Source organism: Methylomonas sp. MK1, assembly GCF_000365425.1.
Classification (GTDB): Bacteria; Pseudomonadota; Gammaproteobacteria; order Methylococcales; family Methylomonadaceae; genus Methylomonas.
Genome location: NZ_AQOV01000001.1, coordinates 1,843,191 through 1,958,533, shown reverse-complemented (window position 1 = coordinate 1,958,533; position 115,343 = coordinate 1,843,191). Strand labels below are relative to the sequence as shown.

General features: G+C 51.9%; 101 protein-coding genes and 3 tRNA genes (2 of these 104 cut by a window edge). 44 read left to right on the top strand and 60 right to left on the bottom strand.

The window, feature by feature from the left end; all coding sequences use genetic code 11:
- Positions 1 to 66: the start of a SulP family inorganic anion transporter gene (locus G006_RS0109230; protein WP_020482899.1), read on the bottom strand. Its footprint begins 1,581 nt before the window's first position; 66 of the gene's 1,647 nt are visible here — the first part of the coding sequence; its start codon is at positions 64 to 66; the stop codon falls past the left edge of the window.
- Between the two features lie 326 nt (positions 67 to 392).
- Here G006_RS0109230 and G006_RS0109225 point away from each other — a divergent pair, with 326 nt between their 5' ends.
- Positions 393 to 2,966 (top strand): YbcC family protein, encoded by a 2,574-nt coding sequence (locus tag G006_RS0109225; RefSeq protein ID WP_020482898.1) that lies wholly within the window; start codon positions 393 to 395, stop codon positions 2,964 to 2,966.
- A complete protein-coding gene (locus G006_RS0109220; RefSeq protein ID WP_020482897.1) occupies positions 2,963 to 4,843 on the top strand; it encodes a proton-conducting transporter transmembrane domain-containing protein in 1,881 nt (626 codons plus the stop codon). The genes G006_RS0109225 and G006_RS0109220 overlap by 4 nt, the downstream gene beginning before the upstream one ends.
- Positions 4,844 to 5,019: 176 nt before the next feature.
- Here G006_RS0109220 and G006_RS0109215 read toward each other — a convergent pair whose 3' ends face one another.
- The 4 genes from G006_RS0109215 to G006_RS0109200 form a co-directional block, all read right to left on the bottom strand.
- Positions 5,020 to 6,747, bottom strand: coding sequence for a bifunctional protein-serine/threonine kinase/phosphatase (locus G006_RS0109215; RefSeq protein ID WP_020482896.1), 1,728 nt, complete (start codon positions 6,745 to 6,747; stop codon positions 5,020 to 5,022).
- Between the two features lie 30 nt (positions 6,748 to 6,777).
- Complete coding sequence (locus tag G006_RS25315; RefSeq protein ID WP_020482895.1) at positions 6,778 to 7,077, bottom strand: hypothetical protein; 300 nt, start codon at positions 7,075 to 7,077, stop codon at positions 6,778 to 6,780.
- Between the two features lie 77 nt (positions 7,078 to 7,154).
- The gene (locus G006_RS0109205) at positions 7,155 to 8,630 is read right to left on the bottom strand and encodes a NarK family nitrate/nitrite MFS transporter (RefSeq protein WP_020482894.1); all 1,476 of its coding nucleotides are present in this window, start codon (positions 8,628 to 8,630) and stop codon (positions 7,155 to 7,157) included.
- Positions 8,631 to 9,214: 584 nt separating this feature from the next.
- Complete coding sequence (locus G006_RS0109200) at positions 9,215 to 9,556, bottom strand: zinc ribbon domain-containing protein YjdM (RefSeq protein ID WP_020482893.1); 342 nt, start codon at positions 9,554 to 9,556, stop codon at positions 9,215 to 9,217.
- Between the two features lie 900 nt (positions 9,557 to 10,456).
- On the opposite strand from G006_RS0109200, the gene G006_RS0109195 reads away from it, so the two are divergent.
- From G006_RS0109195 to G006_RS0109175, 5 genes are all read left to right on the top strand, one after another.
- Positions 10,457 to 10,648, top strand: a complete 192-nt coding sequence (locus G006_RS0109195) for a hypothetical protein (RefSeq protein ID WP_020482892.1) — start codon at positions 10,457 to 10,459, stop codon at positions 10,646 to 10,648.
- Positions 10,649 to 10,809: 161 nt separating this feature from the next.
- Positions 10,810 to 11,001, top strand: a complete 192-nt coding sequence (gene csrA / locus G006_RS0109190) for a carbon storage regulator CsrA (protein WP_020482891.1) — start codon at positions 10,810 to 10,812, stop codon at positions 10,999 to 11,001.
- A gap of 10 nt (positions 11,002 to 11,011) precedes the next feature.
- Positions 11,012 to 11,102 (top strand) — tRNA-Ser (locus G006_RS0109185).
- A 57-nt stretch (positions 11,103 to 11,159) separates the two neighbouring features.
- A tRNA-Arg gene (locus G006_RS0109180) sits at positions 11,160 to 11,236 on the top strand.
- Between the two features lie 23 nt (positions 11,237 to 11,259).
- Positions 11,260 to 11,335, top strand: a tRNA-Asn gene (locus tag G006_RS0109175).
- A 162-nt stretch (positions 11,336 to 11,497) separates the two neighbouring features.
- Here the strand turns inward: G006_RS0109175 and G006_RS25310 are convergent.
- The 5 genes from G006_RS25310 to G006_RS0109150 are packed head-to-tail and all read right to left on the bottom strand — an operon-like array spanning position 11,498 to position 13,726.
- On the bottom strand, positions 11,498 to 11,722 hold the full coding sequence (locus G006_RS25310; RefSeq protein WP_020482890.1) for a helix-turn-helix transcriptional regulator: 225 nt from the start codon (positions 11,720 to 11,722) through the stop codon (positions 11,498 to 11,500).
- 12 nt (positions 11,723 to 11,734) lie between these two features.
- Positions 11,735 to 12,202: a FlhC family transcriptional regulator gene (locus tag G006_RS0109165; RefSeq protein ID WP_020482889.1), complete on the bottom strand. Its 468-nt coding sequence runs from the start codon at positions 12,200 to 12,202 to the stop codon at positions 11,735 to 11,737.
- A 12-nt stretch (positions 12,203 to 12,214) separates the two neighbouring features.
- Positions 12,215 to 12,808 (bottom strand): STAS-like domain-containing protein, encoded by a 594-nt coding sequence (locus tag G006_RS0109160; RefSeq protein ID WP_020482888.1) that lies wholly within the window; start codon positions 12,806 to 12,808, stop codon positions 12,215 to 12,217.
- Between the two features lie 50 nt (positions 12,809 to 12,858).
- Positions 12,859 to 13,452 carry a FlhC family transcriptional regulator gene (locus G006_RS27690; RefSeq protein ID WP_081607909.1) on the bottom strand — a complete coding sequence of 198 codons (594 nt, stop codon included), beginning with the start codon at positions 13,450 to 13,452 and terminating at the stop codon, positions 12,859 to 12,861.
- Positions 13,433 to 13,726, bottom strand: coding sequence for a flagellar transcriptional regulator FlhD (locus G006_RS0109150; protein WP_020482886.1), 294 nt, complete (start codon positions 13,724 to 13,726; stop codon positions 13,433 to 13,435). Before G006_RS0109150 ends, G006_RS27690 begins: the two co-directional genes overlap by 20 nt.
- A 426-nt stretch (positions 13,727 to 14,152) precedes the next feature.
- On the opposite strand from G006_RS0109150, the gene G006_RS0109145 reads away from it, so the two are divergent.
- The gene (locus G006_RS0109145; RefSeq protein ID WP_020482885.1) at positions 14,153 to 15,139 is read left to right on the top strand and encodes a hypothetical protein; all 987 of its coding nucleotides are present in this window, start codon (positions 14,153 to 14,155) and stop codon (positions 15,137 to 15,139) included.
- 368 nt (positions 15,140 to 15,507) lie between these two features.
- On the opposite strand, the gene G006_RS25305 is transcribed toward G006_RS0109145, so the two are convergent.
- Both G006_RS25305 and G006_RS0109135 read right to left on the bottom strand, forming a co-directional pair.
- Positions 15,508 to 15,750 (bottom strand): hypothetical protein, encoded by a 243-nt coding sequence (locus tag G006_RS25305; protein WP_020482884.1) that lies wholly within the window; start codon positions 15,748 to 15,750, stop codon positions 15,508 to 15,510.
- Positions 15,751 to 15,813: 63 nt separating this feature from the next.
- The gene (locus tag G006_RS0109135; protein WP_020482883.1) at positions 15,814 to 16,293 is read right to left on the bottom strand and encodes an Lcl domain-containing protein; all 480 of its coding nucleotides are present in this window, start codon (positions 16,291 to 16,293) and stop codon (positions 15,814 to 15,816) included.
- 516 nt (positions 16,294 to 16,809) lie between these two features.
- Between G006_RS0109135 and G006_RS0109130 the strand changes: the two genes are divergently transcribed.
- From G006_RS0109130 to G006_RS0109110, 5 genes are read left to right on the top strand one after another with little or no spacing between them, the layout of a single operon-like run.
- Positions 16,810 to 17,475, top strand: a complete 666-nt coding sequence (locus tag G006_RS0109130; RefSeq protein WP_020482882.1) for a response regulator transcription factor — start codon at positions 16,810 to 16,812, stop codon at positions 17,473 to 17,475.
- The gene (locus G006_RS0109125) at positions 17,472 to 18,797 is read left to right on the top strand and encodes an ATP-binding protein (RefSeq protein ID WP_020482881.1); all 1,326 of its coding nucleotides are present in this window, start codon (positions 17,472 to 17,474) and stop codon (positions 18,795 to 18,797) included. The genes G006_RS0109130 and G006_RS0109125 overlap by 4 nt, the downstream gene beginning before the upstream one ends.
- A complete protein-coding gene (locus G006_RS0109120; protein ID WP_020482880.1) occupies positions 18,794 to 20,116 on the top strand; it encodes a TolC family protein in 1,323 nt (440 codons plus the stop codon). The genes G006_RS0109125 and G006_RS0109120 overlap by 4 nt, the downstream gene beginning before the upstream one ends.
- A gap of 34 nt (positions 20,117 to 20,150) precedes the next feature.
- Positions 20,151 to 21,197: an efflux RND transporter periplasmic adaptor subunit gene (locus tag G006_RS0109115; RefSeq protein ID WP_081607908.1), complete on the top strand. Its 1,047-nt coding sequence runs from the start codon at positions 20,151 to 20,153 to the stop codon at positions 21,195 to 21,197.
- The gene (locus G006_RS0109110) at positions 21,194 to 24,286 is read left to right on the top strand and encodes an efflux RND transporter permease subunit (RefSeq protein WP_152428834.1); all 3,093 of its coding nucleotides are present in this window, start codon (positions 21,194 to 21,196) and stop codon (positions 24,284 to 24,286) included. The genes G006_RS0109115 and G006_RS0109110 overlap by 4 nt, the downstream gene beginning before the upstream one ends.
- A 363-nt stretch (positions 24,287 to 24,649) precedes the next feature.
- Here the strand turns inward: G006_RS0109110 and G006_RS0109105 are convergent, their stop codons facing one another.
- From G006_RS0109105 to G006_RS0109085, 5 genes are all read right to left on the bottom strand, one after another.
- Entirely contained in the window at positions 24,650 to 25,933 is a 1,284-nt protein-coding gene (locus G006_RS0109105) for a hypothetical protein (RefSeq protein WP_020482877.1), read from the bottom strand.
- Between the two features lie 197 nt (positions 25,934 to 26,130).
- Entirely contained in the window at positions 26,131 to 27,819 is a 1,689-nt protein-coding gene (gene ltrA, locus G006_RS0109100) for a group II intron reverse transcriptase/maturase (protein ID WP_020481823.1), read from the bottom strand.
- Positions 27,820 to 28,416: 597 nt separating this feature from the next.
- Entirely contained in the window at positions 28,417 to 28,722 is a 306-nt protein-coding gene (locus G006_RS0109095) for an ATP-binding protein (protein ID WP_020482876.1), read from the bottom strand.
- A gap of 422 nt (positions 28,723 to 29,144) precedes the next feature.
- Positions 29,145 to 29,645 (bottom strand): hypothetical protein, encoded by a 501-nt coding sequence (locus tag G006_RS0109090; RefSeq protein WP_033194147.1) that lies wholly within the window; start codon positions 29,643 to 29,645, stop codon positions 29,145 to 29,147.
- A gap of 149 nt (positions 29,646 to 29,794) precedes the next feature.
- Positions 29,795 to 30,463, bottom strand: coding sequence for a hypothetical protein (locus G006_RS0109085; protein ID WP_235048846.1), 669 nt, complete (start codon positions 30,461 to 30,463; stop codon positions 29,795 to 29,797).
- Between the two features lie 164 nt (positions 30,464 to 30,627).
- Between G006_RS0109085 and G006_RS27685 the strand changes: the two genes are divergently transcribed.
- On the top strand, positions 30,628 to 31,035 hold the full coding sequence (locus tag G006_RS27685; RefSeq protein WP_081607907.1) for a hypothetical protein: 408 nt from the start codon (positions 30,628 to 30,630) through the stop codon (positions 31,033 to 31,035).
- Here G006_RS27685 and G006_RS0109080 read toward each other — a convergent pair.
- The 11 genes from G006_RS0109080 to G006_RS28285 form a co-directional block, all read right to left on the bottom strand.
- Positions 30,983 to 31,519: a hypothetical protein gene (locus G006_RS0109080; protein WP_020482873.1), complete on the bottom strand. Its 537-nt coding sequence runs from the start codon at positions 31,517 to 31,519 to the stop codon at positions 30,983 to 30,985. The two genes, G006_RS27685 and G006_RS0109080, sit on opposite strands and share 53 nt — an antisense overlap.
- Positions 31,520 to 31,864: 345 nt before the next feature.
- The gene (locus G006_RS0109075) at positions 31,865 to 33,685 is read right to left on the bottom strand and encodes a VWA domain-containing protein (RefSeq protein WP_020482872.1); all 1,821 of its coding nucleotides are present in this window, start codon (positions 33,683 to 33,685) and stop codon (positions 31,865 to 31,867) included.
- Between the two features lie 88 nt (positions 33,686 to 33,773).
- On the bottom strand, positions 33,774 to 34,979 hold the full coding sequence (locus G006_RS0109070; RefSeq protein ID WP_020482871.1) for a DUF3150 domain-containing protein: 1,206 nt from the start codon (positions 34,977 to 34,979) through the stop codon (positions 33,774 to 33,776).
- An 82-nt stretch (positions 34,980 to 35,061) separates the two neighbouring features.
- Positions 35,062 to 35,832, bottom strand: a complete 771-nt coding sequence (locus tag G006_RS0109065) for a hypothetical protein (protein WP_020482870.1) — start codon at positions 35,830 to 35,832, stop codon at positions 35,062 to 35,064.
- A gap of 2 nt (positions 35,833 to 35,834) precedes the next feature.
- Positions 35,835 to 36,776 (bottom strand): AAA family ATPase, encoded by a 942-nt coding sequence (locus G006_RS0109060; RefSeq protein WP_020482869.1) that lies wholly within the window; start codon positions 36,774 to 36,776, stop codon positions 35,835 to 35,837.
- A 108-nt stretch (positions 36,777 to 36,884) separates the two neighbouring features.
- Positions 36,885 to 37,097: a hypothetical protein gene (locus tag G006_RS0109055; protein ID WP_020482868.1), complete on the bottom strand. Its 213-nt coding sequence runs from the start codon at positions 37,095 to 37,097 to the stop codon at positions 36,885 to 36,887.
- Positions 37,098 to 37,415: 318 nt separating this feature from the next.
- Complete coding sequence (locus G006_RS0109045; protein ID WP_020482866.1) at positions 37,416 to 38,417, bottom strand: YqaJ viral recombinase family nuclease; 1,002 nt, start codon at positions 38,415 to 38,417, stop codon at positions 37,416 to 37,418.
- Positions 38,414 to 38,749 (bottom strand): hypothetical protein, encoded by a 336-nt coding sequence (locus tag G006_RS0109040; RefSeq protein ID WP_020482865.1) that lies wholly within the window; start codon positions 38,747 to 38,749, stop codon positions 38,414 to 38,416. The genes G006_RS0109045 and G006_RS0109040 overlap by 4 nt, the downstream gene beginning before the upstream one ends.
- Positions 38,750 to 38,844: 95 nt before the next feature.
- Positions 38,845 to 39,885: a phage recombination protein Bet gene (gene bet, locus G006_RS0109035; protein ID WP_020482864.1), complete on the bottom strand. Its 1,041-nt coding sequence runs from the start codon at positions 39,883 to 39,885 to the stop codon at positions 38,845 to 38,847.
- 143 nt (positions 39,886 to 40,028) lie between these two features.
- On the bottom strand, positions 40,029 to 40,592 hold the full coding sequence (ssb, locus tag G006_RS0109030; protein ID WP_327036677.1) for a single-stranded DNA-binding protein: 564 nt from the start codon (positions 40,590 to 40,592) through the stop codon (positions 40,029 to 40,031).
- A 1-nt stretch (position 40,593) separates the two neighbouring features.
- Positions 40,594 to 40,842, bottom strand: a complete 249-nt coding sequence (locus G006_RS28285; protein ID WP_152428833.1) for a hypothetical protein — start codon at positions 40,840 to 40,842, stop codon at positions 40,594 to 40,596.
- Between the two features lie 29 nt (positions 40,843 to 40,871).
- On the opposite strand from G006_RS28285, the gene G006_RS0109020 reads away from it, so the two are divergent.
- From G006_RS0109020 to G006_RS0108965, 12 genes are all read left to right on the top strand, one after another.
- A complete protein-coding gene (locus G006_RS0109020; RefSeq protein ID WP_020482862.1) occupies positions 40,872 to 41,540 on the top strand; it encodes a hypothetical protein in 669 nt (222 codons plus the stop codon).
- Complete coding sequence (locus G006_RS29520) at positions 41,537 to 41,737, top strand: DUF7706 family protein (protein WP_020482861.1); 201 nt, start codon at positions 41,537 to 41,539, stop codon at positions 41,735 to 41,737. Before G006_RS0109020 ends, G006_RS29520 begins: the two co-directional genes overlap by 4 nt.
- 148 nt (positions 41,738 to 41,885) lie before the next feature.
- A complete protein-coding gene (locus G006_RS0109010) occupies positions 41,886 to 42,485 on the top strand; it encodes a hypothetical protein (protein WP_020482860.1) in 600 nt (199 codons plus the stop codon).
- A complete protein-coding gene (locus G006_RS0109005; protein ID WP_020482859.1) occupies positions 42,482 to 43,591 on the top strand; it encodes a helix-turn-helix domain-containing protein in 1,110 nt (369 codons plus the stop codon). Before G006_RS0109010 ends, G006_RS0109005 begins: the two co-directional genes overlap by 4 nt.
- A 226-nt stretch (positions 43,592 to 43,817) precedes the next feature.
- A complete protein-coding gene (locus tag G006_RS0109000; RefSeq protein ID WP_020482858.1) occupies positions 43,818 to 45,272 on the top strand; it encodes an ATP-binding protein in 1,455 nt (484 codons plus the stop codon).
- A gap of 25 nt (positions 45,273 to 45,297) precedes the next feature.
- Complete coding sequence (locus G006_RS0108995; protein ID WP_020482857.1) at positions 45,298 to 47,661, top strand: type I restriction-modification system subunit M; 2,364 nt, start codon at positions 45,298 to 45,300, stop codon at positions 47,659 to 47,661.
- Positions 47,661 to 48,989, top strand: coding sequence for a restriction endonuclease subunit S (locus G006_RS0108990; protein ID WP_020482856.1), 1,329 nt, complete (start codon positions 47,661 to 47,663; stop codon positions 48,987 to 48,989). The genes G006_RS0108995 and G006_RS0108990 overlap by 1 nt, the downstream gene beginning before the upstream one ends.
- Complete coding sequence (locus G006_RS0108985; RefSeq protein WP_020482855.1) at positions 48,976 to 50,046, top strand: PDDEXK nuclease domain-containing protein; 1,071 nt, start codon at positions 48,976 to 48,978, stop codon at positions 50,044 to 50,046. Before G006_RS0108990 ends, G006_RS0108985 begins: the two co-directional genes overlap by 14 nt.
- On the top strand, positions 50,043 to 53,099 hold the full coding sequence (locus G006_RS0108980; protein ID WP_020482854.1) for a type I restriction endonuclease subunit R: 3,057 nt from the start codon (positions 50,043 to 50,045) through the stop codon (positions 53,097 to 53,099). Before G006_RS0108985 ends, G006_RS0108980 begins: the two co-directional genes overlap by 4 nt.
- Before the next feature lie 159 nt (positions 53,100 to 53,258).
- Positions 53,259 to 54,290, top strand: coding sequence for a nucleoid-associated protein (locus G006_RS0108975; RefSeq protein ID WP_020482853.1), 1,032 nt, complete (start codon positions 53,259 to 53,261; stop codon positions 54,288 to 54,290).
- Complete coding sequence (locus G006_RS0108970; RefSeq protein WP_020482852.1) at positions 54,277 to 55,428, top strand: hypothetical protein; 1,152 nt, start codon at positions 54,277 to 54,279, stop codon at positions 55,426 to 55,428. Before G006_RS0108975 ends, G006_RS0108970 begins: the two co-directional genes overlap by 14 nt.
- A 61-nt stretch (positions 55,429 to 55,489) precedes the next feature.
- Entirely contained in the window at positions 55,490 to 55,762 is a 273-nt protein-coding gene (locus tag G006_RS0108965; RefSeq protein WP_020482851.1) for an HU family DNA-binding protein, read from the top strand.
- Between the two features lie 12 nt (positions 55,763 to 55,774).
- Here G006_RS0108965 and traN read toward each other — a convergent pair whose 3' ends face one another.
- The 23 genes from traN to G006_RS25290 all read right to left on the bottom strand — a co-directional run bounded on the left by traN (position 55,775) and on the right by G006_RS25290 (position 81,297).
- Complete coding sequence (traN, locus tag G006_RS0108960; RefSeq protein WP_026146935.1) at positions 55,775 to 58,558, bottom strand: conjugal transfer mating pair stabilization protein TraN; 2,784 nt, start codon at positions 58,556 to 58,558, stop codon at positions 55,775 to 55,777.
- A gap of 206 nt (positions 58,559 to 58,764) precedes the next feature.
- Complete coding sequence (locus tag G006_RS0108955) at positions 58,765 to 59,277, bottom strand: hypothetical protein (RefSeq protein WP_020482849.1); 513 nt, start codon at positions 59,275 to 59,277, stop codon at positions 58,765 to 58,767.
- The gene (locus G006_RS0108950) at positions 59,267 to 61,348 is read right to left on the bottom strand and encodes a hypothetical protein (RefSeq protein ID WP_020482848.1); all 2,082 of its coding nucleotides are present in this window, start codon (positions 61,346 to 61,348) and stop codon (positions 59,267 to 59,269) included. The genes G006_RS0108955 and G006_RS0108950 overlap by 11 nt, the downstream gene beginning before the upstream one ends.
- A 5-nt stretch (positions 61,349 to 61,353) precedes the next feature.
- Complete coding sequence (locus G006_RS0108945) at positions 61,354 to 63,201, bottom strand: hypothetical protein (protein WP_152428832.1); 1,848 nt, start codon at positions 63,199 to 63,201, stop codon at positions 61,354 to 61,356.
- Positions 63,194 to 64,507 carry a tyrosine-type recombinase/integrase gene (locus G006_RS27035; protein ID WP_152428831.1) on the bottom strand — a complete coding sequence of 438 codons (1,314 nt, stop codon included), beginning with the start codon at positions 64,505 to 64,507 and terminating at the stop codon, positions 63,194 to 63,196. The genes G006_RS0108945 and G006_RS27035 overlap by 8 nt, the downstream gene beginning before the upstream one ends.
- A gap of 199 nt (positions 64,508 to 64,706) precedes the next feature.
- Positions 64,707 to 65,735, bottom strand: a complete 1,029-nt coding sequence (locus G006_RS0108935; RefSeq protein WP_020482845.1) for a TraU family protein — start codon at positions 65,733 to 65,735, stop codon at positions 64,707 to 64,709.
- Positions 65,732 to 66,871, bottom strand: coding sequence for a TrbC family F-type conjugative pilus assembly protein (locus G006_RS0108930; RefSeq protein WP_020482844.1), 1,140 nt, complete (start codon positions 66,869 to 66,871; stop codon positions 65,732 to 65,734). The genes G006_RS0108935 and G006_RS0108930 overlap by 4 nt, the downstream gene beginning before the upstream one ends.
- 55 nt (positions 66,872 to 66,926) lie before the next feature.
- The gene (gene lepB / locus G006_RS0108925; RefSeq protein WP_020482843.1) at positions 66,927 to 67,490 is read right to left on the bottom strand and encodes a signal peptidase I; all 564 of its coding nucleotides are present in this window, start codon (positions 67,488 to 67,490) and stop codon (positions 66,927 to 66,929) included.
- A gap of 4 nt (positions 67,491 to 67,494) precedes the next feature.
- Entirely contained in the window at positions 67,495 to 67,812 is a 318-nt protein-coding gene (locus G006_RS0108920) for a hypothetical protein (RefSeq protein ID WP_020482842.1), read from the bottom strand.
- On the bottom strand, positions 67,802 to 70,216 hold the full coding sequence (traC, locus tag G006_RS0108915; protein WP_020482841.1) for a type IV secretion system protein TraC: 2,415 nt from the start codon (positions 70,214 to 70,216) through the stop codon (positions 67,802 to 67,804). Before traC ends, G006_RS0108920 begins: the two co-directional genes overlap by 11 nt.
- Positions 70,213 to 70,470: an RRXRR domain-containing protein gene (locus G006_RS0108910; protein ID WP_020482840.1), complete on the bottom strand. Its 258-nt coding sequence runs from the start codon at positions 70,468 to 70,470 to the stop codon at positions 70,213 to 70,215. The genes traC and G006_RS0108910 overlap by 4 nt, the downstream gene beginning before the upstream one ends.
- An 11-nt stretch (positions 70,471 to 70,481) precedes the next feature.
- Positions 70,482 to 70,781, bottom strand: coding sequence for a TraA family conjugative transfer protein (gene traA / locus G006_RS0108905; RefSeq protein WP_020482839.1), 300 nt, complete (start codon positions 70,779 to 70,781; stop codon positions 70,482 to 70,484).
- Positions 70,782 to 70,912: 131 nt separating this feature from the next.
- Entirely contained in the window at positions 70,913 to 71,419 is a 507-nt protein-coding gene (locus G006_RS0108900) for a TraV family lipoprotein (protein WP_152428928.1), read from the bottom strand.
- A gap of 5 nt (positions 71,420 to 71,424) precedes the next feature.
- The gene (locus G006_RS0108895) at positions 71,425 to 72,249 is read right to left on the bottom strand and encodes a DsbC family protein (RefSeq protein ID WP_020482837.1); all 825 of its coding nucleotides are present in this window, start codon (positions 72,247 to 72,249) and stop codon (positions 71,425 to 71,427) included.
- Positions 72,250 to 72,276: 27 nt separating this feature from the next.
- Positions 72,277 to 73,650: a TraB/VirB10 family protein gene (locus tag G006_RS0108890; protein WP_020482836.1), complete on the bottom strand. Its 1,374-nt coding sequence runs from the start codon at positions 73,648 to 73,650 to the stop codon at positions 72,277 to 72,279.
- Positions 73,650 to 74,621, bottom strand: coding sequence for a TraK domain-containing protein (locus G006_RS0108885; RefSeq protein WP_020482835.1), 972 nt, complete (start codon positions 74,619 to 74,621; stop codon positions 73,650 to 73,652). Before G006_RS0108885 ends, G006_RS0108890 begins: the two co-directional genes overlap by 1 nt.
- On the bottom strand, positions 74,618 to 75,229 hold the full coding sequence (locus tag G006_RS0108880; protein ID WP_020482834.1) for a TraE/TraK family type IV conjugative transfer system protein: 612 nt from the start codon (positions 75,227 to 75,229) through the stop codon (positions 74,618 to 74,620). The genes G006_RS0108885 and G006_RS0108880 overlap by 4 nt, the downstream gene beginning before the upstream one ends.
- Positions 75,226 to 75,507, bottom strand: coding sequence for a type IV conjugative transfer system protein TraL (traL, locus tag G006_RS0108875; protein WP_020482833.1), 282 nt, complete (start codon positions 75,505 to 75,507; stop codon positions 75,226 to 75,228). The genes G006_RS0108880 and traL overlap by 4 nt, the downstream gene beginning before the upstream one ends.
- Before the next feature lie 403 nt (positions 75,508 to 75,910).
- On the bottom strand, positions 75,911 to 76,453 hold the full coding sequence (locus G006_RS0108860; RefSeq protein WP_020482830.1) for a hypothetical protein: 543 nt from the start codon (positions 76,451 to 76,453) through the stop codon (positions 75,911 to 75,913).
- 30 nt (positions 76,454 to 76,483) lie between these two features.
- Complete coding sequence (locus tag G006_RS0108855) at positions 76,484 to 77,089, bottom strand: DUF502 domain-containing protein (protein WP_020482829.1); 606 nt, start codon at positions 77,087 to 77,089, stop codon at positions 76,484 to 76,486.
- Positions 77,090 to 77,134: 45 nt separating this feature from the next.
- The gene (gene nhaD, locus G006_RS0108850) at positions 77,135 to 78,577 is read right to left on the bottom strand and encodes a sodium:proton antiporter NhaD (protein ID WP_020482828.1); all 1,443 of its coding nucleotides are present in this window, start codon (positions 78,575 to 78,577) and stop codon (positions 77,135 to 77,137) included.
- Positions 78,578 to 78,674: 97 nt separating this feature from the next.
- On the bottom strand, positions 78,675 to 79,883 hold the full coding sequence (locus tag G006_RS0108845) for a cation:proton antiporter (RefSeq protein ID WP_020482827.1): 1,209 nt from the start codon (positions 79,881 to 79,883) through the stop codon (positions 78,675 to 78,677).
- A gap of 25 nt (positions 79,884 to 79,908) precedes the next feature.
- A complete protein-coding gene (locus tag G006_RS25290) occupies positions 79,909 to 81,297 on the bottom strand; it encodes an OpgC family protein (protein ID WP_020482826.1) in 1,389 nt (462 codons plus the stop codon).
- A 413-nt stretch (positions 81,298 to 81,710) separates the two neighbouring features.
- Between G006_RS25290 and G006_RS0108830 the strand changes: the two genes are divergently transcribed.
- The 3 genes from G006_RS0108830 (at position 81,711) to G006_RS0108820 (ending at position 85,511) form a co-directional block, all read left to right on the top strand.
- Positions 81,711 to 84,389, top strand: a complete 2,679-nt coding sequence (locus G006_RS0108830; protein WP_020482824.1) for a cation-transporting P-type ATPase — start codon at positions 81,711 to 81,713, stop codon at positions 84,387 to 84,389.
- Positions 84,390 to 84,513: 124 nt separating this feature from the next.
- Positions 84,514 to 84,861: a hypothetical protein gene (locus G006_RS0108825; RefSeq protein ID WP_020482823.1), complete on the top strand. Its 348-nt coding sequence runs from the start codon at positions 84,514 to 84,516 to the stop codon at positions 84,859 to 84,861.
- Positions 84,862 to 84,917: 56 nt separating this feature from the next.
- A complete protein-coding gene (locus G006_RS0108820; RefSeq protein WP_020482822.1) occupies positions 84,918 to 85,511 on the top strand; it encodes a DedA family protein in 594 nt (197 codons plus the stop codon).
- Between the two features lie 114 nt (positions 85,512 to 85,625).
- Here the strand turns inward: G006_RS0108820 and G006_RS25285 are convergent, their stop codons facing one another.
- Positions 85,626 to 86,927 (bottom strand): glycoside hydrolase family 5 protein, encoded by a 1,302-nt coding sequence (locus tag G006_RS25285; RefSeq protein WP_160167670.1) that lies wholly within the window; start codon positions 86,925 to 86,927, stop codon positions 85,626 to 85,628.
- 455 nt (positions 86,928 to 87,382) lie between these two features.
- Between G006_RS25285 and G006_RS0108810 the strand changes: the two genes are divergently transcribed.
- The 3 genes from G006_RS0108810 to G006_RS0108800 all read left to right on the top strand — a co-directional run bounded on the left by G006_RS0108810 (position 87,383) and on the right by G006_RS0108800 (position 90,246).
- Entirely contained in the window at positions 87,383 to 88,057 is a 675-nt protein-coding gene (locus G006_RS0108810; RefSeq protein WP_020482820.1) for a response regulator, read from the top strand.
- Complete coding sequence (locus G006_RS0108805) at positions 88,050 to 89,438, top strand: sensor histidine kinase (protein ID WP_020482819.1); 1,389 nt, start codon at positions 88,050 to 88,052, stop codon at positions 89,436 to 89,438. The genes G006_RS0108810 and G006_RS0108805 overlap by 8 nt, the downstream gene beginning before the upstream one ends.
- A 283-nt stretch (positions 89,439 to 89,721) precedes the next feature.
- Entirely contained in the window at positions 89,722 to 90,246 is a 525-nt protein-coding gene (locus G006_RS0108800) for a DUF2380 domain-containing protein (RefSeq protein WP_020482818.1), read from the top strand.
- A 170-nt stretch (positions 90,247 to 90,416) separates the two neighbouring features.
- Here the strand turns inward: G006_RS0108800 and G006_RS0108795 are convergent, their stop codons facing one another.
- The 3 genes from G006_RS0108795 to G006_RS0108785 all read right to left on the bottom strand — a co-directional run bounded on the left by G006_RS0108795 (position 90,417) and on the right by G006_RS0108785 (position 93,285).
- Complete coding sequence (locus G006_RS0108795; protein WP_020482817.1) at positions 90,417 to 91,283, bottom strand: universal stress protein; 867 nt, start codon at positions 91,281 to 91,283, stop codon at positions 90,417 to 90,419.
- Positions 91,283 to 92,776 (bottom strand): SulP family inorganic anion transporter, encoded by a 1,494-nt coding sequence (locus G006_RS0108790; RefSeq protein ID WP_020482816.1) that lies wholly within the window; start codon positions 92,774 to 92,776, stop codon positions 91,283 to 91,285. Before G006_RS0108790 ends, G006_RS0108795 begins: the two co-directional genes overlap by 1 nt.
- 77 nt (positions 92,777 to 92,853) lie before the next feature.
- Positions 92,854 to 93,285 (bottom strand): MarR family winged helix-turn-helix transcriptional regulator, encoded by a 432-nt coding sequence (locus G006_RS0108785; protein WP_020482815.1) that lies wholly within the window; start codon positions 93,283 to 93,285, stop codon positions 92,854 to 92,856.
- A gap of 229 nt (positions 93,286 to 93,514) precedes the next feature.
- Between G006_RS0108785 and G006_RS0108780 the strand changes: the two genes are divergently transcribed.
- The 5 genes from G006_RS0108780 (at position 93,515) to G006_RS0108755 (ending at position 101,473) form a co-directional block, all read left to right on the top strand.
- Positions 93,515 to 94,630 (top strand): efflux RND transporter periplasmic adaptor subunit, encoded by a 1,116-nt coding sequence (locus G006_RS0108780; protein ID WP_020482814.1) that lies wholly within the window; start codon positions 93,515 to 93,517, stop codon positions 94,628 to 94,630.
- A 10-nt stretch (positions 94,631 to 94,640) separates the two neighbouring features.
- A complete protein-coding gene (locus G006_RS0108775) occupies positions 94,641 to 97,748 on the top strand; it encodes an efflux RND transporter permease subunit (RefSeq protein WP_020482813.1) in 3,108 nt (1,035 codons plus the stop codon).
- Between the two features lie 101 nt (positions 97,749 to 97,849).
- Positions 97,850 to 99,052 carry a TolC family protein gene (locus tag G006_RS0108770; RefSeq protein WP_235048845.1) on the top strand — a complete coding sequence of 401 codons (1,203 nt, stop codon included), beginning with the start codon at positions 97,850 to 97,852 and terminating at the stop codon, positions 99,050 to 99,052.
- A 150-nt stretch (positions 99,053 to 99,202) separates the two neighbouring features.
- The gene (gene flgK, locus G006_RS0108760; protein WP_020482810.1) at positions 99,203 to 100,867 is read left to right on the top strand and encodes a flagellar hook-associated protein FlgK; all 1,665 of its coding nucleotides are present in this window, start codon (positions 99,203 to 99,205) and stop codon (positions 100,865 to 100,867) included.
- Positions 100,868 to 100,966: 99 nt separating this feature from the next.
- A complete protein-coding gene (locus G006_RS0108755; protein ID WP_020482809.1) occupies positions 100,967 to 101,473 on the top strand; it encodes a hypothetical protein in 507 nt (168 codons plus the stop codon).
- Between the two features lie 136 nt (positions 101,474 to 101,609).
- Here the strand turns inward: G006_RS0108755 and G006_RS0108750 are convergent, their stop codons facing one another.
- The 4 genes from G006_RS0108750 to mobH form a co-directional block, all read right to left on the bottom strand.
- Positions 101,610 to 102,602 carry an IS5 family transposase gene (locus G006_RS0108750; protein ID WP_020482808.1) on the bottom strand — a complete coding sequence of 331 codons (993 nt, stop codon included), beginning with the start codon at positions 102,600 to 102,602 and terminating at the stop codon, positions 101,610 to 101,612.
- 367 nt (positions 102,603 to 102,969) lie between these two features.
- On the bottom strand, positions 102,970 to 103,602 hold the full coding sequence (locus G006_RS0108745; protein ID WP_020482807.1) for a DUF4400 domain-containing protein: 633 nt from the start codon (positions 103,600 to 103,602) through the stop codon (positions 102,970 to 102,972).
- The gene (traD, locus tag G006_RS0108740) at positions 103,599 to 105,431 is read right to left on the bottom strand and encodes a conjugative transfer system coupling protein TraD (protein WP_020482806.1); all 1,833 of its coding nucleotides are present in this window, start codon (positions 105,429 to 105,431) and stop codon (positions 103,599 to 103,601) included. Before traD ends, G006_RS0108745 begins: the two co-directional genes overlap by 4 nt.
- A complete protein-coding gene (gene mobH / locus G006_RS27030; RefSeq protein WP_020482805.1) occupies positions 105,428 to 107,830 on the bottom strand; it encodes a MobH family relaxase in 2,403 nt (800 codons plus the stop codon). The genes traD and mobH overlap by 4 nt, the downstream gene beginning before the upstream one ends.
- A gap of 131 nt (positions 107,831 to 107,961) precedes the next feature.
- Between mobH and G006_RS0108730 the strand changes: the two genes are divergently transcribed.
- Positions 107,962 to 108,426, top strand: a complete 465-nt coding sequence (locus G006_RS0108730) for a hypothetical protein (protein WP_020482804.1) — start codon at positions 107,962 to 107,964, stop codon at positions 108,424 to 108,426.
- 10 nt (positions 108,427 to 108,436) lie between these two features.
- Entirely contained in the window at positions 108,437 to 109,306 is an 870-nt protein-coding gene (gene trfA / locus G006_RS0108725) for a plasmid replication initiator TrfA (RefSeq protein WP_020482803.1), read from the top strand.
- A 750-nt stretch (positions 109,307 to 110,056) separates the two neighbouring features.
- Here the strand turns inward: trfA and G006_RS0108720 are convergent.
- Positions 110,057 to 110,956: a LysR family transcriptional regulator gene (locus G006_RS0108720; RefSeq protein ID WP_026146932.1), complete on the bottom strand. Its 900-nt coding sequence runs from the start codon at positions 110,954 to 110,956 to the stop codon at positions 110,057 to 110,059.
- Between the two features lie 136 nt (positions 110,957 to 111,092).
- Here G006_RS0108720 and G006_RS0108715 point away from each other — a divergent pair, with 136 nt between their 5' ends.
- The 5 genes from G006_RS0108715 to G006_RS0108695 all read left to right on the top strand — a co-directional run.
- Complete coding sequence (locus G006_RS0108715; protein ID WP_020482800.1) at positions 111,093 to 111,638, top strand: carboxymuconolactone decarboxylase family protein; 546 nt, start codon at positions 111,093 to 111,095, stop codon at positions 111,636 to 111,638.
- Positions 111,639 to 111,783: 145 nt separating this feature from the next.
- Positions 111,784 to 113,070, top strand: a complete 1,287-nt coding sequence (locus G006_RS0108710; protein ID WP_020482799.1) for a pyridoxamine 5'-phosphate oxidase family protein — start codon at positions 111,784 to 111,786, stop codon at positions 113,068 to 113,070.
- 15 nt (positions 113,071 to 113,085) lie between these two features.
- Positions 113,086 to 113,691 carry a glutathione S-transferase family protein gene (locus G006_RS0108705; RefSeq protein WP_020482798.1) on the top strand — a complete coding sequence of 202 codons (606 nt, stop codon included), beginning with the start codon at positions 113,086 to 113,088 and terminating at the stop codon, positions 113,689 to 113,691.
- A 29-nt stretch (positions 113,692 to 113,720) separates the two neighbouring features.
- A complete protein-coding gene (locus tag G006_RS0108700) occupies positions 113,721 to 114,194 on the top strand; it encodes a nuclear transport factor 2 family protein (RefSeq protein ID WP_020482797.1) in 474 nt (157 codons plus the stop codon).
- Between the two features lie 323 nt (positions 114,195 to 114,517).
- Positions 114,518 to 115,343: the 5' portion of an inorganic phosphate transporter gene (locus tag G006_RS0108695; protein ID WP_020482796.1), read on the top strand. Its footprint extends 299 nt past the window's final position; 826 of the gene's 1,125 nt are visible here — the first part of the coding sequence; its start codon is at positions 114,518 to 114,520; its stop codon lies off the right edge, out of view.

Genomic DNA, 115,343 nt, shown 5'->3' with positions numbered 1-115,343 from the left:
ACGCCAGTTTTCAATCAAACCGGGTAGTCCGGTCTTTGGCAGGATGACTGGAGTTGATGTGGTCATGGTTTTTCTCAAGAAGCCAAGGAAAACCAAAGCACAGCGAGAAACATGCCAGTTTTGCACGAACTGTGTCAGGGCTGATATATCAAGGGTTGTGACAGTGGCTAGCCTTAAAATTGTTGTAGATTTGGTTCGCTGGCCTGGTTGATTCGTCCGCTTCAACCAGTTGGGTGGTTTATTTGCACCGATGGTGCTTGACTTGGGATTTAAATAATAAGCTGGAAACGGCGGTATGTCAGGTTTTAGGGATTTGGCACGCACTATGCAGAGTGAAGCATAAGAGGCTGTGTGCCTCAACTTCTGTTTGACTAGCGAGGTTTAAGTTACAGATGTCTGCTTCTGCCCATCAAAATGTTCACAACGCTGCTTTCGATTTGGATGCGGCTATCGAGCACATCGCTCATTGGCTGCCCAGCCAAGGACCAATCAAGGATTTTATTCATCACAATACTTTGCATGCCGTGCAGGACTATCCGTTTCACGAAGGGGTGGCGGTGGCGGCTCAGGTGTATGGCGCGAAAAGCTATTTGCCCTTGGCCGATTACCTGAAACGCTATGACGAAGGCCGGATCAGCGATCAAGCACTGGAATGGGCGATTGCTCAGACCAATTGCAGTGTCTATCAAGAGCAGTCGTTGCGGTCATCTTTGTTTGAGCCGGATGATCATAGCCATTATCCGCCGCAGTCCTTGGCTAACCACGGCATTCGCAGCGCCTGGTTAAATCGCCTGGAAATCGACTTGAACGGTATGGTGCATCCGGTGATGTTCAGATTGTTAAGTAATTTTCTGGATCAGGGCATAAGCCGTTGGGCAATGCCGAAACCGGACGAGCGTTTTTGGGATTGCGTCTTACGCTTGGTGCAAAACAGCCTGTTGCCTTTGTATCCGTTTCATCAGCCTGTAGTGCGGCAGATGCTGGATGCCGGTCCGGATCGGGTGATTTTGAATTGCCTGGGCAAAATCGTCGGCGATGAAACCTTGTACGGGCAATATCTATTGGAAGTATTGCTGGCACATCCCGGTTGGTCTGGGATGGTGCGGATAATCGAAACCCAGCCCAATGTGTTGCTGGCGCCTCGGGCAATCTCGCTGAAAGAATTACTAGCGGTTGAACTGGCTTGCGAGTTGGCGTTTATCGATAAAAAGCATGGGCACCGTTTTTTACAGATCGCGCAACTGCCTAATTTACATGAAATTCCCTTATTGGAGCGTGATGCAACCAAGCCGCAAGTGCCTTTGAAAATGCGGGTCTGGCATGAGGCAATGGAGTGGTCGCTGCATTCCGAATTGCTATTGGCCTTGCGCGAGCAGGCGCCGGTGGTTCGAACGCCTGAGCAAGCGCCCAAAGTCCAGGCGCTATTTTGCATAGACGATAGGGAGTGTTCGCTGCGCCGCTACCTGGAAGAAATGGATCCAGGGATTGAAACCTTCGGCGCGCCGGGATTTTTTGGTATCGATTTTCTCTACCAAGGTTTGGACGATGTGTATCCGGTGGCGCAATGTCCGGTGGTGATTAAACCCAAACATTTGATTCTGGAATCGACCGATACGCCGCAGCCCGACAAATCCGATAAGGGCGAATCGCTGTCAACCCTGCATTTTGGCGCGCATTCCATGGTGCGCGGGTGGTTGTACACGCAAACGCTGGGTTTGGCATATGCGTTGCGCTTGGGATGGAGCGTATTGCGCCCCGGCGGCCAGTTGCCGGGCATCCAAAGCTTAAGTGAAGTGGCAGCCCATAGCCATTTACACTTATTGCGGGAGAGCGACGAGCCCAATGAAGACGGCTACTTGCTGGGTTTTTCGTTAACGGAAATGGCCGACAGAGTAGGTGGATTGCTGCGCAATATCGGCTTGACCAAACAGTTTGCACCCTTGATTGTCGTGGTCGCGCATGGCTCCAGCAGCGTCAATAACCCGCATTTCGCCGCTTACGATTGCGGTGCGTGCTCCGGTAAGCCCGGCGCGCCGAATGCGCGAGCCTTCGCCTGGATGGCCAATCACCCGCAAGTTCGCGACATCTTGCGTGAGCGGGGGATAGACATTCCTGCCGGTACGCATTTTATTCCCGCTTTGCACAATACCAGTCGCGATGAGATCACTTACTTCGATCAGCAGCAACTGGATAAAGCCGCGCGTCACGAGTTTCACAGTTTCCAACACAGCATGCAGCATGCCTTGCAGCGCAACGCGCGCGAACGCTGTCGCTGGTTTGAGTTGGGGCCAAAATCTCATAGCAACGCCGAAGCGCATAGTCATGTGGTGGCGCGGGCCTCGTCTATTTTCGAGCCGCGTCCGGAATTGAATCATTCGAATAATCTGTATTGTGTGGTGGGGCGGCGCGACTTGACCCGCCATCTCTTCATGGATAGAAGGGCGTTCTTGCAATCCTACGACCCCCACAGCGATAGCGACGGCTCGATATTGGTCAAGGTGCTGTCGGCGGTGATTCCGGTCTGTGGTGGTATCAATCTGGAGTATCTGTTTTCACGCATCGACAATTCGGTCTATGGTGCCGGCACCAAACTGCCGCATAACGTGATCGGTTTGTTGGGCGTCGCCAACGGCGTGGAAGGCGATTTACGCACCGGCTTGCCGTCGCAAATGATAGAGGTGCATGAGCCGGCGCGCTTGTTAATGGTGGTCGAACAAACGACCGCGATTGCCGATCAGGCCATTGCTATGTTGGGTGGCTGGCGGGAATGGCTGGATAACGAGTGGATACGCCTGGTGGCTTGCGATCCCGTGAGCCGCGCCATGTATTTGTACAGTAGCGATGGCTGGAAGGTGGCCGAACCAGCGACTGGCAGACCGTTGCCGATTGCCAGTCGCTCGGAAAAAATTATTGTCGGACAAAATCGGACGATTCCGGTCCACCAATTGGAAAGGAGGCAGGCATGAGTACTTTATTATTGGCGTGTGTGTTATTGCCATTGATTGGATTTTTGCTGATTTTTTTCAGCCCGGACAACGAACATAGAATTGCCGCGATCAGCCTGTGGATGACTCGGATCAAGGGCGTAGCGGTGCTAGGTTTACTGGCTGCATGGGCCGCCCATGGCTTCGCTAACTTTGAATATCAATGGCTGGTGTTGTATCAACACGACGATTACCAGTTCCCCTTGCTGTTTTTTCTGGATAGGGTCGGTGCGGCGTATTTATTTGTGGTGTGGGCGGTGTTTTCGGCCATTGTTAAATACTGTCGGGTCTATCTACACCGGGAAGCGGGGTACAAACGCTTCTTTCAGGCCATTTTTGGGTTTGCTTTCGGCTTGAATCTGATCGTACTGTCCGGCAGTATCGACATGCTGTTTGCCGGCTGGGAAATCGTCGGCATATCCTCATTCCTGCTGATCGCCTTTTATCGGCATCGGCCGCAACCGGTACGTAACGCCTTGCGTGCCTACACGATTTACCGTTTTTGCGATGTCGGTTTGTTGGTCGGTACCTGGATGAGCCATTTGCTGTTTCACGAAAGTCAGCATTTTAGCCAGTTGTTGACCATGTTCGATCCCAACAATATTCCGCCGGCAGGGTATGCGTCCTTGTCGATTTTATCCTGGCTGATTATTTTGGCGGCCTCCGGCAAATCGGCACAGTTTCCGTTCAGTTTTTGGTTGCCGCGTGCGATGGAAGGGCCAACACCGTCAAGTGCGATTTTCTATGGAGCCTTGTCGATTCATTTAGGGGTGTTTCTGTTATTGCGGACTATGCCGATCTGGAGTTATCACTATCTACCGCGTTTGATCGTCCTGAGTATCGGCGTGTTGACAGTGTTTGTCGCCACCTTGGCCGAGAAAACCCAATCCAATATCAAAGGTCAAGTGGCTTACGCCTCCATCGCACAAGTAGGGATTATGTTCGTCGAACTGGCATTAGGCCTGGAAGACTTGGTGTTGCTGCACTTTATGGGCAACGCGTTTTTGCGCTGCTATCAATTACTGGTGTCGCCATCCATTGTCGCGCATTTACTGCGGGTTGAAGGGAATGTCGATAGCGATTTTTATATCAAAAACAATGATCAACTGACTTTTTTGCCGGCGTCGATTCGCGATTCGTTGCCTGACGTTTTGCAAAACACCTTGTATGTATTTGCCCTGCAGGAAGGGCATTTGGAACTGTTGGTGAAGAAGATTTTATGGGAGCCGCTCAAAAACCTGGGTCGGCAACTGAACGCGGTGAGCCTGTGGATCAAAATTTTGGCGGGCCTTGCCTTGCTGGCGATCATCGCTATCGCCGCATCCGGCGTCAGCAGCGTCGCCAGAATTTACCTGTCTATGCCGATTTCGCTGGCGATGGCCGTGGTATCGTTGAGCGCGTTTAGCAACAAACGCAGCCCGTTCCAGGTTTGGCATAGCGTGGCCTTGAGCAGCATTTTGGCCGGCGTGGCGGTGTGGTTGATGGTGCCTTCGGCTTGGGCCGATGTGGTTTTGTTCTTCAGCGGCATTATTCCATCCTGGATCTTGGGCATCTGGGCGCTGAGCGTGTTGCTGAGGCACTATCATTTTGCCGATGAGCCTTTCGTATTCCGGGCCTTCGCAGAAACTCGCCCCGGTTGGTCGCTGATGCTGTTTTTGAGCTTCCTGGGCTTGGTTGGCTTTCCGATTACTCCGGCATTCTTGGGCGAGGATTTGCTGTTGTCACATGCCAGTAGCCAACACCCCTGGTTTGCCGCGCCGATTACCGTATCCTTTGTGATCAATGGCATTGCCATCGCCAGAGTCTATTTACGGCTTTGCATGGGGCGGCCCGTCGAGCTGAGAGAGGCGGTTTTTTAAAACAAACCGGCACTAATAAGCCGTACAAGACTTTTTTGCCAAAGTAAAAGTGGTGGTCAAGCGGTAGAGGCCAAATATCGAAAGTGGCTCTATGAACATCGCTAAAATGGGTTATGCAATCGGTTGGCCGGTGTGAACCCCCGGTTACAAATTCAGCGATGGCGGTGTTTATGAGCTTATTGCCTGCTCAGTAAGAACAGTAAAACGACGCTGATCAGAAAGAACAGCGCTGTCGTACTTTTCCAGAACAACAGCGGATTGCGCTCTATAAGTGGGATTTTATCTTCCGCTTTCAGAAATTGCGGGTTGGGAGTGGATAGGTCGTGCAGGAATTCGGACAATTCGTCATACCGAAACCGTGGCGAAATCGTCGTGGCCTTTTTCAAGGCGCCGTCTATCCAGATCGGCACCATCTCGTTGCGGCGGATGCTGGGAATGTAAACCAGGCGCTCGAGATTGTTGCGGTTGGGTTTTTCCGGCATGTTGGCGAATGGCAAATTGCCGTTGAGCATTTCGTAACAGATGACGCCTAAGGAGAACAAATCCGACTTCACCGTGCCGGATTGACCTAAGTGATACTCCGGCGCGGTGTAGTTCAGCGTGCCTAAAATATTCTCGGCTTGATTCCGGTCGAGAGGGGTGATTTCGGCGATGCCGGCGATCTTGACCGAACCGAAGTCTATGATCTTAACGCTGCCTTGCTCGGTAATCATGATGTTTTCCGGTTTCAAATCCTGATGCAGCATTTCCATACGATGAAAAGCGCGCAGCCCTTTGGCGATTTGTTCGATTAGGGTGCGAACCCGCTTGATCTCCGGCTTGGGGTTCTGACTGATCCATTGTCTTAAGGTTTGCCCTTCGATAAATTCGGTTACGTAGTAAAGACAGCTTTTGGCGCGGTCGGATTCGAGTACTGTTAAGACGTTGGGATGGTTGATCCGTTTACCAGCCCATTCTTCGTGCAAAAAATGCTCAATATAATGGGTGTCGTCGTTATACAGCACCGACGGCGTCTTCAAAATGACCCACCGGTTATGCAGCGTATCGAAGGCTTGGTAAATTTGGGTGCGCTTGCTGGCATGCAATTCCGCTTCGATCCGGTAGCCATCCAGCAGCATGCCGGGTGCCAGTGGCGGTGGAAAAGGCAAGTGCCCATGATGTCGCAATATTTCGTCTTCGCGTAGTTGCGGCAAGTCGTCGATTCGAACCAGTTGGCAGGTCACATTGTCGTCGCTCCCGTTAGCCAGGGCGGTTTTGACCAAGACTTCGGCAAGGGTTTGCAGATCGGAATCCTGCGAGAGCAGCGTTTTTAGGTGGTGCTCGCTAATAAAATCGTGGAGCCCGTCCGAAGTCATCAAGAATAAGTCGTTTTTTTCGACGGTCAGCGATTTGTAATCCACTTCCAAATGCGGTTCGATACCCATCGCGCGATTCAGATAGCTTTTGTCGTTGGACACCCAAAGTCTGTGGTCGCGCGTCAGTTGCTCCAGCCCATGTTGCCGCCATAAATAAATCCGAGAATCACCGACGTGCAGAATATGGGCGGTGTTGGATTTAAGCACCAGTACACTGAGCGTGCTCACCATGCCTTTTACCGAGGCATAGCGTATTTGTCCCTGGCTGTGCAGCCAAGAGTTGGTAGCCGACAGGATTTTTTGTCCGGCTTTGGCTACTGACCAGGAATCCGGCGTGCTGTAGTAATCCTCCAGAAACGCGGTGATACAGCAATGGCTGGCTTCCTTGCCGGCTTCACTGCCGCTCATGCCGTCCGCAATACCCGCCACGATGCCTTTTAGGGTCAGTTGCGGTTCAGCAGGGACGACAGCGCCCCAGCAATCTTCGTTTTCGGGTTTCACTCCTTTGTCGCTGTGCGAACCGAGCTTGATCGATAAGGTTTTGGCCATAGGCTGCGGATAACTGAAGTTGTGTGTGGCTTAGCAGGCGCGGTAACGGCGCAATTCCGCCAGGCGCTGCTCCAGTTTAGTCATCAGTAAGGCCTGATGATGGCGCAGTAACACCGAGTCGCTGGGGCGCGGGGACAGGGTGGCTTCGATTTCGTGGTGGACCAGGGAAATGACATGCCGTCTCAGAACGGCATCTTCCGGCAAAAAAGGGTTGCTTTGGGACTGGGCGAGCTGTTCAGTCGCGTGGTGTTCTCTGGCGGATGTTTGGCAAGCGCAACGCCAGCAAACGATTAAAGTCAGGGTTAAGGCGGCCAATAATGCTTCGATCATGGGTATTTCTCCAAATAACTAAATGTTAAAAATTGCTGTAACAATCTTCGGCAGATGACGAAGGGATGCTTTGCTGGTTAGACTAATTCGATCATGGCCACGCTGCCGTCTTCCATGATTTCTGCCATGTGGCCGGCGGGTTCTTCGATAAATTGCACTGCCAGTGCGACCACGACGGCGGTGCCAGCGATGGTGAGAAAAAAGGCTTCCGGTGTGACGAAAGACAATACCGTCAGAAAGGTGACTCCGCCCACATTGCCGTAAGCGCCGACCATGCCGGCGATTTGCCCGGTCATGCGGCGTTTGATCAACGGCACCATTGCGTAGACCGCGCCGCATCCCGCCTGGACGAAAAATGAACACAAAAAGGTCACGGTAAACGCCAGGGCAATCGGCCATTCCGAATTGATTTGCGACATGGCGGCATAGCCCAGTGCGCAACCGATCACGCAAACGCTCAACGACAATTTGCGACCATACTTATCGCTCAGCCAGCCACCGCCAGGCCGGGCGATCAGGTTCATGAACGCGAAGCTGGATGCCAGTAGGCCCGCTTGCACTGGGGTGATGCCAGTCTGTTTGAAGGTTTCGTGGAAAAACAGCGGCAGCATGGAGACGACTGCGAGTTCGGAGCCGAAGGTCACCAGGTATGCCAGGTCCAGAATGGCAACCTGTTTAAATTTGTATTGGTGTATCGCTTCAATGGGTTGGGTGAGGTGTTCCTGATTAACGTGCACGATTTTGTACAAGTTGTAGAGAAACAATAGCCAAATCCCGATGTAAAGACCGATTGTGGCGTCACCGGATAACAGCTTCATGCCCGTTGGCGATAGTTTCCAGGTCAGCAAACTGAGCGCTGCATACAAGGGAATGGTCATTAAAATATAGAAGAACAGATCCCAGATGCTGGTTACTTCCATAGCGCCGGCTTTCTTGGGTTTGAAATACGTCGAACCTTTGGGTGTATCGCTGACGCTGAAAAAATAAATCACCGAATAGAGCAAAGCCATGATGCCGGTGCAGGCAATCGCATAACGCCAACCGTTTTCGCCGCCGAATGCCAAGGCCAATGACGGTAAGGCGATGGCGGCAGCGGCTGAGCCGAAATTGCCCCAGCCGCCGTAGATGCCTTCGGCAACACCGAGTTGTCTGGCCGGGAACCATTCGCCGACCATACGGATTCCGATGACAAAGCCGGCGCCGACGAAACCCATCAAAAATCTCGCCAGGGCTAATTGCTGAAAGTCGTCGGCAGCGGCAAACATGAAGCAGGGAATGCTGCTGATTGCCAACAAGCTTGAGTAGGTGCGTTTGGGGCCAAATTTATCCACCAAAATACCAATCGCAATCCGTGACGGGATCGTCAACGCCACGTTCAGTATCAAGATGGTTTTAATTTCCGCTTGACTGAGTTTAAGGTTCTCGGCAATCGCCAACATTAGCGGCGCATGGTTGAACCACACCACAAAGCTAATGAAAAACGCCAGCCAGCTCATGTGCAAAATCTGCATTTTGCCGGTGAAGCTAAAAAGATTGAGTTTGCTCGAGGACATAACTTACCTTTGAAAAGTAGGGAACAAAATGAATTCCGCTGGCCGGGTCTGGCGTTGGAAATTCGTATCAATCAGCTTGCATGCACAAGCTATTGCTCCCCTTGAAATGGGCTTATTTACTCATGAAGCGCGGGTGTCCTGAAACGAGCGAAGGCAGGCACAACAGACGAGTAAATCGCTTAGCTGAACGTGAGTCAGCCTATTTCCAACGTCGTTGTTGAAGGGAGCAGAAGGTGCAGCGTTGCACGAGCTACATGATAGCACCGATTATGCCGAAGTATTCAATCCTGCTGTTTGGCGGGCATGCAGAATGAGCCGGCGAAGCGGTTTCGGAACCCCCAAATGTTTATGGGTTTGGCTCTGAATATCAAATTGCCGAAGCGGGTTCAGGCCGCTTCGCCGGGTGTCTGTGAATCGCGGGTGGCTGGCGTTCAATCATCTTAGCTACCCGGCCCTTTTTACCACTGGTATTCCGTTCGGGCTGAGCTCGTCGAAGCTCAGGCTGGTGCTCCCTTCGATAAACTCAACGGTATTTAAGAGCCGGGTTATTAGAACCACATGCACCTTGCGATTAGTGGGTGGGATCAGACTTTTTTTACAAATTCCGATTTCAATTTCATCGCGCCGATGCCGTCGATTTTGCAGTCGATATCGTGGTCGCCGTCCACTAGGCGGATGTTTTTAACTCGGGTGCCGACTTTGACAACCAGTGAAGAGCCTTTCACTTTCAGGTCTTTAATCACGGTGACGGTATCGCCGTCTTGCAGCAGGTTGCCGTTGGCGTCCTTGACGACTTTCGCCTCATCGTCGCTGTCGCCGGCGGCATCGGTCGACCACTCGTGGGCGCAGTCCGGGCAAATATTCATGGTGCCGTCGTGATAGGTGTATTCAGAGCCGCATTTTGGGCAGTTAGGTAAATCGTTCATGGTTGTTCCGTTGTTTTGATAAGCTGCGAGACAGCAGGTTTAATGTAAAAAAATCCAGATTAGCCGCATCCCCTAAATCACAAACTCCATCATGCCGGCCGGGATAAGAGCATCGACAGGCATCGATCACTATTTTCGAGCTATTCCGATAGTCGGGAGATCGGTAATCCAAAGATCACCGTTTTACAGTTAGGTTTGGCTGTCAACCTTTCCGGCACCTAGCTGAAAGGTGATTAATAAAGCAAGCGGCTATAACGAATTCGCTGCTCGGTCTAGCGGCTGCCATTTTCTGGAATGACGAATCCGGGGGATTTAAGCTGAAGCGACGAGTATCTGGACGTTCAGTTCGGTATTGGAACCCGCTTGCTTTTTGTAGTCGAATATGTGCTTTGCTTAACACCGGGATTCGACGACAAATCATAACCCGGCTTTATGAATTATTGGTATCTCGCGCGGATTTAGTGTTTGGGAGCCATATGCAGTCTACGTTGCTTTCTTGCCGGAACAATAACTCATCAAAACGCGAGCGGCCGACCGGCCAGGAGATGACGGCGCGAGAATGATAACGGTAAAAACTCATCTGTTTGACCGATTGCCGAAAGCCTTGACATGCCGGTGTTTTAAGGTTGCGACAAATCGTCGCACTTTTTCTGGACAAAGCGATTTAAGTACACTAGAATGCGCCCACCTTGACTTAGGTCAATACGAGCCGAAAAGCTTCGTATCTATTGGGGGAGGGAATGCGACCGTGTAACGGTACAACAATAATAAAAGCGCAAGCTATTAACCTGTTATCACAGATATCAGGCGTCCAAAAAACATAAAAATAACACCGGACGAAGCCCACTTAATAGTGGGCTTTTTTATGCGCAAATTACCATAAACCTGTTTGTTATTCAGATGGCCGAAAAATCAGATTCGCTTCCACAAGATATTATGGAGGCAGAGCGTTTCATTGATGAACTAATGAACGACACCAAGCACCCGGTTCACAATCATGCTCATCCGTTGCACAAAGAATCGGTTAAAGCATTAGATGAGCTGATGCAGAGTCTGGATACAATGCGCCATGAGTGGTTGTCTAAGGGATAGTTCAGAAAAACACAAGAATTTGTCTATTCAGATGTGTTAGCTGTACGTGAGGTTTTCTTTAAGGCTAGTAAATATATCTTTATTTTTTCTCAAAAACGGATATAATCGTCGGTTCGAGTATGTTGCAGTAACAAAGCGCATTAATAGTGTAGGGAGATAGTATGCTTATCTTGACTCGTAGAGTAGGAGAGACCTTGATGATTGGTGACGATGTGACTGTTACAGTTCTCGGGGTAAAAGGAAATCAAGTTAGAATTGGCGTAAATGCACCAAAAGATATATCTGTTCATAGGGAAGAAATCTACGAGAGAATTAAGAAAGAGCAGTCCGAAGCAGGGAGTACGGAGGGCTGAATAAGTTATAGGAGAGATGGCCGAGAGGCCGAAGGCGCTCCCCTGCTAAGGGAGTATGTGCCAAAAGCGCATCGAGGGTTCGAATCCCTCTCTCTCCGCCACTAAACAAAAACCTTGACACAGGTTTCTAAAAAAAAGATAATAAGCGGCTCAGATAAGCGCCCGTAGCTCAGCTGGATAGAGTACTCGGCTACGAACCGAGCGGTCGGGAGTTCGAATCTCTCCGGGCGCGCCATATCGAGAACAGCAAAATATTAATCCCCTGTAGCTCAGTCGGTAGAGCGGGTGACTGTTAATCACTAGGTCGGCGGTTCGAGCCCGTCCGGGGGAGCCAAATAAATCAAGGGCTTAGGCAGAAATGTCTAAGCCCTTTTTTATTGCGTGGTCACTTTTATGGTCACTTTGTTTTTCACTCAAATCCGAAAAAAATTTCGTGTTTGATCGAAAAATATACGGCACCAAACGACAAATAAGGTTTGAATGCAGTTGTAAAGCATCAAAGTGTTCCGACATCTTCTTTTTTTACCCTCCTTTCATAAAATTCTTTAATTTGGCTTGCAAGCCACATTTGTGGATTTCGAATTACCGGTGGAGGAACCTCACCTGCCTTCCTCATTCGCCAAAATTGGGTCCGAGTCACGCCCAATTTTTCAACCATGTCGTTAATTTTCAGGAATTCCTTTTCTTTTGCCGTCGAATTTTGCTCGGATTCAATATTCACTGGATAACCTGATTACAAATAGTTGTTACATACGCCACATCGTTCAACCAGGTCTTCTCTTGCATTCAACAGTACCCAAGCACGACAATGTGGACATATTGAGACCTGCACTTTTTTATCCTTGATGTCCTCAGAAACAACCCACGCCGCTGAAAAATCAAGGTTTCCGAATGGGTAGGAATGTTTATAGGCATCAAAGGCGGTTATCACTGCTTGAATTTGATCATCGGCCAACTTACTCGCGGCCACCCGATAGCAAACCGCAAACAGCGTAACGTCTTTATATTTGCGTCTACTTCCAGTCAACCCGCGTGTTGAAAACTTGATTGAACCTGGGGTAGGAGAACGACCATGCAATTGTCGATAGGTTTGCCTTAATGGCTTGATGGGAATGCCGGTCACTTGATGCACGATTTTCACCCTGGCATGGCGTTTCAGCAATTCAATGGCTAACGTTTGCTGTTGATATTTTTTCAGCATAGACCCCCCCTCTCAGCATATAGAACCGGTTAAACCGAGCATGGCCTCCACTATCGGCGGTTGTTCCTTATTTATGTTCATCAGGAACTGACTGGAAAACCGAGGAGTGAAGCAAAGCCAATTGGAGCGAGCGATGAACTGAATGTCCTCCAAGGACAAATGACCGAGTGCTGTTCGCATGGTGTCATCCGTTATCCCCAGCACTAACTCTGTCAATACTGGATTTTCCCGCGCGATTTCTCTGGCCTTGATCAACCAAGTTTGATTCATCGTGTAAATCTCTTCATCGCACCCTTGGTGATTGATCGCTGAAAGTTTATCGAAATAGTCGTCCAAGTTTTTGAATGCAGATTGCATTTGGATTTTATTTGTGTCACTCAAGTTAATGACTATAAGTTTCGATTTCAAATAATCGGCGCCAAACTCAGTAATCAAAGGAAAAAATAATTCCTGAAAGAATCCCTGGGTAATTGTCTTGACGTCCTTAAAATCAATGGTCAATATCTGCTGATTGGCAAAGCACTCGCGTGCGAGCCGAGCCAGATTTTTGCCATGAACGGGCTGATGTATTTGGGATTCAGTGGCTGTAATGACAGCAATATGCATGCGACTTCTCCTTAGTAGCGTATGGATGGTCTCCAGGCTGAGTGATGTAATCAAATCGGTTTTTTGGACTTTGCAGAAACCCAGCGTCGTCGTCCCGAACGATCAGTCCAAACAGTGCAGATTGGGCACTGGCTAAAGGTTGCATTAGGGTGAATCATGCTGAGAAAGCGTGCTCTGCAACATGCGCAAACAGTGAATATCAAATCGCCGGCCAAGAGCATGTTGATTAAAGACCATGCTCTGTTTATGTCTAACGAGAACTGTTTTGCTCCAAGAGATATTCCTTTAGGCTCGATGAATATGTTTGATGCGATGTTTTTATAAATGCTATAGGCGTCAACCAATACCTGTGCTGAAGATTGCTGAATTGATAATCGCCGCCGAATATCATCGAGAATGCCTAAAAATAACGACGCGTGAATATTACGGCAGGTGGACTGAATAACCCATTGGTAATCATGAGGAAGCATGCCTTGTTTGGGTGGGCATCCTTTTACTGATTTATACAAGTCGATACTCTGCTGCCGAGACAATTGACAAAGTTGACTCACAATAGGAGGGCGAGCGCCAAGCTGGATCAATTGCTCAGCTAAAACCAAGTGGTTGGCAAAATTCGATGCCTTTTTAAATCGCACTGTTTTCATCGGTCCACTCCACAATGAAGGGTTGAAGTAAATCCACGTAGGTGCCCATGGAGACGCCACTTGGAACGAAGACCGGCAACAGTTGAATAACCGCTCGGCTACTTTCAGCTTGATCCCGAAGATGTTCCAGTGTCATGTCCGCCAGTTTTTCTATACGGTTTTTATCCAAGCCAAATCGCCATGCTGTTTCTGCCGGGTTGCTACGGGCGCATTCCCGGGCTAGCATCAGATATTCGAAATTTAACCGGGCAAGATCTTCATCCAGTGTTGACATAGACGCCTCTTAGTTGATTAATGGCTGTTGTCGGTATGCTAGGAGGTCAAAGCAGAAATGTCCCGTTCGCAAGGTGACCTGTTTTGGGTCACAAACCTCTGGAAGCCTTGATGGCTCTTCATTGCAGCAGTTAATGATTAATAGTCGTAACGTTCTTTTTTCCGAACTGGACCGCCAGATCAATGCGGAAACGTAAAACGAGTACATGAATCCATTGAATGATTCCGAAACTCTTATACTCTCGTTCCGGCTTCCAGCGATGCTTGCTGTTGCGGAAGGTGCTTTTTCTGGTACACCAATTAAATTCAAATAGTTAAAAATCATTTCGGTATTACCCAAACCTTGAATTGTTATGGAGGACATTGTTATGAATCGACAAAGCGCAAACCAGCCTGCAACTACCGGTTACCTGGTTTGGGGTGGTTTATGCGTGAGGTAATCCAATGTCTGATAGATTGGCTGGACAGCGAAACAAGCGATGAAAAAGGCCACCGCATATTGCGCGCGTTATCCCATGAATCGTTAAAGAAAGCGGATTTCGATGAGTCGAAGCGACGGTTCACACCCGAAGAAATTGTCGCAGCGGTTGGAGACTCGATAGGAAGTGCTGATCCGAAAAAGTGGATCGATTGGTCGGGATCACTAAAAAAATATTGCGAAACGCGGGAGGGGCAAATTGTTGAATATGCTCGTAAGCGCGGGCTACAGCATTACCCGAAACCGGAACGAAAAAGTACCAAGGGTGGTCCGGGTAGGCTCACAACGTTTTATATAAAAGCAGAGCGGGTACCAGAAGTCATGGATGACGATAGCGCTATCGATGAGGTTCGGTTAGATAGCAGTATTGCAGCCGAGTTGAAAGCCTACTATCAAATTACTGAATTGGGTGAGGTTCAAACGAGTTGGATTGCCAGATGGTTGTTTCGGCACGGACAAATCGCATTGAGTCGATGGCATGTATGGGTTGTATTGGGGTGGTTGGTTACAATTGGCGGACTCGCAGTGTTAATTGCCTATGCCGGATGGCTATCGTTATCGGTACCCAGGTCCGTGACAACGCGCGATTTGACACTACTGATAAGTATTTTTGTGATTCCTTACGGAGCATGGGGCGCTATCATCAAGCCTTGGGTTTTATTGTTCGATGATCGAATTGTTTTAGCGCATGAATTGTTCATAAAAATCCATGAGCAATCAGCTCAGTTCGAACTGCTACGAGACGGCGATTTAAGAGTGATTCGGTTGGTTCGGTATTCGGCGGCATGTCCCATTTGTGGTGCCACTATTTATCTAGAAAAAGGCGAGCCGGATTACAGACGAAGATTGGTGGGACGTTGCTACGAAAGCCCGAGAGAGCATGTGTTTAGTTTCGATCGAATCACGCGTTGCGGGCGGTTACTGGTAGATAGATAACCAACCTTTCCAAAGTTCATCTCAGCCATTTTGCATATTCCGATACAAATTCAGCCAGATTTTGAGCGGCTTTGATCGGCCAAAATCGGCGATCGAGGACGCTAGCGAAATCTTCCTTTCCTAAGTTCAGCGAATGGCAGCTTTTTGGCAAGTAACCTTACATCTTCTTTGGCCCGCCCGGCCACTATGCGACATTTAACAATTTCAGAGTTTGGCAGCAGTAAAACCGAAAGCTGTCTATCAAAGTTTGAGATACCCCCTCCTTGAGCGCAAAGGTTTGTCTCAACCGCGGTTTGTGGACGATCAAACTGACCGAAAGGATAGGTGTTAATGTTACATCAAAGTTCTTGGCCTAAAGGGAGTTAGCTTTAAGGGTTACGGTTTTGAATTTCAGCCAATATTTTATCGACTTCTTTTCTGGGCAGATAATCCAAATCCCAGTGACTTGTGTAGTTTTCCTTTAAACGTCTTTTGCCTTTGTGAAGTTGCTCGGGTTCTTTATTTACAGCAAAGGCAGCTGTGCTGATTGGTTTTTCAGCAAGGTCGATCGGATTATCAGCATATCGATCAGTCTTTAGAAAACTAATCATTTTTGCAACCAGTGTATTCATAAAAGCTATTCCTTGATCTGATTTTTACCGGTAGACGCTGTTTTTCCTGGTTGGATAAACAAATTAAAAAGACCGGACAGCACGCACGCTAAGCTTACTGTATTTATTGTAGCGATCCTGGTCGCCATTGCCGAAGCCCTGGATCCAGGCGCTGTTGATGTCTTGCTCCGTAGCGCTCCAATAATCGTCTTTAGCAAAACCGCCCACCACGTTTCTGTGTTCATATAAGACTTTTAACTCAGTCTTTGTCGGCAAATGCCAGCCGGAGCCATAAGCGCCTGCAACTGTAACAGCGTCACTCCAACTTAGTGAATTGATCTCATCGGCTGCTTTCGCTTCCAGGCCATGCTCACCCGTATCATCGACATAATAGACTTTGCCCCCTTGGGGGCCACTGTCGCCAAGCCCATATATTGCAGCAGTCTTAGCTCTCTCGCTATATGGAACGGCCGGACTAACAGTGCTTTCCGCTTGAACAGCATGCCCCAATAATAAACCCCCAGCCAATAAAACCACTTTTGCTATTTCTTTGAGATCAATCATGGCAATGCTCCTTATTTCTGTTTGGCTGTTAGTGGTTTACTGTCGCTGATGCGGCGCTTTACGCAAGTTATTAAGTTCACAGCCTAGATTAGCGAGGGTGTTTATTAGTTCCTGGTATTGGCTGTCATAGTGAAATGCCAGATGACTTGCATGCCCCAGACTAGAAAGTGGGCAATTGGGGAGGGATGTTGAACATGGTTTGCCTGAGTTTAGAGTCAACGAAATGTATCGAAGTGTCTAGCGATCCTGTCACAGCAAATTAAATCTTAACTATCAGCTGTGGTACTAGTAAACTCGGTGAAGAATGGCAGCTTTCAGAAATCGGAATTCAATGCCAGCTTTCCGGCGATGAATCTGAAGAGTGGACCGTCAACACCCGCCCCCAAGCCGTCCTTGATCAACTCCAATAACGAACGACCGCTATAGATACCTTCCCGAACATTCGAAGCGCCTTAACTATTACTTAAATCTTCATCATTTACACTGTTGGCCAGATGAAGAAACTATAAGGTCAACATGCGATTGTTATTAGCGGAAGACGATCCGATGATCGGCCAGTCGATCCGGGATGGATTGCAGCTGGATGGCTTCGTGGTCGATTGGGTACAAGACGGGGAACAAGCCAAACAAGCCTTATCTCATGTGGCGAGCGAGTACGCTTTATTGCTGCTTGACTTAGGGCTTCCACGCCTATCGGGCCAGGAGCTGCTGGTCGAACTTCGTAAATCCGGCAACGCCATCCCGGTGTTAATCCTAACAGCACGCGATGGGCTAAGTGATCGAGTCGCCGGTCTTAATAACGGTGCGGACGATTATCTAGTCAAACCTTTTGCCTTGGAAGAACTCGTTGCCCGTATTCATGCGCTGGTACGCAGAAGTGCCGGACGCGGCGCTTCAGACATTGAATACGGCGCCTTGCGTATTAACCCGCCGAGTCACGAGGCCTGGTTACGCGAAACCTTAATCGACTTATCTGCCCGTGAGTTTGCATTGCTGCATGCTTTGATGGAACAGCCGGGCGCTGTGCTGTCCCGTTCGCAATTGGAAGAGCGCCTGTACGGTTGGGGCCAGGAAGTGGCGAGTAACGCGATCGATGTCCACTTGCATAATCTGCGCCGTAAACTCGGTGCTGACATTATTTTTAATGTCCGTGGCGTCGGTTTTAAAGTGGTGAAGCCATGAATACTTCTATTCGCAGCCGGCTAACCTATTGGTTAATACCCGTCTTGCTGGTTGCCGGTATCACGTTTGCCGTGCCGACGTGGCTGAACGTTCACGAAGAAATTGACGAACTATTCGACAAGGTGTTGCGTGAAGCCGCTTATTCCTTGTCCCATTCAAACAGCTTGCAAGATGTTAAACCTAACACAAACAGCTCTGGGTTAAATAGCGATGGCATTGATTTAGTCAGTCAGATCCGTGGCCCGGATGGTCGAATGCTGTTTCGATCTCATCCGTTTTCGCCATTACCGCAAGGCGGAAAACTGGGGTCCGACACGCTTAACTGGCAGAACCAGGACTGGCGAGTATTTAATTTAAAAACCGATAGTGGATTTGTCCAGGTCGCTCAAACGACGCAAGAACGCCGTGAAACCGCCAACGAAGTTGCCTTGCATATACTGGCACCATTGCTGATTTTACTGCCGGGGCTGGCGTTATTGGTTGGCTGGGCGATTGGTCGGGGTTTAGCGCCATTGGCTCAAGTGGCTGAAGCAGTGGCGTGTCGCAATCCTCATTCATTAGATCCGATCCCGAATAAGGGCTTACCGGAAGAAGTTAGCATCTTAATCAGCGCAATAAACACGCTGCTGAGTCAATTGGATCAGGCACTGACGGCACAGCGCCAGTTTACTGCCGATGCGGCGCACGAACTGCGCAGTCCGCTCACTGCACTGTCCTTACAAGCACAACTGGCCGAGCGTGCCACTGAACCCGTTCAGCGTGATCTAGCTATGCAAACTTTACGACAAGGTATAGCCCGTGCCAGTCATCTGGTTCAGCAATTGCTGATCTTGGCTCGCCTCGATCCGGAGGCTGGCGATTATCCGCTCACGCCGCTATTTTTGGATGATTTGGCGCGGAACGTGGTAGCCGATTTTGCCCCACAAGCCGCCCATAGCCACATCGATCTCGGCCTGTCGCACGCGGATCATGTCAGGGTTGCCGGCACCGAAGAGGCGCTGCGCATTCTACTCGGCAATCTGCTCGATAACGCCATCCGCTATTCACCAGCAGATGCACGGATTGACGTCAGTGTCACCGGCGAAGCCACTGCGATTCGTCTGGAAGTCAACGACACCGGGCCAGGCATTGCCTTGGATGAGCGGGCTCGCGTGTTCGACCGATTCTACCGCGTATTGAATAGCGCCGAATCAGGCAGTGGTCTTGGCTTATCCATTGTGCGGCGAATAGCCGAGCAGCATCAGGCTGATATTAGGCTGGCCGATGGGGATGGCGGCATTGGCCTCAAGGTGATTGTGACGTTCCCGGAGGCGAGCGCATGACGCCTTTTGCTTCCAGTCGTTTTCCAATAACGCTTCTCGCTTTGTCGTTGACTGCCTGTACCCCGCAAGGCAAGGGTTTGAGTGACGTCGCTAACGATCTGGAACAACGTACAGGTCAGCATTTTGCCGAAACCGGTGCCGACGAAACCGCATGGCCCGCCAATATCTCTTTAAATGACGGCTTATCCGATGACGAGTTGGTCAGTTTGGCGCTATGGAACAATCCGGCCTTTCGCGCGACCTTGGCGGATTTAGGCCTGTATCGCGCCGATCTCGTGCAAGCTGGGATGCTGCCCAATCCCACCCTCTCGATGCTGATGCCGTTTGGTGCCAAACCTTTAGAAATGACATTGATTTATCCGCTGGAAATTTTCTGGCTACGCCCGCAACGGATCGAAACGGCAAAGCTGGATGTTGAACAGACCGCACATCGTTTGGTTCAGACAGGCTTGGACTTGATCCGCGATGTGCGGGTCGCCCATGCTGAATTGACCTTGGCCAAGGAGCGCCTGAAATTGGCTCACTCCTCCGTTACACTGAATCAGAACATAGCCGAGCTGACTCATGCGCGATTGCGAGCCGGCGACGCCAGTGAACTCGAAGTCACCAATGCCCAAGTCGATGCCCTTCAAGCACAGGAACAACAAGGTCGATTCCGGCACGATTGCGAGATAGCAAAAGAGCGGTTACGTAATTTGGCTGGGTTGAGTCTGGAACAGTGGCCTGAAAACATTAGTGCGGAAAAGTTACCCGATAGTAATAAGTTCGATGCTGAAAAACTGCTGACCGAAGCTCTAAATGCTCGTCCCGACCTGCGTGCCGCAGAAATCAACGTCGAATCAGCAGGCGAACGTATCGGCTTGGCGAAGGCTGAGGTATTTAAACTCACCGCCAGCCTCAACGCCAAGCAAGTGAACGGGCCCTTATTGGCAGGACCAGGCTTAGACGTGACATTGCCTATCGTTAATCAAAATCAAGGTGGTATCGCGCAAGCGCAGGCCCGTTTTGACAAAGCTGCAAGGCAATATGTCGCCACCCGACAACGGATTGCCTTGGATGTCCGAGAAGCCCATGCCCGATTGCAACAGGCCAGCGAAAGCCTGAAACAGTGGCAACAGACTATCCTGCCGCCCCTTCAAACTGCCATACAGGATGCTGAAAACGCCTATGCGGCCGGTAATGTCACCTACCTCTTCGTGCTCGAAACCCAACGCCGTTGGCTGGACGCGCAATTGAAAACCGCGCAAGCGGCCGCCGACTTACGCCGCGCCCGCGCAGAACTGGAACGCAGCGTCGGCCAGCGTCTGAAGCCTGCTTAATTCACTAATTATTAGACTCCACGGTTGGGCCTCTATGAAACCCGCGTATCCAAACCACACGCCATCGACGTATCGGCTTTTGCTATCAGCCTTACTACTATTAGCCAGCAACCTATCGGCCGCCGAATCCACATCGCCGCCGCCTGCCAAAATCGAGCATCCCGTTAAGGAAAGTGATCTGACCAAAGTTGTCTTGACAGCGGAAGCAGTCAACCGGCTCGGCATCGTCACCACAAAGGTTGTAAAACGACCGCTAACGCGAACGCGCTTGTTCGGCGGCGAGATCACACTGCCGGCGCTGAATGGTTCGGCAAACAGTAACAGCCAATCGGTTTATACGATCCTGCCATCGCTGGCTCCGGCAGAGTTAGTACGTTTGGCCCAATCGCAAATTGATGCCGACGGTCAGGTGGAGCAGGCCAAGGTGCAAGTGCAAGCCGCGCAGATAGCCTTGAATCGCACCGAACAGATGCGCCGCGACAAGGTGGGCACCGAACGCTCGGTCGATGATGCGCGAATACAGCTAGGCTTGGCCGAGGCCAATCTAAAAACCGCGTACGAACGCCGCGATTTGCTGGGTCCAGCGCTGTTAGACGTCAACAACCGCAGCACGTTTTGGGTGCGGGTGCCGGTCTATGTCGATGATGTATCGGGATTGAACACCGCCGCCCAAGCCCGTGTTAGCGGGCTGAAAGATTCGCCTGAAAATGTCTCTCGTCCTGCCGTGCCGGTCGCGGCGCCGCCTTCCGCCAATCCGGCTGCCGCCACGGTCGATCTGTTCTATGCGGTGAAAAATTCGGATACCTCATTACGCCCCGGTCAGCGGGTCGGTGTTTCAATCCCGTTGCGTAGCGATGACGAAAATCTCGTCGTACCGTGGTCGGCGATTGTGCATGACGTAAATGGCGATAGCTGGATATATCAAGCGCTGGAAGCCAACGTCTATCAGCGCCGCCGGGTACAGATACTGCGGGTGTTTGACGATCAAGCCGCCGTAACGGGCGACATCGTGGCGGGTATCGAAGTGGTTACTACCGGCGTGGCCGAATTGTTCGGCACCGAATTTGGTGTCGGCAAATGATGCGCTGGCTGATAACCGTCGCGCTACGTCAACGCCTATTAGTGCTGGCCTTGGCTGTGGTACTGGTGATATTGGGTGTGCAAGCCACCCGGCAAATGCCGTTGGACGTGTTCCCGGAATTCGCGCCGCCGTTGGTTGAAATCCAGACTGAAGCACCCGGATTGTCCACAGAGGAAGTGGAGAGCCTGATCACCGTGCCCTTGGAAAACGCGGTAAACGGCACGGCCTGGCTAAAAACCCTACGTTCCAAGTCGGTGTTGGGTCTGTCGTCAGTGGTCTGTATTTTTCAGGAAGGCACTGATTTGATGCGGGCCAGGCAGTTGGTACAGGAACGCGTCGCCACCATCACACCACGCCTGCCGGCCGTGGCTCGCGCACCGGTGATGTTATCGCCATTATCGTCCACCAGTCGGGCGCTGAAGATTGGCGTTTCATCGAAAAAACTATCACAGATGGAATTGTCCGAATTGGCATTGTGGACCATTCGCCCAAGGTTGATGGCGGTGCCGGGTGTGGCCAACGTAGCCATTTGGGGGCAACGTGATCGGCAGTTACAGGTGCGGGTCGATCCTGATCGCCTGGCCGCCAACGGCGTGACGCTGGATGCGGTGGTGCGTGCGGCGGGCGATGCGGCCACCGTATCGGCTGGGGGTTTTGTCGATCTACCCAATCAACGCCTGCCGGTGACACATGTGTCTTCGCTGCAAACACCGGACGATATGGCCCGCACCGTGGTGCAGTTCACTGGCGGTGCGCCATTGCGCTTGGGCGATGTGGCTGAAATCGTTGAAAGTCACCCGCCGCCTATTGGCGATGCGGTGATCAACGATGGGCCGGGCTTGCTGCTGATCGTCGAAAAACAACCCTGGGGCAATACCTTGGATGTGACTCGCAAGGTCGAAGCGACCTTGGCGGCTGTGCAACCCGGTCTGCACGAGGTCGACATCGATCCGACTATCTTTCGTCCGGCAACCTTCATCGAACGCTCGTTAAATAATTTAAGTGATGCACTGATATTGGGTTGCGTGCTAGTCGCTGTAATTCTGATCGCCTTTTTGTTTGAGTGGCGAACCGCCGTGATCAGCCTGTCGGCGATTCCGCTATCGCTGCTGGCAGCAGCAGCGGTGCTTTATCTGCGCGGCGGCACGCTTAACACCATGGTACTGGCCGGCCTGGTGATTGCAGTCGGTGAAGTGGTGGATGACGCCATTATCGACGTCGAAAACATCATGCGCAGGTTGCGGTTGAACCGAGAGGCAGTGCATCCGCTATCAACTTTTCGGGTGGTCTTAAAAGCCTCGCTGGAAGTGCGTAGCGCAGTAGTTTTTGCCAGTTTAATCGTCGCACTGGTGTTCGTGCCGGTGTTTTTCCTGGACGGCTTGGCCGGCACCTTTTTTAGGCCACTGGCGTTTTCCTATTTATTGGCGATTTTGGCTTCGCTGCTGGTGGCGCTGACCGTGACGCCGGCTTTGTGCCTGATGCTGCTGCCGAATGCCAAGCCACGCCAAAGCGAAGCGCCGCTAACGCAGGTTTTAAAGCGGCATTATCGTCAACTCTTGCCGGCTATCGTCAGCCGTCCGCAATGGGCAACAGGTTTCCTGATGATGGCTTTTATATCGACAGCCATCGCATTACCGCGACTCGGTGAGTCGTTTCTGCCCAACTTCAAGGAAACCGATTTTTTGATGCACTGGGTCGAAAAGCCCGGTACCTCGCTGGAAGCCATGCGTCGCATTACGATACAGGTCAGCAAGGAACTAAGGACGATTCCCGGTGTACGCAATTTCGGTTCGCACATTGGCCGAGCTGAAGTCGCCGACGAAGTGGTAGGGCCGAACTTTACCGAGTTATGGATTAGTTTGGATACAGCGGTCGATTACGACAGTACAGTGGCGAAAATCCAGTCCGTCGTCGAAGGTTATCCGGGTCTGTACCGCGATGTGTTGACCTATCTGCGCGAACGGATCAAGGAAGTGCTGACCGGCGCCAGTGCGACCGTGGTGGTGCGCTTGTACGGACCTGACTTGGATGTACTACGAGATAAGGCAGCCGAAGTCAGTAAAACCATCACTGATGTGCCCGGCATCGCCAACCTGAAGGTGGAACCGCAAATATTGGTACCGCAGATACAGATACGGCTTAAGCCTGACGTGGCGGCCAACTTTGGTTTGACAGCCGGTCAAGTGCGCCGGGCCGCAGCCACGCTAATCAAAGGCAGTAAGGTCGGCGAAATTTACCGTGACCAAAAAGTCATCGACGTGACGGTTTGGGGTGCTGAGCGGGTCCGTCATGATCTCGCTGCACTCAGACAACTCACTATCGATACGCCATCCGGGGCACGCGTGCCGTTGGGCGATGTGGCGGACATCTACATTGCACCTACGTCGAACGAAATCAAACGAGAAAACGCCTCGCGCCGAATCGACGTTACCTGCAATGTCAGTGGCAACGATTTAGGTAGCGTGGCACGGGAAATTGAAAACCGCGTGAAAAACCTGACGTTTGCGCAAGGCTATCACCCGGAGTTTCTGGGCGAATACGCAGCACGACAAGCGTCTAGCGAACGGCTGGCGTGGTTGAGTTTGGCTTCATTGCTGGGCATCCTGGTGTTACTGCATGTTGATTTTCGCTCGTTGCGCTTAGTGCTTTTAGTGGCATTAACCTTGCCGTTTGCGTTGATCGGCGGCGTTGTGGGAGCGTTTTTAAGTGGCGGGGTACTTTCGCTCGGCTCGCTGGTCGGTTTCATCACCGTGCTGGGTATTGCTGCCCGAAACGGCATCATGCTGTTAAGCCACTATCGACATTTGGAACAGCAAGAAGGCCAGGTATTTGGGGCAGGATTGGCGATGCGTGGTGCCGAAGAACGTCTGGCACCAATTCTAATGACCGCTGCCTGTGCCGGACTGGCGCTGTTACCGCTGATCCTGAAAGGCAATGTACCCGGCCACGAAATCGAATACCCGATGGCGGTGGTGATACTTGGTGGTTTGATTACCTCGACGTTGTTGAATCTGTTTTTGATGCCTTCCCTGTATTGCAGGTATGGCAACCCTACAGTGAAAAAGTTGAAGGACGTTACTGAATATTGAGTGTCAAAAAACGGGTGACGTGCGGACCGTCACAGAAGAGAGTTTAAAGAGTCGTGAGTGACTTTTATTGGCCGGTTGGGTGAGGTCGCCAACGGCGGCTTTGTAGACCTCCCGTCGCAGAATCTGGATTTGGCTGACTGGCCGCTATGGAGAAACGCGACCGGCTCTTTTGGGTCGATAACGACAATTCGCCATTTCCAAAAGCCGTCATTCATCACTAGCGTAATCTTATCGGAATGGGGGCTGGTTTGACGTGGAATATGCACATTTTGGCGGATATGGGACTATGGCTTATTTTCATATTTGGTAAAAAAATGAGCGCAATTATCCGGTTGGATAATGCGCTCACGCATCAAGTTTTAGCTATTCATGCTGGTTTGAAGGATCTGCATTTGACCCGATTCCGGGATATGCGATCACCGATGCCGGTTTACCTTGCTGATCCAACTCCACCACGAAGGCTTTGCCGTACAGCGCAGGACAGCCGCAAAAATCCGGCAACAAGCGTTGCATGGCATTGGCAGGATCACTGGCGGTATTGGCCACCACAAAAGCAACGAAGGCATCCGAATCGCTTTCAAAGGTCGATTCCTGAAAATCATCGTATTCGCTTCTGAAGCTGGCCATTTGTTGCAACACCTGAGCCGAGCTATCGCCTTTGGGCACAATGATGTCATCGGCGTTTTCCTGGCCTTGATAGCAAGCATCAGCCGTGATTTCAACAACATCCTGTCCTAGTCGGATTTGGTAAGCATCGCAAAAACGCACGCTAACCCAGCACCAATCACCTTGGAATTGAGCCTGGTGCGTTTCATTGACCGTTTCAATTATCAGGTCTTCATCATTGAGATGCCGAACCAGACTATGAAGCCAATGCCCGCTATCCAACCTGCCTTGGTAAAGCAAATAATCCCGGCTCCAGGCGAACAAATAGCGCCCTGCGCCGTCCTGTTTGATGTCATCGTCAATCGAGACAATGCCGCGAGCCAAAATTTCTATACGGGTCATGGCTTTATCCGGTTGCTGCTCAAAGTTATCAAAAACTTCGGTATCGCAGACTGGATAAGCAATGATTTCGCGTAAAGCCTCGGGCGGTACTACAGGCACATCGTTGAGTAACTTCAGCAGTTCCCAATGCCGCAGCATTTCATAAAAACCAACAAATTCTTCATCAGACAGAGTGGTTTTCATCTGGATAAAGCGCTGTTCGATGGTTTGTGCCAGAACCGCTTTAATCCGCTTGATGACATCCGCTTCGTCTACCAGTTTGTCACGATCCGGCAAGCGGGCGTGAAAACGAGAAGAGTCCAGATGAATAATATGGCGATGCGATGTGTAGCTGTGCGAGGAATATATGGGCAAACCTTGCAGATAGACATCGAACTCATATTGCGCCCCATTGGGTTGATCCATGCCATGCAGATAAATCGCGCCAATCTCGGTGTCAACAAAGGTTAATCCACCATCCAGTGCGCAGGAACATTCAAGCAATTGATCGTTGAACAGCACTGGAATGGGGAAACCGCGCGCCAAGCGTTTCAGCGTGGTGGCAATTTGACCCATTTCCATATCCACATCCTGCAAGGTAATGCTAGTGATGCCGTTCCAGTCGTGGATTGGCGTGATCGTCACCGGTTTAAATGCCAAAATGTGGTCGGTTTCGACGTCGATTGATCCGCTTTTGCTGATGACGCTGATGCGCCGACTGGCAAACAGTGCCGATAGAAAGTCGGGTAAGGAAACAGCATTGCTGCTGCTTCCTCCCCTAAGAACCGGACATGACAGTTTCCCTTCATCCGGCTCAAGCCTCTACAAAGCTTCCTTACGGAAACCGGTGACACAGCTTACTTATCGGTGTTAGGTTTGGTTTTATACAGACAGTTGGGATGAATTAGGGTCAGATTGGATAGATTGTCCTTGCCGCCTTTGGATTTTGAGAGGATATGATGGATTCGCCATCCCGTTTCCTTCGTAATCCGCTGGCTACAAATGGAACATTTTCCCGCCTGTTCCAGCCACAATATCAGCAGCTGCCTTTTTCCTTTCGGGCTACCTTTCATCTTTAGACCAAGTCGGCCTTCAAAATAGGGTTCCCATTTCGGATCATAGGGATTGGCGTCCTTCTTGATTTTGTCGTGTCGCCGAATAGCGGTATCAGTGGCCTTAACCAGTGTCATTCGCTTCGGTTTTCCGTCTGATGCCAAGAAGGCTGCATTAAACCCCCAGCCGCGACTGCCGTTTGGACTGAAATATTTTCGCCTAATCCATACGCCACTCTTTTTCGGATGTCTGCGCACTGCCCATCGCCATAACAATTTCCAAATCTCATTGTCTACCTTGGAAAAGATAACCTTTGCGACCGCAGCTTTGTGATAATTCGCCCAACCTCTGATTTTTGGATTCAGGAGTCTTATCAGATTTATCTGCTTTGCTTGATTATTAGCCTTTACCGTTGCTCGGATTTCATCCAGAAAAGCCTTCACATTTTTCTTTGCTGGCTTGATGAGCAATTTCCCTTTGTACTTGCGTACATTCCATCCGAGAAAATCAAAGCCTTCGTCGATATGCGTGATTTTGGTTTTTTCCGCCGAGAGCAGTAGGCCGCGCTCATGCAGGAAGTTTTCAACCATGGGCTTGATTTCACTTTCCAGTAATTCTTTCGATCTACTGGTAATGATAAAATCATCCGCATACCGAACCAAGTTGACCTGATGCCTTGCTGCCATGCCATGACTAAACCGCCAAGTTCTATTCGATAAGGCGAATCTGTTCATTAACAAGGTTTCTAGCCCATCCAGAGTCATGTTGGACAACGTCGGCGAAATAATACCGCCTTGCGGGGTACCCGCTTCCGTTGGGAAGAGCTTATTTTGGTAGACGTATCCGGCCTTCAACCACTTTTGGAGTATCGATTTATCCATGGGGATATTTTCAAGCATCCATTGGTGACTGATATTGTCAAAACAGCCTTTGATGTCACCCTCTAAAATCCATTGCGGAGCATACGCACGACTCAATACCGTGAAGCATTGCTCTCTTGCATCCGCCGTGGATCGTTCAGGCCTAAATCCATAAGAATTCGGATCAGCCGTGGTTTCCGAGACGGGATCCAGGGCAAGCCGATATAGCGCTTGCATAGCCCGGTCCTTCATCGTCGGGATACCCAGCGGCCTTTTTTTCCCGTTACTCTTTGGAATATAGACCCGTCTCAGCGGAAACGGTTGGTAACCGCGTCTTCTGAGAGATGACACCGCCCGAGATTTGGCCTTCGGAGTTGACCAGATTTCCCCATCCACACCCGAAGTTTTCTTGCCTTTGTTTTCAGTCACCCGCTTGACGGCAATGGCCTTGCCGCTAAACGAGTGGGTCAGCAGCCATTGCAAGGCCTTCACCTTGCCCCAGCGACCTTCCTGTATTGCCTTCACGATACGCGATTGCAGCCTCCTGACTTGTTGATGGCACTGGCCCCAATTGATATTGTGCCAGTCAATTTCAAAGCCGGAGGCTGCACACGCTGATGTAACGACGTTCATTTGCTTTTCCTCCTTTTAGTAAGGTTCTAAAACCTCTCTCGTGACGAGAGACCAAGCGGAAGTCTGCACCGTTGCCGGTCGGGATGATGTTGCCTTGCAGCTCAATCCCTATCTACCCCATTACAGGGCAGCATTCGCTTTTTCCGCCATCCTATGCCCGCCCTCCATCAGCCTTCCTTGCGGTCGGCTTGCCATCGCTGGCGAAGAGTCGGGTTTACCGTGTTCCGCATAAGTAACAACAGTGGGTTAGGTTCTGTCTTTTCTCCGATGGCTTGATGTCCCTGTGATCTGAATCGGAAACAGATCAACCAGCCACATACCATTTTGGTTTAAAGCCTATCAGCACATTTGGCTTATGTTCGTCACGGAGTTTATCAACAGTTCACATATGTTAACCGTACCACCAAGCCTAGCCCCCTTCCGCGTTGTGCTCGCAGATACACTTCCCCCTCGCGGGATTGGTTTACCTCATATCGAGGATGGGTTTCATTGTCCCGCCAGCTTCACACCGCTCTGTTACCAGAACCGCATGTGGCGGTAGGCTACTGCCAAGGGAATGGCAGGTTTCATTGCCGCCGAAGCGGCCGAAACAGTTACTTATGCGACTTCACGTCGCACGCCGAGCCCGAACGGATGCTCATTGACTATGACGTCCGCATCCCAACCGGATTCGGCGACTGTCAGTAATGTTGCCATCGATTCAATGCCGCAGCCATCATCCAAAACTTGAAGGGTTTTGGTTTCAGGGCAAAAGTTAATCACCACCATGGCCGCATTAGCTCGGCGGGCATTTTGGATGAGCTCGCCCAGGACAGTGGTTTTGTTGGTGAAGCTGAAGCGTAGACTTTTAACCAAATTGGCTTGGTTGACTTTCATCGCGACTTCGTTAGTTTCTGTGTTCATGCGTTATCTCCGGGTATAAAAAAGCCCCGAGGACATGAAACAGACTAACCCCTTGCGGAGAATCGTTCATCTCCCCGAGGCGGGTAATTCTGGTTAGGCCAGTGGTTAAATCATGTTGTTTTAGGCTTGAGCAATTGGTTTGTCGGCTAGCCTTGCTAAAAATGCGTTAACGGTCTCTAACACCCTCAATTGGCAGTGCGCTTCTAGCAATAATGCCGGATCGCTTGCGATAAAAGGGTCAGTCGTTTCCAGACAATTGCCTTCTGCCAAATTGACCACGACATCAAGTGCCTGGATCAATTCAACTGAGCTGACTACGCCCCAAGATTGGTTCAGAATCGGATTGCATATCAAACTTCAAGAAAATGTTGCAGGCTGGATCTGGAACCTTGGCAGGATAAACAGCTTCCAGCCAAGTGGGATTAAATGAACGAAAACCGATTACCTTGAATAAAGCTCTCAAAGTGTCTGGCTTCGGTTTTGGATTTAAAACGGGCATGCACTGCACCGTCGATCCAGATTTCCCAGGGCAAGCGTTTAAGCTCACCTTTCACTAGTTCCACCTCGCCAACTCGAAAGTCGTCATGTTGGTAAAGTACCTGGCGGGGACTGTCTACACGAACGATGCAATGGTCCAGCAATGCCGGGCCGCCAACATCGCCGGGTTCGATCAATAGCGGCACTTTGATGGTGCCGGTCGACCTACCAATCCAGCCGATGACGTCATGCTCATCGAGCCAGGATTGACCGGTAGTTGTATCGCCGTAATACAATCGGATTTTGCGTCGGCTGTACCGCAACTGTTCCAGCAACTCGACCACCGATTCTGGTGTATCGGCGTGATAACAGGTGCCGGATGGCAAACGCTGATATTGGATGCAATGACCCGTGCCGAACGTGTGTTCAAAGATGTGTGAGTTCATGATGCTGTCCTCAATAAAATACGGAAACATCACGCATCCCCAGCGGGAATTGGATATTCCCGTGTGGGTGGAAAAAATGAGCGCCGAATCGAATGACCTGGCTAACTCAGACTTTTACAAATTGCGCGCTTAAACACCGCGCTCAGTTTTTAGGATTGGATTTCCAACGCTGTTTTTCCCAAGGCTTTTAATGCCAGAGGGATTAACTGATCTAAATCCACCCAATCGATACTGCCGCCATTGGCTTCGCCTTGTTGATAGGCTTCAACCAATCCCCGACAAACCCGCATGGCCGCTTGTTCCTGCTTCAATTGCCGTACCGAATAATCCGGTTCCGGCAGTTGTTCAACGGCCACGCATTCCCATATCAGGCTTTCATCGCCCGACTCAAGGTATTCATCCGACAATAACGGCATAGCAGCGGTGTCATCCCAAATGGTGGCATCGTCGAATGCCTGCTCAGCAAGCTGTTGTGCCGCTTCGGGATTGTCCGCAGTGATACCTACCGACACGCGATGCACATAGTCGATTTCGTAGGAGACTACGAAGAGCCGATTCACACCCTCTGCCTCCGCCGTGATATTGGCTGAGGCAGGTTCTTCAACTGGCAATTCGGTTTCCGCCGATTCACCCTCGATCAATGCGCTTTCATAAGGCTCGATCTCCTTGTTGCAGTCCGGGCAGCGATCGTTACAGCCGCAATCCCATATATCCTCCCATTCGGTTTTGCAGTAAGGGCAGCGGTACTGATTCTGATAACGAACGGTGCTGACGGCAGTCTGCATTGCGGTAACGCTTGGTTGTTCGATTAATGTCATGGTCATGTCCTCCAAAAAATGCAGGAACGACCACCCGGCAGGATGAGATTCCTGCAGGTAAAGAACGCTGATTAAAGCCAAAAATTGGCCCATACAGCGGGGTTGAATTCGCGAAAAAATCGGTATATGGTGGCTATAACTCATTAAAAAGCAGAGAAATAGCCATGTTTGACGATATTTTGCGCATTTTTGATTTCCTCAGTCCTAAGCAGACCAAGGAGCAGTACCCAAGTCGAAAGCCGATGGCGATTCCGTTGGATTCCAACGATCAACCCACCCCAATCTGCAAAAAATTATTTGCTGATTTGGACGCCGCCGAAGCGGAAGTCTTGAACGATATTCACGATCCAGAAATCGCTTGGACACTATTAAGTCGTATTCGCCAACTCAGGCGAGAGAGCCAACACGATCTTTCGGCATTGTTGCCATCAGACTTATTGCCGACTCAATTTGACCAACGAATCAACAGAAACCCCGTCCGTATCGTCAAAACACAAACGGGTGCTCAGTGGTCGGTTTTCAATGGCGGGCAAGCTCATCAGCCTGAATCACTAGGCCATTGCCGGACTTGAGAGCAGTCCGTAATTGACGCACAGGATGGGATGATTTTGATAAATCATCATCCATCACCGTAGAAGCTTTTTTCGAGCGTTTTGTCGGTTTACCGGCTTTCGGCTCACCTAAAGCTGCCATTGGTCTGACTTTTTCCAATTCCAGTTGCAACTTGGCGATTTGAATATCGGCTTTGATCAGTTCCATGGTTTTGGTTTTTACCTGCAACTCCACGTCCAATCGATCAACTTGCCGATTGGAGCCTGCGTTGCGACTATGAATTTCCTGGCGCACCGAATCCGACATAGCCAACCAATCCACCTCATGACGGATGCTGGACATGATCACCGGTAACCGGTTTCGCGCTAATCGTTGCGCACGATAGCGGTGAAACGTTTGAGACACATGTTTCAATGCGCTCAGCAGTTGCAACGCAGTTGCCCAAATCACCCGCAAGGCGAGGATGAACATAGCCAGTAGGATGACGCCGAAAATAAAGTTCATTGAAGTTCTCCTTTAAAAATTTAAGAAAACACTTCGAATGAACAGCACCCGGCCGGGCGATGGTCGCCCGAAGCGGGTTTAGAATTTGCAGAGAGTAATATCTCTGCGCTTTACATCGGGCTTAACGCACCCGACACGATCACGGTTTAACGTGCTCACCGCCTAAAGACGGAACGCCGACCGAAGTCGGATTCAGCATTCTGGAAAGAACGCATGAAATGTCTGTTTGTCGAATGGGCTCCATGAATTGAGTGCATTCGACAAACTGCGGTTGCAATCAGCTACCCATAGCCACAATCGCCAGGTTAATACCTAAAGATTGGGCTACGGATAACCGACTGGGATTTATGCCGCCAACAACACCGCTTTCGAGAGTTCAAACAATTGCGCTCTGAGCTCTGAAAGATCGTTAATGGTGATGGCAACCGGGAACAGATGACTAACATCCAATCCCAAACCGACACCGACCGTTTCAATACCGCTATCCCGGCAGCGCTGTAACAGTTCCAGCGTGCTCAAAGTATCATTGGGTTGACCATCGGTCATGACCATCAACACTTTGCGCGGCTCCCGGCATCGCAGCAGTGATGCCGCACCAAACCAAATCGCTTCGGTCATCGGCGTACTGCCCGCAGCGGCCAGCGAAAAAGCACCGGTGCGAGCAATCACGCGTTGGCCATGTTCCAGCAAGCGAAATACCGAGTCATCTTGATGGCCAGGAAACGCAGTCACGCCAGGATTGACGCCTGGAATACCTTCAAAGGCCATCGCCAATGCCAAAGATGCTTCCAACGCAATCGGCATTCGCGATCCGATGGGTAGGCTCTGACTATCGGTGACCTGATACCCCATGCTTTCGGATTTATCGAGTAACAGATGAATTGCCGTATTGGGTGCTGCTTTGGTCTGTTTGCGCTGAAACACCTTGGTTTCACCTAACGGCAATCGGTGTAAACGCTTGCCATCCATCCGCCGTCCACGACACGCGTGTTGCGAGTGGCTGAGGGTTTGTGACTGCACCAAGCCTTGCAACGCGGCGCGGATTTTCCCCGATTCGCTTTGCACCTTACGGAGCAAAAACGCACCGGCTCGATCATTCATCGGTGGCTCGTGGCCACTGGGCATCAGTAATTCCGAAACGTTTTCCGCCGCCAACGACAACGCCGATTTCAGCGATTCGAAGAAATCCTGCTCGATGTCACTGTCACCAGCGGACAACAAGGTTTGCAAGACGCCCATCGGATCGTCAATATCCGCGTTTTCTTTATCTTTACCGTGCGGGCTGGATGTGGAACTGCCGGATGGTGTTGCCGGTTCATCGTCAGGATTTTCCGAATTCGAATCATCGTTACCCGCCGACTCTGAAGACGGATTGTCGTCTGTGTCGTTGGGTGATCGTTCATGGGTTCCCATTTCTTCCTGGCAATCCGAACCGCTCGAATCAACCGAATCGGTTGATTCAGCATCCTGATCCGTATCATCCGGCTCAGGCGTGTTTTCCTCATTTGCCGATGGCTGTGCTTCATTACGCTGTCGTTGTTGCTCAAATTCCTGCTCAATCATGGTCAGGATGCGATCGGTCAATTGCAGGCAATCTGATTCCGTTTGCAAACCCAGAGGCACTTCAGACAACAAGCCTTTCAACCGCGTTACGGCACCTTTCGGAAACGTTGCTTTCAATGCCTCTTCGGTTTGCTCGACCAATGGCAATAACGCCGATTGACCCAGCACCCTGGCTCGTAGACTCTTCAACACAAAGCTGTACAGAATATTGGCCGGATGATCATCGATATTGCTGGCCAGAAAGTCGCCTTTGGCAATCATCTTTTCAATCACTTTGCGGATAGTCAGCCTGGTACCTGGAAAGTCTTTGGCCAGTTCGTGCTCGATACGGACATCCTCGATTGCATTGCATAAGCGCCGGCGTAATATCGAACTGCCATAGCGCAGCGAAAAATCCGAATAACGAATATGCGCCGCTTCATGTGCCAACAGCCCCCAGGCGACATCTTGGTAATCCGGATCATCACCCTCATAGGCCGGCAGCCAAATGGTTTGCCCATCGGTTTCGGCTTTATCACCGCCGACACTGACTTTGACGCCAAAGCGATTGCCGATGGCGGCCGCGACGATGGGAAATGCGTTGTGTAAGGTTATATTTTTCATGGTGTGCTCCTAAATTAAGGGCAAACCATGACCCCAGTGGGACATGAATTTGCCCCAGTGGGTGAAAAGTTAATTAAAGTCAGATCATTCAGAACCAGTAATCCTGGTCGGAATCGTCCGCCTCCTCATCGTCTCCCGCAGTCACCGTTTCCGGTTCTGCTGGATGTTCAGACGGGTTGGATTCATCGTTTTGGTTACCGATTTCCAGTTCGGCCTGGCTTTTATCCAGCAAGACCTCAAGCGCCCAGTCATCGGCCGCCAATTCCGCTTCGAGTTCGTCGTCGAAGATGCCGTCAAACAGATCGGTAAAATCGGGACTGTCTGAAACGCTTTCAGCGATGAGTGGTGTTGGTTCGGCTGCGACTGTTGTTGCTGTTGGTACCGTTGGAGGCTCTAACTCCGCGTGTTCGACGATTTCATCAACGTCCGTCTCTTCAACAACGGGTGTTTGATTTACCAACAAGCCTTCACCGTGCCGCCGGGTTTTATCCGGATCGGACAACAGCATCGCTGTCGCCAGAATCTCCTGCAAAATGCCGCCTTCAATGGCGCCTTTGTTGGGTATTCTGGCCAGAAGATCGTCAATGGTGCTGACGACCGGCGCGACTCGATGATCCAGAAAGCCTAGCCCATCGAGCTTGTCCCGCATGCGGCGAATCGGCCGTAACGCATTACGCGTGACTTGCTCCTTGCCCAGCAATGATTGCTCGATGAGTTGATTGGCTTCCACGGAAATTTCGTAGAACATCTGCTCGCTGAGTGATCCGATTTTGCTTTCCAGACGCGCGACATCCGCCGGCGGCAAGCTCTCGGGTAATCCGACACTGACCACCAGAAAATCAAACGACAACCGCGTCGAGACAAACTCCACCGAATCTACCGCTTGCTCGATGATGCCGGCAAACTCCGGATGGCGAAACACCCAGTCCGTCACTGCCGCATCGTAACCGGCAATAAACTCGGTTTTTGCCGCGGCAAAATCCACCGCAATACGCTCAAGTTCATTAGTAATACTGGCGGCCGATTCAATCGGTACGGCAAAGCCCCCCAGAAAGCGGGTGCCAACGCGCAAACAAATGCGTTCGGCTTCCTTCTTCAGGCGGTTGAATACGGTCAGCTTATCGGGATCGAGCAAACGTTTAGACCCTAAGCTGGCTAAGTCCTCCGGCGGCAATTTGCTACCATCGGCCAGCACCAGGTCTTCTTTTTTCAGTTTCTTGCGGGCGCCGTAGATATTGGCGTCCACTTTTACCAAGACCACGCGGTCTAAGATCACTTGCGTTTCATGCGACATGGGAACCTCCTAAAAGGAGAGGCACACCTATCCCCGCTGGGGCCGATGTGCCCCTTAGGGTTAAATGAAAAGTACAAACCGGTTAAAACCAGCAGTCGTCCGTGTCGGACATAGCCGCTGCCAGATTTAATCGGGGTTTGAGCAAACCTAAGACTTCTGCGGTGTCCCGGATGCTGTCCAGATCGGTGCCAAACAATGCCAGCACGTCCTGTTCAGCTTTCAGATCGACCGAAAGGTCTCGGGCGGTTTCGGTGGCAATATCAATCTCTATGCCTTTGAAGCCTTTTGCTTTCAGCGCCAGTAAAAACAGCCAGGGCAAAACGCCGTGGGCTGATTTAATCTGGCCGCTCAGTTCAAAGGTTTCGGCATTGAGGGTGGCATCAATGAATTGTTGCCAGCCATCCCAGTCCTGTTCAGGCTCAGATTGCTGATCCGATACGGATTGAATAACGCCGATCAGTCGCCTAACCTCGATACCCAATTCCACACGGATAGACTGCTTTGCATGGCAATCAATGGTCCAATACAGTGCCTCGACTGGCGGTGTTGGCACAGATTCGGGAGTTGCGTCAGGTTCAGGCGGCCTTTGTGATGTATTTACCGAACTCTTACTCGGAAACACCACATTGCCGTCACCATCAATATCGACCTCTGCGACAAACACATAGCCCTTAGCCTGTTTTTGCCGTTCAATGTCGAATTGCCTAACACCACTACGGTTGCTGACGCCTGGTAAACAGGATGCCGTTTTGCCCCAACGCGTCGTTATTGATCCATCCGAATTACTCCTGATTGCCCAGTCCTTGGAACTGCCGTCACTGTTACGATGACGATAGAGATTCCAGGCGGCCATGACTAGACCTGCCAGTCATCGCCAAACACATCCTTGGCGATGCGATGAATCGCTTCGCGTTCGGCGGGTTCGGCACGAAAGGTCAAGGCCCTATCCAGCGAATAGGCCAAGGCATTGGGCGCACTTTTGAAAGTGGCCACCAATGACGCCCAACGCACTAAACCGCGCGTCGATAACGTGACTGATAACATGCCGCTGCCATCCGCACCGCCGATAAACACCTTACGAATCTGGTTGGCCACTTTGATCATGCTTTCGCGTACCGTTTCCGGCATGCTCGGCACCACATCGGCCAACAGTTTCATTTCGTCTTCCGGCTCCGGGTAACCGACTTCCATCAGCCGAAATCGATCCAGAAACGCCAAGTTCTGACGTAACACGCCTTGGTACAAGCCCGATTGATCGCCGCTACCTGCACTATTGCCGGTGGCCACCAAACGAAATTTGGGGTGCGGTGTGATCACATCGCCGGTCTGCGGAATCGTCAACGGCTTGCCTTCGACGATTTCATTCAGACCGATCAGTTCTGCCGGGTCAATGGCATCGATTTCGTTGATCAATAGCACATGACCCAGGCGAACCGCCAGGGTTAATGGACCATCGATCCACTTCATCGCACCGCCGTCGACCAGCATGTACTGACCCAACAGATCGTTGAGTTCCAGCCGACCATGGCCGGTGACCGAATGCACGCCCCAATTAAGACGCGCCGCGACTTGCTCCAACAACGAGGTTTTACCGGAACCGGTCGGCCCGGTCAGGTATAAGCCGTCGCCATTGTGGGCACCTAAAAACGCCAATACATCTCGCAAGTGATCCTTGCGAAACACATAGGTTTTTTGCGCCGGTACATAAGCATTTTTGCCTGGGACAAAGCCTTCCACTTTCATGGACGCCGGGGCTGCAATGCCGAAGGTATCGGCAATCGAATATTGTTGATACATGATGCGCTCCTCGAGGACTAGCCTCAAATGACAAGGGGCACACCGCCCCGAGGGGTAATGAGCCCCAACGGGTGATTTAAACCCTGGCAAACCAGGGCGGATAAAAAGTTAACGCAACTGCATCACGCAGTACATCGCCCATTCGGCGCGGGCCAACAGCTCCCGATCCATCAAACGGACAATACGCTGAATGTCGCTTCTCAAACCGGGGTCCGAGATTTGACGATGCATTTCCAGCAACAAACGCTTTTTGGCCTGAATGTCGTTGCTGTGGGCAACGTTCAACCAGCCATGCAATGTTTTCCAAAAGTCGTGATTCATAATGACCTCCTTCAATCAAAAAAAGGGGTCACCGAATCCCGCAAAGGTGATGAACCCCAACGGGACAAACAAAAACACCAGGCTTGACGCACCTGGCACACGAGGCAAACGCTCATGCCGCTTAATAACGGAACGCCGGTCGAAACCGGATTCGGGATTCCACGAAGGGAATGCCTGAACGATGCGGGTTTTGGGTTGGACTTTTTTGAAAATCCAGCCTAAAACCGACACGCCGGCACCGAATGTATGTTCCTGTCCATCAAGCGACACCCTGCAACCGCCAGGGTTACAGGATGTCGTGAAACGAAGCGCCCAAACTCAAAACCAAAAGTCCACGCCCGCCAGGTCTTTCAAGGCTTGGGCATCGAACGGCACTTCGGCATGTTTGCCGTCATCGTCCCGGCAAGTTACGCGGACCCGCGTGGCCGACGGTTTTCGATAAACTTCCAGCACCGCAGCCTGAACATCCGGTTGCAAGGCGTGGAGTGCCGCCTTGTAATCGATGGCACCCTGGCTTTGAAACCGGCTGATACGCAACCCCGAGTGTTCGGCAGCCACGTATTCGCCCATTAGCAACACCAAAGTGTTTTCAATGGCCGCCTGACTATCCTCCAAGGTTGCTAGCTCAGCTTTCAAATCCGCGATTTTCACGGCACGATTGCGATAACTCGCCGCCAGTTGTTGCCATTGCTGTTCCGCATCACACTTGGGTAAATACAAATCGCGTTCGGGATCCTTACTCGGCTCCTTTTTCGTTTTGACCGCCGACCAGAAGTCCATCGCGGTATTGACCAGTTCAGTGAGAAAGGTCTCATCGCGCTGAATTTCGAACTCGATGTCCTGGCCTTGGTGGTAGAAGAATAGAAAACCGCGTTGCGCTTCGGAAACCAGCAGTTGTTGCTGGACTTGGCACCAATACAGTTGATAGGCCTCGGAAGCTTCCCGATTCAACACTACATCCAGAAACGTGGTTTCATGCGGACATTTTATTTCCACGGGCTCATTCGATTCGGACAAGCCGTCGAACGAAGCCCGCATCAACGGAAACTGCTCCGACTCGCCGCACAGCGGCAACAACATCAGATCGTGTTTATCCTCGAAGCGTTGCAAAGCCTCGGGCTCTTGCTGGATGCCGGCCCGGATCAACGGGTTGTTGTCCAGGCTGGCTTCCAGCACCAAGCCGATCTTCTCCGCCCAGAGCCGCCAATGGCTTTTGTATGGCGAGCGGTTCATGACGATGGCCGCTTCGCTGGCACTGACGCCTTGTGAACGCCATTGCCGCCAGGCGGCTGAACGTTGCGAAACGTCGATGACCTTCATCGCGAAGATCCGGTCAACTGCACTTGGCAACCGAAGCGCACCGACTCGATACCGAGCTTGTGCAACTGGGTCTGGCAACGCCGGGCCCAATGGCCATCGCCGAACAGCAACAGCAGTTCGTCTTGCGCCGGCAGACACACACCGCCAAAACTCTCGGCCAGCGTTGTCAGTTCCGGTTGGCTCAAGGGCTGCGGGTTCGGTTCGTTGGCCTGGGGTCGCCACAGGCGTTCCAGAAAACCACGGCCGTGACGGCGTAACACCGTGGGTGAATCGTAACGTTGCCAGTCGGTATGACAGGGCACGCGGTTTAATGATTGATCGTTTGTGTTCATGACCTCTCCTGATAAATGAAGAGCGCCATGTCCTACCCCATGGGCGAATCATGACGCCCTCGTGGGTGGTTAAAGAATTTAGGATTGCAGCGTTTCTACGCCGCGTGCCCCAGGGTTTGACGGGCCTGATTCATCGCCATGTCTTTCGCGGACAAGGGTGGCATGCCAGTGTTTTCGGTTTGTTCCAGGGCTTGTGTTGCCTTGGGTTCAACTTGCGATACCTTGTCCAACTCGGCCAACGCAAAGGTCAGGTCGATGCCTTTGAACTTCTGGTGGGCATAGTCGTAGGCTGCTTTCCAGGCACCTGCCGCCTTGGTACGACGTACCAATTCCGCTACGGCCTTTTGCACCTTGGGATGGATTTGCGACAAGTTGATCACCTGAGGCGTGTGCTCGGGTGATTCGGCAAACCGATCCCCTGCATCGCCTTCCCACACAGTCGCTTCGCCATCAATGACGGTAGCGTCGGTGAGGTCGTCGAGCGTTTTGCCATCCATTTCCTCGGCGGCATAGCCGCATTCCTCCGGAAAGGCTGCCCTGAGCGACGCTGCTTTACCGCATTTGGATAATTGCCCCTTGGGGCGTTTGATCCACATGGCGGTCGGCACTTGCGAGTTTTTACCGCCGGCCGTGCTATAAGCCTCCAGCCAGTAGACTTCCTCGGTAAAGGCGCATCGTTTGCCGCCGACGATCCGATACACAGTAACCGCCACCCATTCGGGAAAAGTCACGGTGACACTAGATTCCTGCCATTGCTCGTTGTCGTCCTTATAGCGACCGGTAAAAGTCTTGGTAACATCAGGACCCCAGACGGGCCTATCCATGCCGGCCCAAACACCGGTTCGGGATGCGGTGGTCTGAATTTCCATGATGGACGGCCAGACGGTTTCGACATTGCGGCCTAAAGCGGCACTCCACATCGGCACGATATGCACCGGCTTTTTGAAGATATCGAGCTTGCGGGCCTTGCAATAATCCAGCGCCATCAGGATGGCTTCCGGTGTTTTGGCTGTCGGGAAGGTCACTTCCGTCAGTACTTTCCAGGATTGTTCCGACAGACCGTAGCTTTGTTGCACAACAGCCGGCATCGGCAAGTCACGAGTTTTGGGTAAATTGTTGCGGTTGTTTTGGCTCATGGTGGGTCTCCTTCAATAAAAAAAGGGAACGCCATTGCCCGCCGGGGAATGGAGTTCCCCAGGGGGTTGAAATACCGAAACCTGAAAAGGGTCGGCGGTGTAACCGTCAAACCATCGAACGCCAATAATCGGCGCGCCGGGGTTTAATGAATCGGCATATCGCTGTATTCGTCATCCCAATCGGCGTCCTCAGGGGCTGCTGGCGATGATGACGAACTGTTGGCGGCTGCCGATGCACTAGGGCGATCCAGCATCTGCAATTCAAAGGCGACGATTTCGGTACGGTACCGCTTGTCATTTGCTTGGCCCCATTGCTGGGTACGCAAACGGCCTTCGATGTAGATCTGGCTACCTTTGTGCAAATACTGCTCGGCGGTATCGGCGAGTTTTTTGAAAAACACCACTCGATGCCATTCGGTCCGCTCCTGTTTGCCGTTTTTTGGATCGCTCCAGACTTCGCTGGTTGCCAAACGGACGGCGACTACTTTGCCGCCGTTATTGGGCATAAAGCGAACATCCGGATCGGCGCCGAGGCGGCCCAGCAAGATGACTTTGTTCACGCCGCGATTGGCCATGATGACATTCCTCCTGTCGGCCGCGCCCGACTCAACGAAAACAATACCCAGCGGCGCGGCGATGGGCATGCCGGCGCCTCGAATCCCTGGGGGAATCGATACGCCCGGCAGGGTTAAACAATTAATACTCACATCAGGCTTGACGCACCTGACACGCCGATGGAAAACCACCGTCGCCGCTTAAAAACGGAACGCCGACCGAAGCCGGATCAAGGCAGTCATGAAAGACCAGCCGAGAAAGTCTGGGGAGAAAGAGAAGGCCGATGGCCAACCAATTCCGTTGGCGGGTATTGAAGCAGAATTTTTTTGAAGGGCTCTTGCAGCTGATGCCGAATTCGTCATCGTCTGCGGATAGGCTAAAAAGAATCTGGCTTACGATCATGAACCATTCGTCCACATCAGGAAACGGTCATGTCCGAAGTAGCTCCACTGCCCAAACCAGCCCAGCGTCGCGCCATCAGTCGGCCGATATTTGAACGTACGTTTAGCATCAACAGCGAACAAGCCATACGTGTTATCCGTAACAGCTATCACCGGCTAATGGTGTCCCTGTATGCGATCGACGTGATCTTGCGCATCATCGGCCGGGAAGAGACCGTCGATGAAATCGAAAGCCTCGTCAGTCAGATGATTGCCGAATGCGCGGAGCAACTTCAGCAGGAAAAGTTACGGCTGGAAAAACTCAAGGCCGACAACGGCATCAGCGAAACGCCCACGTATACGCACCCCAGGGAATTTGTGGCGAAAATTGCCTCGCCCCAGATAGCGCAATTCGTCGAGTTGATTCGTTTGCTCGATCAGTTGATGATCGTGATGGATACCTTGTGGCTGTGCCAGATCATCTCCAACAAACATTGCATTGCGGCCCGCCTAGAGTGGCAGCAGCGGTTACAGCGGCTGGCGAATAAAATTGTGACGATGGAACGGTATGCCCATCAGGCGGCGTATGCTCAAGGGCATGGTGATGAGGTACGGTTAGCGCGGCAGGAATCAGGGCTGTTGGATGAGCCAGAGCGACTTTCCGAAGATGAGGATTCAGTGGTTGATGAGACCGACTCGGATAAAGCAGGTGTGCAATGACCGCCAATCCGAATGAAATATGCTTGAGCGTTTCGTTATCCGAACAGGAGACGTGGGATTTGGCGCAATTTCTAAAGCGAACTGGATTTGCTGATTTTCGCAGTCATGCGGTCGATGATGACGAGGCTTATCGAATGCATGCGGCTGCGCTAAAGGTCAGAGGGAACTTGGTTACCATTAGCTATGACCCACGCTAGGAAACAAACCGACGATCCCGTTGAGAAGAAGCTAACCGAAAGTTCGGCTGAGGATTCAAATGAATCCGAATTGTTTAGTTGACAAAATAGTAGAAATGCACAATTATTAGGTTGACGATTTTCAATTCTTGCACAATTTGGAGAGCGAATGCTTCCTCAACCTATACATTACCACTCGGATTTGACTCACGAACGTTTATCCATCGTCGCAGAGTTGTTACTAGATGAACACTACAAAACGCTCGACGATCTTTCTTCTGAAACAGATGATAACTATACCCGCGGCTGTACTGCATTCGGAAGGCAAAAAAACCGGATTAAGCGGTTGGCGTTGGCGAAAACCTATCCTTGGTTACAGATCATTAATAGCGCCAATGATTTGGTCTTCACAATTGGAAGCGTGCCTTGTCGATTCAGTAGTGACGATCCGAACAGCCCAAAGAAAAAAGCCGTTTTAATGGCCAATCGTTATCAAATGTCATTTTTTGATGATGTTGATAGCGACGAGGAACCGTGCCGTTACTGTTTCATCATTGATCAAGGCATCAATGATGATGCTGAGCCTTCAGTTGTTTTTCTCGGATTCGATGCGACTGATGTTGTGAGATGTCAATGGGAGTCTGGCGTGATCAGAACTTTCCATAGCGTTAATACGGTTGCTGTTCCTGAAGCTGTTGAGATAGGCAAACCTGCCGTCAAACCGAAAAAATCAGTCGCAGAATCCGCAGACGAGGCCAATCGGCTATGACCGCTGATTTCCTTGGGCAAAACCTTCGGCTTGCTCGATTGTTTCACGGGCTTTCTTTGCAGGATTTGGCTGATAGAGTCAATAAGTCAAAACAATATCTTAGCCGGTTGGAATCAGGCTTAGAGCCTCCGCATGAAAACCTGGAAACAGCTTTAGCTGAAGCTTTGGACGTGCTACCCCGATTTTTTAGGGAAGTTGATCCGATGCCGATTTCGGACGAGCAATGCCATTTCCGTAAACAGCTGACCACGAAAGTTGCGCTTAAACAGGTCGCCCGTGCTCAGGGCGAGTTGTTTAAGAGATTGGTGTCCGTTCTTGACCAGAATCTAGAATTTCCGAATTACGATTTTCTGCATGAAGAGGTATCAACGCCCGAAGAGATTGAACGCGTTGCTGAAATAAGCCGGTCTCATTGGGGGCTAGGCTTAGGACCAATTGCCAACATGAGCCGCGTTGCTGAGAATGCTGGTGCGGTATTGGTTAAAACGGATGGGTTAGCGGACGAGATCGACGCCATTTCGTTTGCCACTCGGCGGCCGGTTATTACGTTAAATGCTGAAGGGAAATCGGCTTGCCGTACCCGATTTGGAATCGCGCACGAAATTGGACATTTGACCATTCACGTTGGCGTCCAAACGGGGGATAGAGCAACAGAATCCCAAGCCAACCGATTTGCGAGCGCGTTTTTAATGCCTCGCGCGTATTTTATTAAGGAGTGCCAAAAAGCGTTACGCGGCACTCGGCTTAATTGGCAAGCACTGTCCGACATCAAAATGCGTTGGGGGGTCTCAAAAGCGGCAATTCTGTATCGTGGTCGGCAGCTTGGAGTGTTTTCGGAAGAGCAATATCGGTCTGGTGTTATTACATTACGTCGGCACGGGGAAGCGCTTCAGGAGCATGAAGATCGTGATATGGTTCAGGAAAAGCCTGAAGTTATTTTCGACAGCATGAAAGTTTTGGCCGAGCAATGCGGTATGTCCAGAAAAATGATTGCCGATTTGATGTTTGTAAAACCTGAACTTATCGATAAGTTGGTTGGCGTTAAAGCTGATGAGTCTATTCATAATAATATTGTTAGTCTGCAATATCATCGGAGTTTGAATTAGGTTTACAAAAGTGTCTTGATGTCGTTTTTTGACCAGACAATTAAGGTTTGCTTTGCAGTTGACAAGCTTGTATGAGTGGGATTGAACCTGTGTTGTTGAAAGTTGACGACATGCATCCTGGCGGAAGAATGCACGAATCTATAAAAATTCGGCAGTAGCAGCATAAAGCTGTATTTATTGTTATCTATACATGACAATAAAATCATTCTAATGCTAATATTGACTGATGAGAGTCTCAAAAGAAGAACTAATTGCCGTATTGGCCCAATTCAATCCCTGGTGGCGAGGTGAGCCAATTGCGGACTTACCGGATTGGCAGCGGGCTGCTTCGCGCGAGTTAAATCGCTGGATTAATCATCCACCGGTCCATCGCGCCATTTTGCTGTCCGGCGCACGCCAGGTCGGCAAGACCACACTGTTGCAACAACAAATCGACGCGCTATTAAAGCAGACCGTCCCAGCAGCCAACATTCTTTACGCCACTTTTGACCATCCGGTGCTCAAGTTGGCCGGCATCGAAGCTGTGTTGGAAGCCTGGCGCGAGCGCGAGCCGCGCGTCGATGGCCCAGAATACCTGTTTCTCGACGAAGCCCAGTTTATTCGTGATTGGGGTACCTGGGTCAAACACCAGATCGATTTCAACAAGCAGCGCCGCATCGTTTTTACCGGTTCGGCCATGCCTTTGGTGGAAGCCGACCAGGAATCTGGTGTTGGACGTTGGCATACCATTCGGCTGACCACGCTGTCGTTCTACGAATACCTGCAAATCAAACAGCTGCAACTGCCGGCGTTGCCACCCTTAAAAAGCCTGACCGAGCTGTTCGACTGGACGCCCCCGCAATTTTACCGGGCGCAGGAAATCGCCGTGCCTTATGTCGGCCATTTTCACGAGTATCTGATTCGCGGCGGCTTCCCGCAAACCGCCCAAGTGGAAAGCATCACCCAGGCCCAGCGCCTGCTTCGTGAAGACATCATAGACAAGGCCCTCAAGCGCGATATGACCGCACTGTTTGGTGTGCGTCGCATTCTGGATCTTGAACATACCTTTCTGTACCTGTGCATGCACGACGGCGGTTTGCTGAATATCACCGACTTATCCAGCAACCTGGAAGTCAAGCGCCCCACGGCTCAGCATTTCATCGAGCTGTTGGAAGCATGCCACCTGATTTATCGCCTGCCGCCGTTCGGTTACGGCAAAGACGTACTCAAGGGTCGCTTTAAAATCTATTTGGCCGATGCCGCCATCGCGCCCGCTGTTTTACTCAAGGGCAAAAGTATCATCGACGATCCCGCCGCCTTGGGCGTGGCGACCGAAACGGCGGTGTTTAAACACCTATTTGCGCGCTATTATTCCCAGAATGTGCGTTTTACCTACTGGCACGGGAAAAAAGACCGTGAGGTCGATTTGGTAGCGGAAATCGGCGGACAGTTGATTCCCTTCGAAGTGAAGTACCGAGCCCAGCATACCGGCGCACGGGAATTGAAAGGTTTGATCGAACTGTGCGAGCAAAAGAAAATCGCCCGCGGCTATGTTGTCACCAAGTCACTCGATGACTTCGGCTTGATGACCGGTCTGCCACAAACCGGCGAGACTGCCAGCCAAATCATGCGTCTGCCGGCACCATTATTGTGTTACTGGATGGGCGCATCGGAATTGAATCAACCCGAATTTAACGATTAAGCCGGAAAACCGGCGATAGGAAACCATGGACCAAAGCCAACTCAAATGGATTGCAGACTTCATCTGGAACATCGCCGATGACCGTCTGCGCGATGTGTATGTAAGGGGCAAATACCGCGATGTAATTCTGCCGTTCACCGTGCTGCGCCGCCTCGATGCGGTGCTGGAATCCAGCAAAGATGCCGTATTGGAACGCAAAAAATTCCTCGATCAACATAGCGTTGTTGACCAGGAAGGCGCGCTACGCATGGCCGCCGGCCAGGCGTTTTACAACACTTCTGAATTTACCCTGTCGCGTCTGGCGGCCAGCGGCCAAGGCCAAAGATTGCGCGATAACTTCACCGATTATCTCGACGGCTTTTCGCACAACGTCCAGGAAATCCTGGCCAAGTTCAAATTCCGCGACCAGATTCAGACCCTGGTCGATGCCAATGTCTTGGGTTACCTGATTGAAGACTTTCTCAATCCCGACGTCAATCTGTCGCCGCAACCGGTACGGGATGGCGATGGCCGCATCAAACTGCCGGGGCTGGACAACCACGGCATGGGCACCGCCTTCGAGGAATTGATTCGCCGCTTTAACGAAGACAATAACGAAGAAGCCGGCGAACACTGGACGCCGCGCGACGTGGTCAAACTGATGGCCAAATTGTTGTTCGTGCCGATCGCCGACCGTATCGAGTCCGGCACCTATACTTTGTATGACGGCGCTTGTGGTACCGGCGGCATGCTGACCGTGGCCGAAGAAACGCTGCTGGAACTGGCTGCCAGTCACGACAAGGAAGTCTCGATTCATTTATTCGGCCAGGAGATCAACCCGGAAACCTACGCCATCTGCAAAGCCGATTTGCTGCTAAAGGGCGAAGGCGAAGAAGCCGAGAACATCGTCGGCGGCGCCGATAAATCCACCTTGTCGGCCGACCAGTTTCCGGCGCGCGAGTTCGATTTTATGTTGTCCAATCCTCCGTACGGCAAAAGCTGGAAAACCGACCTGGAAAGGATGGGCGGCAAAGCCGGTTTTAGCGACCCGCGCTTTATGGTCACTCACGATGGCGACCCGGAATATAAACTCATCACCCGATCCAGTGACGGCCAGCTGATGTTCCTGGTCAACAAGCTGCAGAAGATGAAGTACAACACCCCGTTGGGTAGCCGTATTGCCCTGGTTCATAACGGTTCGGCGCTATTCACCGGCGACGCCGGCCAGGGCGAAAGCAACATCCGCCGCTGGGCCATCGAAAACGACTGGTTGGAAGCCATCATCGCCTTGCCGCTGAATATTTTTTACAACACCGGCATCGCCACCTACATCTGGGTGCTGACCAACCGCAAGACCGAACACCGTAAAGGCAGAGTGCAATTGATCGATGCCAGCCAATGGTTCCAGCCCTTGCGCCGTAACATGGGCAAGAAAAACTGCGAGCTAAGCGAACCTGACATTGCGCGGATTCTGGAGCATTACCTGCAATCGCCACCGGCGGATGACGATGCGGCAAAAACAACGCCGGAATCCAAGTGGTTCGACAACGCCGATTTCGGCTATTGGAAAATCACCGTCGAGCGGCCGTTACGCCTGAAGAGCCAGCTCAAACGTAGCGCTATCGAAACCCTGCGCTTTGCCTCCGGCGACGAAGCCTTGCGTAGCGAAATATACAGCCGCTGGGGTGAAGCGCTGTACGATCAATTCGCCAAACTACGGCCCGAGATCGAAGCTTGGCTGAAAGGCGACGATAGCGACGAAGAGGCGGATGGCGACCCCGAAGGGGGACGGTACAGGAACGTATCGTCTCAAAAGCGCAAGAAATTGCTCGACCCCGCCACCTGGCTACGCGACAAAGCCCTGGTCGAACTGGCCCGGTTGGCACAACAGGAACTTGGCGAAGGACTGTTCGACGATCATAACCAGTTCCGCACTCGTTTCGATGCGGCCATGAAACAGCTAGACAAGAAACCCAGCGCTTCTGATAAAAAGATCATTTACAAAGCCGTCAGCTGGCGAGACGAAACCTCGCCGCCGGTGATCGCCAAACGCACAAAACTCAAAGCCAATGACTTCTTCGAACCCGGCTACGACGGCGCTTATCTGGAGCAGGACGGCAAAGACCGCTACATGCTGGAATACGAAGCCGACAGCGATTTGCGCGACATTGAACAAGTGCCGCTGAACGAGCCCGGCGGCATCGAAGCTTTTTTTGCGCGCGAAGTATTGCCGCATGCCCCTGACGCCTGGATTGCGATGGACGCCACCAAAATTGGCTATGAAATCTCTTTTGCCCGTTACTTCTACCGGCCCGCGCCGCTGCGAACGCTGGAGCAAATCCGCGCCGATATTCTGGCCTTGGAACAGCAAACCGAAGGCTTGCTGCATAAAATCGTGGGAGTCGGTTGATGGATAAACTATCAGCCTACACGGACTATAAGGATACTTCGTCCAGATGGGTGCCGTGTGTGCCGGCGCATTGGCAGTTGTTACGTGCCAAACATTTCCTCCGAGAAATAGATGACCGTTCGACAACCGGTGAAGAGCAATTATTGTCAATGCGCCAGCATCGAGGACTGGTTCCTCACAACGATGTCTCTAACAAGCTTATCGGTGCGGAACATCTGATCGGCTACAAGCTAACGTATCCTAACGAACTGGTTTTGAACCGAATGCAAGCGGGGAATGCGATGTTCTTTCGTAGTTCGTTATTTGGTCTTGTTAGTCCGGACTACGCGGTGTTCAGGTTAATTCGAGATGACAATCCAGAATTTCTGGGGCACTTGTTTCGATCGGCACCAATGCGAGGTTTATTCCGGTCTGAGTCGAAAGGGCTTGGGACGGGAACCTCTGGTTTCTTGCGGCTTTATTCTGATCGCTTTGCGTCACTCAGTATTCCGATGCCGCCACGTGCCGAGCAGGATCAAATCGTCGCCTATCTGCGGGTGCAAAATGCCCATATCGCCCGCTTCATCAAGGCTAAGCGCGATCTTATCGTTCTGATGGCGGAGCAACGGGGGGGGCTCGCAGAACAGGCGATTTCATCTGCAGAAACCCAATATCTTCGATTTGATCGAGTCGTCACGCTTCTGACGAAGCCAATTACCAGAAATCCTGAGAAGACATATACGCCGATTGGTATGTTTAACCGTGGTCGAGGCATTTTCCACAAGCCGTTAACTGAAGGAAAGCATCTTGGGGATTCTACTTTCTTACGAATCGAAAAAGGTGATCTGATTTTTAGCGGGCAGTTCGCTTGGGAAGGTGCTGTTGCCGTTGCCAATGCTGAAGATGATGGCTGTATCGCCTCCCATCGCTACCCAATTGCCAAGTGCATGCTTGATTCTGTCACGCCGGAGTATCTCTATACATTCTTCTTGAGCAAGGCAGGCGACCTGCTCCTGAACCACCATTCACGAGGCGCAGCGGGACGCAATCGTCCGCTAAACCCTCGCTCATTGTTGAAAGAGAAGATTCCGGTTCCGCCCCTGCATCTGCAACGCGAAGTCACCGATTTCTTCAACGAAGAGCAATCGGTACGTCGTGAGATCGAGAAGGAAATCGCCCTCATCCGCGAGTACCGCGACCGCTTGATTGCCGACGTCGTCACCGGCCAAATCGACGTGCGCGACTGGCTGCCCGGCCCGGACGACGTGGTGGCCGAGGAAGACCTGGCGGCACTGGGCGGCGACGAAGACATCGAACCCAATGGGGAGGACGAGGATGGCGAAGAATAAACCCGCCGGACCCAAACCGGCCGACGCCGCGCTTGCCGTGCAAAACGACCTGTTTACCCTAGTATCGGACTTGATCGAGGAGGCCCGCCAGACCCTGTCGCGTCAGGCGAACAGTGCTACGGTGTTTTTGTTCTGGCGCATTGGGCAGCAGGTCAATAGTGAAATTCTGCACCACCAGCGTGCGGAGTACGGGCAAAAGATTGTGCCGACACTGTCGGCACAATTGAGCGCCAACTACGGGCGTAGCTTCGAGGTACGCAACTTGCGCCGGATGATGCAGTTTGCCGAGCAGTTTCCGGACTTCGGAATTGTGTCGCCGCTGGCGACACAATTGAGCTGGTCACACATCATCGAAGTACTGCCAATTAAAACAGCCGAGGCTCGCCTGTACTATCTCCGCGAGGTGGCTTCCCGCCAGCTCGGTAAACGCGAGCTGCGCCAACTGATCGCCCGCAAGGCATTCGAGCGCAAGGAAATTGCCAATGCGCAACTGTCCGAGACCGGCGCCATCCCGCACGATACCTTTAAAGACCCTTATTTGCTGGATATGCTCGGGTTGCACGATAGCTACCTGGAGGCTGATTTGGAGGCAGCTATCCTGCGCGAGTTGGAACGCTTCATTATGGAATTGGGTGGTGGCTTTAGCTTCGTCGCGCGTCAGAAGCGCATGATCATCGGCGGCGATGACTTTTACCTGGACCTGCTTTTCTTCCACCGACGCTTGAAGCGTTTGGTGGCGGTGGAGCTGAAGATCGGAAAATTTGAGGCTGGGCACAAGGGGCAGATGGATTTGTATCTGGGCTGGCTCAACCGCTATGAACGGCAGGAGGGCGAAAACGCGCCTATCGGCCTGATTCTATGCGCGGAAAAGAGCCGAGAGCAAATTGAGCTGCTGCAACTGGATCAGGACAACATCATGGTGGCCGAATACTGGACGGTGTTCCCAGAGCGGCCAGTATTCGAGCAAAAAATCCATGCCCTGATGCAAAGCGCACGTGAACAGATCGCCCGACGCAAAGAGTTGCTGCCGAGCCGGAAAAAGGGAGACAACGCATGAAGCCCACCGATACCAGCGAAAAAGGTTTGGAAGCCCTGATCGTTAAACATCTCACCGGTCAACCGACACCGGACGTTGCCGCGGATAACGCGGTCCAATCCAGCGTGGGCTATTACAGCCTTGGCGGCTATCAGCAAGGCCTGCCAGCCGATTACAACCGCGACGTGGCGCTGGATGTGGTCAAGTTGCTGGGCTTTTTGCAAGCCACCCAGCCCAAGACCGTCGAAACGCTGGAGTTGGCGCAGGACGGTATCAAACGCAGCCAGTTTCTGCACCGCATTCAGGGCGAGATCGCCAAACGCGGCGTGGTGGATGTGTTGCGTAAGGGCGTCAGCCACGGCCCGGTGCATGTCGATTTGTATAAATTCCTGCCGACGCCGGGTAATGTCAGTTCGGCGGAGAATTTCGCCAAAAACCTGTTCAGCATCACCCGCCAACTGCGTTACAGCAACGATGAAACCGCACGTTCGCTGGATTTGGCGATTTTCATCAACGGCCTGCCGGTGGCAACCTTTGAATTGAAAAACTCGCTGACCAAGCAAACCGTGGCCGACGCCATCATCCAATATCAAACTGACCGCGACCCGCGCGAATTGTTGTTTCAAATGGGCCGCTGCATCGTGCATTTTGCGGTGGACGATAGCGAGGTGGCGTTTTGCACGCATCTGACCGGCAAAACGGCGTGGTTTTTACCCTTCAACCAAGGCTGGAACAGCGGCGCCGGCAATCCGCCCAATCCGGACGGCCTAAAAACCGATTACCTGTGGAAGCGGGTATTGGCCAAGGAATCGCTGGCCAACATCATCGAAAACTTTGCCCAGATCGTCGAAGAGGAAGACGAACGCGGCAAGAAAAAACGCAAGCAGGTGTTCCCGCGCTTCCATCAACTGCGCACGGTGCGGGCCTTGTTGCGTCGTTGCGGAACCGAAGGCGTGGGCCGCCGTTACCTGATCCAGCATTCGGCAGGCAGCGGTAAAAGCAACACCATTGCCTGGTTGGCGCATCAGTTGGTGGAGTTGAAGCAAGCCGACGATGCCAATAGCGCCCAGTTCGATTCGGTGATCGTGATCACCGACCGCCGTGCGCTGGACACGCAAATTGCCAAGACCATCAAGGGCTATGACCATGTCGCCTCGATCTTTGGTCATTCCGATAGCGCCGAGGAGTTGCGCGGCTTTCTGCGTAGGGGCAAGAAAATCATCGTCACCACGGTGCAGAAATTTCCATTTATCTTGGATGAACTGGACGATCTGGGTTCCCGCCGCTTTGCGTTGCTGATCGACGAAGCGCATTCCAGTCAGGGCGGCAAGACTACCGCCAAGATGCACATCGCCTTGTCCGCCGCGCCCGGCGACGACGAGGACGATGAAGAGTCGGTCGAGGATGCGGTGAACAAACTAATCGAATCACGCAAGATGCTGGCTAACGCCAGTTACTTTGCCTTTACCGCGACGCCGAAAAACAAAACCCTGGAGCTGTTCGGCGAGCGGTACCAGGAGGGCGAAGAAGTACATTTCCGCTCGCCCCCGGAATTAACTTACACCACCAAACAGGCGATTCAGGAAGGTTTCATCCTGGATGTCATCAAGAATTACACGCCGGTGGACAGCTTTTACCGGGTCGCCAAGACCGTGGAAGACGACCCGGATTTTGACAAGGTCAAGGCGTTAAAGAAAATCCGCCATTACGTCGAATCGCACGACAAGGCCATTCGCCGCAAGGCCGAAATCATGATCGACCATTTTACGGCGCAAGTGATCGGCAAGCGCAAGATCGGCGGGCAGGCACGGGCCATGGTGGTTTGCAACGGCATCGCGCGGGCCATCGATTATCACCGTGAGATCAGCGATTACTTGCGGGAAATCAAAAGCCCGTACAAGGCCATCGTGGCGTTTTCCGGCGAACATGAGGTAGGCGGCAAGAACCTGACCGAGGCCGATATGAATGGCTTTCCCAGCAAGGAAATTCCGGCCAGGTTGAAACAGGATCCGTACCGGATTTTGATTGTTGCGAATAAATTCGTCACCGGCTTCGACGAACCGTTGCTGCATACGATGTATGTCGATAAACCATTGGCCGGGGTGTTGGCCGTGCAGACCTTATCGCGGTTGAATCGCGCCCATCCGCAGAAACACGACACCTTCGTGCTGGATTTTGCCGACAACGCCGAAGCGGTGAAGGCGGCGTTTCAGGAATATTACCGTGCGACCGTCCAAATCGGCGAAACCGATCCGAACAAGCTGCATGACCTGAAAAACGATCTGGACAGCCATCAGGTGTATGCCTGGCAACAGGTGGAAGACTTGGTAGCGCTGTACGTTAAAGGCGCGGAACGCGACAAGCTGGACCCGATTCTGGATGTTTGCGTCGAAGAGTACAAACAGCAATTGGGTGAAGATGCGCAAGTCGAGTTCAAAGGCAAAGCCAAGGCTTTTGTCCGCAGCTATGGGTTTCTTGGGGCTATTTTGACCTATGGTCACCCGGCTTGGGAAAAACTGGCGATCTTCCTGAATTTCCTGATTCCGAAACTACCGGCACCAAAAGAGGAAGACCTTTCCAAGGGTGTGCTCGACGCCATTGACATGGACAGCTATCGCCCCGAAGTGAAAGCCGCATTGAGTATGGGCATGGAAGATGAGGATGGCAGTGTAGAACCGGCACCGACCAGTGCTGGCGGCGGTGGCAAAATTACCGAAATCGACAAATTGTCCAACATCATCAAAGCCTTTAACGACTTGTTCGGCAATATCGAATGGAAGGATGGCGACAAGATTCGTAAGGTGATTACCGAGGAAATTCCGAATCGGGTTTCTCAAGACAAGGCCTATCAAAATGCCGTGCAGCACTCCGACAAACAGAACGCTCGCCTAGAACATGACAAAGCGTTAAATCGAGTAATTCTCGAACTACTGGCCGATCATACCGAACTGTTCAAACAGTTTAGCGACAATCCGAACTTTAAGCGCTGGTTGACGGACACGGTGTTTGATACGACCTATCATCCTGGTCTAACCCCGCCAAATGTGCCACCACAGCCGGGGATTGGATTGTGAGTGTTTGCATTGGTCAGCGATTGGTTTTACTTCGATAAATTTCGCCAGACAGTGTCTGGCAAATTCGCAGACGGGTCTGCGAAACTAAGACAATAGTGGCCTTGGGGCAGACTTACGCAATATCCCGTTAATGGAATTTATATTCGTTGGAGCATAGAAATGATTATTCAGGAAGCGATCGTCCATCGGTTTGATAAGGACAGACACAAACCGTCGGTAGCCAAAATGCGGGATGAGGTTTTGCCAAATGAAGATAATTTACAAAATTTGGTGGATGGGATTCGTGATGTTTTTAATCGAACCATGACCCGTGGTTATGGGGCCTTCATAATTGGGGATGTTGCTTACCCCTTTCCGGATTTGCTCGATAAATACTTGGCAGACCAACAGGGACTTGGGGTATTTACACTGGGACTGAAAACCTGCTACCAAAAAGCTATCGACGGCGCGTCTCTTGCCACTGGGGGCTATCTATTTTTTGCTCGTTACCAGGAAAATGGCCAGGATTTCATGTTCGTTGTGTCGCTCAAATTAAAGGCTGGTACAGGCATCGACGACACCACACTGACAATTAATAAAACGGTCAATTTCGACATTGATCACCTTCACGAAGCTGCCAGAATTAATATAACGGCGTGGAAGGAAGGAAAAGATAGATACGTGACCTTTATTAAAAAACGACGTAGTGGTGAAGATAGTAAAAGTGCTACGGATTATTTTCGGGATTTTCTTGGCGTTACGGAATTAACCGAATCGGCAGAGCAAACAAAGCTTTTACTCCAGGTAGTCAGGGATTATTGCGAAGAGAAGCAATTTGATGTTGATAAGGCGCGAGAAATACGCCAGAGGGTTCATGCGTACTGTGTCGAATGCACCAAGGAAAAGAAAGGCATTAGTTTGGATGCATTGTCTATGCGGCTCGACGACCAACAGCCTGCTAGCTTCTCTGAATTTGTCACGAGTAAAGAATACCCACTTGGCGATGGCTTTGAACCGAATAGTCGAATATACCGCGGTTTGCGACGCCATCGGATTAAGGATTCAAAGTTGACATTGGATTTCGAAGAGTCGATTCTAGGCTCACGTGTCATCTATGATGACATTGCGGAAACGCTGATTATCAAAGATTTGCCTTTGGAATTTAAACAACGCTTAAAACCGACAGCAACTGAAAACGATGACCCAACTTGATTTGGTTGTAAGACTATGCCGAGAATTGACGGCACCCATCGTGGAGGATGCGCTACTTCATGGTTGCATCGATAGTCTTACGGCTGAAACGCTCACAGTTTTGAAAAGATTAGATGCTGATGGCCATTACATGCTGCCAACAGACTTTGATGAACAGCGAGCGCTTGGTCAGCCATTTAAAGTTAGAGAGGTTGCGTTACCACGTCTACCCGAGATGTTTTTTGCGAGTACTTGGGATGAGTTTTTACAACATCATAACTTTCGTTTTGCTAAGCCGAGGTCATATTTCGTCTTAGAAACAAATTTCTATTCTGTCGATGCCAATCAGGATCAATTTGCCGAAAGATATTCTCAAGTTGTCGATTTAATAAAATTACTGGAGGAGATAGCCGATGTTTCTCAGCCTAGTGCAGGTCGTCTTGCGTTAGTTTTCATGGTCAAGGAGAAATTCGAGTTAATTATCGATTATGGGGCAGCCGATCTAAGAGCGCTTTCTGAGTTAAATTGCCTGCGTAACGAATTTATCGTTGACGATGCTCATACAGAGCAGCGTAAAAGTATTCTCAAGTCTGCGTTGATGGAAATGCTGAAAAATGTACCCGGTGATGAGAGGTTTAAGCATCTACTTACCGTGTTTGACGAACTCAAACGGCGGGCTCGCGATAATTACCAACTTTATGTTGCCGGGTTTTCTTTTGAGAAAGTGCGAGAGGAAGTTCAGGAAAACCGCTTGGAATACACCTTGAAATTGAACAAGGTGTTTGCGGAGATTCAAAATCAGCTATTAGCCGTCCCTGCGGCTCTGCTGTTAGTGGGATCTCAGATGGACGAAAATGCGGGAGATTCTTTAAAAAATTGGGCTCTTTGGTTTGGTGCCCTAATATTTACTGGTTTTATGAATATGCTTTTAAGGAATCAGCGTCATAGCTTGAAAGCGATTAATGATGAAATAAGTGAATTAAAAGATAAATTAACGATTGAACATGCTGCGTTGGCTACTAAATTAATGCCAATGTATGGAGAACTCGACAAACGCTATAAACAACAGAAAAACGCCTTAGTATTTGTGGAAGTTTTGATAGCGGGAGTTTTGCTCTTTTGCACGTTTTTGTTTGGTAGATACTGCAAATTTTGGTAAAAATGCCTATCAAATTAATGTAAGAACAAATCTATTTTTATATTCCTTAGGAAATTATTTAATGAACAAATCCGACCTAATCGACGCCATCGCCAGCCACGCCAATCTAACTAAAGCCGACGCCGGTCGCGCATTGGATGGCATCACTCAATCCATCCAATCCGCACTGAAAGAGGGGGATTCGGTGGCGTTAGTAGGCTTTGGTACCTTTGAAGTGAAAGAGCGTGCCGAACGCGCTGGCCGCAATCCTCAAACCGGCGAGGCCATAACCATTGCCGCCGCCAAATTGCCATCCTTCAAAGCCGGCAAAGGCCTGAAAGACGCGGTTCAATAAGGTTTAGGCCGCTCATTGCGGTCCCATGCCCCAGCCTTCCAGTTCAGACTGCCGTTTGACCGTAGGCACATCCAGATCGGTCATCCGGCCTTGGGTGCGGGTTAAGGTATCTTGGCGCGTGGTCGCGGTCGCTCCGTATTTTTGCGGATTGAGTCGGCTGCCGGTTCCGGTGAGTTGATCGAGATTCAGCATGGATGCTGCATTGGCGGCGGTCGGCAAATGCCCGGTCTGAGCCAGAATCGCCAACCATTCGTCCAGATTGACCTGTGTCCAGTCCACTCGGTCCAAATCACCGACTTTGATGCCGGTACAACTGGGACTTTCCGGCGTGCCAAAATCCATGCCCAGCTGCGGTTTGATTTGTTCGTTGAGAATGCGCGCTAGCGGCGAGTTGTAGCAGCAATAGCTTTCCTTACGCACCCAACACACCCCAGCGACCTTGCTTTCGCAGAAGGTGCCAAGGTCAGTGCAGACTTTCAGTTGTTTCTTGGCGGCGAGTTCGTATTCCGGCTCTTCGCAGGAGTAGACTATCTGGATAATCATGATGATGATCATCACCACGGTATAGGCTGTCATCAAGGTGCTGAGCAGTTCGCCGGCAACAGCGGCGCCACCACCCAACTCGACGCCGCCCGATTGGGCCGCCGGGGTCAAATTGCCCGCTGAATCGAATGCCGCCTGACCACCCGCGCTGAATAACACATTTCCGGCCGCTTCGCCAAAGGTCTGGCCGATCCATTCCGCCACCGATTTCATCAGTTCGCCTTTGAGAGAATCGAGCAAGCCTTGCGAGGCAATGTCGCTGGTACTGAGCATGTCGGTGCCTACCAAGTCGTTCACCGTCGAGGCAAAATCCGCCTGAAAGCTGTTCCAGGCATCGCCAGCCAAGGTGAACGGGGTACGCATGGTTTCCCAAGCGCCTCGTATGGCGGAAGTGCTGTCCATGGCCATGACCGCACTGTCCATCTGACTGGTGGCGATCAGCAAATCAATGTAACGGCCCAGCCCCATTGCGCCAGAGGGTGTTTCGCAGCAATCGACCAGACTCAACGCGCCGCCAACCATTTTGCAACTGGCCGGTTTACCCTGAAATACCTGGCAGGTAGTCGGATCCTTTTGCTGGAGATCGGCATTGGCATAGTCGCAATGCAAGTCCATCGCCATTTGCTGAGCGCTGTTGAGTAAGGCGACCGCCTTGCTGAAGTCCTGGCTCTGGGTGCGGTTCATGGTGATGCAATCTTCGCCCATACACCGAATCGGCCCGGCACATTGCTGTTGGGTGTTGCTTTGAATGCCGGGAATGCCCACCGTTTGCCCACAGTCATAAGTATCGACGCTGTCCCAGCAGGTGCCGGAGGCCAACGCACTGGTACATTGGCTTTTGATGAACGAGCAGCCTTGGGTTTCCAACGACGCGCAGGTTTTGTTGGGTATTCCGTTCGCCGGCGGTTCTAAACAGTGGGTGCCAGCTGAGTCGGTCCAGCATTGGCCGTATTGATTCAAATCGCAGCGTCCTGAGGCTTGAATATTCATGCAAGTATTACGAATCCCGGTCGAACTGGCCACCGGGGCTTGTGCCAAATCCGTGCCGCAAACCATCACCTGCGAAGTTGGATCGACGTAACAACCTGAAGCATTGGCCGGATCGCTCGTGCAACTCAATTGGCTGCCGGCTTGGCAAATGCCATCGGTAATCGCATTGGCCAAGTTTTGGCAATTCGGACCACTCCAACTCCATTGATCCTGGGTGATCAGTTTCGACAAATCGTAGCGTAGTCGAATCCTGGAATAACCCTCACCATTACCACCGACCATGGTTTCCTGTTTAAAGACTTTGTTGCCCGTACTGTTGAAGGCATAGGTGACGTCGCGATTGGGATGGTCGACCCAGCTATTGCTGAGCTCACATGAGCCACCCCAGCCGGTGGAACCGGTATAGATCAGATTCCCGCCGTAATAGACTCTGGCATGGTCGTCGAATTCCACATCCTCCAGTGTCGCGCTGACGATCGCTTCCGGATGCAGGACGTTATAAGTCACTTGCCAGGTAAACACCGCGCATCCGGCCGACCAATAGTTGTCACCGACCCGGCCGACATACAAATCCATGCACCCCGGCCCGCAACTGGAAAACCCGCCATCCCCACCGACGAAGCGAATCAAGGGCTCGACATTGACTTGGTGGGTGGCCGTGCAGCTTTGCGGTACCGTCGGTTGCCGTAGGCAAAGCTGATAATCCGGCACGCGCACCGATTGCTGAGTTTCGGTTTGGAGCGTCGTGGTCGTGCAGTCGGAAAAGGACTGTGCCCACGGCGTGAAGTCGTTGAATACCTGATCGCCACTCTGCCAGATCGGATCGGCTTGTAAGTCCGGATGCGACTGGTGGGCGTTGTCGATCAGGGTGCGATAGGCTTCGCCGGTGAAGCTGGTTTCACCGTTCAAGGTTGTCTGCGCGCTCAATCCAGCAGCAATTGTGCCTGGGTTATTGCCGTAGAGATTGGCGAAATCGCTGGTCGTGGATGACGGGCTATTCGTATCTGGAAACAGGGTGCCTATGGAAATGGCGCTCTCCTGAGTCGTCCCTGGATTTAAGGTCAGCGTACCGTTGCCGGTATCGAGCGGAAACGCAAAACCACCCAGAACTTGCTGACCGAGTTGTTGGCCATCACGCCCGGCCACCTGAATCGCATCGGCCCAGGACACACCAAACGGTGTCCAGGCCATGGTCACACACAAAATCACAGACAGTGTCTGCGTAAACCGACGTTGCGGTTCGGATAACTCCCTGACGCCCATCACAGACCCACGCAGCAGTTTCTATTGGACGAAGGTGTCCACGAAACACCTGTATCCCTTGCAGAGCATGGGTTACAGCAGTAAGTGCCGGATCTAAACTGTTCATGGGCCAATCCCAACATGGGAACTTGCCGAGACCGATGATAGCCGGTGGATCGGTGCCGGCGGAAGCCGGTTGATGCTTTACATGAGATAAATAATTGCACTCACTCCTCCTGGGGTGTCGGAAAAGGTAAAATTTCGCCGCGTTCAGATGGAATGCTCGCGCCGGCAAGCTGATCTGATGGTTTTTCGGATCGGTTGGCCATGCGTTCGGCTTTGCGCAGCGCCCGTTGGGTGTCGATTTCCAATTGACGGAGCCGGACTATCAGCGCAGCATTTTCCGTGTCGCGTTGACCCAGTTTTCTCCGTAGATCGGCGTTCTCTTCGCGCAGGTGCCGGATGACCGTTTCGGCGTTTGTTGTTGGCGCAACTGGTGCTTTCAATGCCATGATGCGTGTCCTGATGCGAGGGTATTTGCAACCGTCGTGTCCAATCAGGGTTCGGCTGTGACCGGCTTCCTGGGCAACCACCGAAACGTTGATTTTGAGCGTGCCTAACTGGGCTTGTTTGGCGAGCTTTGGGTCTAGCGGTGCACCGCCCTCCAGACGCTCAAGTGCGTCCAGGAAGTCTTGCTCGATCGGGTCGATGGGCGGTGGTGTTTTGGCGTTACGCGTCATGGCCGTTCTCCTCGATATCTTCACCGAGTGCGTGCAGAATGGCCGCCGCTTGCCGCGCCCGCTGACGGGCAACATAAAACTCGTCACCACGGCTAATGCGTTCGGCATTCTCCACGGCTTGTTGATTATCGAAATAGCGCTTGCGCCAGAACCCTGCGCTTTCCCGGTCGATCAGGAAACATTCGCAGCCAACGCAAACCGACGGTTCGCGGTATTGGAAATTCGGATTCGAGTCCTCCCAATGTGTAGTGCCGGCGATCTGATGGCAACGTGCCGATTCCGGTTTCAGCTCGATCAGGCATTTCCCGTGGTCAGCGAACCAAATTCTAAAATCGTGCTCGACGACTTCGTGTTCCAGGTAGCTAAGGATTTGTTCCGGTGTCTTCTCCTGCATGGATGCTCTAACCGATTTTCGATGGGCTTCGAGCCATGGCGCCATGTTGCCGGCATAGGTCGCATCACCCGTTGCGGCTTCATACAGCAACCTTACGGTCAAACGAGCCCGAGCATCGGACATGGCTTCAATGATTTCAGGATCGCGACCGATGTAGCCTTGCTCGGTCATGGCCAGAGACAGGTGTTTGAAATGCTGGCTAATGTGCGGCAGCATACGGCTATCCACCTGGATGACATACAGGGCAAAGGTTTTCCGCCACTGGTGCGTGCGTAGCGAGCGCCCATCCCGATACGCGTCCAGTTCGGGGCTGGGCGGTAATGCTTGCCAATCGACATAGCGGCGCAGAAAATCCTTTTGGCCGAGATTGACATTATCACTGTAAGGGCGTCCAACCGATCGCTGGTTTTTCGGCAGCCCGCGGTTAGCGCAAAACGACACGATCAGATGTTGGCAATCGCCTAACTGACGCCACGGGCGAAACAATCGTTCGAGTACCACTAACGCTCTGACCGGGGGAGGAACATACTGACTGTCGGCCGGGCGAGCGCCGACGATCCATTCCACCGGTCTGCCATGGATTTTGGCGGCCAGGCTTTTGAGATAAAAAATGGTATTCAAGCCCGTTTTTGACGGGCGTTGATGCAGGCAGGACGGCAATCCGCTATCGGGATCGATACCGGCTTTTAGGCCCATCACTTCACTGATGCGTAAACCGACATGGCTTTGTAGCACGATGATGCAGGCAATCCGAATATCCATAATCAGCAATCGGATGGCGGCAACGAAATCAACTTGCCCAGCGCCTCTTCGCGGTTGAGTGTCGATGACGTCATGCCAAGGTAATGATTCACCGGCAAGCATCGAAAACTGGAATGAACTGACAGCCCGGCGAGCGGCATCGGTTCTAACCGGCAAACTGTGGCCTGGCCCTTTGTGATTGCCAGGTCCGCCTTGTGCATACGCTGCAAGATAAACTTCCTGAAGCTTGATGACGTCATCGGCAGGTACCCCGATCAACCGCTCTGCTGCTGTCATGATCGGCAATGCCACTGCATCCGGTAGGGGCGGAATGAAATCACGCTGGCGATTCGTGATGCGTTTGGCAACATCGAAGGGGTTGCGGCCATCAAATGGCGGCTCCGGCATCGGGCTGACGCCGGATTCCCGCAATGCGCCACTTTGCTTATACAGCAAAGTCATAATATGGAGCCGTTGCCAGACCCAACCTTCATGCAAGGTGGAATATTGCTTATCGCTCCCCGTTATGGCGACGTGTTCGACGTATTCCCAACTGGCATGGTTGTCCAATTCATGGATAGCTCGAAAATCCTGTGTGGCCATCCAGTTGACCAGATAAGCCAACATTCGACTAATGGTCGCCATCGACGTGGTTTTCAGGCTTTTACCTTCACGGGGATTGGTCAGTAAACTCCAGACAAAGCGTCTTAAGCTGTCGAGTAACCCGGCCCATTGCGGATCCAGTAGGCTTTGTCCGTGCGGCAGTTTGATATTCCAGTTCACGGTGGCGCGATGATCAGGTTGTCCTGGGGTCGGATTTTCCAGGCGCCATTGGGCGTCACTCCAGAGGCTGATGGGTGAAACGCGTTGCGAGCTCAGATCATCGGCCGATAGCAAATGAATCTGGGGTTTGGTCAATGAATTGAGTGATGTCATGACGATTACTCCAGTTCAGGCAGGTCGTCCAAATCCCATTGGGCGGCTTCGCGGATCACCGTTTCATCCTGGAAACGCGGGAGCCAGTATTCGATCAGGCGTTGCAGTCTCGGTGCCCACGCCGTCAACCAGCGTGCAGCCGGTAATAGGGTTTGGGCCTGTTCGATTTTGACTTTGAGCTGTAGGACACGGGCCAGCGCGTAGCCGTCCTGAAGATTCAAATGGGCTAACGCACAGCCTGGACAAGCACCGTAAGCACTACACAATTTGCCTTTGTCCTGACCAAGCACCGGGCTGTCATAGGGATCAAAGCAGCGCCATCCAGGTGTCGCGGCTGCCAAGTCCTGGTTAGGCGGCAATGTGCGTGGGTCGATAGTGCCATCGGTTTCTCGCCAACGGCTACGCAAGGTCATGACATCGCCGAGTCGCTCATCCTGGCGTTTGCGTGCTGCATCGGACGTGTAATGCGATAGGATGACCTCAGGATGTTGATGGCCGCTGACCGCTTGTAGTGCCAGCAGATCACCGTCAAACCAGGTATGGACATTGTCCAGGCCGGTTGTACGAACTTGCCTGAGTGTCAGATGGGGGAGTTCGTTTTCGATCAAAAAGTCTGACAAATGGTTTTTCCATGCCCCTTTGCTGCCTCCCGATTTTGATTCGAAACCATGAGGCTCAGAGGGTTTGTTCACGGGAATCCAGATAAACAACCACTCTTGCAGGCGCGGCGTTGCTGCTGGACGAATCCGTGCTGTCCAACGCTCGATAAACGGAATCAGCACCGTCGGACTGTCTGGGGCATCCGAGATAGGAAAACTACGGTGCTGTCGGCGTCGGCTTCTCGATTTATAGGGACGCCAAACCAAGCGTTTGGTGCCCTGGATTTCGATATAGGACACGTCGCTTCGGCGGGTTGTAAACAGGGTTTCGCCACTGAAAAAGCTCACCATGGCCAATAACAGTAGGAACGGCACCAGATCCCTTGGCGAGGGGTGAAGGTAGGTTCTGAGTGTCGCCAGTGCTTCCGGCGTGCCAATTTGGTGGGCCAATGACGCGTCGAGTTGCTGTAGTTTGACGAAAGACCCAATCACTGTCGGAAACAGCGCGTCCAATCTTTGCAAATGGCTTTCCAGACTATTGGGCTCGGGGGATTCTTCGGCCAACATCATCCAGCCCTTTTCGACGGTTTGCATGATTTTCGTACATGCTTCGATACACATACTATGAAGATGAACCCAATCCGCCGGCTCGATGATTTTTGTCGGATGTGCGATTTGCCGTGATGCCCCTGGCCAGGGATTGCGGCGAATATGTAAATCCTTGCTTAATTGGGAACGGTACTGCTTAGATTTTTTCAGGTGAGAAACCACGCTGCGAACTACACCCAGGTAATGCAAACGGGTGTAAGCCGCAAGCACATAGGCGCCGTCTTCCATACGTCCCAGCCATTCGATAAAACCATTGATGAATGCCGTGTTAAGGGTTTCCAGACTGGGCGTTGGCCTATCGATGCGAGTCAGATACTGGAAAAACCCATGGTTCAGATCGTTGATAAACGTTTGCCGACTTGGTTCGGATTTATCCCCACCCCATACGACGACCATCTCGGCAAAGGCAACGGCCAACTCGGGCGCCATCATCCAGTTTGAAACCTCCAAGGTTTGAATGGATTCTCGACTGTGCGGTGTCGGGAAACGAATGAATAACCGACGTTTGCCATCCCCATCGCTTTCTTCGCTAATCGAGGATAGGCGTTCCCGGCGAACAGCGTCGAGGTCCGCCACCGTCGTACCTACGAGTTGTGCGTAGCGACTGGGGCGTGGGGAGCGACGATCAGAAAATGACTCAGCCATGACGCATCGCCTCGAAAAACTTCATGGTGGTATCACTGACTTGAGCTTCAAAATCCGTCACGGCGCGCAAGTAGAGATTGGTGGTCGTCGCCAACGAGGTATGCCCCAAGCGTGCCTGAATCTTTTTCCAGGGTTCCGCATTACCTTGCGACTTTTCAAACCAATACAGCCAGGTCGCAAAGGTATGTCTGAGGTCGTGGAAAACATGACGGGGTTCTTGCGTGGCATACGGTTTCCCTGTTTCCGGGTCAGTTTTATGTACGGTATGCGTCAGGCCGGCGGCAAACAGAGCCTGCCGAAAATGCGCATCGATACTGCCATTTTGAATGGGTTTTCCAACATGACGTCCGGCATGGATACCGTTCAAAAACAGTGCGCTCGGTTCTTTGATTTGGCCTTGCTTTTTGGCGGCATGCAGCGCGTCCTTCCGCTCATGATCGATATACCAGTGCAATGCCGTTACCAGCCAATTGGGCATGAACACGACACGCGGCCTGAGACCCTTGGTTTTACTGATCCGTAGTTTCAGCACACCGAAAGGTTGGGATGCATCAGGTCGCAGATCTAGAATTTGCCAACGATTCAGTGATGAAATTTCATCCCGACGCATACCGGTATGGAGGGAAATTTCGGCAATCAGCCGATCCAAAGTTGGACGGCAATCATCGTTAGATCGCGTGCTGCCAGGCGGTAGCGGCCCAAGACAATGTGCAACCGCGCGATATTCCGTTTCAGTCAATGGGTGAACGGCATCATCGGCGCCCCGACGCGGCAACGGCAGTAAATCAGAGGTGGTACGCTGTACGGGATTTGAATGCAAATGCGCCAACGCATCATGATCCATTGATCTGACGATTTGGCGAGTGGATTTCGAATCGAAAATCACTCCGAAAAACCCCGCCCGTCGGGCCCAGTCATAGAACTGTAATACCGTGGTCAGTCGACGGCGGACAGTGCCGACCTCATAGGGTTGATGGGTTTTGGGTGACACGGTCTGCAGCATGGCATCCCGGTAAAAACGAAGATCATCCTCACTGACTTCGTTCCAGGGTTTGGCAAACTCCGCCAGAAATGCCCACCAATCCTTCAGGTTGTAGACTGTAGCCCGCAACGTATTGGGCCTGGTATTGCCGTAACGAATGAGGAATCGATCCATTAAATACAGTAATACCGGCTCTATGACACGTCCCGTATCATCGTCAACCAAAAATAAAAAGCCCGTTGGCAACGCACAGGATACCAATACCTCCGAGGACATGGCCGGATGCTGATCAAGGTGAATGGCTGATCGGACAATAGTGTTCACGGTGCACCTACTGATCGACAAATGACTGTGAACAGATGTTCATTGGACAATCCCGGCTGACCAATGGATAAGGCCATCGTGTGAACACTTTTATGATCGGGTTGATACCACTTGCTTTGATGAATACTCTGTTCATAATTGATCTCACATTTGTATTTTTAATCAATGTGTTAGACTGATTTATCGTGAACAGTTCGCCCTAGAATAGACAACAGTCCTGCCAACGCCACAGCAGGTAGAGATGATCTTCGCCCGGCCCCGGATATGTGCGGCCCGCACCCCACTTGAACGTGGTTTCGCCAATAGCGTGATTGGATTCGGTTTCGGCAACGGGATAAAACATCGATAGTCGGTATTGCGACTTGGGAATGAATGGATAGATGTAACCACCGCACAAAGCATCGTTGCCCGAGGTTTTCCAGGCTAGCCCACGCCGATGCAAGGATGCCGTGGCGCGAGTGGCCAATAAACTGGTGATACGAGGATCGGTACCGTAACTGGTCGGCGAAATCCCAGATAAGGGATACATATGCCCCCAAGCCCCTGCACACCAGAACAAGGCGTCCAAAGGATTGCCGGTGGCTGCCGCCGCCGCGTCGGCGACACACGCTGAAATGGCCACCGGATTGGCAAACAACGCCGTTTCCGGACTGGTAAAAAAAGCCAATAAGTCGCTATTCCAGGTCGGATCCAATTCCGAGACGTACAGTAAATCAAAATCACGATAACCGTCACTGTTGCAACGGCCGTCCCAGAACAGGTCCAGCAAAATGGTCAATGGAAACGCAAAGTAGTGGTAGTTAAAAAAGGACATCTCGCTGGCATCGAAATCGGCTTTGCCGGTAGTGGCGATTAAGCGCACATTCGAGGCGCTGAATTTATGTCCGCCCAGTGCCGGTGAACACCAGGGATTGCGGACAATCTCAATCAGCCGGGCCGGATTCCAAAGACCCATGGTCATGCCCAGCTCCGGAATGCCCATCGGATCGGTGCAAAAACAGAACTTCTCGTCGGTGGCGATGCTCGGTACGTTGCCACCACCCAGCGACGACCCGGCCGCTCGAATCGGAAATAGGCAGCTCCAGCAAATATCGGTGATCAGTTTGCCGGACCACAGTTCGGCGTCCGAGCACAACGGATCGACGCTACTGGTGGTGGTCTCGGCATACAACGGAGTTGCCAGGGTTATCAAACCGCCCAACACCCAAAGGAAAACGAACCGCTTCATGATCGTTCTCCCGTTGCGGCCGGCAGTTTTCGTTCATGAACCAGCAAACGATTGCCGGATTGTTCAACGACAGCCGGCACATGCTGTAATTGAAAGCGGCTGCGCACATCCGGTGTCAATAAATACACCGGTGCCTGCAACGTCGTTTCCAAACGCTTTAAAATCTCCCAACCTTTATGACGAGACAGCGATGTGGCCAGATACATCACGCGAGATTGTTTGTCCTGGCAGGACTGATGCTGAATCAGCTCAACTTGAGCAGGCACCGTGGCATCGAATACCATCAGGCATAAGCCAAACGGCATTTTGTCCAAGGGATTGAAGGTTTGTCCGGCATGGATAATCAGCTGACCGTTGGGAGCAACTAGATCGCGTGGGGCGGTGATGGTCAGATCCACAATCCGATCACGATCGGCCTGAGCGGCGGGTAAGTCTTCAAATTTTTGCTGTTCCCAGAATCGAGCGATGGCATGTTGCTGCTTTTGTTTCCAGTCGATGGCGGCCATCCGGAGTTTGATCTCTTCCAACAAGTCGATTTCAGCAATCTCGCCGACATCGCCCAAGGTTCCCAACTCTCCTTGTTTGCCGGCTTTGAGTTGCTCGTTCAGCCAAGACAGACTGCTGACACCTCGAACATGCAAACGGGATTTGCCTTCCTGTTCGACGACAATGTCTGGTACGGACGACACCGACCAGCGTTGAAAACGGGTGGGATCAATGACAATGTTCGGCAATGGCTCAATGCCTTTCAGCAAGCGTTTCAGGTCGGCCATCAATGCCGGTAACTTTTGGCCTGGCTTTGGCCCGCGAAACATCAGTAACACGTCGTCCCGACCTGAGGCTTCTTCAAAGATACTTTTCAGCAGGGACTCACCCAGCGAGAAGGAGACAAACAATAGCGTGAGCGGTTTGTTCGAAGACGTTGTTGGCGGACCGCTTGCCAATGTTGTTGATTGTGTCGATAGCGTCTCTGCTCGAATCGCCTGCGACGCTTCCAACACTTTTTGCGCTTGGTGTTTCATGTCCAGTTGTTCAGACTGACCGGTCAACCAGTCGGGTCGAGGCTGTCCTTCCAAGGTTTGCAAAATAGCCTGAGAACGTTGCAGCCAGGCTTCCTCAGCCTGAACCGGGTGCATATCAACCCAACAAAGCAGACAGATCACCGATTGCCGCCAAGGAAACTGAAGGAGGTCAAAACAACGCATAGGCCCGTCCAATCACTTGGTGGTCGTAGACATAGCCCCAGTAGCGTGAATCGAAGCTTTTGTCGGTTTTCCCGGTCACCCAATAGGCAGCAGTTGGTATAGTTTCATGGCGTTTAAAACTGTTGGCCGGCTTTTTGAGTTTTTCGGCCAACGTTAGCCCGTCAATAACCCGTTCACCGTTGATCTTGGTGTGCTGTTGATCGACATGGACGGTGTCACCCGTGACGCCGGCGGCGATTTTGACAATGATCTGGCCATCTTTGAAATAAGGCGCCATGCGTTCGGCACGAAAAGCGATCAAATCGCCGCGCCAGATGTCCTTGTTGTGGGTATCGATCAGGTAAATCCATTTGTCCGGCAGACAGCGATCGACTTGATCATCACCGCCAATCAGAAAGCGCTCCCCGATGTAGCGTTCGACGGCCAGTGCCAGCAACAAGATCGGTAAAGCTTTCCCGATAAACCGTAGAAATGACGCTCGGGTTTGATAGGGTCTGTGCTTGGTAGTAGATGTTCTTGCGATAGCAACGTTCGAATGATTGGATTGCATAGACTCACCGGGTGTGATGCTGAACATAAACATCCGCCGGGGCAGACACCACCGCCGTTGAATCGATGACCAGATAACCCGCATCACTGAGTTTCTTGGCTTGACCCTGCCAGTCATCGACTATTTTGGCCATTTGCTCCTGGCTGGCATTGGGCGGTATCGATTGAATTAACTTGCCCCGGTCAAGTACGAAAACTGGCGTGACCAGATTCAGGCGTGCCAGGGGTTGTTCTAGTTGATGTTGTGCAGCCACCCAACCGCCTATACCGCCCAAACAGGCTGAGATGACAACGGTACTGAGCCATTGGGACTTAGGATCCATAACCGATCTCCTTAGGCTTACTGCTACGACTGTCGATGAGTTGTTGAATGGCATCACCCAGACTTAGGCCTTGTCGGCGCAATTGCTTCAAGGCGTTGACGTCTTCAGGTTTGGTGGAAAACAGAATGCGTTTGTAAGGATCGACGATCAGTCGACCGATACCGGAGCCCATCTCGGTGATGAAGAAAATTTCGGAATACGCACCGGGTAAGGTATGCACGGTTTTCAGGAGTTCATAACCGCCATCCGATAACGGTAAGCGTCGGTCCTGCTTCATGCCTTCGATGACTTCGGCTTTTTGACCGAGCAGATACATATTGGCCGAGTTCTCGACGATGGCCCGGCCCGCGGCATTACGGTACAAGTCGTTCACCGACTGGGTAATGGTCACCGCCGCACCGCCGTATTTCCGAAACCGCCGGTAGCCATGCTCCATGAACTTGGCGACATCGCCTTCGGTGAGCAGATCCCAAGCTTCGTCGATGATGACGATCTTGGGCCGGTTGCGTTCGCCGAGATACATTTCTTGCTGAATCTGGTAAATCAGCTGCAGCAACACCACCTGTTGTAAATGCTTACGGCCCTTGAGTTCTTCCAGTTCCAGTACGGTAAAGTCGCGAGCGAACTTGGCGTTGTTTTTACCGTTGAAGTAGCGGCCGTATTCGCCTCGTGTGGTAAAGGGAAACAACTGCTCGCCGACATCCTTCAAGCGTTGATCGGCTTCGGTACACAGGCATTTTGCAATGTCGTCCACCGACATGGACTGAGCTTTATCGGTCCACAGTTGTTTCAATATCCGCTTGAGACCGGCGGTTTGAAAGTCGGTCAGTTTCTCGGTCGGTGCGGCCATCTGGCTGACCAATCCCGCTAACATATCGGCTTCTTCCTCAAAGTTCTGCACGATCTCGAACGGGTTCATGCAAATGCTCGAGCCGTGGGTGAATTTGACGAAATCGCCTTCCAGCACCTCACAGAGGTTTTCATAGGAGCGGCCGACATCGATGGCCCAGATCTGCGCACCTTCGGTCAGGTAGCTGACGATGATCTCGTTGGTCAGAAAAGATTTGCCTTTGCCGGATTCGGCGGCGATACAGAGGTTGTAGTTGCCGGTGGTATCAAACAGCGATACCGCCATGTGTTCGCCATTACGTGACACAAAGTTCAAGGTCGGCGTGCCGGTGCCGGCCCAATCGCCGAACAGTGGCAATAAAGGAATCGCATGCCGAGTGGCCAAGGTGCGGTAGCGTTTCAAATCGGCAATTGCAGAACGGTCAGGCCCAAACGGCAAACAATTCAGGAATAACGGCAGGCAGAAATACTTGTCTTCCAACAGCTGAAAACCCAGTTCCCGAAAATACACCCGCGCATTCGAAACGGCCGCCGCTTCTTCGGCTTCGTCGCAAAACAGCAGTACGCCAAAATACGCCCGGATTGGCCGGTCGCCGTCGCGGTAAGCGTCGAACAACACGTCGAAATGGTGTTTGCGTTGTACCAGCACCGGCAAAAACCGGGCAATTGGCGTATTGACCTGATTGGTGATGAATTGCCGCACGCCTTCTTGCCGAGTACGCGTCGATTCGGCATCGGGGTAATGCAGGGTTAGACTGAGCAAGGCATTTTGCCGAATGCCTCGGGTTCCGGACAGAATGTCGCCCAAGTAACTCTTGGCGCTGCCAAAGTAAAAATGATCGGGTGTGCGTTTGGCAGATAGGGTTTTTACCCGTTTTGATCCAAGCCAAATGCCTTTCTCGTCGGTTCGAATGGCGTTATCGAAATCCAATAATTGATCGCGGATCAGTTGAGTCGGATCACACTCGGGTACCACCCGGTCTTTCCAGCCGGCATCCGGCTGCCAATTGAGCAGTGTATTCAGGATGCGCACATACTGATCAGCACCCAACACCTCAGGATATAAGCCAATGGTCGCCAGCGATTGCTGGGTGGCCATTTGCAATTCACAGGCACGGCGGATGTCAGCTTCACTCGGCCGGGGGAATGCCATCGGTAATTTGACCGTGACCAGAATATGGCTACGCCTAAGACGTGCACCCGAAATGGCTTCCGGGGCTTTGGTGGTGCCGCGCCGCAGAAACTCGACGCTGGCCTGGGTCATGGTTTTATAGGTCGGCTTTTGCTGCTTCAAACGCCGGGTCTGCATGATCGCCAGCGACTCTTCGATGTCCGGTGAGGTCCAAAGTGAAACTTGTAATAGCGTTTCGGGCGGCCAGTCCTGATTCAGTAATACGTTGACCCGCGCGGAAACGTTGGCATCGGCGCCGGTCATCGGCCGGCACAAAAAGCCGAAACCGATACTGCTATCGGCCATCAGAAACAGATGATGGTCGTATTCATAAGCTAGTACCGGGAACAACTGATCGGCCCGAGGAGGTTGCGCGGTGGTCATGAGGTGGTCTCCTCGGCATACAGTTGTTGCATGGTTTCAGTCTGATGCTCGGCATGCAGGCGAATCGTAAAGGGATGTCGGCAAACCCGAATCACGCGTTTTTTGCGTAACAACTCTCGCGCCCTGGCTGGATGGCAGGGGTTGAGCGGGTGGCCATTGGCGGCTTGAACCTGAACGGTTCTGCCGTCTTTGCGGCAGCGCGACGGGCGACGGTTGCCCATCGCAGTCTCGGTATCCGATAAGTCACCGGTCATGATGGACAACCTTAAATCGTCGCGGTGACGATGTTGGTGATGATGGTCGGCGCCGCAAACAGGCCGACACCGCTAGCAATCCCCAGCACAAAGCCCATGATGCTGCCGCGCACGACACCGGCCACCAGGCCGACGATGACGAACACGATGGCAATGATGCGGCCGAGCAAGCCTTCGACCCAGCCGGTCAGCAAGGTCCAGACGTTATTGAACTCGGTACCGCCGGCACCGGCCATGGCGTCGGATGCCATCAACATAAAAAATAACGATGCCAGGGCCACCAAGACCCCGGTTCGAGTGGACGATTTCATTCAAACGACCTCGATTGTTTAGAAAAGAACAGTTGCCCGTCCGGCCTCGGAAATGCAATTCCGGCGCTTGTTAAGCGGATGCCCGCTCACTCTCGCAGGGGGTGTGGCCTGCGGTGAAAAGGGATGATGGATCAGGGCAATTGTTTGCCTAATCGGTTTTCCGGATTGTCATCTTCAGGGGTATCGACGGTCGGCCGTTTCTCGGACGGACGTTGCTCGATTTGTAAAGGAATCAACGACGAATTGGCTGTCGGTGCCGCCTTGCCGATCATCCAGCGCCGGGGTTCCAATTCGGTGTAAACGTAGTTGGACACCATCAAATCGCCCTCGGCATCTTCCCAAGGCGCGATCCAGATGCGCATGACCTGGGAGGGCGTGCGAATCGGTGTGGGATCGTCGATCTTGGGCACGGGTTGTTGTAACGGGGGCGGGAGTGTCGGTTTAACGGGTGACTCCGAACTTTGGTTATTTTCCGGAGGTGCTTCCGTTATCGCCGTATTGGTGATCTGGTAAGCCTGAGTGGTCGATAGGCAGCTGGGCTCGTCCGGCATGCCTTTACAGCCGTATTCGGTGGTGGCGCATCCGGTGGTTAACACCATCAGCAACAGGCTGCTGAAAGTCAAGGAATTCGAATGCATGGATTTCAAGGCTGCTTCTCCTGTGCTTTGGTGTTTTGGGCGTTGGTAGCGGGTGTCGTTGCCAGACTGGGCGACGGTTTGGGTTTGTCGGCCAACCAATCGGCTAATACCTCGGGTGCGCCACTGTGGGTGCGGCCGTCCGGGGCGATCAGAAATGGCACACCCTTCAAATCGAATAACTTGGCGGTGACCACGGCTTTTTGCAGTGGCTCTTTGTTGCACTGAACCGGTGGTTCGGTCGGCAAGCCCGCGTAATCCTGTTTCAACAAGCGGTCGCGCGCGGCGTCTTTGGCTTTGGTATCGCTCGCGCCTAACTGACAGGCCAGTTGCACGACGATGTTTTGCGACTCGGGGCCGAGGATGGGCACCATCACCAGTTTGAAGGTGTATTGGTCTTGCAAGGCTTGCAGGTCTTTCATGACCTTGCCGCAGTAAGGGCACCGGGGATCGATGAACACCAGTACCTGGGCTTTGCCGTGGCCGACGGTCACCGCACCTAGATCGTCGGCCTTGAGTTTCATCCGCGACAGATCGATACGGTTGGCGATTTTGTCGATATCCGCCAGTTCCTTGATTTCTTGCTGAGTCCAGATGTCCATCAATTTGCCGCCGTAAAAGGCAAAGCGGCCATTGCTGGAGATAAACACCGTCTGCTCACCGGACTTGACCATCTTCAGGCCCGAGATCGGCAAGTCCTGCATGCCGTCGATTTTGATCGATAGCAAACCGGCGGCAATATCCGAGACCGCCTGCTTTTGCGGATTGGCGGCCAGGGCGATGGATGTACCGAGTAGCGTGGCTATCAATAAAGAAATTTTGCGTAGCGTCATAACGACCTTTGGAGTTGGGTTAAAGAATCAGCTCGGCGACTTCAGCTTCAGCGCCGTGCCTTTTTGCACGATGAAGTTGACCTGGCGGGTGGCATCGACTTCGATGACCGGGTAAATCTCTTCGGCCATGTCCATGTAAAAATGTGACAGGCGTTCCATGGCGTAACCGGCGCCTTTCAACGCACCACCTTCCATCGACTGCGAGGAAAACGCGCTTTGAAACGGTGTAGTTCCTGAAAGCGCCCCCAGGCCGCCGGTCATCAGCACCGGGATCTGGTTGCGGCCGAAGGCATCGGAAAAGCCGCGTAAAAAGCCCGCCATCATGGATTGGGCGAGTAGTGCACCTTGTTTGGAAACGACGCGGCCACGCACCCCGTTTTTGCCGTCTTCGCCGGTGGCATACGCATTCATCGGTACTTCGATCACGCCACCGTCCTGCCGGACACAGGAAAAGGTCTCGCCGCGAAAGTAGGCCCGCTCAGCACTCAGGTCGCCGAAGCCCGCGGCCAGCAGGAAGCACTCGCGGACATCGGCATGAAAACGGTTGGGCAGAATGGCTTCCTTCTTGATCCGGAACAGTACCGGCATGGGTTCTTTCTTGGCTTTTTTGCCGGTCGGGGCATCCAGGCCGTTCAACAACACCCCGGTCAATATGCTGCCGGCCGGGATGAAAACGTCGTTGTTGGCATGGTTCGAGTGTCTGCGATCCAGAGTCGGAGTCGTGTCTTTGTCTTTATCGTTGGATTGGTCAGTACCTTCCTGGATAACCCGAATTTGCATAGCCGCCGGCGCTTGGTTATTGGCTCGTGCTCCTGAGACGCCGGTATTGCTAGCAGTCGGTGCGGGAATAGCGGCTTGCTCGAACACGCGGTTGAGATCGTCTTGCCCGTTGTCGAACGGCGGATTGCTCGGGCGGCCGTATGACGGTCTTCCCGGTGCCGTTGGCTCCACAGCAGGTTGATTGGCGTCGCCAGGGTTGCCAGCCACTGCCGTTGTAGACGCTTTGTTCTTCAACGTCTCAACTTCACCGGTGACCGCTTGAAGCTTGGCTTCATAGGCTTCCCGCTCAGCGGTGGTCCATTGTTTGAAGCGGATTTCGTCGGATTGCTGTTCGCGCCGTTGCTGTTCTTCGATTGAGGCTAGTCGGCGGGCTTGTTCGTCGTTTTTCTGCAGCAGATCGCGCAATTGCGCGGAAATGCCGTCGATCCCCAGCGAGCGCGGATCGCTATCGGTCAGGATGTGTTGGATGGTGGCCTGTTTACTCAGTGGCTTGCCGACTTCCGGGGTGATGGTGGCCAGCGCGATGATGACGGCCAACAGCACGGTACCGATGCTGCCGACAGCTAAATTACGTTTGGCGGTTGGACTCAAGCGTGTCCACCAGGTATCGACACTGGCCATTAGGGTTGACCTCCGCTCAGTAACGAAGGCCGCAAACTGGATGACGCCTCAGGCGATTGTCGGACCATGACATACAATTCGGTGGCTTCCTGTGGTTTCAACACCACGTTGGGCCAGACCGACACGGCGAGCACGTCCTGTTGCGTCGTCGCGCAACTGCGTTCGTCGAACTCGAGCATGTCGCCGCCGGTATTCTTGGCAAGTCCCACCAGAATCAGCCGATCCTGGCTTTCCAGAACTTGGCCGGTTTTAATTTGCACGCGGTCTTGCAGGCAGCGAATTTGTTCTTGGGGCTTGGGTTCGCGGAGTGAATATCCGGCCGGGGTCTTTTGCAAACCCAAATCCCGAAACAGCGCTTTCAGTTGGCTGATGTAGGCTTGTTCCTGTTGACTCGAGGTTCGACTTGCGGAATCGGCGCGTTGCCATTGGTTCAGCAATTGGTAGCTGTCCTTATCCAGATCGAGGTGGATTTCCCGCGCCGGAATGCGTTTGGGGATCAGGGTTAGGGATAGTGCGATGTCCTGGTTGTCGCCGGGGGTGATGTATAGCGTGACCGGCGTTTCGTCGGCGGTGGCGACATAAACGATTTTGCCTTTGGTACTGGTAGTCGCCTGACTGGTGGTCGTGACTACCGGATGTTCGAACGGCGTGACCAGGCGATTCAAGTGGCCGACGGCAATCGGCATCAGTTCGTTGATGCCGGGTTTAACCGCAATGTGCTGTGGTCCAATTGAAGTGGCTGATGCTGAGTTTGACGCTGCCGCTTGCTGTTTGGCTGCTTTCAAGATGCTGGCATCGACTGGGGGTAATTCAATGCCAAAATCTGGCTGCGACGGGACAACTGGCTGTGATGAGGAAGAATCTTCGGCCACAGTGGTTGCCGGTGGTAACACTGTCACGGGTAATTCATCCGCAGACAAGGCAGTGCTAACGGTCAGGAATAACAAAATTGGCGGGAATGAGCGATTCATGGTCGAGCCTCGCGGGTTTGGCCTTGCATTGCTTTGAGACGATCCAAGGTTCTGGGGGAATCCGGGTACACGTCGATGTATTCCAGCCGGGGGCGATAGTTTTTGATGGCGATGATGAATTCGTAGGTGCGGGGTTTGACGTCGGGTTTGGAACTGGGGCCTTGGCTTTTGAGTTCGCCGCTGACGAAGACTTTGTTGGTCTCGGCTTCGTAATCGACGTGACGCGGGGTGAAACTGATCGCGACCCGGTCCATTTTGATGGCCTTGATTTGATCGCTCATGGCATCCAGGACACTGCGGTAAATATCTGGCGCCAATAGCGGCTCGACCGCAGTTTTCAGGAAGTCGGCATTGGCCGGCGTAGTGTTGCCGAGCAATTCGGCCAGGAACAAGCCCCAGGACTCCTTGAACTCACTGGATGCTTGGCTGCGAGTGACTTCGACTTCCTGCGTCAAGCTCGGCGGCACCAGAATGATGCTGCGCTCGGTGCGCCAGGCGGCCAGCGAAGTAATCACGCACACGACGAGCAATCCAATGATGACGACGCGGCTAAACCGGTTCTCGGTCTCTTGTCCGTCCCAGGTCTGCAGAAAATCCGACCATCTCATGGCAGAAACCGGCGGATGTAGGGATTGGGAATGGTATGGGCGCGACTCGGCAACAAACCCAGCCAATACAACGCATGCAAGGTATAGCCGTCAGGGCGGTTGTCGCGGAAACGCCGGTAAAACTTGACCGCAATGAATCCTAGCGCCAAGCCAGGAATAAATTGATCGATCAACATGCCGGTGAGCATGCTAACCATGAAGGGTACAATCTCGTCCGCGCTCCACAGCAAAATGTGGATGGGATCGTCGATTGATTGGGGAATGGCAACGGGTTCCATAATGACCTCCGGTTGGGATGGCCATTATTGTGAAGGGGAATTTAAGAAGGGCTTTTGCAGCTGACGACGAATTTGCGTTCAGCTGCGAAAATGATTATTTATTAACCGAATATCTCTTGCATCGTAGGCATTTGCACGACAAAAAGTTGCTGAAGTTGTTTTTGTAATCCTTTACTCAAAACCATTTCCTGACCCAAAACCGGCGGCCCCAATACAAAAACAACGGAAACAACCCCCACCATAGAAAATGTTCAACCGGGCCGGTGGATTCTCCGCCATAAGGGACGAGATAAAATGGCACAACCGTTACCCACAATATTGAAATGGCGATGGCGATGCGGTTTTTAAGGTCCCGTTGACCCAACCAATTAAAAATGGCTTTCATAGCATGACCTCCTTCGAACTAGTCATCTTCTACGCGAAACCAGAATGCACGCATAAAAGACGCTGTGACGATAACAATGGCCAGTATGACGCTGGCCCATATAAAAGCAGGGATATAGCCGATGATGATCGCGCATCCCACCAGGAAAAAGCCCAGCAGACTAAACTCCCAGCCGACATGGTAACCGTTGAGCATAGCTGATAACCCTAATACCAATAAAATGACCAAATCAGCCGCGACCCCTGTCATTTGACCGGATTTATTGAGAAAGGATGCGGCGATCACGACAATGATGGTGTGCAGCCAATGCATGCCTTGCGCCTTGAGAACTGCACCAAAATTCGCCTCGCTGCTTTTTGACTGTAGCCAGGCAACGAAAACCGATAACAGTCCAAACACAAAAACCATCAATAACCAATAACCATAGCCGTCGTCGGGATTGAAGTTGGTGATGTAAATACCAGCCAGCGACAACACAATCAATAGGATGAACACGACTTGTTCAATCACAAAATGTCGCTTGCCGGGATTGGCTTCAGTCATGATTTCATCGTCGTACATGCGTTGGGTTCCTTATTAAAGAGTGAGTGATTATTGAGGCTGTTGCGAAATTAACTTGGTGGCCGCATCGTCGACTTTGGAAAAGTCAACACCCACGCTGATGACGAAGCTGGAGGCTTCCTCGAATGTCATGGCGGATTTGACGATCTTGGAGCGATGTACCATGACGGTAAACCCAGAGGTGGGGTTGGGCGATGTCGGCACATACAGCACGTATAGATCACCCATTTGGTTGGTGACATAGGCCGGTACCCAGACGCCATCCTTGGGATATTCCACATAAACCACTTCCCGAGGGGCGTTTTGTCCATCGCCGGAAAAAATGCCGATCAATTTTTTGCTGACGCGGTAAACCGTGCTCAGAATCGGCAGTTTTTCCAGATAGACTTCCAGCAAAGTCAGGATGTAAGTCTTGCCGTTGCGAATGCGGTAGCCTAGGAATCCCAAGGCTAAAATCGTGACGGCAAACAACAAGGCGGTGATCCAGTAATTCTCGTAGTAACCGTGAACACCACGAAAAACGTCGCGCAATAGTCGCTCGATAAGCACTACGATCTGTACCACGACCAGAATCGGTAAAACCGATAGCGTGCCCAACAGGAAATAGTCGAAAAATTTTCGTATGGTTTCTTTCATTGCTAAGCCCTCATCAGGTTGAGTCGGTTGAAATTTGCTCGAACGTTAAAACAGTCCGCCGTTCATCAGGAAATGCGCGCCGATGCTGCCCAAATACCCCAAGGCAATCACCGGCGCCCACTTCAGATGTGTCATGAAGGTGTAAATGCCTTTGGCTTGACCCATTAGCGCCACGCCAGCGGCAGAGCCGACCGATAACAAACTGCCGCCTACGCCGGCGGTCAAGGTCACCAACAGCCATTGGCCTTCGGACATTTCCGGATGCATGGCCAGGATCGCGAACATGACCGGGATGTTGTCGATCAAGGCGGAAATGACACCCACCAAAACGTTGGCCGGCGTTGCACCAAGTTCGCCGTAAAGGAAACCGGATAAATGATGCAGATAGCCGATAAAATTGATACCGCCCACGCAAAGTACCACCCCGTAGAAAAACAGCAAGGTATCCCATTCCATGCGGGCTAAATGATGAAAAATGTCAAAGCGCAAACTGTCGCTATCGTCCGGCTCGGCGTTATTGTCGCCATATAAAGGATCGACGCCCAGTTCCGGTTCGTTCTGGTGGGTGATATGCAGGAAATAACCGAACATTTGCAGGTAAGTCAGACCGGCCATCATCCCCACCGCGGCGGGTAGCTGAAGATTGTTTTGGAATAAAACCGCGGTCAGCACCGTCATCAGAAATAAAACGACGATGCGTTTTGCACCGCGGCGCGTGGCAGTTCTGGCGCGAATCGCCGCCGGTTGTTCCTTGGGAACGGCAAAGTGCATCAGAGCCGCCGGAATCAGGAAGTTCACTACCGAGGGCACGAACAGTTTGAAAAACGTCCAAAACTCAATAATGCCTTTTTGCCAGACCATCAACGTGGTGATGTCGCCGAACGGACAAAACGCGCCGCCCGCGTTGGCCGCCACGACCGTATTGACGCAGGACACGCCAACAAATTTTGCATTGTCTTTACCGACCGCCATCACTACCGCGCACATCAGCATAGCGGTGGTCATGTTGTTGGATACCGAGGATATGAAAAAGGCCAGGATGCCAGTTACCCAGAACAATTGACGATAACTCAAGCCTTTATTCACCAACCATGCGCGTAAACTGTCGAACACGCGCCGCTCTTCCATGGCATTGATGTAAGCGATCGATACGATCAGGAACAACAACAGTTCGCCATAGTCCAGAACATCATGCCGAATCGCAGCCTGCGCCACCGTTGACAGCCCTCGATCCTTATAGACCAAGGCTATCGCCACCCAAATCAGCGCGGCCGCGACCATCATCGGCTTGGATTTGCGCAGTTCGAGCACTTCCTCCAAAACTACGAATACATAGGCGACGGTAAATAAGCCTAAGGCCAAAAATCCAACCCAATGCCCGCTTAAATCCATGGATTGCGCTACACTTTCGGCTAGGACAAGGCTTGGAAATAAAAACAGCCCCGCACCTGTTAATGAGCCGAGCAAAATCGTTGTTAATTGTTTCATGCAGTCATCCATCTCAGTAATACCGGACATACCGGTTGATCACATATTCCAAAAAAGCCTTGGGTTTTCAAGTCAATGGCAACCCTGTAGGCTGGTTTCAATCGATATGCAGGCAACGGTAATATCCTTTCAATAGAATTGGCGCAAGCAGCGTGGTCATCGCGATGACGATAATCAGCGCCGCATAAATTTCGTTATTTAAAATGCCCGAAGTGCGGCCCAGTTCTGCAAAGATCAGACCGACCTCGCCTCGTGGAATCATGGCAATACCGATCGCCAAGCGTTCCTTCCAAGGGTCGTGCAGTAATAATGCACCTAACAGTTTGCCTAATACCGCGACTGCGAAAAGGCTGGCGGAAAATCCCCAAATGAATGGCGAAGTCCAGTCGATTGTGCGTAAATTCAGAGAAAGTCCGACTGTCACAAAAAAAATCGGCACGAACAGTTGAACGATAGGCAGCATTTGGGCTTCGATGCGGCCGGTAAAATCGGAGTCCTCATGCAAGGCCAAACCGAACGGCAGAAAGAAGCGCCTGGAGAGCGCGAGCCCAGCAGCAAACCCACCCAATAATTCCGGCGCCCCCATTTCGTGGGCCAACCAGGCGAAATACAGCACCAACGAAACGATTAACGTCGGAATCAGGCCTTCGGTCTGGCTGATTTTGGCGAATTTTCGAATCATCAGCGAAATGACTTTGGCAAACAGCGGTGCCAAAACAAAGAACATCGCGATGAAACCGATGACCCGAACGGCGTGGGACGGATCGATTTGACCAACCTTGGAAAAGTCGTAAAGAACGGCCAGCAATACCACGCCCAAAATATCGTCGATGACTGCTGCGCCCAACACTACTTGCGCTTCGTGACTGTGATGCCGCTTCAGGTCGGTGAGAACACGAACGGTAATGCCGATACTGGTGGCGGTCAGCGTGCCACCGATGAATAGAGACTCCAGCAGACTAAGCCCGAACAAGAAATGACTGATCGAAAAGCCCAGCGCAAATGGCCAAACAAAGCCGCTGACCGCGACGAACAGTGCCTTCAAACCAGTTTTAGCCAACTGGCGAATATCGGTATCCAGACCAACTTCGAACAGCAGCAGGATGATGCCAATCTCCGCCAATAACTTGATAACCTGACTGGGTTCCATCCAGCCGAGCAAGCTTGGGCCAAGAATCACGCCAGCCAGCAATTCACCGACGACCGGCGGACTTTGCATGCGCGCAAATAGTTCGCCCAACAGTCGAGCGGTCAGCAAAATGACCATCAACTGAAAGAAAAATTGATGAACGGCTTGGGCTTCCACTGTGTTATGTCCTGTGCAACGGCGACTAAAGCTGCTGTTGGTTTTCCAGCGTCCGATTGGAATCGTCAGCAGGCACAACGGCATTGACTTTTTGGAAGTCATCGCCAACTGGCGATTGGGCGATCACGCCTGCTGAACTTGGGTCGACAGGTGTTTCGGTGGGAACCATCAGCAACGGCAATACGGCCAAACCGATCAATAATGGCAACAGCAAAGCTTGTTTGCCCCAGGTGCTAGATAGGCCGTTGATCGTAATAAGCGAACTTTCGGATGAAGATGCGTTTGAGATGTTATGGTTGGCCGGCAATTTCCAGGGTTTGCTATCCAGCCAGGCCAATACTTGAGCCATGATCAACATCAGCCCCAGTCCCGCCAGATTAACCAAGGCGACACTGGCAGCGTCGCGCCCAGACCAATCCAAAGCGATGCCGCCGATATAGGAGAGCCCCATACAGCACAGAAAAATCGGTAAGGATTGCTGTCCCATTTTGATGATCAAACGTGGCAAGCCCTTTGTTAGCCACTGTGGTTTCCATTTGCATAATTGATTCATCAGATAAGCCAGTGCTAACAAGTGAGCCCAGCGCAACAAGCCCAGATGGCTTTTGTCGAGTAGCGGTTCCAATGGCGTACGCAATGCGCCCCAGAATGCCACCTGACGATAGGTCGCTTCATGTCCCAGCGGGATGGACACCAGCACAAACAAGGCGCATGCCAGCAATAGTAACCAGTGCCTGCCGGGTATTCGCAGCCAGCCGGCACCCAAGCCAAAGCCGCTAAAGAACATCAATTGCCAATTAAACGGGTTGAAATACCAAGGGCGGCCCGTCGTCGGGTCTGCCGTCAATTCCCAACCGTAATACCAAGCCGCACCATAAATCAAAACTGAAAAGCTGATTGCTAGAGCGCTATGAAACTGAGTCAATACCCATACCAAGGGAACCCACATGATCAACACCAGATACATCGGCAGGATGTCGAAATAATTGGGGACATAGGCCAGACTGAATAAATCAAATACCGCCTGCTGGGTGTTGTCGAAGAAATAGCCAATGTTGAGGCGTTGAATATCGTCTGTCTCGGGTATCCAGCGGTTACCAACTACGCAGATCATAGCCATCAACAAAAACGAACCCAAGTGAGCGGCGTAGATTTGTCCGCAGCGATGCATGATGCGGACACTGCCTAACCACAATCCGGCACGTTCGAAACAACGCCCATAAGCTAAGGCAGAGGCAAATCCGGATAGGAATACAAAAATTTCCGCTGCGTCGCTTAATCCGAAACGTGACGGTGTGTACCAGAACCAAGGATTGGCTGGCATATGATTGATAAAGATAACCATCAAGGCAAAGCCACGAAAAAAATCCAGTTGCGGGTTACGTACTGGCACTGGATTGAGTTGTGATCCCATGATATGTCCTGTGGCAAATGAGGCGGATGTGCGTCCGCTACGTTGTAATTATTCTGAATAAGTCCATGGTGTTGGTCATCATGTCACCCCAAATGCGGATAACACGCATCACCATGACGACTCCAGTGCTGGCCTTATGCTTTATGCCTGGATTTTTAACAAACCTGATAATGATAGCGATGCAACCTTTCATCAACCTTTCAATACGATAAATCAGACCGTGCCGGTTCATTAAGATAAGATCATTCAGTCGACAATGAATATTGAAGAAGTGTCGAGTTTTGTGATGAGCGTCGGTGTCGATTATGCTAAGCCTGATCATGTAGAAACTTTGTATTAAGGATTTCAACTTTTTATTGATCCGAAACACTTTTCAAGAGAATTCTTCTAATCGTAACTGCTTGGAGTTCGTAGTGAATCCCCCCAAAACAGCCTGGCACCATTTTTCACCTGAAGCCTTGCAGACACACCTGAATGTGGATATTCAGCAAGGTTTGAAGGAAACTGAAGCACAGCGGCGTCTTGACCAATACGGTCCCAATTGTCTGACTCCGCGACGCGGAAAAAGCCCGTTGCGCTTGCTGCTTGAGCAATTTCATCAACCGCTGGTTTATATCCTCCTGGTTGCCGCAGCCGTCACTGCTTTTTTGCAGGAATGGGTCGATAGCAGCGTGATATTTGGCGTGGTCCTGGTCAATGCCATCATCGGCTTTATTCAGGAAGCCAACGCCTTGAAAGCGATTGATGCGTTGAGCCGAATGTTAACGATTACTTCCACGGTGTTGCGCGACGGTCAACGCCGCGCCATTTCCGCTGATGAACTGGTGCCCGGTGATGTCGTGTTGCTGCAATCCGGCGATAAGGTGCCCGCCGACTTGCGTTTATTGCAAATCCGCGAACTACAAATCGACGAATCGGCACTTACCGGTGAATCGGTACCGGTGGAAAAGCGTCTGGCTACGCTCGAGGCGACCACGGTGCTAGCCGATCGCTGCAACATGGCATATTCCTCGACACTGGTGACGTATGGCAGCGGCCTGGGCGTGGTGGTGGAAAGCGGCGACCGCACCGAGATCGGTCTGATCAATCGCATGATTGCCAGCGCTACCGATCTGGAAACACCGCTGACCCAAAAAATCAGCCAGTTCAGTCGATTGTTGTTGTGGGTCATTATTGGTCTAGCCGTTGTAACTTTTGCTGTGGGAGTTTGGCGCGGTCATGCCATGCTGGACATGTTCATGGCCGCCGTAGCGCTGGCGGTTGGTGCAATTCCCGAAGGTTTGCCCGCCGCTTTGACGATTACCTTGGCGATCGGCGTCTCCCGGATGGCGAAGCGCAATGCCATTATTCGCAAACTGCCGGCAGTGGAAACCCTGGGCAGCACCACCGTGATTTGTTCAGACAAAACCGGCACGCTGACGCAAAATCAGATGACTGTGCAAGCGCTGTTTGCGGGCGGAGAATTGTTTGAAGTCACTGGCAGCGGTTACACGCCCGAGGGCGAAATATGCCGCAACGGGACGCCAATTGTTCCCCGACAGCATCCCGCCGTGCTGGAATGTCTGAAAGCCGGGTTGTTATGCAACGACGCTCGCCTGCTTGCCGAAGCCGACGGTTGGCGGATTGAGGGCGACCCCACGGAAGGCGCATTGCTAGTCGCTGCGCACAAGGCTGGATTGCACCAAGCCGGCGTCAGCGTTGACCATCCCCGCCTGGATGCTATTCCGTTCGAATCACAGCATCAATTTATGGCCACGCTGCATCACAATCGGACAATCGATGCCCGCCACGTGTATTTGAAAGGTTCCCTGGAAAGTCTGCTAGCGCGTTGTGATAAGGTTTTTGATAGTAATATGCAGCCGCTGACAATCGATAAAACCTTGTTGCAACGCCACGCGGAGAACATGGCTGCCCAGGGATTACGAGTGTTGGCATTTGCCCGTGCCGATCACCACTATGACGCCGTGCAGCATGACGAAGTGACGAGTGGTCTGACTTTTCTGGGCTTCCAAGCCATGATCGATCCACCACGACCAGAAGCCGCTGCCTCAATCGCAGCCTGCTACCAAGCCGGGATTCAAGTCAAGATGATTACCGGCGACCACCCTATCACCGCGCAGGCGATTGCTAGGCAATTGGGCATGCAAGGCACAGAGCAAGTCATCAGTGGCGCCGAATTGCAGAATATTAACGAATGCCTGCTTCCCGAGCGGGTGGAAAATTGTGCCGTTTACGCTCGCATCGCCCCGGAACAAAAACTGCAATTGGTAAGGGTATTGCAGGCTCAAGGTCATGTGGTTGCGATGACCGGCGACGGGGTCAACGACGCTCCGGCGCTGCGTCAAGCCAATATTGGCGTGGCAATGGGCTTGAACGGCACTGAAGTCGCCAAAGAGGCAGCTGCCATGCTGCTCACCGACGATAATTTCGCCACCATCGAAGCTGCCGTGGAAGAAGGCCGCGGTGTGTTCGATAATCTGGTGAAATTTATCGTCTGGACCTTGCCGACTAATCTTGGCGAAGGCTTGGTCATCTCTGTCGCCATATTCGCGAATGTGTCGTTGCCGATTACCCCGGTGCAAATTCTCTGGGTCAACATGTCCACAGCAGTGCTGCTGGGATTGATGCTGGCCTTTGAAGCAAAGGAATCCGGCTTAATGAAACGCAAACCGCGAGAACCCGAGCAACCGATTTTGACCAAACACCTAGTGTTTCGTATCTGCTTGGTTGCCACCCTGATGTTGATCGGCGCGTATGGTTTGTTCCAATGGGAGTTGTCGCATGGTGAATCACTGGAAAAAGCCCGTACTGTGGCAGTCAATGTGTTTGTCTTTGGCGAGCTATTTTACTTGTTCAACTGCCGTTCGCTGCGCTATTCGATGTTTCACGTCGGGGTATTTTCCAATTTATGGGTGATATTCGGTGTGTGCTGCATGACCCTGCTGCAACTGCTATTTACCTACTGGCCGCCCATGCAGCAATTGTTCGGTACTGCGGCCATTGGTTATGATGAGTGGTTGCTGATTATTGGTATAGGTATCGTGATCTATGCAACAGTCGGTATCGAAAAACTCCTGGTACGGCACTGGTGAGGCAAGCAAATTCTTTGGCTACTAACCTACGTGGCGCTCGGCCAACCGCAGATTATTTTTCAAGAGTCGATGCACGTGTTGAACTACACCAGTTCTTTTATCGAATTAAGGTGGGATTTGTTTTATGAAAATATTCTGGGTGGTGTTTACTGTAGGTTTAACAGGTCTTTATTTCGTTAATATGGCTATGCTGAAAATGCCGTATTTGAATTGGGACTGGGGGAAACATGCGGCGTTTCGGTTTTTTCTGGGCTTTTTTATTTTAGGTGTCAACGCCTTTTATGCACACAAGTTAAAATTCACGAGCGCGCTTAAAATAATAGTAGCCATAGCCTTTTTTGATTATTTGTATGATTACTTTATAGAAGCCTATAGACTTAATTTCGAAATCATTTTTCACGGCTTGTACATGATAGTATGGGGCTCAATCATGGGATATCTTGCATTCAAGGACTTCAACAATAAGGAATAAAAAATAGTTGCGCAATGTCATTCAATTTCAAGCAATGTTGACATCGAGGCATGCCAATGACGGATATTATTGCCTTGATAGAAAACCATATTGAATATGCTCCCTGGATAATATTTGGTTTATTATTGCTTGCCGGTTTTAATATTCCTATTTCGGAAGACGGCATGCTGTTCGTGGCGGCAACCTTCGCGGCAAGAAACCCAGAACATTTGCTGTGTTTTTTGGGTGCAGTTTATGCCGGGGCTTACGGTTCGGATCTAATTTGCTACGGTTTGGGGAGAATTTTGGGGGTACGCCTGAGTCATTGGCGTTTGTTTTCGAAGTTGATGGATAAGAATAAAATCGACAAGGTATCCGAATATTATCGAAACCATGGCCTATTGACGCTGGTATTTGGGCGATTCGTACCGTTCGGTGTCCGTAACCTGTTGTTTTTGAGTGCGGGACTTGGTCGAATGAATGCGGTTAAATTTGCGGCAGCCGATTTTTTGGCCTGCTCGGTGTCTGTAATAGTGTATTTCAGTGTTTATTATCACTATGGACAAAAAATCGTATTGATTATCCAGGAAGTGAATATCGCAATTTTTATTTTGGCGATGTTGATCGGCGCTTGCCTTTGCTTTAAAAAAGCGAGAGCGAATAATTCGTAAGGCAGAATCCACTAGCAATTCTGCCGTATGATCACTACTGACTTGGCGAGCGTTGTCGGCACGACATACATGCTGGAGAAATGGAGTTTTTTAGGGAAGTTTTTCACCAAACTGCTAATTTGCCTTGCCAACAATTTTTTGTTCAGCCTGTTTTTCTAATGTAGCTGTAAAGGGTTGAGTCGGCCGTTTCAGGTTTCGGCCTTTAGTTGCTTTTTTCATGGCGTTGATGACTATAGGATTAGGTGAAAAAATTTCTGGTGTATTCCACTGACTCCATTTGTATTTGATAGTGTTTAAATCGTCCGTATCAATATTGACAACATTGCCGTTTTGTATAGATGTGTTGTACATGCCCCAGTTATTCTGGCCCAACACCTTATAAGACCAAGTTGTCCAGTGGCTTCCAGATTCTGTGAATTTCTGGAGTCCGTAATTCCAGGATTCGGCATTTCCGAACAGCGTGAATTCTCCGACAAAATGCGGTACGTTATATTTTGTACCCCATACTTTAGCGTCCCTTATCCAACCATCCACTGCTTTTTTCATCACCGCGAAGTCTTCATTGTTTTGCCATTGATAATAATGCAGAGAGTAGACGACGTTGTGCCAATGTTTCTCTCGGGGATTCGGAAGTGTATTCCACCACCAAATAGCTTCCATTATGATGATATGGTCGGGATCTATCTTGCGGATAGCGTGATACAGTCGGTCGTAAATGTTGACTACCTCAGAGCCCATGGGGCCCGGAAAGGTCTCCGAGGGTTCATTCAGCAGGTCATAACCGGCGACTGCGGCATTGCCTTTGAAACGCCTGGCCAGGGTTTCCCAAAATTCTACCAGTTGATTCTGATAGAGAGGGCTGGAATAAAGCAGAGAGCCGTTTTGCCGGCCTGAATGATGGGTTCCATTTTGTGAGCCAGGTGCGCCATGCAGATCAAGTATAGTGTAGAGTCCATATTCCAGCGCTTTGTTTACGGTCCATTCAATGCGGGATAAATCAATGGCGCCGGTATCGTCCAGCCTCCAGTTACCTTCATCATCCATATGGTTAAGCGCATATATCGGCAAGCGAATACAGTTGAGACCGGCATCGGCGATGTTCTTGAAATCGATTTCCGTGATCCAGGAATCCCAGTAAGTGTTGTACAAATCCCAGACAGCCTCTTTACCAAAACGGTCATTAAGAATATTTCGCGCATCCCACTCGTTTGACGCCCCGGTTAATGGCGACATCCAGGGTTCATGCATTTTCCAACCGCCCAGATTTGTGCCGTAAAGATGAACCTTTTTACCCTTGCCATAATTATCCCTGATATCTTTTCCATTCACTTTAAGAAAATCTGAAGCGGAATAACATAGAGGAGACGATAGCATCAGCGTCCAGAGTAACACCTGTATTCTAGCTAGCGTCGTCATAAGATTTCCTCGCACTGCCCAGCCAAAGACTGGTGTGTTCCAAACAGCGTCCATCGGCGATTGCCCAGGTAAATCCAGACAGGAAAACACCAATCTCCGTCGCGTCGTTTAATCCGAACCACAGCCGCTTTGTGTGGAAACTGGGGATTGACCGGCATGTGCTTGATGAAGATGGTCATCAAGGCAAAACCGCAGCAAGAATCCCGTTGCGGATTGCCTGCTGATACTGGATAGGGTAGTGATACCATTATGAATCCTGTGCGAATGGGGTTAGCCGGCCTTCGCTGTGCTAATTTAATCTGGATAAGTCCATGGTGTGACTCTTGATGTCATCCTAAAATGCAGACGACATGGCATGCCATGATCCCAGTTTTTATCGTATTTTTTATTAGCAGACTAAGAGCAATAATAGCGGTGCAACCTTTCATAAACCTTTCAACAAGGCAAACGTTTCGATGAGAATTTTATTGGTCGAAGACGATGCCGTATTAGGCGATGGTCTTTCCCGAAGTCTCGGCGACTGGGGGTTCGATGTCACTCTGGCGGTGACTGGCAGCTACGCTGACAGCGCCTTATGCACACAGCCCTACGACATGGTTATCCTCGATCTGGGGCTGCCGGACATGGATGGGCGTGATGTATTACGGCAATTACGATCCCGAAAATCGGCCATTCCGGTATTGATACTCACTGCCCGCGATGGACTGAATGATCGGGTTGGAGGCCTGGAGCTGGGAGCTGACGATTATATGACCAAGCCCTTTGAGCTACGGGAACTGGAGGCTCGCGTGAGAGCTTTACTGCGTCGCAGTCATGGCGGTTTTAGCAACGACATTGTGTTTGGGCGGCTGCGCTTGGATACCCGCAGTCAGCAGATTATGGTCGATGCCATGCCCATGGCATTGCCGCCGCGTGAATATGGTGTGCTGGAGGCCCTGTTGTTGCAACAAGGGCGAGTGGTTAGCAAGGATAGTCTCGCCCAGCGTCTTGCTGCTCGATCGGAAGAGCTGGCTGACAATGTCATCGAAGTCTATGTGCATCGACTGCGCAAACGCCTGGAACCACTGGGTATCAGTATCAGAACGGTACGGGGGCTCGGTTATCTGTTGGAGCAAATCCCCGATGCTTAAACCTCAAAGTCTCCGGGCACAGCTTCTGTCACGCCTGACCTTACCTTTGCTTATCGTGGTGATTCTGGATGCCTCGGTGTCATACTACGTGGCCCTGCATTATGCCGATCAGGCTTACGATAGCTGGCTGCTGGATTCAGCAAAATCGCTGGCGCAAGAGGTCAAGGCGCAAAAGGACAAAGTGACCTTTGAACTGCCGCCCATCGCAGTCGAAGTGTTCCGCTGGGATGCCATGGATAAGACCTTTTTCAAGGTGGAGTCCCTATCCGCAGGGATTATCGCCGGCGACAAGGGGCTTCCGAGTCCCTCCATTACGGCGATAGGTCGGGACGAAGCGATTTATTCCGATGGTGAAATCCAAGGCCAAAAAGTTCGCATCGTTTCGGTGCTGACCACGCCCACTGCTGACGATACTGACGATGTGCTGATTTCGGTCGCCGAAACTCTCCACAAGCGACGCAGCATGATGAATGAAATTCTGCTTGCGGTGGTGTTGCCTCAGCTTTTGCTGGTGTTGATTACCGGTTTTCACATCTGGACCGGTATCAATCGCGGCCTCAGTCCGCTGAACGATTTGGCAAAACTTATTGCTCAACGTTCCGCGCGAGACTTGAATCCCATTGCGGATGTCGGCGTTCCCCTTGAAGTCCGTGCACTGACCCACACCATCAATGCTTTACTGCATCGGCTTGGCGCCAATCTCAAGACCCAACAGCGATTTATCGAAAACGCGGCGCATCAACTCCGCACGCCTTTAGCCGGGTTGAAGGTACAGGCCGAGCGGGCATTGCAGACGGATAATCTTGAGACCATGAAACCAGCCATGGCGCATATGAAAAATTCGGTGGATCGCGTCGCCCATCTAAGTATGCAATTGCTGGCGCTGGCCAGGTCGGAATCCCTATCTCAAAGCGCCAGAGAGTTTAACGCGATAGATTTGGTTGCCATCACTCGGGACTGTTGTATGGACTGGGTGCCGAAAGCATTGGAGCGCAATATCGAATTGGAATTCGATGCCCCGGCAGCCCCGGTTCGAGTCATGGGCGATGAAACCCTGCTGCGAGAATTGCTCAGCAATCTACTGGACAACGCGATTTGTTACGGCAATGCGGGGGGGCATATCAGCGTAAAAATCGAGGCCACCCCGGAACCGAACCTGATCATTGAAGACGATGGTCCCGGTATCCAGGTAAATGAGATCGACAAGATTTTCGAGCGCTTTTACCGCATTCCAGGCAGTCGCGGAGAGGGGTGCGGATTGGGGTTGGCCATTGTTAAGGAAATTGCCGATCTGCATGCGGCTCGGATTATCATTGGCCCTGGCTATGCCGGTTGCGGCACCCGGATTGATGTTGTCTTTGAATCTCGATTCGCGACTTAAAACCGCACATGGTTTCGAGCCGCTGAAAGGTTAGTGAAAGGTTATTTGTTTATGATGCAGTCTTCTCAGACAAAAACATGAAAATTAATATTTTCACCGAACTGAAATGCACGTTATTCAATTAATATGTCTCGTTACCGTCATGTTGGCATCAGGTTGTGCGCGGCATAATCCGGCGCCTGTTGAGCAATCACTGCCCGATGTAGCATCAATAACCTCAATTGAATTAGCCGAAAGCTACCAGGGCGCCTCTGTACAATACTGAAGTGATATGGGTCTAATAATGAGATTTTTAACGTTGCTTTTGTGTGTCTTAAGCTTTAAAGCAGCAGCCGATACTCGTGTCGCTATCCTCGATTTTGAATTGAAAGATATGACGCTAGCACCAGGCATTCCTGCAGAAATTAAACGCACCGCCTCTATTAAGCCCTTGCTAGAATGTGAATTGCGTTCGGCTGGTTATCACATCGTTGATATTCCATTGCAAGCGCAACATGCCGCCAACAGCGGAGTTGGCTACCTATTTGATCATGCCGATGTTGCTGCACAACTCGGTAAAAATTTCGGTGCCGACTATGTTGTGGTAGGAAGATTGCACAAACCCAGTTTTTTGTTTGCTTATAATATGGGAAACTTGGTCAAAGTTAGCGATGGACGATGGATGGACAAATTTATCACCGAATCGAAAGGCCCAAACAGTGAGCTTACCATCAAGGCAGTGGAAGGCTTGGCCGTCAAAATTGATAACAGACTTGATCACCGTTATACCCCACCTCCACCAGTTAAACACGGGTCTCAACAGCCATAGAAAGATGGCCCCAAAAAATTGAACAGTCCATTAAGTGAAAGATCGTGTACTACCTGCCCAAACCGATTTCAGAGCGGGAACTCGACATCATGAAGCGATTGGGCCAATTGCACTTGAAACATCCATTCATGGGCGCCCGCATGTTGCGATGATGTAGCGCTTTTTCAGCCTCAACGCAGCAACAACAAGGGCTTGCGGCTTTGTGTCAGCATCTTCACCGTAAAACTCCCCAACAACCAGTCGTGAATCCGGGCATGGCCGAAGGCGCCCATCACGGTCATGTCTACCGCTTTTTGATCTTGATACTCGGCTAAAACCAGCTCGGGTTTGCCGACCAGTTTTTTGGCAATCACTTCAATGTCGCCCGCCAACTGCAGTTTGTTGGCGGCCACGTCCAGCAGTTGGCCTTTGCCTTCATCCTGGCTGACGCACACCAGATGGCACGCCAAGCCTTTGTACAGAGGGCTGTTGGCGACCATCTCCAGCGCTTTTTCGGCGGCGGGGCTGCCGTCGTAGGCCAGCATGATGCGCTCGGGCGCCTTGAATTCGGCGTTCACCACCAAAATCGGTTTGTGCAGTGAGCGAATGATGGATTCCAGCTTGGCGCCGATTTTGTCCGGCTGATTTTCGTGCACCTTGCCGCGCACGCCGATCACCAGTACCCGGATGGCGTTTTCCAGCTCGATCAGCGATTCGACCAGACTGCCGTGGCGTTGATGGGTAATCGGGTCAGGCACGCCGCTTTGCATCACTCGTTCACGGGCAGCCTGTAGCAGTTGCTTGCCTTGTTGCAAGCGCAATTTGCTGCGTTGCTGTTCCAATTGCGTCAGTTCGTCCAGCAGATGGTCGCGGCTGTCGACGCCGATGTTGCCGGTGAGGTCGGTCGAATGAGCATGTTCCGGGTGGTGGTCTATGGTATGCAGCAGCTTCAGCGGTGCATCGACTTTTTGCGCGATCCAGGCCGCATAGTCGCAGACGGCGTTGGTTAACGACGAGCCGTCGATGCCGGCCAGTACCAGGTTTTGGAGCGTATTCATCAATGGCCTCCCAGGACTTTTTCGATTTCTTCGGGCTTATCGTGAACGCCGAAGCGGTCCACAATCGTGGCGGTGGCTGTGTTCATGCCGATAACATTAACCTCGGCGCCTTCGCGGCGAAACTTGATCACGACTTTATCCAACGCGCCGACCGAAGTGAGATCCCAAAAATGCGCACGGGTCAGGTCGATCACCACGTTCTCCAGTGCCTCCTTGAAATCAAAGCTGGCGACGAATTTGTCCGCCGAATTGAAGAACACTTGACCGACGACCTTGTAGGTTCGTCTGCCGCCGCCTTCTGCCAATCCGGATTCCACGTACATGAAATGGCTGATTTTGTTGGCAAAAAATAATGAGGCCAGTAACACGCCGACCAATACACCGAGCGCCAGATTATGCGTCCACACCACCACGACCACGGTGGCAAGCATGACGATGTTGGTCGAAAGCGGATGGTGCTTGAGATTAATGATCGAGCGCCAGCTAAAGGTGCCGATCGAAACCATGATCATCACCGCCACCAGGGCCGCCATAGGAATTTTGGAAATCCACTGATCCAGAAAAACCACCATGATTAATAAAAACGTGCCGGCCACCAAAGTAGACAAGCGGCCGCGACCGCCGGATTTGACGTTGATCACCGACTGGCCGATCATCGCGCAACCGGCCATGCCGCCCAGCAAACCGGCGCCGATGTTGGCCAGACCCTGGCCCCTACATTCGCGGTTTTTATCGCTGCTGGTGTCGGTCAATTCATCGACGATGGTGGCGGTCATCAAGGATTCCAGCAGGCCCACCACGGCCAATGGCAGCGAATACGGCAGAACGATTTTCAATGTTTCCAGGGTGAGCGGGACGTCCGGCCATAGGAATACCGGCAAGGTATCCGGCAGTTGGCCCATGTCGCCGACGGTGCGGATGTCGATTTGCCAATAAATGGCGGCAGCGGTCATGCTGACGATGCACACCAAGGGCGATGGCAGCGATTTACCGATCACGGGTAGATAGGGAAACAGATAAATGATAGCCAGTCCGCCCGCCGTCATCGCGTACACATGCCAGGAGACGTTAGTCAATTCCGGCAATTGCGCCATGAAAATCAGGATCGCCAGCGCGTTGACGAAGCCGGTCACCACCGAGCGCGACACAAAACTCATCAGGCTGCCCAGTTTCAGATAACCGGCGATGATCTGAAGAACACCGGTCAGTAAAGTGGCGGCTAACAGATACTGCAAGCCGTGGTCTTTGACCAAGGTTACCATCAGCAAGGCCATCGCCCCGGTGGCCGCCGAGATCATGCCGGGTCGACCGCCGACGAAGGCGGTCATCACCGCAATACAAAACGAGGCATACAAACCCACTTTGGGATCGACGCCGGCAATGATGGAAAAGGCAATGGCTTCCGGAATCAGAGCCAGCGCCACCACAGTACCGGCCAATAGGTCGCCGCGGATATTGCCTAGCCAATCTTGTTTTTTCGATAAAAAAATCATGTTTAAGCGAGTAAAAAAAAGGCTATGCAGGGCATAGCCAAAGGTAGGAGCGGGTTAAAAGATCGATGAGGGAGACGTTAAGGTGGGCTGCCGCAGCTCGCGATACTGCTTTTGACTCGATCCAGCAAGGCGGTCATCAGGCGTCTTTCCTCCTCGCTCAATGTCGCCAGGACCTCGCTTTCGACGGCGTCGGCGATTTTCCAGAGTTCTTGAATGATCGCGACGGCTTTGTCGGTAATAGATAAACGATAGGCGCGCCGGTCGTCCGTGTCTTTGTTACGCACAACCATGCCGGACTCTTCAAGTAAATCGATCTGCTTGACCAAGGTAATCGGTTTAATTTCTAGTATCTCGGCCAGATCGATTTGCCGGCAATTTTGATTTTCAGACAAATGTACCAAAGCCCGCCATTGGGCATGGGTAAGGCCGATGGGTTCTGCCGCCTTGTTAAAACGCTGGCGGATGATATGGCTGATTTCGTAGCTGAGGAAACCGAATTTAGAATGCACGGAAAGGATGGCTTAATTATAATAAGTTAAGGGTATTATATTGAGTTGACACTTGTCCGGCAATGGATGAATTCATACTTCACCTTCTAAAGTCGACCGCACGGCTTGACGATATCCAACGCCAGCGATTTTGCAGCAAAGCTGAAAGGTAGATGAAAGGTTGAATCGGTAGGATGGCAATCCTACCCGAGTACTCCTTAAAACCTGTAGAGCTTTCAGCAACTTTGCCATGCGATTTATCCATTTGTTATGTCTTGTCGGGTTCCTGTCGGCATCCGCTTGCGATCAGCACGACTCAGAGCCTTCGGCTCAACCCAAATCCCAGGAACCGGCTTCGACCATCGCCAAACACAGCGTTTCGCTACGCCCGGACTCGTTGCCCTATGTCACGATTAAGGAAATCCAACCGGAGGCTTTCGCGGGCACGATTTCCGCGCCGGCCCGAGTCGATTTTCGCTCGCAGGCAATCTCGACGGCGGGCACCGTGGTTGCCGGTCGAGTCACCAAGGTCTATGTTCAGATTGGCGATAGAGTCAAGGCCGGTGCACCGCTAGCGACCCTGACCAGTGCCGAAGCGGCGCAAATGCGTTCGGACTATGCGCGGGCTGCCGCCGAAGTCGGTCGCGCCGAGGATCGTCGCCGGCGGCAACTGGAAATGCAGAGAACCGGCGTCGGCCTGGAAATCGAACGTGTGGAAGCCGAAACCCAACTCAAGCAAGCCCGCACGGAATTGGAACGTAGTCTGGATTTCCTGCGTTTATTAGGTGATGGTGCTGCCGGTGAAGTGATTATCCGGGCACCGATGGACAGCATGGTTCTGAAAGCACATGTTTCGACTGGAGCGGCTGTGGAACCTGGTTCACCGTTATTCGATTTAGGTGAGCCCTCCGCCGCCTGGATCATCGCGGATGTGTTCGAAAAAGATTTGCTGCTGGTGGAAAAAGGCGCCAAAGTCGTCATCGAACTGGCCTCGTTGCCGGAACCCATTCAAGGGCATGTGGTTGGCGAGAGCGCGGCGATTCAGACCGATTTACGGCGCGCATCGGTATTTATCGAAGCCGACGATCCGAAAATTCCCTTACGGCCTGGCATGTACGCCAGGGTTTCCATCGAAGCTTCCACCCCCAATCGAATCATCCTGCCCACGGCGGCCATCCTGATCAAGGATGGCCGGGAAACCGTGGTTTACGTTGAAACTGCTCCCAATACGTTCGAATCGCGTTCTGTGCAGGTTGGTCAGGCGCGTAGCGGCATGACGCCGGTATTAAAAGGCCTGTCCGGCGGCGAACGGGTTGTGGTCGGCGGCGCTTTGCTGCTGGACGGCGAAGCCTCTCTACTACTATAGGCGGCGTCCGATGTTAAAAATGTTGATCGAATACTGCGTCCATCGCCGTGTCGCTGCCATGGTGTTGACTGGCGTCATTGCCCTGTTCGGCGTTCATGCCTATCTGGAAACGCCGATAGAAGCCTATCCCGATGTCACCAACACCCAGGTTACCGTCATCAGCCTGATGCCAGGCTATGCGCCGGAAGAAGTCGAACGTCAGGTCACCGTGCCGCTCGAACGGGTGCTGAACGGTACGCCGGGTATGTTGAAAATGCGTAGTCAAAGCTTGTTCGGTTTATCGCTAGTCACCATTACCTTTAACGACAATGTCGATAGCTTTCACTCCCGCACCCTGATTACCGAACGCATGACCGGGGCCGAGCTGCCGGAAACGATAAAACCGGTGTTGGCGCCAGATTACACCCCGTTGGGGGAGATTTATAAGTTTGTTGTGGTCAGCGATCGCCATTCCTTATATGAACTGCGTTCCGAAATGGAATGGACTGTATCGAGGGTGATGCGCCAGGTGCAGGGCGTGGCCGACGTGCTGACCTTCGGCGGCTATTACAAGGAAATTTACATCGAGATCGACCCGGTTCGGCTGGATTCTTTCGGTTTAACTCTGGATGAAGTCAACCAAGCCATCGCCAGCGCCAACCGCAACGTCGGCGCCGGTTTCCTGCGCCACGGCGATCAGCAAATGGTGATTCGCGGTGTCGGTTACCTGGGTTCCGCCGAGGACATCAAGCAGATTGTGCTGAAAAGCGAAGGCGGAACGCCGGTCACCGTTGGCGATGTGGCCCGCTTGGTGCAGGCTTATACGCCACGCCAGGGTGCCGTTGGCATGGATGACCAGAAAGAAGTCGTGGAAGGGATTGTGCTATTGCGCCGTGGCGAAAATCCTTCTCGCGTGCTGGCAGCGGTGCATGAAAAAGTCGAGGAACTGAATAGCCGTATCCTGCCGGCGGGGATGAAGTTGGTGCCGTTCCTGGATCGTACCGAACTGGTCGATAAAACCTTGCATACCGTTTACGACAATCTGCTGCACGGCTTTTTGCTGGTGGTCGGCGTGGTATGGTTGTTTCTACGCAGTATCCGCGGTTCGCTAATTGTGGCCTGTGTGATACCGCTGTCGCTGCTGGTGGCGTTTTTTGGACTCTACCAATTGGGCCTGCCGGCCAATCTGATCTCGATGGGTGCCATCGACTTCGGCATCATCCTGGACGGTGCCGTAGTACTGGTGGAAAATGTCATTCACCAAGCCAACCACCAACGCCCCCAAAATCATCGGGACATGGTGCACCTGATCGTCAATGCCGCTTTCGACGTTGCCAAGCCGACTTTTTATGCGATGCTGATCATCATTGCCGCGCTAATTCCAGTGTTCACGCTGGAACAAGTTGAGGGCCGCATTTTCCGCCCATTGGCCTTGACCTACAGTTTTGCCTTGGTCGGCGGCTTGGTTTTCGCGTTGACTTTAGTGCCGGCGCTGTGTGCCGCACTGATTGAACCCAAGCACGCGATGATAGAAGAGCCGCGATTTTTGCTGCGTCTGCGAGAACTTTACCGACGCATTTTGGGCGTGGCGCTCGCGAGACGGTCCGCCACCTTGGCGGCTGCCGGCGGATTATTGCTTGCCGGCGCTCTCGCCGCAAAAGGTTTGGGCACGGAGTTTTTGCCGGAACTGGACGAAGGCGACGTGCATGTGTTCGTGGAAATGCCGGCCAGCATTGCGCTGGGCAAAGGCCAAGATGTACTACTGGATATGCGTCAGCGCTTGTTGGCATTCCCTGAGGTCAAGGGTATTCTCAGTCAACAAGGGCGTTCGGAGGATGGTACCGACAACGAAGGTGTCAACATGAGCGAAACCTTTGTGCATCTTAAACCGCATGAGCAGTGGCGACCCGGTTGGCAAAAAGAGAAACTGGTGGAAGCCATGCGTGAGTCTTTGGCAGCCATTCCCGGCGTGCGGTTCAATTTCTCCCAGCCCATCAAGGACAATGTCGAGGAAGCGGTTAGCGGGGTGCGCGGCAAGGTGGTATTGAAAATCTATGGCACCGATCTGGAAAAAATGCGCGCGGTTCTGGAGCAGGCAAAAGTCAAGCTGAAAGACATTCCCGGCGTCATCGACCTGGATTTGTACCGTGAATCCATCGTCCCACAATTACAAATCAAACTGAATCGTGCCGCGCTGGCACGGCAAGGCATCACCGTCGATGCTGCCCAGGATACCATCGAAACTGGCCTGGCCGGCAAGGTGGTTACCGAACTCTGGCAGGATGAACGGCCGGTACCGTTGCGGGTCACCCTGCCGAGTATCGAGCACAGCGATACTGAACAAATTGCCAATCTAATGCTGCCGACCCCGGCCGGAGCGCGTATCCCCTTGCGAGAAGTGGCTACGCTGCCGACCGAACGCGGCAGAACCTCGATTGAACGCGAAGCCAACCGCCGTTTTCTGGCGCTTAAATTTAATGTGGAGGATCGCGACCTGGGTTCCGTAGTGCATGATGCGATGGACGCGGTGGAAGGCAAAATCGAACTGCCCGATGGCCATTTTTTAGTGTGGGGCGGCGAGTTCGAGAACCAGCAACGGGCAATGGCCCGGCTCGGCGTGGTGGTGCCCATCGCGGTATTGATCGTACTGGGTTTGTTGTACGGCGCCTTGCAGTCGGCGCGTAGTGCGCTGGCGATTTTATTGTGCGCACCGTTTGCGATGACGGGCGGTCTATTCGTGTTGCTGCTGTCCGGCATTCCCTTATCGGTCAGCGCGGCCATTGGCTTTATCGCCCTATTGGGGCAAGTATCCTTGATGGGACTGCTGGTGCTCAGCGCGACCGAAGAACGTAGGCATCAGGGAATGTCTGTCATGGATGCGATTCTGAACGGTGCCACCGACCGCTTGCGGCCGGTACTCATGGCCTCGATGCTGGCGTTACTGGGCTTGTTGCCGATGGCTGTCTCGACAGGCATTGGCAGCGAAACCCAACAACCTTTTGCCGTGGTCATTGTCGGCGGCATGTTCACTACGTTTTTGATCGCGATGCTGGTGTTGCCGGTCATTTATTCTTACATCACCCCCGAACGGCTGATTACTCCGGAAGAAGCGGACGAACTCACGGAGGAAACGGTATGAAAAACACAGCTTGGAAAAATCACCTTGTCCTACCAATAATCTATTTTTGCTTTGTGAGTGGTGTTTCGAGTTCTTCAATCGTGCTTGCCGAGGATTCGACGTTGCTTCCTGAGACAGTCACTATCCAGCAGTTAATGGAGATTACTCGGGAAAAAAGCCCCCGCTTTGCCACCTTGAGGCAACGTATCGAATCCGCCAATGCCGAAGTGGTGGCGGCTGGAGTCTTGCCCAATCCCAGAATCAGCTACGGCCGATACGACTTGTTGACGCAACAGAACACCATGTACGACGGCAATATTCAGCAACAAGTCACCTTGGAGGTGCCGGTTTTGATAGCGGGGCAGCGTGGTGCCCGCGTCGATGCTGCGGAAAAGAGTCGTGAAGTGACTGCCGCTGACATTGACGCCGAGGTTGCCGATTTGATTCATCAAGAATGGAGCTTGTTCGTCAAACAATTGGCGGATAAACAACGAATCGCGGTGCTAGATGAAACCACTCAATATATGGGACATCTGGCCAACATCGTGTTGGGACGCGCTCGGGCCGGCAATGCCAGTCGCTACGATCTACTGCGCATCGAAATCGAAACCAAGGCAGTGCAAACCCGGCTCGAAACAGTCAGCAATGATCTCTCGTCAACCGCTGGCGACTTAGGCATTTTGCTGGGCTTATCCGGCTGGAAACCACAAGCGGCGGGTAAATTGGATTACCTCAATGTACCGACCGATATTGAAAAATTGTGGATGGATGCCATCAGTCTGAATCCCGAGCTTGAGGCAGCAAGGCGAGGCGAAATAGCGGCAGATGCGGGGCTGGAACGTGCCGAGCGAGAACGTTGGCCAATTCCGTCGCTGCAAGTCGGTTCGGTTTTCACCGACAAACCCTACGGCAACACCAGTTTTGCCGGCGTATCCGTCGATCTGCCGATTTTCGATAGAGGCCAAGGTGGCGTGGCTCGCGCGAATGCCGAAAAACAAGCGGCTATCCTAGCGCGAGGCCTGGCGAATGCCAGAACTCGTAGCGCCTTGGAACGTGCAGTGGATCAATTGAGCAAACGCCGAGCTACACGCATCAAATTTGAACAGGAGGTGATGGGAAAACTGGTTGATCTTAAAGAGATGGGGGAAGCTAGCTATCAACTTGGTAAAGGTAGTTTGCTGGAACTTCTCGATGCCTCACGTTCTAGGACCGAAACTGAATTGACACATTTGGATTTGATGCAGGCGGAAATTGAGGCTGAACTGGACATTCTGAAAGTAGCCGGTTTGCTGACAAACACTGTCGACTCTGGGGCAACCCAATAACGTTAGGTGCAATTTTTGCTTTCCAAGCTAATGAAAGATTTGATTATTGGGGAAGATGCTTATTTGAGCAAGAAATTTACCCTTGTGGGCATTTTCGGCGGCAAAGGTTTGCCGCCTGTTGATAACTACCTCTATTAGCGGAAGATCGTAATGACTATGGATATTATGAACTCGGCATTATCGGGACTGGCAGCCTCTCGACGGGCGCTTGAAACAACCAGCAATAACATCAGCAATGTCAACACGGAAGGATATAGCCGCCAGCGAGTAGAGTTAGCGACTCGATCGGAACAATACACCGGTTCTGGATATATAGGTAGCGGGGTTGATGCCGTCAATATCGTTCGTAGCTACGATCAGTTTTTAACCGATCAGTTACGTTTCAGCACCTCTGCTTTTGCAGCTGCAGATACTTATCAGAAATTGAGTTCGCAAGTCGACAATTTATTGGCTAATGAAGCCACAGGATTATCGCCTGTTATCAAATCGTTCTTCAACGCGGTTAACAACGTTGCAAATGATCCTAGCTCAGTGCCTGCCAGACAAGTGATGTTGGCTGAAGCCGATTCCATGGCGAAACAATTTAACAATTTGGGTTCCCGTTTTAATGAAATGGGTAAACAGGTCAATAGTCAACTCGATACTATCGTGGGTGATCTAAACAACTTTGCCAATGCTCTTGCCAAGTTGAATGACAAAATTGTGAGCGATATGGGGCGTTCAGCCGGCAAGCAAATGCCGAATGAATTGTTGGATCAACGCGATTGGCTATTAAGCAATATTGCCCAGAAAGTCGATGTATCGGTCATTAATCAGGCGGATGGAGCCGTCAGTGTTTTTATTGGTCAAGGCCAACCACTGGTATTGGGTGGTTATGCTTCCAGTCTTTCGGTGCAATCGTCTAAAACGGATACTACACACAAATCAATTTTGCTTAACGGGCAAGATATATCACCGCAAATAACCAGTGGTGAGCTCTATGGCAATCTGCATTTTCGCGATCAGGTACTGGATGTTGCTCAACAGCAATTAGGTTCTCTGGCGATGGGAATAGCTATCGAATTTAATGCTATTCATCAGAGCGGTTTCGACCTGAACGGTAACCCTGGGCTAGCGCTGTTTGATTTGGGCTCACCTAGCATAGGCGTCAAAAGTGTTGCGAAGGATTCAAACCTGACGGTTACAGCGAGTTTTTCAGCCCCGCCGTCAGCGGCAAATATTGCATCCTATCGTTTAGATGTATCTGCCACGGTTCCCGACGTCACATACAATTTGACCAATCTATTCGATGGCACTTCGATCAATGATTTGAATAACATCACATTGGCAAATGCGACCGCAGCTGCCGGATTTAGTATTAGCTTTCCAAGTGGCGTGTTAAATGCTGGGGATAGTTTTAAGATCGACCCAGCTATCGATGCAGCCCGCACACTTCGTATCAATAATGCCATTACCAGTCCGAAACAAGTCGCAGCGGCTGATATGGCGGGGTTTTCAGGGGATAATAGAAATGCTCTGAAATTAGCAAAGCTTGAGACACAGTCAATCATGCAAAATGGCAAGGCGACTTTTACTCAGCTATACGGTCAATTGGTTGCGGATATTGGTACAACAACGCATTCGGCCCAATTAAACCGCGATGCTCAACATGTCTTGTTTCAGAGAGCGAAAGGCGCTCGAGAAAGTGCGTCAGGCGTGAATTTAGACGAAGAGGCTGCAGACCTCATTAAGTATCAGCATTCCTACCAGGCTGCAGCTCATGTGGTTTCGATTGCTAAAAGTCTTTTTGATACTTTAATACAAGCGGTTCGGTAGTTTAAAAAACTGCTTCAAACTCGGGATTCAGCAAATCCTGAGGATTTTGTTTGAAAAATTATTGCCTAGCCGAATTTTTAAAAAACAGAGGATAATGTTATGAAAGTTAATTTATTGATTTTCTCAATTTTGTTAGGCGTTTTTGCTAGTAATAATGTTCTGGCTAAGCCTTATTCGTCGATATTGCCGGCGCAGTTTCCAGTCAAGAAAATTTTAATAACAGTTTCTAGTCAATCTACTAGTGGAAATGCAGATATCTATCATGTCTCATTAAAGGGAAATGGAAACAGTTTTTTAGCTAAAAACAATGAAAATCAACCATTAAAAATTTCAACCGATACTTTGATTGAACTGCTAAATGACTTCTATTCGGTGCATTTTTTTGAGATTCCTGATACTTTTCATATTAAAAAAAAGGCAGTACTCAAGGATAATGGAATTGTAACTACTATTGTCAATAAAGAGCTTGCTGCTACAGATAGTAAAAAGGTTTGTGTGCAACTACGTGAATATAAGAAGTGCGTTTCAGTTATTGATAATCAACCTGCGGGTATTTCACAAATAGTGAATAAAATTGAAACCTTAATTGAATCAGCGGGGCGTTAAGGAACCTCTGAAAAACTGCTGTTTTGAGCAACAGTAATTTCTAAGATTGGTCAAAGATTACAATAATCGACCGTTTTTTTATCAAAACAGCCGGTTGCTTTCGAAAACAAGCCCTTTTCTGGGTCTATTTTCAAATTTAAGACGCAATGAGGCATCGACGCTCATACGCATCACCGCGAAGCACATTAGCGATTGCGGTCAGAAAGGTTAATCGGGCGGCGTTTTTGGCTAAACCGCGATAGCGATTCTTGGCATAACCAAAGCGGATTTTAATATCCCGAAACACGTGTTCGACCTTGGCTCGGCGGCTTGCCAGTTCTCTGGCGGCTTCACGCAGTATTTTGGCCTCTGCGCTCTCGTCTTGGGTCAACTTGGTCAGCTTGCCTGGACGCATCGCAATAACGCACGCGGGTGGATTTTCGGTCGGCATCACGGGACGTTGGTCCAAGCCTTGATAGCCGGCGTCACCGTGCACGAATTGCTCTTCACCGTGCAGCAAATTGCCGGCTTCAGCCACGTCGCTCACGTTCCCGGCCGTGACTTTGAGCGTATGCACCAAGCCGGTTTTATGGTAGACGCCGATGTGAAATTTGCTGCCGAAAAACCATTGATTGCCTTTCTTGCTGGCATGCATTTCCGGGTCACGTGACTGGCTTTGGTTTTTGGTCGAGGTCGGCGCGGCAATCAGGCTGGCATCGACGATGGTGCCGGCTTTTAAAAATAGCCCGCGTTCACTCAGCGATTGGTTGATGGCTTGGAAGATTTGCTCGGTCAAACTGTGCTGCTCCAGCAAATGCCGAAACTGCAAAATCGTGCTCTCGTCGGGCACCGCCTCCAGGCGGATACTGCAAAAACGCCGCAGCGACTCAATCTCGTACAGCGCGTCTTCCATGCTGGGATCGGAGTAGTTGTAGACAATCTGCGCTACGTGCACATGCAGCATGGCATTCAAGGCAAACGGCTTGCGGCCGCACCCTTTGCCGGATGCATAATACGGCTCAATCACCGCTCGCATGACCGACCACGGCAGAAGTTCTTCGAGTTGGTTCAGAAACTTTTCCCACCGTGTGAGTTTGCCTTTATTGGCGTATTCCACATCGGCAAAACTGAGCTGTTGATACTGTTCCATGCGCGTCATCTCGAAAACAATGCTATTGCTGAATTATATTGCTCGCGGAGTATTAATCAGAGGTTCCTTAACAGATTTTTAATTGTTTTTTGTGGGTTTGCCTTTAATTGTAAGGTTCCCTGTCTTGTCTTCTCGGATTAAAACTCCCTGGGAAATTGCACTGCCAGACTAAATTTGTGCATCATTAGTTTTCTACTGGATGCCGGGAAGTTGATGCCTGTATTAGACGTTGCACCTTCTTGGTCACATGTTGAAAAGTTGTGTAGATAATAACTGATAACAGCATTCGAGTCCGTTTTAACAATTGCGCTTTGAGAGCTTGTCACGGGGCTTAGATGAAGCGGTTTTGAATGTCAGTTTGGCATGGCTAAACCCGCTTTTGCGTATTGGCCAACAGCACGTTGACTGCGTAGGCGACGACAAAGACGCCTACCGGGACGGATTGCGGCGGAATCGGAAACGGTAAGGTCAAACTGACCAGCAGCAGATACAGTGCGCCCAAAATCAGGTAGAGGCTGTAGCGATGCGCCATGGGGCTGGGGTAATCAAAGTTGGTCTGGCTGATTTTGCGCCGCACCAGTCCGTCGACGACAAACGGCAGCAAGGCGGCTGCCAGGTACGGCAACCAGATGCAGGCGGTGGTCAGGCGCTTGATCATTTGAAAAATCGTGTCCCACAGCACGTTGAGCCGGCTTTCGATGAAGGGAAACACATCGTTGCGCCCAACATCCTCAAAGCCTTTGGACATCTGCCGTTCGCGCTCGGTCGGGATGAAATAACGAAACACGCTTTCTCGGATGCCGGTGGTGACGAACAAGCGATCAAACCAGCGTTTTGCAGTTTTGCTGATCTGTGATTCTTTATCGGCGCCAAAATAGCCGATCATCATTTGATCTTCGGCGCGCTGCAGTTCGCGCGTCCACCGATCAGACACAAAACTGGCCACCAGTATCACTTCCAGTAACCAAAGCATCAGACTGAACAACAAATTGCGCGTCATGAGCCGGCGACTTGGCAATCTTGTGCTAATCGCAGTATCGGCAAGCGACCTTTGACGATCCGGCCGCCGGATAACTTGGCGATGTAATGCAAGTCCGGCAGTTGTCCGAGTAGCTGCGGTGCAAACAAATCGCCTTCTTCTTCCATCAAGCGCTCGCCGATATTGCCGGAAAACACCGTGGGATTGGTCGCACTGGTGGCCACGCCCTGGGTGCGCATGATGTACTTCAAACGGGTTTTCGGCAGATTGTCGGTGATGTACTGTTGGGTCTCGCTGTCCATGATCCTCAGCGCGATCAGGTTGTTGACGTTGCCCAGTACTTGGCGGGCTTTGTCCTGAGAACCCGTGCGGGCCGCAAAATCGGCAAAGGTCTGGGTGGCGATGAACAGACGAATCTTGGCGCCCCGGCCTTTGTTCAATACCTGAATGAAAGGATCGTTGATGACTTCAGCGGCCTCATCGACAAACACATTCACCGGTCGGTCCGAGACACCGTAGTTGTAGCGATCGCCAGCGACGGCGGCTAAGTCGGCCAATAGAATCGAGCCAATGGCACTGCCCACCATGCCATCCGATAAGGAGTCCAGGCCAATGTAAGCGACCTGGGCTTTTTCAATGATGTGGCCGGTATTGGTGATGGGACGCAAGTCATCCACGTCATGCGGATTCGGTGACAGCAAAGGCCCCAAGGAACCCGAGGTCAGCATGTTCATGATCGGAATCAGCGAGGCGACCATCTTGCTGAAGTGGGCTCGGTCATGCTCGAACAAAGACAACAGGCCTTCCAAATCCAAATTCGGTAATTGATACTGCACGACCTCCCGGTAAAATCGCACCAGACCCACCGCCTTGGAATCAATGTCCTTGGCGTTTTTCAGGTAAGGCCGCGCCTCTTGCCGCCAGTGGCCCAGGTTGTTGTCGAAATAGCGTTCCAAGGCCTGAATCACCAGCGTCGATGGTCCGCCTTCCAGGTAACGGCGTAATTTGACCAGCGTTGGCCGTTCCTCGATCACCATCAAGCCCTGAATCACGTTATCCAGCGACTTTTGGCCGAATGCCTTGAACGGATCGTTACTGCTTTCGCTGGGCGAAATGGCGCTGATGCGGCTGGCGATTTCCGAAGGCCGGTTGAAATTGTGCAAGGGGTCGAGTCGCACGCTGTCTTCGGGAAACGCCGGGTGGAAATACACGAATCGATCCGGCCTCTTTGCCAAAGCGCAAGCCCGTTTGGCGCAGGCCATCAAATCCTTGTCACCTTTAGGATCGATGATGATCACCGCTTCGCCCCGCAACACAGCTTGCGTCACCAACACGTCAAAAGCGCGGGTTTTGCCGGCACCAGTGGTACCGACCAGCAGCGTATGGCCGGCGGTATGTTGCAAAGGCTGACGAATGTCGTTTTCGGAGACTTCCAGGCCGTGTATCCAGGCCGAGCCCATGCGTTGATGATCGCTGGGAATCAGTGTAGAAACATCCCGTTTCAAAATCTCATAGGCCAATTGCGCATGCTTTTGCACCCAATCGAATCCCCAGCCAAACCACAAGGCCTCGGGATGATGCTTCACCAGGGTTACAAGCTTTTCGGCATCCAGGTATTGGAACCGAAACTGACGCAACCGGCGTTTGCGGTACCAGAGACTCAATGCCGGCGACAATCGCCAACACGCCATGACTCCACATGCCGTCATCAGCCAATCGAAGGGTTCACTCGGCAAGCCCGACCAGCGACTGGTGAAATGCGCCAATCCGGCACCGCCTAGCCAGCCCGATATGGCATACACCTCGAATATTGGCCGCCAGGGAAACTGGTAGTCGTAATCGGATTTCATGGGTGTAACCGAACCTGGATGCCTTCTGTGGCACTCACCGAGCGGCAATCTGGATGGTTGGCAATATCCAGCATCAGGCGAGTGCGCTTGATCGTAGGATGTTGCGTTAGAAATTGTTCCAGCGCGGTATTGGACACTGTGTGCCAGTGACCGTCTGGCGATGATTCATTGGGCGGAATGTTTTGTTGCCGCACATGTGTTATCAGCAAGTCGATTGTTCCGGGTTTTGCCGGTGGGGTTGTTAGGGGAGCGCTTGCCTTATCAGGTTCGGAATTGACCGAACTGTCTGACGCCTTGCCGCTGATTGATTTTTGCTTGCCGATCGCTTTTGATTTGGGCTGGACAGGCTTAGTCTCCAGAGGCGTCGCGTCTTGAGACTGAGAAGCCTTAAGTTGATCTCCGGTCTTGTCAGTATTGCTACTAGGAGATTGCGGAGATGACGCTGTAAGCGTGGCTTTGGCTTGGAATTTCAATAATGCCTTCAAAGCCAAACTCGGTTCCAATGCCAGCAGGACGCCGCGAACCGATTGGATGGTTTGTACCTTGCGCATCGGCGACAGGACGTCGGTCACCAGCCAACCTTTGTCCTCCAGGATTTTGATGAACTGAGGTGGATCGATGGCGAGTTTTTCAGCCGTCGCCGGAAACGGGAGCAAATATTTATCCTGGACTTCCAATAGATCGCTGCCTAACTGCCATTGGCCTTGATTGAGCATGCTGGCGATGTCCATTAGCCATTGGCCGGCATCGGCGTGGCTTTCGAACCAGCACTTGGCGCTGTCGACCGGATTAGAAATGCTTTTCGTATCCGTCGTGGCGAGATCGGGTTTTGCCGCTGAATCAGATTTTTCTGTGATGGGCGTTTTGGCTGGCGTTTTGTTTTTCGGTTGTTTTGTCTGACACAACGAAGAGGCGTCATCGGTTGATTTGGATTGCGACAGTCCTTGATCGGGATCTGATGGCAAGGAATTTGAAATGCCTGGTGCTGATTCGGTTAACAGCGGGTCGGGTAGGGCGATTGGGTAAAGCGCGGGTTCTGATGAGGCTGATTCCGGCAAAACTGACGCAGGATTATCAGTGCGTTGGGATTGCTTCAGAGCCGCGACACTCTTGGTTTTTGCCGGTTTGCTGATTTGTTGTACCGGATTGGTAACGGGTTCGGTTTTTACGATGGTCGCATCCGATTCGTTGACTTCGCGGGCTGTGACCACGAGCGGATGTTCGCCACTAAAAATGAGTTCCGCGGATTTCAAACGCAACAGGTACAGCGGATTGTCCAAGCCTTCAGGCTGCATTTGCCAATAACGGTATTGCCGGCCATCCGGCCAGGACTTAGGGATTGCCAAGCCGCGTTCGATCAGAATGTCCGCCAAGGTGTCTTCGTCACGCGGAATGCCGGGAACTTTGTCCTTGGCCAGTAATGTGACGATGTCTTGCGCACCGGCACGCCAGACGATATGCAGGCCATCCTCAAAACGCCATAGCCGAGCGCCTTTTTCGTTGACGGTCCATTGTCCGGACTTGACCAATCGGCGCATGGCGTCGAACAAGTACTTTTCCACCGGCATGCCCAAGGCCGAGTCGATGTTTTGGTAGTGCGCCTTCAAATCCCGTTCCACGCTTTTGCAGTCGGCGGTTATCACCAGTGCGTAAACTTTGGAGCCGCGGTCCAAACCGTTAATGGTTTCCAGCATGGCCTGCATGATGTCGGGGCCGGACTCCAGAATGAATGTGCGGGCTTCGCGGGTCAGGACGCGCTCGATCACCAAGGCAGAAAACTGTTCATGGCGTTTATGGCGGTTATCCCGCCAGCGCAGAAAGTATCGGTCGATCTGATGTCGCATAGCCCAGTCGGTGATGTTTTCATCGCAAGGGTTCCAGGTATGTTGCCCCTGTGCATCGACCACAGCCATGTCGGCGACCGGTTTGCCGATGTCATGCAACAGCCCGGCAAAACAGACCGCCAGACGCCAGCGTAATTCTTGTGCTTTTCGTTCCTTGGGTGATGCTGACGTGGCAAATAAACTGCCTTGGGATGCCAAGGTCGCCCAATGGGCGACTTCCAATCCGTGCCGAAATAAGCCGCCGGCGCCACGATGATGATGAGATTCCGAAGCCGGCAATAAGTGGCTGAAGCCGGCATAACGGCGTATGACCGGCGCAGCTATGGTTTGATACAGACTATCCGGCATGGCCAGCGCCTGTTCGATGGCCGCAATCAACTCCGTTTGACTGGACAGGATGCGTTCCACAGGTGCAGCCGGCAGACCCTTCATGAACGGCGGATAACGCGGCACGTCCTCATCCATCGTTGTCGCAACCGAACCGACAGGCGCGGACTCGACGCCAAACAGACGTTGGCGGATGCGAGCAATGAGAGTCGAAGGCGTATTTTCCATAACGCCGCATCTTGCCGCGAATTTCTCAATCGTCGCTTGCAGCTGACGACGAATTCGACGTCAGCTGCAAGCAGGCTTCGCAAAAGAGTGTTTAGTGTAACGAGCTCCCTTTAAGTACCCCTGGAGCTCTCATGAAATCCAAATCGCTCGTAATCCAGTGTCTTGTGTCCGCAGTGTGCGGTACGGCATGTACTTCGCTAATTCATCCCGATGCTGCCGTAAGCGAGACCGTTATCGAATCGATTGTGACGGTTCAACCCGAACAACCCTGGCGCCTGGATAATGCTTGGCAGACAGGAGGATTGGGCGGTTCGGTATTACGGTCTGCATCGATTGAACACGTTGTCAGGCAAGTCGATCAGCCGCTTGGCGTTTACGTGGCCAGTGACGACTCATCGGATCGAGTTCTCGATGTCAGCGCGTCGCACATTCCCGATCGCCAGGATGACGATACACTGGTCATAGAACGTGCTTGGCGAAAATATTGCCATCATCAGCTCGATATGACATCGGAGGAGCAGGCGTTAGTCAAAACCATGCCAATTCCGCACAACGTTCTGAGTCATGGTTGTCATCCAGGCAGCTTGAAGAAGTGAGGTGGTTGTCATGGACAGAAATACCACCAACCATTCGCTCGATAATCTCACCGAACGTTTTCAATCTCTGACGGAGCGGAAAAAGGCCAAATTGCGGGTCGTCGAACCCATGACTTCACTACCCAATTGGCCGTCGGCGATACGCGGTACGCCCAATGCTTGCTTACGGAGCGCATTGTTCGCCGGCATCCAAGGCAAGGAGCGCATTGCCTACAAAAAACGAACATTGTTGGCTGCGGTCGATGGCATTGAGGTTCGTTACCTCGGCATACAGCTCAATCAATCGGACCTCGATGTCTGGATGCAGATCGTGCATTTGTCCCGGCAACAATTACCGGGATTTAGCGTGACCTTCAGCGCCCATGCCCTGTTGACGGCATTGGGGCGCGGCAGTGGTAGAAGCCAACATGAATGGTTGAAAGAAGCTATGGCCCGCCTGGGAGGCGCCTTTGTCGAAATCACCTTTCACGGCCGGGATGCTTTTGGTGAAAAAGGCTTCTTGCGTTATTACCGTGATGAACGGACGCAGCGTTACGTAGTGGAATTGACCGAATCCATGCTGCGCCTGTTCGAAGAGGGCTACACCTACATTGAATTCGAACAGCGGCAGAAATTGCGCAAGCAACCCTTGGCCTTGTGGTTGCACGGCTTCTTGTCGTCCCATGCGGCCCCGTTTCCGATGAAAATTACCACCATTCACCGACTCAGCGGTAGTGGCTCAAAAACCCTGCGCGATTTCAAATATCGGCTGGGTAAAGCGTTGGAAGCCTTGGTAAGTATTGGCACTTTGGCTAGCTTTGAATTCGCTGACGATATGGTGAAGATCAAACGCCAACCGACGCCCAGTCAGCAACGTTTTTTGGAAGATAAACAACACTAAAAAAGCACGGCATTAGACCGACGCTATTTTGGGTCGGTCGAAGCCTCTCGATACGGCATTAGGCCGACGCGGATACGGCATTAGACCGACGGAGGCACGGCATTCGGCCGACAAGGTAACGGCATTAGACCGACGGGCACGGCATTAGACCGACAAAAAGCACGGCATTAGGCCGACGTTTGACACGGCATTAGACCGACGCTTAGAGCAAATTGTAAAATCGCTGCAGGCCTTGATATTCGTTGGCTTCAGCGATTATTTTAGACTGAAAATCGAGGGTGCTAATCTATATATAATCTTTATTTAATCTATATAAAGGGACTGGTGGTAGCAAAAATTTCGTTTTTGAAACGAATGCTAGTGAGGCGTTTGTCACTGGGCTTATATGGAATCGCCTTGGTTGTCTTGTGACGATCATATCTGACTGTCGCGTTTCTCCGGCCAGTCGGCCAAAACCAGATTCTTGGAACGGGCTGCCTACAAAGCAGTCCTTGGCGACCGTATCAGAACGACCCTAAGCCGTCACAAGCTCTGCACCAAGTCGAATGTCTCAAGAACTTGCCAAAGCTGACATTCTGGGAATTTTGCAAATGGCTAATTAGTCCCAGCGGTATTGCCATCGCCGATTAAACTCAGTAGCTCTGGCTACAAGCCCAGCTTTGTATGGCCGATTCAGTTCGATCAAACCCATTAACGGGATCATCCTGCTTTACCTGCTCAGGTATCGTGATATGGTAGTGATTCTGTTGATTAATTCAGCGACAATTCGGCCCTTAAACGGGTAGCCATCAGATCGACGAACGAACGAATTTTCGCCGACGAGTGGCGGCCTTCGCGGTGCAGGATATGCACCGGAACCGATGGGCTTTCGTATTCGCCGAGCACGATTTTTAGTTTGCCGCTTTGTAACGGCGCGGCGATTTGATAATTCAGCAAGCGGGTGATGCCCAAACCGGCCATGGCCGCGCTGGCCGCCGAGTCGTTGTCGCTGACACTCAATGCCGGTTGCAATTTGATCGTCTGCGTCTGCCCATCGTACTGAAAGCGCATTTCGTTGTGCGGATTTAGGCCGCGTGCCAGAATGATGCGATGTTCGGTTAAGTCATCCGGCGTTTGCGGTATGCCGTGTTCGGCCAGATACTCCGGCGAGGCACACAATACCCGCCGCACCGAGCCGACCCGCAGTGCTCGGTACGACGAATCGGGCAAATCGGCGATGCGAATTGCCACGTCCACACCTTCTTCCAGCATATTGACGACCCTGTCGACAAACAACGCATTCACTTCCACCACTGGATAGCGGCGTAAATACTCGACAATGCCCGGCATGATGAACAAACGCCCAAACAATACCGAGGCGGTCACCGTGAGTTGGCCGCGCGGTTCGGCGTTGACGCCCAGTGCAGCGTCGTCCGCTTCATCGGCTAGGGCAATGATGCGTTTGGCGTCTTCGTAATACTTCTGCCCGGCTTCGGTCATACGCACGTAGCGGGTGGTGCGGTTCAATAATTTAACGCCCAAGCGCTCCTCCAATGCCGCTACCGCCCGCGTCACGGCGGGTGGCGACATCTGCAACTTGCGCGCGCCGCCGGCAAAGCCTTCGGCTTCGACCACCGCTACATAGACGCTCATTAAATGTAATCGGTCCATTTGTAATTCCACTGATCGGAATAGTTAATTGAATATTTTAGGTATTCTTTATTTTTTCGCAATAGATCACACTGTACCCGCCTGGTGAATTTCATTCAGGCGTACGAAAACCCCTTTCATTATTTGGAGAACACTCATGAGCCGTATTACTACTGTCAGCAACGAAACCGCTAATATCGAACAACGTGCCCTGTTTGAAGCCATCCAAGGTCAATTGGGTATGATACCCAATTTTCTGCGTGTATTCGCCCACTCGCCGGACGCGCTAAAAGCCTTCCTCGGCTTGCATCACATCGCCAATCACGGCTCGCTGGATGCCAGTACCCGCGAACGGATCGCATTGGCGCTGGCACAGCAGAACCAATGCGCATACTGCCTATCCGCCCATACCGCCATCGGCCGCGAAACCGGTTTGAATGGCGCGGAAATCGAAGCCAACCGGGCCGGCACCAGCCACGACGCCAAAGCGGCAGTCGCGGTCCATTTCGCCCGCGCCCTGGTCGAGCATAAAGGCGAGGTGACCAATACCGAACTGCAAGCGATGCGCGACGCCGGCTTCAACGAGGCTGACATCGTCGAGGTGATCACCCATGTCGGCATGAATATCCTGACTAATATCTTGGGCAAAGCCAGCCGGGTCGACATTGACTTCCCGAAAGTCGAGTTAAAACAAGCCGCTTAAAGCCTAACCGGGCGAAGCGCAGAGATGGCGTTTGGCCCGGCTTATTGCGCTGAGTGGGATAAGGTATTGCAAATTATGACTATTCAGCAGAGCTGATGATTGTGCCAGAGTAGCCATCCACATTTCACCATCCGGAGTAAAGACCATGGCCCGTGCGTTTGCCAAGATCAGCTTCACCCCCAACGTCCAAGCGGTACAAGCCGAAATGGGCAGTCGCACGGCCTATCGGACAGTCGAACTGGGCGACACCGAAACGGTGGCGTTGAGCGAGTTCGAACAAGCCTTCATCGCCGAACGCGACAGCTTTTATCAAGCCACCGTGAGCCAATCCGGTTGGCCTTATGTCCAACATCGCGGCGGCCCGGCAGGATTCCTGAAAATATTGGATGAACAAACCATCGGTTACGCCGATTTCAGCGGTAATCGCCAATACATTTCAGTGGGCAATTTACGCGGAGACGATCGGGTGAGCTTACTGCTGATGGACTATCCAGGGCGGCAACGCTTAAAAATCTGGGGCCGGGCACGGGTGGTCAACGAACGTAGCGAGCCGGAATTACTGGCCAAGCTGGAACCGACGGACTTTCGCGGCCCAGTCGAGCGCGGCATCGTGATCCGAGTCGAAGCCTTTGATTGGAATTGTCCCAAGTACATCACACCACGTTACAGCCAACGCGAAGTCGAAGCGCTATTGGCTCAGGCTCGTCAACTAGAACCGGTGGTGAACACAACACACGTGCCCGCCGCGCTGGGAAATGGCATGTTGCCTTTGACCATCAGCGGCATTCGCCAGTTGACGCCGCGCATTCGCGCTTACGAATTACGCCACGCCGATGGTGAATCGCTGCCGCCTCACCAGGTTGGGGCGCATCTGCGTGTGCCAATCACGCTGCCCGACGGCACGATCACCAGCCGGGCCTATTCTCTTACCACTGTACTGAACGATCCGGATTGCTACCGTATCGCGGTGTTGCGAGTGGAAGACGGCGACGGAGGATCTCTTGCATTGCACGACGACTGGCAAGTGGGTACCCGCATCAACGTCGAAGCGCCGGAAAACTATTTTCCATTGCACGATGACGACCGCCCTGCGTTGTTAATTGCCGGGGGTATCGGCATCACACCCATCAAAGCCATGGCCGAAACCTTGGCTGCACGGGGTGCGGATTTTCAACTGCATTACACCGGCCGAGCGCCGCAAGACATGGCTTTTGTTAAAGACTTGCAAAGGCAGTTTCCCGAGCGTTGCCGATTTTATTTCAGCCAAGTGCAAAACCCAACCCGATTGGACGTTCCAGGCTTACTGGGTAATGCAACAGCCGATACCGTCATTTATGTCTGCGGTCCAACCCGCCTGATCGACAGCGTACGCCAAACCGCCCGCAGGCTCGGCATTGCCGACGAACGGGTGCAATTTGAAAGTTTCAGTTAACCGAAGGAGTCCAACATGATCACCCTGTACGACATACCACTATCAGGCAACTGCCACAAAGTTCGCTTACTATTGAGTTTGCTGGATTTGCCCTATCAAATCCAAGCCGTGGATTTACGCGGCGGTGAGCAGCGCGGCCCAGCCCATTTGCAACGCAACCCCTTCGGCCAAGTCCCAGTGTTGGATGACGACGGCCTTATCATCCGCGACAGCCAGGCCATTTTGGTGTATCTGGCCAAACGTTACGGCGGGGAACAGTGGTGGCCGGACGATGCCTACCCACTGGCGCAGATTGCCGCCTGGTTATCGACCGCCGCCAACGAAATTGCCAACGGTCCTGCCAAACTGCGCGTACACCATAAATTCGGTAGTCCTATCGATACGGCAGCGGCGCAACTAACCGCCGACAAGGTGCTGGACATTACCGACCGCCATCTGCAAAACCAAGACTGGCTGGTCGGCGATTCGGTATCCATTGCCGACATCGCTGTCTACCCCTATTTGGCGTTGGCGCCGGAAGGCGGTTTGGACATCGGGGCCTTCCCCAACATCATCGCCTGGTTCCAACGCATTCGCGCATTGCCCGGTTACGTGACCATGCCCGGCATGTGGCAGGCTTAACTCAATCACCCTCATCACGGAGAAATCGTATGACTCAAGAAATCAAAGCCCCCGTCCCGCCCTTTACCGCTGAAACCGCCGCGCAAAAAGTGCGCATGGCCGAAGACGCCTGGAACTCGCGCGATCCGGACCGCGTCGCCTTGGTCTATACCGAAGACACGCTCTGGCGTAACCGCGCCGAGTTTCCACAAGGCCGCGAACAAGTACGTCAGTTCTTGCAACGCAAATGGGCCAAAGAATTGGACTATCGCTTGATCAAGGAATTGTGGGCGTTTACCGATCACCGCATTGCCGTGCGCTTTGCCTACGAATGGCGTGACGATTCCGGCCAGTGGTTCCGCAGTTACGGCAACGAGAACTGGGAATTCAACCCACAAGGCTTCATGCAGCGGCGCTTTGCCAGCATCAACGATCTGCCGATCAAGTTAGAACAGCGTTTGTTCTACTGGCCACTGGGCCGCCGACCCGACGATCATGCTAGTTTGAGTGATTTAGGGTTGTAACCAACAGTTTGGAGTCCTTGTAAAAATCCTTGCAAGATTGCCTGCGACATTCGTAAACCGATTGCTCGCGGGCGAAACTAAGATTTAACGTGCTTAGGGCCTTGAAACCGGACAGTTGGGGGCATTGTTACCAGTAGATCGGTAACGCCGTTCATTGGCGAGGTCTAGCCAATTTCGGAAAATGCCAACCCATCATGCAACCAACGATGTTATTGATCATCAGGACATATCATTGATTTCTCGATTACAGAATATTTTTTGTAAGGTTTGATCCTCTCCTAACGACTTAGATCAACTAGTCGACGTAATCCAGGAGGTTTTTCATGCTCACCAGTATTTTATTCATCAGCGTTTGCTTTCTGGCCTATGCCAACGGTGCCAATGATAACTTCAAGGGTGTGGCGAGTTTGTTCGGTAGCGGCACCGCGAACTTTCGGCAAGCACTGACCTGGGCGACGCTAACGACATTGGCCGGTTCGCTTACTGCCCTGTTCTTAGCTCAGACTTTGCTCGTTAAATTTTCCGGCAAAGGCTTGACGCCGGACGAATTGATACATTCTCTGCCATTCATGATTGCCGTCGCGGGTGGTGCTGGAATGACGGTGATTCTGGCGACGCGTTATGGCTTTCCGATTTCCACGACCCACGCTTTACTAGGCGCGATGGCGGGTAGCACCTTATTAGCGACATCCGGCAATATCAGTCTGGCACCGTTGCTGAGCAACTTCGTGCTGCCATTGCTATTGAGTCCGTTTGTGGCGTTATTATTGGCCGGCTTGTTGTATCGAGGTCTGAGTATGTGGCGTAACCATAGGCAACTAACTAACAACCTGTGTTTATGCATTGAAAACCCGGAAAGTCTGGCGCTGGCCAGTAACGTCAATATGACCCTGGCAATCAATTCGGCAATCGTCCCGTCTCTAACGCTTGATCGTCAAGAGGCTTGCGCCGAGCGACAATCTAGCCTGGTTTTGGGCTTTAATCTTGAGCGCCTGCGAGACGGACTCCATTTTTGCAGCGCCGGCGCGGTTTGCTTTGCTCGAGGCCTGAACGACACGCCGAAAATTGCCGCCTTGTTATTGCTGGCCCCCGGTTTTGATTTGCAATGGATCATCATCCTGGTGGCGTTGGCCATGCTGCTCGGCGGCG

Coding starts and splice junctions, on each gene's coding strand:
- G006_RS0108970 (WP_020482852.1), top strand. CDS start 54,277: ATGACCCAACTTGATTTGGTTGTAAGACTATGCCGAGAATTGACGGCA.
- G006_RS0108900 (WP_152428928.1), bottom strand. CDS start 71,419: ATGCATTCGAATTCCTTGACTTTCAGCAGCCTGTTGCTGATGGTGTTA.
- G006_RS0108965 (WP_020482851.1), top strand. CDS start 55,490: ATGAACAAATCCGACCTAATCGACGCCATCGCCAGCCACGCCAATCTA.
- G006_RS25305 (WP_020482884.1), bottom strand. CDS start 15,750: ATGAATACACTGGTTGCAAAAATGATTAGTTTTCTAAAGACTGATCGA.
- G006_RS0108890 (WP_020482836.1), bottom strand. CDS start 73,650: ATGGCCAGTGTCGATACCTGGTGGACACGCTTGAGTCCAACCGCCAAA.
- G006_RS25315 (WP_020482895.1), bottom strand. CDS start 7,077: ATGATCGAAGCATTATTGGCCGCCTTAACCCTGACTTTAATCGTTTGC.
- G006_RS0109160 (WP_020482888.1), bottom strand. CDS start 12,808: ATGCATATTGCTGTCATTACAGCCACTGAATCCCAAATACATCAGCCC.
- nhaD (WP_020482828.1), bottom strand. CDS start 78,577: ATGAAACAATTAACAACGATTTTGCTCGGCTCATTAACAGGTGCGGGG.
- G006_RS0108700 (WP_020482797.1), top strand. CDS start 113,721: ATGACTCAAGAAATCAAAGCCCCCGTCCCGCCCTTTACCGCTGAAACC.
- G006_RS0108705 (WP_020482798.1), top strand. CDS start 113,086: ATGATCACCCTGTACGACATACCACTATCAGGCAACTGCCACAAAGTT.
- G006_RS0109085 (WP_235048846.1), bottom strand. CDS start 30,463: ATGACATTAATCGAACAACCAAGCGTTACCGCAATGCAGACTGCCGTC.
- G006_RS0108990 (WP_020482856.1), top strand. CDS start 47,661: ATGGATAAACTATCAGCCTACACGGACTATAAGGATACTTCGTCCAGA.
- G006_RS0109145 (WP_020482885.1), top strand. CDS start 14,153: ATGCGTGAGGTAATCCAATGTCTGATAGATTGGCTGGACAGCGAAACA.
- G006_RS0108715 (WP_020482800.1), top strand. CDS start 111,093: ATGAGCCGTATTACTACTGTCAGCAACGAAACCGCTAATATCGAACAA.
- traD (WP_020482806.1), bottom strand. CDS start 105,431: ATGAAATCCGATTACGACTACCAGTTTCCCTGGCGGCCAATATTCGAG.
- G006_RS0108750 (WP_020482808.1), bottom strand. CDS start 102,602: ATGGAACAGTATCAACAGCTCAGTTTTGCCGATGTGGAATACGCCAAT.
- G006_RS0108810 (WP_020482820.1), top strand. CDS start 87,383: ATGAGAATTTTATTGGTCGAAGACGATGCCGTATTAGGCGATGGTCTT.
- G006_RS0109075 (WP_020482872.1), bottom strand. CDS start 33,685: ATGAAAAATATAACCTTACACAACGCATTTCCCATCGTCGCGGCCGCC.
- G006_RS0108790 (WP_020482816.1), bottom strand. CDS start 92,776: ATGATTTTTTTATCGAAAAAACAAGATTGGCTAGGCAATATCCGCGGC.
- G006_RS0108745 (WP_020482807.1), bottom strand. CDS start 103,602: ATGACGCGCAATTTGTTGTTCAGTCTGATGCTTTGGTTACTGGAAGTG.
- G006_RS0108825 (WP_020482823.1), top strand. CDS start 84,514: ATGAAAATATTCTGGGTGGTGTTTACTGTAGGTTTAACAGGTCTTTAT.
- G006_RS0109020 (WP_020482862.1), top strand. CDS start 40,872: ATGTCCGAAGTAGCTCCACTGCCCAAACCAGCCCAGCGTCGCGCCATC.
- G006_RS27690 (WP_081607909.1), bottom strand. CDS start 13,452: ATGAAAACAGTGCGATTTAAAAAGGCATCGAATTTTGCCAACCACTTG.
- traA (WP_020482839.1), bottom strand. CDS start 70,781: ATGAAATCGTCCACTCGAACCGGGGTCTTGGTGGCCCTGGCATCGTTA.
- csrA (WP_020482891.1), top strand. CDS start 10,810: ATGCTTATCTTGACTCGTAGAGTAGGAGAGACCTTGATGATTGGTGAC.
- G006_RS29520 (WP_020482861.1), top strand. CDS start 41,537: ATGACCGCCAATCCGAATGAAATATGCTTGAGCGTTTCGTTATCCGAA.
- bet (WP_020482864.1), bottom strand. CDS start 39,885: ATGAGCCAAAACAACCGCAACAATTTACCCAAAACTCGTGACTTGCCG.
- G006_RS0108780 (WP_020482814.1), top strand. CDS start 93,515: ATGCGATTTATCCATTTGTTATGTCTTGTCGGGTTCCTGTCGGCATCC.
- G006_RS0109165 (WP_020482889.1), bottom strand. CDS start 12,202: ATGCTGAAAAAATATCAACAGCAAACGTTAGCCATTGAATTGCTGAAA.
- G006_RS0109125 (WP_020482881.1), top strand. CDS start 17,472: ATGAATACTTCTATTCGCAGCCGGCTAACCTATTGGTTAATACCCGTC.
- G006_RS0109130 (WP_020482882.1), top strand. CDS start 16,810: ATGCGATTGTTATTAGCGGAAGACGATCCGATGATCGGCCAGTCGATC.
- G006_RS0109055 (WP_020482868.1), bottom strand. CDS start 37,097: ATGAATCACGACTTTTGGAAAACATTGCATGGCTGGTTGAACGTTGCC.
- G006_RS0109195 (WP_020482892.1), top strand. CDS start 10,457: ATGGCCGAAAAATCAGATTCGCTTCCACAAGATATTATGGAGGCAGAG.
- G006_RS0108895 (WP_020482837.1), bottom strand. CDS start 72,249: ATGACGCTACGCAAAATTTCTTTATTGATAGCCACGCTACTCGGTACA.
- G006_RS0109010 (WP_020482860.1), top strand. CDS start 41,886: ATGCTTCCTCAACCTATACATTACCACTCGGATTTGACTCACGAACGT.
- G006_RS0109045 (WP_020482866.1), bottom strand. CDS start 38,417: ATGAAGGTCATCGACGTTTCGCAACGTTCAGCCGCCTGGCGGCAATGG.
- G006_RS0108795 (WP_020482817.1), bottom strand. CDS start 91,283: ATGAATACGCTCCAAAACCTGGTACTGGCCGGCATCGACGGCTCGTCG.
- G006_RS0108860 (WP_020482830.1), bottom strand. CDS start 76,453: ATGTACGACGATGAAATCATGACTGAAGCCAATCCCGGCAAGCGACAT.
- G006_RS0109220 (WP_020482897.1), top strand. CDS start 2,963: ATGAGTACTTTATTATTGGCGTGTGTGTTATTGCCATTGATTGGATTT.
- G006_RS0108820 (WP_020482822.1), top strand. CDS start 84,918: ATGACGGATATTATTGCCTTGATAGAAAACCATATTGAATATGCTCCC.
- G006_RS0109135 (WP_020482883.1), bottom strand. CDS start 16,293: ATGATTGATCTCAAAGAAATAGCAAAAGTGGTTTTATTGGCTGGGGGT.
- G006_RS0109080 (WP_020482873.1), bottom strand. CDS start 31,519: ATGAACTTTATTTTCGGCGTCATCCTACTGGCTATGTTCATCCTCGCC.
- G006_RS0108985 (WP_020482855.1), top strand. CDS start 48,976: ATGGCGAAGAATAAACCCGCCGGACCCAAACCGGCCGACGCCGCGCTT.
- G006_RS0109095 (WP_020482876.1), bottom strand. CDS start 28,722: ATGAACACAGAAACTAACGAAGTCGCGATGAAAGTCAACCAAGCCAAT.
- G006_RS0109065 (WP_020482870.1), bottom strand. CDS start 35,832: ATGGCCGCCTGGAATCTCTATCGTCATCGTAACAGTGACGGCAGTTCC.
- G006_RS0108880 (WP_020482834.1), bottom strand. CDS start 75,229: ATGAGATGGTCGGATTTTCTGCAGACCTGGGACGGACAAGAGACCGAG.
- G006_RS0108995 (WP_020482857.1), top strand. CDS start 45,298: ATGGACCAAAGCCAACTCAAATGGATTGCAGACTTCATCTGGAACATC.
- G006_RS0109120 (WP_020482880.1), top strand. CDS start 18,794: ATGACGCCTTTTGCTTCCAGTCGTTTTCCAATAACGCTTCTCGCTTTG.
- G006_RS0108885 (WP_020482835.1), bottom strand. CDS start 74,621: ATGAATCGCTCATTCCCGCCAATTTTGTTATTCCTGACCGTTAGCACT.
- G006_RS0108930 (WP_020482844.1), bottom strand. CDS start 66,871: ATGCACCCGGTTCAGGCTGAGGAAGCCTGGCTGCAACGTTCTCAGGCT.
- trfA (WP_020482803.1), top strand. CDS start 108,437: ATGGACAGAAATACCACCAACCATTCGCTCGATAATCTCACCGAACGT.
- G006_RS0109110 (WP_152428834.1), top strand. CDS start 21,194: ATGATGCGCTGGCTGATAACCGTCGCGCTACGTCAACGCCTATTAGTG.
- G006_RS0108800 (WP_020482818.1), top strand. CDS start 89,722: ATGAGATTTTTAACGTTGCTTTTGTGTGTCTTAAGCTTTAAAGCAGCA.
- G006_RS0109205 (WP_020482894.1), bottom strand. CDS start 8,630: ATGTCCTCGAGCAAACTCAATCTTTTTAGCTTCACCGGCAAAATGCAG.
- G006_RS0108975 (WP_020482853.1), top strand. CDS start 53,259: ATGATTATTCAGGAAGCGATCGTCCATCGGTTTGATAAGGACAGACAC.
- G006_RS0109040 (WP_020482865.1), bottom strand. CDS start 38,749: ATGAACACAAACGATCAATCATTAAACCGCGTGCCCTGTCATACCGAC.
- G006_RS0109090 (WP_033194147.1), bottom strand. CDS start 29,645: ATGAACTCACACATCTTTGAACACACGTTCGGCACGGGTCATTGCATC.
- G006_RS0109150 (WP_020482886.1), bottom strand. CDS start 13,726: ATGTCAACACTGGATGAAGATCTTGCCCGGTTAAATTTCGAATATCTG.
- G006_RS0108710 (WP_020482799.1), top strand. CDS start 111,784: ATGGCCCGTGCGTTTGCCAAGATCAGCTTCACCCCCAACGTCCAAGCG.
- G006_RS0108720 (WP_026146932.1), bottom strand. CDS start 110,956: ATGGACCGATTACATTTAATGAGCGTCTATGTAGCGGTGGTCGAAGCC.
- traC (WP_020482841.1), bottom strand. CDS start 70,216: ATGACCACCGCGCAACCTCCTCGGGCCGATCAGTTGTTCCCGGTACTA.
- G006_RS0109225 (WP_020482898.1), top strand. CDS start 393: ATGTCTGCTTCTGCCCATCAAAATGTTCACAACGCTGCTTTCGATTTG.
- flgK (WP_020482810.1), top strand. CDS start 99,203: ATGACTATGGATATTATGAACTCGGCATTATCGGGACTGGCAGCCTCT.
- ltrA (WP_020481823.1), bottom strand. CDS start 27,819: ATGAACGTCGTTACATCAGCGTGTGCAGCCTCCGGCTTTGAAATTGAC.
- G006_RS28285 (WP_152428833.1), bottom strand. CDS start 40,842: ATGATCGTAAGCCAGATTCTTTTTAGCCTATCCGCAGACGATGACGAA.
- lepB (WP_020482843.1), bottom strand. CDS start 67,490: ATGCAATCCAATCATTCGAACGTTGCTATCGCAAGAACATCTACTACC.
- G006_RS0109000 (WP_020482858.1), top strand. CDS start 43,818: ATGAGAGTCTCAAAAGAAGAACTAATTGCCGTATTGGCCCAATTCAAT.
- G006_RS0108935 (WP_020482845.1), bottom strand. CDS start 65,735: ATGAAGCGGTTCGTTTTCCTTTGGGTGTTGGGCGGTTTGATAACCCTG.
- G006_RS0109215 (WP_020482896.1), bottom strand. CDS start 6,747: ATGGCCAAAACCTTATCGATCAAGCTCGGTTCGCACAGCGACAAAGGA.
- G006_RS0108775 (WP_020482813.1), top strand. CDS start 94,641: ATGTTAAAAATGTTGATCGAATACTGCGTCCATCGCCGTGTCGCTGCC.
- G006_RS0109005 (WP_020482859.1), top strand. CDS start 42,482: ATGACCGCTGATTTCCTTGGGCAAAACCTTCGGCTTGCTCGATTGTTT.
- G006_RS0109070 (WP_020482871.1), bottom strand. CDS start 34,979: ATGTCGCATGAAACGCAAGTGATCTTAGACCGCGTGGTCTTGGTAAAA.
- G006_RS0109200 (WP_020482893.1), bottom strand. CDS start 9,556: ATGAACGATTTACCTAACTGCCCAAAATGCGGCTCTGAATACACCTAT.
- G006_RS25290 (WP_020482826.1), bottom strand. CDS start 81,297: ATGGGATCACAACTCAATCCAGTGCCAGTACGTAACCCGCAACTGGAT.
- G006_RS25285 (WP_160167670.1), bottom strand. CDS start 86,927: ATGACGACGCTAGCTAGAATACAGGTGTTACTCTGGACGCTGATGCTA.
- G006_RS0109115 (WP_081607908.1), top strand. CDS start 20,151: ATGAAACCCGCGTATCCAAACCACACGCCATCGACGTATCGGCTTTTG.
- G006_RS0109060 (WP_020482869.1), bottom strand. CDS start 36,776: ATGTATCAACAATATTCGATTGCCGATACCTTCGGCATTGCAGCCCCG.
- mobH (WP_020482805.1), bottom strand. CDS start 107,830: ATGGAAAATACGCCTTCGACTCTCATTGCTCGCATCCGCCAACGTCTG.
- traL (WP_020482833.1), bottom strand. CDS start 75,507: ATGGAACCCGTTGCCATTCCCCAATCAATCGACGATCCCATCCACATT.
- G006_RS0108755 (WP_020482809.1), top strand. CDS start 100,967: ATGAAAGTTAATTTATTGATTTTCTCAATTTTGTTAGGCGTTTTTGCT.
- G006_RS0108955 (WP_020482849.1), bottom strand. CDS start 59,277: ATGACGCGTAACGCCAAAACACCACCGCCCATCGACCCGATCGAGCAA.
- G006_RS0108980 (WP_020482854.1), top strand. CDS start 50,043: ATGAAGCCCACCGATACCAGCGAAAAAGGTTTGGAAGCCCTGATCGTT.
- G006_RS0108730 (WP_020482804.1), top strand. CDS start 107,962: ATGAAATCCAAATCGCTCGTAATCCAGTGTCTTGTGTCCGCAGTGTGC.
- G006_RS0108910 (WP_020482840.1), bottom strand. CDS start 70,470: ATGACCGGTGACTTATCGGATACCGAGACTGCGATGGGCAACCGTCGC.
- G006_RS0108950 (WP_020482848.1), bottom strand. CDS start 61,348: ATGACATCACTCAATTCATTGACCAAACCCCAGATTCATTTGCTATCG.
- G006_RS0108945 (WP_152428832.1), bottom strand. CDS start 63,201: ATGGCTGAGTCATTTTCTGATCGTCGCTCCCCACGCCCCAGTCGCTAC.
- G006_RS0108920 (WP_020482842.1), bottom strand. CDS start 67,812: ATGGATCCTAAGTCCCAATGGCTCAGTACCGTTGTCATCTCAGCCTGT.
- G006_RS27685 (WP_081607907.1), top strand. CDS start 30,628: ATGTTTGACGATATTTTGCGCATTTTTGATTTCCTCAGTCCTAAGCAG.
- traN (WP_026146935.1), bottom strand. CDS start 58,558: ATGGGCGTCAGGGAGTTATCCGAACCGCAACGTCGGTTTACGCAGACA.
- G006_RS0108805 (WP_020482819.1), top strand. CDS start 88,050: ATGCTTAAACCTCAAAGTCTCCGGGCACAGCTTCTGTCACGCCTGACC.
- G006_RS0108855 (WP_020482829.1), bottom strand. CDS start 77,089: ATGAAAGAAACCATACGAAAATTTTTCGACTATTTCCTGTTGGGCACG.